Annotated in this window: 107 protein-coding genes, 2 tRNA genes and 2 pseudogenes (2 of these 111 cut by a window edge); 63 read left to right on the forward strand and 48 right to left on the reverse strand. The window is 67.9% G+C overall.

The window, feature by feature from the left end:
- On the reverse strand, positions 1-432 hold the 5' portion of the coding sequence (locus Hhyl6_RS08950) for a class I SAM-dependent methyltransferase (protein ID WP_483738864.1). The gene continues 297 nt to the left of window position 1, outside the view; only the first 432 of its 729 coding nucleotides appear in the window; the start codon lies at positions 430-432; its stop codon lies beyond the left edge, outside the window.
- A gap of 130 nt (positions 433-562) precedes the next feature.
- On the opposite strand from Hhyl6_RS08950, the gene Hhyl6_RS08955 reads away from it, so the two are divergent.
- Together Hhyl6_RS08955 and Hhyl6_RS08960 are read left to right on the forward strand one after the other, a co-directional pair.
- A complete protein-coding gene (locus tag Hhyl6_RS08955; RefSeq protein WP_483738865.1) occupies positions 563-937 on the forward strand; it encodes a YccF domain-containing protein in 375 nt (124 codons plus the stop codon).
- Positions 938-979: 42 nt separating this feature from the next.
- On the forward strand, positions 980-1,303 hold the full coding sequence (locus Hhyl6_RS08960; protein WP_483738866.1) for a DUF7577 domain-containing protein: 324 nt from the start codon (positions 980-982) through the stop codon (positions 1,301-1,303).
- A 1-nt stretch (position 1,304) separates the two neighbouring features.
- Here Hhyl6_RS08960 and Hhyl6_RS08965 read toward each other — a convergent pair whose 3' ends face one another.
- The gene (locus tag Hhyl6_RS08965) at positions 1,305-2,153 is read right to left on the reverse strand and encodes a DUF1109 domain-containing protein (RefSeq protein WP_483739690.1); all 849 of its coding nucleotides are present in this window, start codon (positions 2,151-2,153) and stop codon (positions 1,305-1,307) included.
- A gap of 132 nt (positions 2,154-2,285) precedes the next feature.
- Between Hhyl6_RS08965 and Hhyl6_RS08970 the strand changes: the two genes are divergently transcribed.
- Positions 2,286-3,176, forward strand: coding sequence for a DUF7351 domain-containing protein (locus tag Hhyl6_RS08970; RefSeq protein WP_483738867.1), 891 nt, complete (start codon positions 2,286-2,288; stop codon positions 3,174-3,176).
- 79 nt (positions 3,177-3,255) lie between these two features.
- A complete protein-coding gene (locus Hhyl6_RS08975; protein WP_483738868.1) occupies positions 3,256-3,558 on the forward strand; it encodes a hypothetical protein in 303 nt (100 codons plus the stop codon).
- A gap of 21 nt (positions 3,559-3,579) precedes the next feature.
- On the opposite strand, the gene Hhyl6_RS08980 is transcribed toward Hhyl6_RS08975, so the two are convergent.
- Entirely contained in the window at positions 3,580-4,464 is an 885-nt protein-coding gene (locus tag Hhyl6_RS08980) for a cupredoxin domain-containing protein (RefSeq protein ID WP_483738869.1), read from the reverse strand.
- A gap of 303 nt (positions 4,465-4,767) precedes the next feature.
- Positions 4,768-5,796 carry a radical SAM protein gene (locus tag Hhyl6_RS08985; RefSeq protein WP_483738870.1) on the reverse strand — a complete coding sequence of 343 codons (1,029 nt, stop codon included), beginning with the start codon at positions 5,794-5,796 and terminating at the stop codon, positions 4,768-4,770.
- Positions 5,797-5,927: 131 nt separating this feature from the next.
- On the opposite strand from Hhyl6_RS08985, the gene Hhyl6_RS08990 reads away from it, so the two are divergent.
- The 8 genes from Hhyl6_RS08990 to Hhyl6_RS09025 all read left to right on the forward strand — a co-directional run bounded on the left by Hhyl6_RS08990 (position 5,928) and on the right by Hhyl6_RS09025 (position 11,345).
- Positions 5,928-7,250 carry an MFS transporter gene (locus Hhyl6_RS08990; protein WP_483738871.1) on the forward strand — a complete coding sequence of 441 codons (1,323 nt, stop codon included), beginning with the start codon at positions 5,928-5,930 and terminating at the stop codon, positions 7,248-7,250.
- 37 nt (positions 7,251-7,287) lie between these two features.
- Positions 7,288-7,788, forward strand: coding sequence for a phosphate-starvation-inducible PsiE family protein (locus tag Hhyl6_RS08995; RefSeq protein WP_483738872.1), 501 nt, complete (start codon positions 7,288-7,290; stop codon positions 7,786-7,788).
- A 46-nt stretch (positions 7,789-7,834) separates the two neighbouring features.
- Positions 7,835-8,935 (forward strand): DUF373 family protein, encoded by a 1,101-nt coding sequence (locus tag Hhyl6_RS09000; RefSeq protein ID WP_483738873.1) that lies wholly within the window; start codon positions 7,835-7,837, stop codon positions 8,933-8,935.
- Entirely contained in the window at positions 8,935-9,231 is a 297-nt protein-coding gene (locus Hhyl6_RS09005) for a hypothetical protein (RefSeq protein WP_483738874.1), read from the forward strand. The genes Hhyl6_RS09000 and Hhyl6_RS09005 overlap by 1 nt, the downstream gene beginning before the upstream one ends.
- A gap of 40 nt (positions 9,232-9,271) precedes the next feature.
- Positions 9,272-9,346, forward strand: a tRNA-Arg gene (locus tag Hhyl6_RS09010).
- Positions 9,347-9,683: 337 nt separating this feature from the next.
- Positions 9,684-10,112: a hypothetical protein gene (locus tag Hhyl6_RS09015; protein WP_483739712.1), complete on the forward strand. Its 429-nt coding sequence runs from the start codon at positions 9,684-9,686 to the stop codon at positions 10,110-10,112.
- Positions 10,016-10,288: an acyl-CoA thioester hydrolase/BAAT C-terminal domain-containing protein gene (locus Hhyl6_RS09020; protein WP_483739691.1), complete on the forward strand. Its 273-nt coding sequence runs from the start codon at positions 10,016-10,018 to the stop codon at positions 10,286-10,288. The genes Hhyl6_RS09015 and Hhyl6_RS09020 overlap by 97 nt, the downstream gene beginning before the upstream one ends.
- 49 nt (positions 10,289-10,337) lie before the next feature.
- Positions 10,338-11,345 (forward strand): threonine aldolase family protein, encoded by a 1,008-nt coding sequence (locus Hhyl6_RS09025; RefSeq protein WP_483738875.1) that lies wholly within the window; start codon positions 10,338-10,340, stop codon positions 11,343-11,345.
- A 6-nt stretch (positions 11,346-11,351) separates the two neighbouring features.
- Here the strand turns inward: Hhyl6_RS09025 and Hhyl6_RS09030 are convergent, their stop codons facing one another.
- The gene (locus tag Hhyl6_RS09030) at positions 11,352-12,860 is read right to left on the reverse strand and encodes a M61 metallopeptidase family protein (RefSeq protein WP_483738876.1); all 1,509 of its coding nucleotides are present in this window, start codon (positions 12,858-12,860) and stop codon (positions 11,352-11,354) included.
- 143 nt (positions 12,861-13,003) lie between these two features.
- On the opposite strand from Hhyl6_RS09030, the gene Hhyl6_RS09035 reads away from it, so the two are divergent.
- Both Hhyl6_RS09035 and Hhyl6_RS09040 read left to right on the forward strand, forming a co-directional pair.
- Positions 13,004-13,444, forward strand: a complete 441-nt coding sequence (locus Hhyl6_RS09035) for a TRAM domain-containing protein (RefSeq protein WP_483738877.1) — start codon at positions 13,004-13,006, stop codon at positions 13,442-13,444.
- 48 nt (positions 13,445-13,492) lie between these two features.
- Positions 13,493-14,275 carry an SDR family oxidoreductase gene (locus Hhyl6_RS09040; protein WP_483738878.1) on the forward strand — a complete coding sequence of 261 codons (783 nt, stop codon included), beginning with the start codon at positions 13,493-13,495 and terminating at the stop codon, positions 14,273-14,275.
- On the opposite strand, the gene Hhyl6_RS09045 is transcribed toward Hhyl6_RS09040, so the two are convergent.
- The gene (locus Hhyl6_RS09045; protein WP_483738879.1) at positions 14,272-14,505 is read right to left on the reverse strand and encodes a hypothetical protein; all 234 of its coding nucleotides are present in this window, start codon (positions 14,503-14,505) and stop codon (positions 14,272-14,274) included. The genes Hhyl6_RS09040 and Hhyl6_RS09045 overlap by 4 nt on opposite strands.
- 350 nt (positions 14,506-14,855) lie before the next feature.
- A complete protein-coding gene (locus tag Hhyl6_RS09050) occupies positions 14,856-15,155 on the reverse strand; it encodes a DUF7091 family protein (RefSeq protein ID WP_483738880.1) in 300 nt (99 codons plus the stop codon).
- Between the two features lie 242 nt (positions 15,156-15,397).
- On the opposite strand from Hhyl6_RS09050, the gene Hhyl6_RS09055 reads away from it, so the two are divergent.
- The 3 genes from Hhyl6_RS09055 to Hhyl6_RS09065 all read left to right on the forward strand — a co-directional run bounded on the left by Hhyl6_RS09055 (position 15,398) and on the right by Hhyl6_RS09065 (position 17,808).
- A complete protein-coding gene (locus Hhyl6_RS09055) occupies positions 15,398-16,021 on the forward strand; it encodes a hypothetical protein (RefSeq protein ID WP_483738881.1) in 624 nt (207 codons plus the stop codon).
- A gap of 234 nt (positions 16,022-16,255) precedes the next feature.
- Positions 16,256-17,197: a replication factor A gene (locus Hhyl6_RS09060; RefSeq protein ID WP_483738882.1), complete on the forward strand. Its 942-nt coding sequence runs from the start codon at positions 16,256-16,258 to the stop codon at positions 17,195-17,197.
- Entirely contained in the window at positions 17,197-17,808 is a 612-nt protein-coding gene (locus Hhyl6_RS09065; RefSeq protein WP_483738883.1) for an RPA family protein, read from the forward strand. Before Hhyl6_RS09060 ends, Hhyl6_RS09065 begins: the two co-directional genes overlap by 1 nt.
- Before the next feature lie 30 nt (positions 17,809-17,838).
- Here the strand turns inward: Hhyl6_RS09065 and Hhyl6_RS09070 are convergent, their stop codons facing one another.
- Positions 17,839-18,255 carry a VOC family protein gene (locus Hhyl6_RS09070; RefSeq protein ID WP_483738884.1) on the reverse strand — a complete coding sequence of 139 codons (417 nt, stop codon included), beginning with the start codon at positions 18,253-18,255 and terminating at the stop codon, positions 17,839-17,841.
- Positions 18,256-18,382: 127 nt separating this feature from the next.
- Between Hhyl6_RS09070 and Hhyl6_RS09075 the strand changes: the two genes are divergently transcribed.
- A complete protein-coding gene (locus tag Hhyl6_RS09075) occupies positions 18,383-18,811 on the forward strand; it encodes a DUF8146 domain-containing protein (protein WP_483738885.1) in 429 nt (142 codons plus the stop codon).
- 52 nt (positions 18,812-18,863) lie between these two features.
- Here Hhyl6_RS09075 and Hhyl6_RS09080 read toward each other — a convergent pair whose 3' ends face one another.
- From Hhyl6_RS09080 to Hhyl6_RS09105, 6 genes are read right to left on the reverse strand one after another with little or no spacing between them, the layout of a single operon-like run.
- Positions 18,864-20,705, reverse strand: a complete 1,842-nt coding sequence (locus tag Hhyl6_RS09080; RefSeq protein WP_483738886.1) for an IucA/IucC family protein — start codon at positions 20,703-20,705, stop codon at positions 18,864-18,866.
- Positions 20,706-20,708: 3 nt separating this feature from the next.
- On the reverse strand, positions 20,709-22,073 hold the full coding sequence (locus Hhyl6_RS09085; protein ID WP_483738887.1) for a lysine N(6)-hydroxylase/L-ornithine N(5)-oxygenase family protein: 1,365 nt from the start codon (positions 22,071-22,073) through the stop codon (positions 20,709-20,711).
- The gene (locus tag Hhyl6_RS09090) at positions 22,070-22,702 is read right to left on the reverse strand and encodes a GNAT family N-acetyltransferase (protein WP_483738888.1); all 633 of its coding nucleotides are present in this window, start codon (positions 22,700-22,702) and stop codon (positions 22,070-22,072) included. Before Hhyl6_RS09090 ends, Hhyl6_RS09085 begins: the two co-directional genes overlap by 4 nt.
- The gene (locus Hhyl6_RS09095) at positions 22,699-24,507 is read right to left on the reverse strand and encodes an IucA/IucC family protein (RefSeq protein ID WP_483738889.1); all 1,809 of its coding nucleotides are present in this window, start codon (positions 24,505-24,507) and stop codon (positions 22,699-22,701) included. The genes Hhyl6_RS09090 and Hhyl6_RS09095 overlap by 4 nt, the downstream gene beginning before the upstream one ends.
- Positions 24,504-25,991, reverse strand: coding sequence for a pyridoxal phosphate-dependent decarboxylase family protein (locus Hhyl6_RS09100; RefSeq protein ID WP_483738890.1), 1,488 nt, complete (start codon positions 25,989-25,991; stop codon positions 24,504-24,506). The genes Hhyl6_RS09095 and Hhyl6_RS09100 overlap by 4 nt, the downstream gene beginning before the upstream one ends.
- Complete coding sequence (locus tag Hhyl6_RS09105; protein WP_483738891.1) at positions 25,988-27,358, reverse strand: diaminobutyrate--2-oxoglutarate transaminase; 1,371 nt, start codon at positions 27,356-27,358, stop codon at positions 25,988-25,990. The genes Hhyl6_RS09100 and Hhyl6_RS09105 overlap by 4 nt, the downstream gene beginning before the upstream one ends.
- Before the next feature lie 548 nt (positions 27,359-27,906).
- Between Hhyl6_RS09105 and dpsA (Hhyl6_RS09110) the strand changes: the two genes are divergently transcribed.
- From dpsA (Hhyl6_RS09110) to dpsA (Hhyl6_RS09120), 3 genes are read left to right on the forward strand one after another with little or no spacing between them, the layout of a single operon-like run.
- Positions 27,907-28,452: a DNA starvation/stationary phase protection protein DpsA gene (dpsA, locus tag Hhyl6_RS09110; RefSeq protein WP_483738892.1), complete on the forward strand. Its 546-nt coding sequence runs from the start codon at positions 27,907-27,909 to the stop codon at positions 28,450-28,452.
- Positions 28,453-28,460: 8 nt separating this feature from the next.
- On the forward strand, positions 28,461-29,042 hold the full coding sequence (dpsA, locus tag Hhyl6_RS09115) for a DNA starvation/stationary phase protection protein DpsA (protein ID WP_483738893.1): 582 nt from the start codon (positions 28,461-28,463) through the stop codon (positions 29,040-29,042).
- Positions 29,039-29,605, forward strand: a complete 567-nt coding sequence (dpsA, locus tag Hhyl6_RS09120) for a DNA starvation/stationary phase protection protein DpsA (RefSeq protein ID WP_483738894.1) — start codon at positions 29,039-29,041, stop codon at positions 29,603-29,605. Before dpsA (Hhyl6_RS09115) ends, dpsA (Hhyl6_RS09120) begins: the two co-directional genes overlap by 4 nt.
- Positions 29,606-29,684: 79 nt before the next feature.
- Here dpsA (Hhyl6_RS09120) and Hhyl6_RS09125 read toward each other — a convergent pair whose 3' ends face one another.
- The 3 genes from Hhyl6_RS09125 to Hhyl6_RS09135 all read right to left on the reverse strand — a co-directional run bounded on the left by Hhyl6_RS09125 (position 29,685) and on the right by Hhyl6_RS09135 (position 32,528).
- A complete protein-coding gene (locus tag Hhyl6_RS09125; RefSeq protein WP_483738895.1) occupies positions 29,685-29,870 on the reverse strand; it encodes a hypothetical protein in 186 nt (61 codons plus the stop codon).
- A gap of 57 nt (positions 29,871-29,927) precedes the next feature.
- A complete protein-coding gene (locus Hhyl6_RS09130; RefSeq protein WP_483738896.1) occupies positions 29,928-30,380 on the reverse strand; it encodes a DUF5814 domain-containing protein in 453 nt (150 codons plus the stop codon).
- A 123-nt stretch (positions 30,381-30,503) separates the two neighbouring features.
- The gene (locus Hhyl6_RS09135) at positions 30,504-32,528 is read right to left on the reverse strand and encodes an amylo-alpha-1,6-glucosidase (protein ID WP_483738897.1); all 2,025 of its coding nucleotides are present in this window, start codon (positions 32,526-32,528) and stop codon (positions 30,504-30,506) included.
- 171 nt (positions 32,529-32,699) lie between these two features.
- Here Hhyl6_RS09135 and Hhyl6_RS09140 point away from each other — a divergent pair, with 171 nt between their 5' ends.
- From Hhyl6_RS09140 to Hhyl6_RS09160, 5 genes are read left to right on the forward strand one after another with little or no spacing between them, the layout of a single operon-like run.
- A complete protein-coding gene (locus Hhyl6_RS09140; protein WP_483738898.1) occupies positions 32,700-34,103 on the forward strand; it encodes an ABC transporter substrate-binding protein in 1,404 nt (467 codons plus the stop codon).
- A 26-nt stretch (positions 34,104-34,129) separates the two neighbouring features.
- The gene (locus Hhyl6_RS09145; RefSeq protein ID WP_483738899.1) at positions 34,130-35,023 is read left to right on the forward strand and encodes a carbohydrate ABC transporter permease; all 894 of its coding nucleotides are present in this window, start codon (positions 34,130-34,132) and stop codon (positions 35,021-35,023) included.
- A complete protein-coding gene (locus tag Hhyl6_RS09150; protein WP_483738900.1) occupies positions 35,020-35,916 on the forward strand; it encodes a carbohydrate ABC transporter permease in 897 nt (298 codons plus the stop codon). The genes Hhyl6_RS09145 and Hhyl6_RS09150 overlap by 4 nt, the downstream gene beginning before the upstream one ends.
- 2 nt (positions 35,917-35,918) lie before the next feature.
- The gene (locus tag Hhyl6_RS09155) at positions 35,919-37,079 is read left to right on the forward strand and encodes an ABC transporter ATP-binding protein (protein WP_483738901.1); all 1,161 of its coding nucleotides are present in this window, start codon (positions 35,919-35,921) and stop codon (positions 37,077-37,079) included.
- Complete coding sequence (locus Hhyl6_RS09160; protein WP_483738902.1) at positions 37,072-38,220, forward strand: ABC transporter ATP-binding protein; 1,149 nt, start codon at positions 37,072-37,074, stop codon at positions 38,218-38,220. Before Hhyl6_RS09155 ends, Hhyl6_RS09160 begins: the two co-directional genes overlap by 8 nt.
- A gap of 49 nt (positions 38,221-38,269) precedes the next feature.
- Here Hhyl6_RS09160 and Hhyl6_RS09165 read toward each other — a convergent pair whose 3' ends face one another.
- Entirely contained in the window at positions 38,270-39,208 is a 939-nt protein-coding gene (locus Hhyl6_RS09165) for a hypothetical protein (RefSeq protein WP_483738903.1), read from the reverse strand.
- A gap of 136 nt (positions 39,209-39,344) precedes the next feature.
- Between Hhyl6_RS09165 and Hhyl6_RS09170 the strand changes: the two genes are divergently transcribed.
- Positions 39,345-40,406 (forward strand): TrmB family transcriptional regulator, encoded by a 1,062-nt coding sequence (locus Hhyl6_RS09170; RefSeq protein WP_483738904.1) that lies wholly within the window; start codon positions 39,345-39,347, stop codon positions 40,404-40,406.
- 22 nt (positions 40,407-40,428) lie between these two features.
- Here the strand turns inward: Hhyl6_RS09170 and Hhyl6_RS09175 are convergent.
- Positions 40,429-40,600 (reverse strand): annotated as a pseudogene (locus Hhyl6_RS09175) (DUF5814 domain-containing protein); the annotation flags it as partial.
- A 207-nt stretch (positions 40,601-40,807) separates the two neighbouring features.
- Between Hhyl6_RS09175 and Hhyl6_RS09180 the strand changes: the two are divergent.
- Complete coding sequence (locus Hhyl6_RS09180) at positions 40,808-41,077, forward strand: DUF7571 family protein (RefSeq protein ID WP_483738905.1); 270 nt, start codon at positions 40,808-40,810, stop codon at positions 41,075-41,077.
- 67 nt (positions 41,078-41,144) lie between these two features.
- On the opposite strand, the pseudogene Hhyl6_RS09185 reads toward Hhyl6_RS09180, so the two are convergent.
- Together Hhyl6_RS09185 and Hhyl6_RS09190 are read right to left on the reverse strand one after the other, a co-directional pair.
- Positions 41,145-41,344, reverse strand: a pseudogene (locus tag Hhyl6_RS09185) (cytochrome P450); the annotation flags it as partial.
- A gap of 389 nt (positions 41,345-41,733) precedes the next feature.
- Complete coding sequence (locus Hhyl6_RS09190) at positions 41,734-42,462, reverse strand: HNH endonuclease (protein ID WP_483739692.1); 729 nt, start codon at positions 42,460-42,462, stop codon at positions 41,734-41,736.
- 1,872 nt (positions 42,463-44,334) lie between these two features.
- On the opposite strand from Hhyl6_RS09190, the gene Hhyl6_RS09195 reads away from it, so the two are divergent.
- The gene (locus Hhyl6_RS09195; protein WP_483738906.1) at positions 44,335-45,018 is read left to right on the forward strand and encodes a class I SAM-dependent methyltransferase; all 684 of its coding nucleotides are present in this window, start codon (positions 44,335-44,337) and stop codon (positions 45,016-45,018) included.
- Between the two features lie 103 nt (positions 45,019-45,121).
- Positions 45,122-45,520: a DoxX family protein gene (locus Hhyl6_RS09200; protein WP_483738907.1), complete on the forward strand. Its 399-nt coding sequence runs from the start codon at positions 45,122-45,124 to the stop codon at positions 45,518-45,520.
- 136 nt (positions 45,521-45,656) lie between these two features.
- Here Hhyl6_RS09200 and Hhyl6_RS09205 read toward each other — a convergent pair whose 3' ends face one another.
- Positions 45,657-46,850 (reverse strand): CBS domain-containing protein, encoded by a 1,194-nt coding sequence (locus tag Hhyl6_RS09205; RefSeq protein ID WP_483738908.1) that lies wholly within the window; start codon positions 46,848-46,850, stop codon positions 45,657-45,659.
- 301 nt (positions 46,851-47,151) lie between these two features.
- On the opposite strand from Hhyl6_RS09205, the gene Hhyl6_RS09210 reads away from it, so the two are divergent.
- The 13 genes from Hhyl6_RS09210 to Hhyl6_RS09270 all read left to right on the forward strand — a co-directional run bounded on the left by Hhyl6_RS09210 (position 47,152) and on the right by Hhyl6_RS09270 (position 63,544).
- The gene (locus tag Hhyl6_RS09210; protein ID WP_483738909.1) at positions 47,152-49,197 is read left to right on the forward strand and encodes a DEAD/DEAH box helicase; all 2,046 of its coding nucleotides are present in this window, start codon (positions 47,152-47,154) and stop codon (positions 49,195-49,197) included.
- Positions 49,198-49,236: 39 nt separating this feature from the next.
- Positions 49,237-50,598, forward strand: coding sequence for a hypothetical protein (locus Hhyl6_RS09215; RefSeq protein ID WP_483738910.1), 1,362 nt, complete (start codon positions 49,237-49,239; stop codon positions 50,596-50,598).
- 75 nt (positions 50,599-50,673) lie between these two features.
- On the forward strand, positions 50,674-52,533 hold the full coding sequence (locus tag Hhyl6_RS09220) for an SLC13 family permease (protein ID WP_483739693.1): 1,860 nt from the start codon (positions 50,674-50,676) through the stop codon (positions 52,531-52,533).
- A 56-nt stretch (positions 52,534-52,589) separates the two neighbouring features.
- A tRNA-Pro gene (locus tag Hhyl6_RS09225) sits at positions 52,590-52,662 on the forward strand.
- Positions 52,663-52,797: 135 nt separating this feature from the next.
- A complete protein-coding gene (locus Hhyl6_RS09230; RefSeq protein ID WP_483738911.1) occupies positions 52,798-55,818 on the forward strand; it encodes an FAD-binding and (Fe-S)-binding domain-containing protein in 3,021 nt (1,006 codons plus the stop codon).
- A gap of 88 nt (positions 55,819-55,906) precedes the next feature.
- Positions 55,907-57,082: an AGE family epimerase/isomerase gene (locus Hhyl6_RS09235; protein ID WP_483738912.1), complete on the forward strand. Its 1,176-nt coding sequence runs from the start codon at positions 55,907-55,909 to the stop codon at positions 57,080-57,082.
- 329 nt (positions 57,083-57,411) lie between these two features.
- Positions 57,412-60,030 carry an ATP-binding protein gene (locus Hhyl6_RS09240; protein WP_483738913.1) on the forward strand — a complete coding sequence of 873 codons (2,619 nt, stop codon included), beginning with the start codon at positions 57,412-57,414 and terminating at the stop codon, positions 60,028-60,030.
- Positions 60,031-60,303 (forward strand): DUF7854 family protein, encoded by a 273-nt coding sequence (locus tag Hhyl6_RS09245; protein WP_483738914.1) that lies wholly within the window; start codon positions 60,031-60,033, stop codon positions 60,301-60,303. It begins immediately after the preceding gene.
- A gap of 29 nt (positions 60,304-60,332) precedes the next feature.
- A complete protein-coding gene (locus Hhyl6_RS09250) occupies positions 60,333-60,926 on the forward strand; it encodes a DUF7504 family protein (protein ID WP_483738915.1) in 594 nt (197 codons plus the stop codon).
- A 43-nt stretch (positions 60,927-60,969) separates the two neighbouring features.
- Positions 60,970-61,305 (forward strand): DUF7855 family protein, encoded by a 336-nt coding sequence (locus tag Hhyl6_RS09255; protein ID WP_483738916.1) that lies wholly within the window; start codon positions 60,970-60,972, stop codon positions 61,303-61,305.
- Positions 61,302-62,111, forward strand: coding sequence for a DUF7856 family protein (locus Hhyl6_RS09260; RefSeq protein WP_483738917.1), 810 nt, complete (start codon positions 61,302-61,304; stop codon positions 62,109-62,111). Before Hhyl6_RS09255 ends, Hhyl6_RS09260 begins: the two co-directional genes overlap by 4 nt.
- A gap of 33 nt (positions 62,112-62,144) precedes the next feature.
- A complete protein-coding gene (locus Hhyl6_RS09265) occupies positions 62,145-62,882 on the forward strand; it encodes a DUF7857 domain-containing protein (protein WP_483738918.1) in 738 nt (245 codons plus the stop codon).
- Entirely contained in the window at positions 62,879-63,544 is a 666-nt protein-coding gene (locus tag Hhyl6_RS09270) for a MinD/ParA family ATP-binding protein (protein WP_483738919.1), read from the forward strand. Before Hhyl6_RS09265 ends, Hhyl6_RS09270 begins: the two co-directional genes overlap by 4 nt.
- Here Hhyl6_RS09270 and Hhyl6_RS09275 read toward each other — a convergent pair.
- On the reverse strand, positions 63,523-64,383 hold the full coding sequence (locus Hhyl6_RS09275) for a transcription initiation factor IIB (protein WP_483738920.1): 861 nt from the start codon (positions 64,381-64,383) through the stop codon (positions 63,523-63,525). The genes Hhyl6_RS09270 and Hhyl6_RS09275 overlap by 22 nt on opposite strands.
- 173 nt (positions 64,384-64,556) lie before the next feature.
- Here Hhyl6_RS09275 and Hhyl6_RS09280 point away from each other — a divergent pair, with 173 nt between their 5' ends.
- A complete protein-coding gene (locus Hhyl6_RS09280; protein ID WP_483738921.1) occupies positions 64,557-65,051 on the forward strand; it encodes a DUF7858 family protein in 495 nt (164 codons plus the stop codon).
- Positions 65,052-65,106: 55 nt separating this feature from the next.
- Positions 65,107-66,627 carry a glutamate-cysteine ligase family protein gene (locus Hhyl6_RS09285; protein WP_483738922.1) on the forward strand — a complete coding sequence of 507 codons (1,521 nt, stop codon included), beginning with the start codon at positions 65,107-65,109 and terminating at the stop codon, positions 66,625-66,627.
- 8 nt (positions 66,628-66,635) lie between these two features.
- On the opposite strand, the gene Hhyl6_RS09290 is transcribed toward Hhyl6_RS09285, so the two are convergent.
- Genes Hhyl6_RS09290 through Hhyl6_RS09310 form a run of 5 tightly spaced genes read right to left on the reverse strand, consistent with a single transcriptional unit; the run spans position 66,636 to position 70,001 of the window.
- Positions 66,636-67,085: a TIGR00725 family protein gene (locus Hhyl6_RS09290; protein ID WP_483738923.1), complete on the reverse strand. Its 450-nt coding sequence runs from the start codon at positions 67,083-67,085 to the stop codon at positions 66,636-66,638.
- A 41-nt stretch (positions 67,086-67,126) separates the two neighbouring features.
- Positions 67,127-68,548 carry a poly(3-hydroxyalkanoate) polymerase subunit PhaC gene (phaC, locus tag Hhyl6_RS09295; RefSeq protein ID WP_483738924.1) on the reverse strand — a complete coding sequence of 474 codons (1,422 nt, stop codon included), beginning with the start codon at positions 68,546-68,548 and terminating at the stop codon, positions 67,127-67,129.
- Between the two features lie 3 nt (positions 68,549-68,551).
- A complete protein-coding gene (locus tag Hhyl6_RS09300) occupies positions 68,552-69,097 on the reverse strand; it encodes a poly(R)-hydroxyalkanoic acid synthase subunit PhaE (RefSeq protein WP_483738925.1) in 546 nt (181 codons plus the stop codon).
- 48 nt (positions 69,098-69,145) lie between these two features.
- On the reverse strand, positions 69,146-69,697 hold the full coding sequence (locus Hhyl6_RS09305) for a hypothetical protein (protein ID WP_483738926.1): 552 nt from the start codon (positions 69,695-69,697) through the stop codon (positions 69,146-69,148).
- 7 nt (positions 69,698-69,704) lie between these two features.
- Positions 69,705-70,001 (reverse strand): AbrB/MazE/SpoVT family DNA-binding domain-containing protein, encoded by a 297-nt coding sequence (locus Hhyl6_RS09310; RefSeq protein WP_483738927.1) that lies wholly within the window; start codon positions 69,999-70,001, stop codon positions 69,705-69,707.
- Positions 70,002-70,300: 299 nt separating this feature from the next.
- On the opposite strand from Hhyl6_RS09310, the gene Hhyl6_RS09315 reads away from it, so the two are divergent.
- Positions 70,301-70,846 (forward strand): MaoC family dehydratase, encoded by a 546-nt coding sequence (locus Hhyl6_RS09315; protein WP_483739694.1) that lies wholly within the window; start codon positions 70,301-70,303, stop codon positions 70,844-70,846.
- Here Hhyl6_RS09315 and Hhyl6_RS09320 read toward each other — a convergent pair.
- The 4 genes from Hhyl6_RS09320 to Hhyl6_RS09335 all read right to left on the reverse strand — a co-directional run bounded on the left by Hhyl6_RS09320 (position 70,843) and on the right by Hhyl6_RS09335 (position 76,213).
- On the reverse strand, positions 70,843-71,685 hold the full coding sequence (locus Hhyl6_RS09320; protein WP_483738928.1) for an alpha/beta fold hydrolase: 843 nt from the start codon (positions 71,683-71,685) through the stop codon (positions 70,843-70,845). The two genes, Hhyl6_RS09315 and Hhyl6_RS09320, sit on opposite strands and share 4 nt — an antisense overlap.
- 145 nt (positions 71,686-71,830) lie before the next feature.
- A complete protein-coding gene (locus Hhyl6_RS09325) occupies positions 71,831-73,141 on the reverse strand; it encodes an oxidoreductase (protein ID WP_483738929.1) in 1,311 nt (436 codons plus the stop codon).
- Positions 73,142-73,271: 130 nt separating this feature from the next.
- Positions 73,272-73,760, reverse strand: coding sequence for a KEOPS complex subunit Cgi121 (gene cgi121, locus Hhyl6_RS09330; RefSeq protein ID WP_483738930.1), 489 nt, complete (start codon positions 73,758-73,760; stop codon positions 73,272-73,274).
- Positions 73,760-76,213, reverse strand: coding sequence for an ATP-dependent DNA helicase (locus Hhyl6_RS09335; RefSeq protein ID WP_483738931.1), 2,454 nt, complete (start codon positions 76,211-76,213; stop codon positions 73,760-73,762). The genes cgi121 and Hhyl6_RS09335 overlap by 1 nt, the downstream gene beginning before the upstream one ends.
- Positions 76,214-76,309: 96 nt before the next feature.
- On the opposite strand from Hhyl6_RS09335, the gene Hhyl6_RS09340 reads away from it, so the two are divergent.
- Positions 76,310-76,555, forward strand: a complete 246-nt coding sequence (locus tag Hhyl6_RS09340; RefSeq protein WP_470311402.1) for a ferredoxin — start codon at positions 76,310-76,312, stop codon at positions 76,553-76,555.
- 49 nt (positions 76,556-76,604) lie between these two features.
- A complete protein-coding gene (locus tag Hhyl6_RS09345; RefSeq protein WP_483738932.1) occupies positions 76,605-78,071 on the forward strand; it encodes an MATE family efflux transporter in 1,467 nt (488 codons plus the stop codon).
- On the opposite strand, the gene Hhyl6_RS09350 is transcribed toward Hhyl6_RS09345, so the two are convergent.
- Positions 78,068-78,454, reverse strand: coding sequence for a RidA family protein (locus Hhyl6_RS09350; RefSeq protein ID WP_483738933.1), 387 nt, complete (start codon positions 78,452-78,454; stop codon positions 78,068-78,070). The genes Hhyl6_RS09345 and Hhyl6_RS09350 overlap by 4 nt on opposite strands.
- A gap of 71 nt (positions 78,455-78,525) precedes the next feature.
- On the opposite strand from Hhyl6_RS09350, the gene Hhyl6_RS09355 reads away from it, so the two are divergent.
- From Hhyl6_RS09355 to Hhyl6_RS09365, 3 genes are all read left to right on the forward strand, one after another.
- Entirely contained in the window at positions 78,526-78,621 is a 96-nt protein-coding gene (locus Hhyl6_RS09355; protein WP_483738934.1) for a hypothetical protein, read from the forward strand.
- Positions 78,621-79,406, forward strand: a complete 786-nt coding sequence (locus tag Hhyl6_RS09360) for a DUF7089 family protein (RefSeq protein ID WP_483738935.1) — start codon at positions 78,621-78,623, stop codon at positions 79,404-79,406. The genes Hhyl6_RS09355 and Hhyl6_RS09360 overlap by 1 nt, the downstream gene beginning before the upstream one ends.
- Before the next feature lie 136 nt (positions 79,407-79,542).
- A complete protein-coding gene (locus Hhyl6_RS09365) occupies positions 79,543-80,034 on the forward strand; it encodes a hypothetical protein (protein WP_483738936.1) in 492 nt (163 codons plus the stop codon).
- A gap of 51 nt (positions 80,035-80,085) precedes the next feature.
- On the opposite strand, the gene Hhyl6_RS09370 is transcribed toward Hhyl6_RS09365, so the two are convergent.
- The gene (locus tag Hhyl6_RS09370) at positions 80,086-81,213 is read right to left on the reverse strand and encodes an ORC1-type DNA replication protein (protein WP_483738937.1); all 1,128 of its coding nucleotides are present in this window, start codon (positions 81,211-81,213) and stop codon (positions 80,086-80,088) included.
- Positions 81,214-81,390: 177 nt separating this feature from the next.
- Between Hhyl6_RS09370 and fdhF the strand changes: the two genes are divergently transcribed.
- Positions 81,391-83,454: a formate dehydrogenase subunit alpha gene (gene fdhF, locus Hhyl6_RS09375; RefSeq protein ID WP_483738938.1), complete on the forward strand. Its 2,064-nt coding sequence runs from the start codon at positions 81,391-81,393 to the stop codon at positions 83,452-83,454.
- 18 nt (positions 83,455-83,472) lie between these two features.
- Here fdhF and Hhyl6_RS09380 read toward each other — a convergent pair whose 3' ends face one another.
- Positions 83,473-85,458 (reverse strand): MutS-related protein, encoded by a 1,986-nt coding sequence (locus Hhyl6_RS09380; RefSeq protein ID WP_483738939.1) that lies wholly within the window; start codon positions 85,456-85,458, stop codon positions 83,473-83,475.
- 146 nt (positions 85,459-85,604) lie between these two features.
- Here Hhyl6_RS09380 and Hhyl6_RS09385 point away from each other — a divergent pair, with 146 nt between their 5' ends.
- Positions 85,605-86,237, forward strand: a complete 633-nt coding sequence (locus Hhyl6_RS09385; protein WP_483738940.1) for a DedA family protein — start codon at positions 85,605-85,607, stop codon at positions 86,235-86,237.
- Here Hhyl6_RS09385 and Hhyl6_RS09390 read toward each other — a convergent pair.
- Both Hhyl6_RS09390 and Hhyl6_RS09395 read right to left on the reverse strand, forming a co-directional pair.
- Positions 86,234-86,965: a competence/damage-inducible protein A gene (locus tag Hhyl6_RS09390; protein ID WP_483738941.1), complete on the reverse strand. Its 732-nt coding sequence runs from the start codon at positions 86,963-86,965 to the stop codon at positions 86,234-86,236. The genes Hhyl6_RS09385 and Hhyl6_RS09390 overlap by 4 nt on opposite strands.
- 110 nt (positions 86,966-87,075) lie before the next feature.
- Positions 87,076-89,157, reverse strand: coding sequence for a (Fe-S)-binding protein (locus tag Hhyl6_RS09395; RefSeq protein WP_483738942.1), 2,082 nt, complete (start codon positions 89,155-89,157; stop codon positions 87,076-87,078).
- A 144-nt stretch (positions 89,158-89,301) separates the two neighbouring features.
- Between Hhyl6_RS09395 and Hhyl6_RS09400 the strand changes: the two genes are divergently transcribed.
- Positions 89,302-89,922 carry a conditioned medium-induced protein 4 gene (locus tag Hhyl6_RS09400; RefSeq protein WP_483738943.1) on the forward strand — a complete coding sequence of 207 codons (621 nt, stop codon included), beginning with the start codon at positions 89,302-89,304 and terminating at the stop codon, positions 89,920-89,922.
- A gap of 42 nt (positions 89,923-89,964) precedes the next feature.
- Complete coding sequence (locus Hhyl6_RS09405; protein ID WP_483738944.1) at positions 89,965-90,624, forward strand: CRISPR-associated protein Cas4; 660 nt, start codon at positions 89,965-89,967, stop codon at positions 90,622-90,624.
- Between the two features lies 1 nt (position 90,625).
- On the opposite strand, the gene Hhyl6_RS09410 is transcribed toward Hhyl6_RS09405, so the two are convergent.
- The 3 genes from Hhyl6_RS09410 to Hhyl6_RS09420 are packed head-to-tail and all read right to left on the reverse strand — an operon-like array spanning position 90,626 to position 92,012.
- Positions 90,626-91,225, reverse strand: a complete 600-nt coding sequence (locus Hhyl6_RS09410; RefSeq protein WP_483738945.1) for an L-threonylcarbamoyladenylate synthase — start codon at positions 91,223-91,225, stop codon at positions 90,626-90,628.
- A 2-nt stretch (positions 91,226-91,227) separates the two neighbouring features.
- On the reverse strand, positions 91,228-91,743 hold the full coding sequence (locus Hhyl6_RS09415) for a redoxin domain-containing protein (RefSeq protein ID WP_483738946.1): 516 nt from the start codon (positions 91,741-91,743) through the stop codon (positions 91,228-91,230).
- Positions 91,743-92,012 (reverse strand): glutaredoxin family protein, encoded by a 270-nt coding sequence (locus Hhyl6_RS09420; RefSeq protein ID WP_483738947.1) that lies wholly within the window; start codon positions 92,010-92,012, stop codon positions 91,743-91,745. Before Hhyl6_RS09420 ends, Hhyl6_RS09415 begins: the two co-directional genes overlap by 1 nt.
- Before the next feature lie 92 nt (positions 92,013-92,104).
- Between Hhyl6_RS09420 and Hhyl6_RS09425 the strand changes: the two genes are divergently transcribed.
- A complete protein-coding gene (locus Hhyl6_RS09425) occupies positions 92,105-93,505 on the forward strand; it encodes a hemolysin family protein (protein WP_483738948.1) in 1,401 nt (466 codons plus the stop codon).
- A gap of 3 nt (positions 93,506-93,508) precedes the next feature.
- Here Hhyl6_RS09425 and Hhyl6_RS09430 read toward each other — a convergent pair whose 3' ends face one another.
- On the reverse strand, positions 93,509-94,708 hold the full coding sequence (locus tag Hhyl6_RS09430; RefSeq protein ID WP_483738949.1) for an anion permease: 1,200 nt from the start codon (positions 94,706-94,708) through the stop codon (positions 93,509-93,511).
- A 279-nt stretch (positions 94,709-94,987) separates the two neighbouring features.
- A complete protein-coding gene (locus tag Hhyl6_RS09435; protein ID WP_483738950.1) occupies positions 94,988-95,698 on the reverse strand; it encodes a DUF5828 family protein in 711 nt (236 codons plus the stop codon).
- Positions 95,699-95,826: 128 nt separating this feature from the next.
- On the opposite strand from Hhyl6_RS09435, the gene Hhyl6_RS09440 reads away from it, so the two are divergent.
- From Hhyl6_RS09440 to upp, 5 genes are all read left to right on the forward strand, one after another.
- Positions 95,827-96,519, forward strand: a complete 693-nt coding sequence (locus tag Hhyl6_RS09440) for a type 1 glutamine amidotransferase domain-containing protein (protein WP_483738951.1) — start codon at positions 95,827-95,829, stop codon at positions 96,517-96,519.
- 135 nt (positions 96,520-96,654) lie between these two features.
- The gene (locus Hhyl6_RS09445; protein ID WP_483738952.1) at positions 96,655-97,722 is read left to right on the forward strand and encodes a TAXI family TRAP transporter solute-binding subunit; all 1,068 of its coding nucleotides are present in this window, start codon (positions 96,655-96,657) and stop codon (positions 97,720-97,722) included.
- A gap of 55 nt (positions 97,723-97,777) precedes the next feature.
- A complete protein-coding gene (locus tag Hhyl6_RS09450; RefSeq protein WP_483738953.1) occupies positions 97,778-98,266 on the forward strand; it encodes a DUF1850 domain-containing protein in 489 nt (162 codons plus the stop codon).
- On the forward strand, positions 98,263-100,980 hold the full coding sequence (locus Hhyl6_RS09455; RefSeq protein ID WP_483738954.1) for a TRAP transporter permease: 2,718 nt from the start codon (positions 98,263-98,265) through the stop codon (positions 100,978-100,980). The genes Hhyl6_RS09450 and Hhyl6_RS09455 overlap by 4 nt, the downstream gene beginning before the upstream one ends.
- A gap of 73 nt (positions 100,981-101,053) precedes the next feature.
- Complete coding sequence (gene upp / locus Hhyl6_RS09460; protein ID WP_483738955.1) at positions 101,054-101,731, forward strand: uracil phosphoribosyltransferase; 678 nt, start codon at positions 101,054-101,056, stop codon at positions 101,729-101,731.
- 201 nt (positions 101,732-101,932) lie between these two features.
- On the opposite strand, the gene Hhyl6_RS09465 is transcribed toward upp, so the two are convergent.
- The 6 genes from Hhyl6_RS09465 to Hhyl6_RS09490 all read right to left on the reverse strand — a co-directional run bounded on the left by Hhyl6_RS09465 (position 101,933) and on the right by Hhyl6_RS09490 (position 107,502).
- Entirely contained in the window at positions 101,933-103,966 is a 2,034-nt protein-coding gene (locus Hhyl6_RS09465; protein WP_483738956.1) for a S9 family peptidase, read from the reverse strand.
- A 39-nt stretch (positions 103,967-104,005) separates the two neighbouring features.
- Positions 104,006-104,617 carry an IMPACT family protein gene (locus Hhyl6_RS09470; RefSeq protein WP_483738957.1) on the reverse strand — a complete coding sequence of 204 codons (612 nt, stop codon included), beginning with the start codon at positions 104,615-104,617 and terminating at the stop codon, positions 104,006-104,008.
- Between the two features lie 32 nt (positions 104,618-104,649).
- Positions 104,650-104,997 (reverse strand): 2Fe-2S iron-sulfur cluster-binding protein, encoded by a 348-nt coding sequence (locus tag Hhyl6_RS09475; protein WP_483738958.1) that lies wholly within the window; start codon positions 104,995-104,997, stop codon positions 104,650-104,652.
- A gap of 32 nt (positions 104,998-105,029) precedes the next feature.
- On the reverse strand, positions 105,030-105,533 hold the full coding sequence (trpY, locus tag Hhyl6_RS09480; protein ID WP_483738959.1) for a TrpY family transcription regulator: 504 nt from the start codon (positions 105,531-105,533) through the stop codon (positions 105,030-105,032).
- A gap of 4 nt (positions 105,534-105,537) precedes the next feature.
- Positions 105,538-106,125 carry an imidazoleglycerol-phosphate dehydratase HisB gene (gene hisB / locus Hhyl6_RS09485; protein ID WP_483738960.1) on the reverse strand — a complete coding sequence of 196 codons (588 nt, stop codon included), beginning with the start codon at positions 106,123-106,125 and terminating at the stop codon, positions 105,538-105,540.
- Positions 106,126-106,287: 162 nt separating this feature from the next.
- A complete protein-coding gene (locus Hhyl6_RS09490; protein WP_483738961.1) occupies positions 106,288-107,502 on the reverse strand; it encodes an MFS transporter in 1,215 nt (404 codons plus the stop codon).
- Between the two features lie 60 nt (positions 107,503-107,562).
- On the opposite strand from Hhyl6_RS09490, the gene Hhyl6_RS09495 reads away from it, so the two are divergent.
- Together Hhyl6_RS09495 and Hhyl6_RS09500 are read left to right on the forward strand one after the other, a co-directional pair.
- Entirely contained in the window at positions 107,563-108,630 is a 1,068-nt protein-coding gene (locus Hhyl6_RS09495) for a TrmB family transcriptional regulator sugar-binding domain-containing protein (protein WP_483738962.1), read from the forward strand.
- 141 nt (positions 108,631-108,771) lie between these two features.
- A protein-coding gene (locus Hhyl6_RS09500) for a glycoside hydrolase family 97 N-terminal domain-containing protein (RefSeq protein WP_483738963.1) crosses the window boundary here: on the forward strand, positions 108,772-111,756 show its 5' portion. Its footprint extends 867 nt past the window's final position; only the first 2,985 of its 3,852 coding nucleotides appear in the window; it begins with the start codon at positions 108,772-108,774; the stop codon falls past the right edge of the window.

Raw genomic sequence — 111,756 nt, forward strand, 5'->3', positions numbered from 1 at the left:
GACGTCTGGCGCTCGCTCCGCGCTCTGGACCAACCCGAAGTTGTTGCCGAGCATGACCGCCGAGTCGAACGTCTCGTCGAGGCTCGCTACGTCGGCCACGTCGCACTCCCGCGCGTCCGCGACGCCCCGGTCGCGGGCCACCGATAGCGCCCCCGGCGAGCGGTCGATACCCGTCACGTCGTAGCCTCGTTCCTGCAGGGCCAGCGCGTGCCGACCGGGACCACACCCGACGTCGAGGACGTGGCCCTCCGCCCACTCGATGGCGGTGTGGTCGAGGTCACCCCACTCCTCGGGCGTGGCGAAGTACACCTCTGGCCCTCCGGGGAGGTCCAGAAAGCCGTCGTCGCGCTCGGCCACCTCGAACGCGTCGCCGTGGTCGTGGTAGTCCCGACACATCGCGCCGAACGCGTCGGACTCGGGGAGGTCTGCCATGATTCCTGTCACATTCGGACTGTAGAAAAGTATTGCTCAGGCGTGCGAGGGGGTGACACGCTCTCGTCGCCGGTTCTGTCCCCTTCGTTCGGACAGGAAGCTTATGTCCCGCGGCGGGGTAGAGTCGCGTATGAGCGACCAACCCTCTCTGCTCGTCCGAGCGGTGTGGTTCCTGCTGGTCGGATGGTGGCTGACCGGCCTCTGGCTCTCCGTGGCGTGGCTGTTGAACGTCACGATAATCGGCATCCCGCTGGGCATCAAGATGATAAACAAGGTGCCGCTGGTGCTGTCGCTGAAGCGCCGCGAGGCGCTGGTCGAGGAGCGCAACGGCGGCAGTCAACACTCCCTGCTCGTCCGAGCGGCGTGGTTCCTGCTGGTCGGGTGGTGGGCCAGCGGCATCTGGACGGGCGTCGCCTACACGCTGACGCTGACCATCGTCGGCATCCCGTTGGCTGTCTGGATGTACGGCAGACTCCCCTACGTCGTCTCGTTGTACAACTACTGAGGACGCCGAAGGCTTCTCGTCGCTCCAGAACCATGTGAGCGTATGGCAATCGGCCAGCTAGAGCTGGCGCTCAGGGTGGCCTCGGGGCTGTTCGTCATCGTCGCGCCGACGGTGATGTTCCTCGCGCTGTGGCGCGGGTTGGAAGCGATGCGAGACGACGAACTCGTCGAGCGCGCCCGACAGCGCGCCGAGGCGATGGAGAAATCGGGGTCGGAGTGGAGCGTCGACGCCGCGGCGGTCACGGCGACGGTGACCAGCGGCGACCCGGTGCCCGACGAGGTGGTCGCCTGTCCCAGTTGCGGGATGGAGAACCGCGAGGGCGTGCGCTACTGCCGGCAGTGTCTGGGCGAACTCGCGGACGACTGACCTAGTCCCGGCGCAGTTGCTCCTCGTCCCCGACGCTGACGATAAGCGTCGGCGACTGGCGGTCGACGGTGCAGTCGGTCCCCCGTTCGATTGCGTACGTCGTGGTCGCTGTCTGGTTGACGTCGACGGGGACGCTCGCTTCGACGTCGAACTGGCGCGTGACCCCGCCGGCGATGGTGTCGTCGCGGCTGTAATCGACGCCCGCGTACGAGAGCCACACGTCTCGGCGGGGGACGTCCTCGACGCCGACCAGACAGCCTTCGAGGCGCGGGAGTGACATCCCCCGGGTGAACACGAACTCGTTGGTGACGGTCATCGTGCCGACGCGCTCCCGCGCCTCGACGTAGCGGGCCTCCGGGTGGGCCGGGGGTGCGTCGACGGCGACCGACTGGTTCAGTTCGAGGTCGTAGGTGACGCCGCCGCCGACGGCGTCGGCACCGACGAGGACGGTGCTCACGAGGAGGAGTGCGACCACGACGCCGGTTGCGGTCCGGACCGGGAGCTGCAAGTCTCGCTCGCGGAGCGCGTACCCGAGCGCGACGAACAGGCCGGCCGAGAGCGCGAGCAACAGGAACGTCCCCGTCTCGCCGGGGCCGTACCGGACGACGACGTAGCCGACGAAGACGACGTAGGAGACCCCCGAGAGGGCGAAGGCAACCACGTCCAACACGTCCCGTTCGACGGTGACGCCGGCGACGAAGAAGGCGACGAACGAGACGAACAGCAGGGCGGCTTTCACCGTAATCGAGAGGCCGAACACCACGTCCCTGACGAAGTACAGGAACGCCGCCGCGGCGAACACCACGCCGAGCGCGTACAGGAGTTTACCGCTGTCGATGTCGAAGTTCATGGAGGGCAACGGGTGAACACACTCGGCTCTCCGACATGAATCTTCGTCGTCGAACTGGCGACCCGTGAGTTCGCCCAGCGCGCGTATCTGCGCCCCGCCACGTCTATATCCCGGTCAATCCATACGCCTGTCATGAACGAGACGGGCCTGACCGAAGCGGCCGACCCCGGCGAGGCGTTCGGCGCGCTCTCGAACGCCACGCGGGTCGACATCCTCCGGGCGCTGTGGGACGCCGAGGACCACACGGCGACGTTCTCGGAGTTGCGCGACGCCGTCGCGATGCGGGACTCCGGGCAGTTCAACTACCACCTCGACAAACTCACCGACCGCTTCGTCACCAAGACAGACGAGGGGTACGAACTCACGCTGGCCGGGATGGCCGTCAACGGCGCTATCCACGCCGGCGCGTACACGATGGACGGCTCTATCGACCCCATCGAACTCGGCGACCCCTGTCCGGCCTGTGGTGGCACCCGCACGTTCAGGTACGAGGACGAGCGAGTCAAGGTCGAGTGTAGCGACTGCGACATCCTCTCGACGGCGATGGTCCCGCCGGGCGTGTTCGCCGGCTACGACCGCGAGGCGTTCCCGGATGTAGCGAGTCGGTACTTCCGGACCATCTTCCGCCAACTGGGCGACGGGTTCTGCTGGAACTGCGAGGGGCGGGTGCGAGCGCGGGTCACGACGGTCGGTGAGGAAACCGACCCGGAGTCGACGGACGGTCCGCCGGGGCTCCCGCTGGTGAAGTACCGCTGTGAGCGCTGTGGTTCGGAGTCGACGGGTGACCTCGGGGTGGCGCTCCTCCACGACCCCGGCGTCGTCGCCTTCCACCACGACCACGGCGTCGACGTCCGCGACCAGCCCTTCTGGGAGTTCAGCGCGTGGAGCACCGACCACGCCGCCGTCCGGGAGCGAGACCCCTTCCGGGCGGAGGTGACCTACGCGGTCGGTGAGAACGCCCTGACCGTCGTCGTCGACGAGGCCTGCGAGGTGGTCGACCGGACGCGCTCGGACGCCGAGTGAAGAGAATTTCAGTAAATCGGGTTACAGAAGTATCTTTCAGATTACACTTATCCCCACATAGGGCGTTCTTTCACTCACGATGCGAACCGCCCGCTACACCACGACCCGGGACGCACAGACCGCCCGACTCGGCGCGAACGACCGCCTGACGCCGTCCGGACTCGTCGGCTACCTCGCCGCTCTCGCCGTCGTCGTCGGCCTCCTGACCGCTCCGGTCTCCGTCGCCGCGGCGCTCGCAGTCGTCGCCGTCGCCGTCACCGCCGGCAGCGGTGCCCACCGACTCGGACGGACGGCGCTATCGACCCACCGGCGGGACGGCCCCGTGTCCGACCGGTCCGAGGGGACGGAGTCGACGCGCCCGCCGGCGCGGGGGTCACGCTGACTCGACTCCCTTCTCCCCGCCTCACTCCTCGCTGACGACGACCCGTCCGGGTTCGGCCATGTAGGGGTGGCCGTACCCGCAGTAGACCGTACACGCGAAGCCGAACGACCCGGTGGTGTCGACGACGAATCCCAACTCCGCCGGCACCGTCGAGTGGTGCCAGAGGTACGTCGTCGGGGCGAGGGTCCCGCCGAACGCCGGCCCCCAGCACCCCCCGGGCCCCATCGGCCCCTGTCCGCCGCCGGGGCCGTAGCCACCGCCCGGTCCGTATCCACCGCCCGGGCCACGACCACCACCGGGACCGTGTGGGCCGTGATGCCCGCCCCACGGACCGCTTCCGGGGCCGTAGGGCCCGCTCCCGGGACCCTGCGGTCCCTGCCCCGGTCCGCCCTGTCCTCGCCCGCCCGTCCCGAGGAACTCGTCGGTGACGAGTGCGAGGCTGTGGTCGGGGTAAGCCGCCTCTGCCGCCTCGTGGAGGGCGTCGAGCGTGGTCCCCGGCGGGACTGGGATTGTCTGTTGGTTCCGCCGGGCGCGTTCCTCAGACCCCGGGATGCCGGTTCTGACCGCCCGTGGCAGGCGCTCGACGGCATCTTCGGCTTCGACGTTGAACAGCGTCAGTCGGAGTTCGTCGCCGGGTGACAGCGTCAACTGGTCCACCTCCGCGCCGTCGGCGTCCAGCACGAAGTATCCCCAGTGGTACGACCCGACGAACGCCCGTACCGTCTCGCCACCGTCGTCTCGCTGTGCGCCGCCCTCTCGCGTGCCGGTCGGCGTCTCCTGCTGGTTCACTGGCTGTGTGGCGCTCTCCTGACTGGCCGGTAGCAACCCCGAACACCCGGCGAGCGACGTCCCGGCGACGAGTGCCATCGCCTCCCGGCGCGTAATCCGTGGATACTGCTTGTCCATGGACCCTCCGACGAACGGCCGTGGAATTGCTATACGCTCCATTCACTTCTCGTTCGGTTGCCCGGTCGGCACGCCGTAGTGTCCGAGCGGCCACCGCCTCGTCGGAAAACCGGTTCCCTGCGGTCGGCGTCCAGTCGATACCGTTGCCCGGGTCCGAACCACCGCACAGCGGCGGCCGTTCGACGACGGTCTGCGTCCCACCTTTTTCCGCGTCGGCCTCCCTCGCGAGGCGACGCCTCGCTGTGCGAGAGGTCCTCGAAAAATCTGGACCAAAAAGGCCGCTCGCTTCGCTCGCGGTACGAATCAGTCGTCGGCGGTGGCTCTCCCCGCGTCCGCGCCGCCCGACAGCGGCGTCCGTTCCACCACGGTCCCGTCGTAGGTCGGGTACTGCTCGACGATTTCGCCCTTCGGCACGTCGCCCTCCTCGACCATCTCCTCTAGGAGCCACCACGCCAGTTCGACGTGGTCGGACTTGACCGTGTAGAACTCCTCGGGGACGCCCAACTCCGCGAGGCGGGCCTCGCCGACCCACGCCTTCCCGTAGACGAGGGTGCCGTCCTCGGTGACGTCGTCGAACTCCCGGCGGATGTTGCGGGCCATCCGCTTGAGTCGGGAGCGGTGCTGTGCGGCGTCCTTGAAGACGCTCGTACAGAAGTACACCCGCTCGTGGTCGCCCATCGTCTCCAAGATGTCGTGGCTTCCCTCGACGGCGCTCATGTGGTCGTCTTTGAGTTCGAAGCCCTCCTCCTGCATCCGGCGGTAGTTCCCGTCGGACATCTCGAACTCGTTGATGTTACAGAAGTCGGCCGCGCCCTCGTCTAAGAACTCGAGGAACTCCTCCTCGGCCCGGATGCCCGGAATCTCGAAGGCGGGGGTCAGGCCCTCCTCGCGGGCGATGTACAGAATCTCCTCCCACTCGGTGCCGTGGAGGTCGCCCCACAGTTCCAGCGGTGGGTGGAAGCGAATCTCGTCTAAGCCGGCCTCCGAGAGGCGGCGCATGTTCTCGCGGCCGCCGGTGATGCCGGTGTAGAGGTGCGTGTGGTGGTCCTCGCCGAACTCGTCTTTCAGCAGTTCCAGATAGTGGCAGGTCCGGTCGAGGGCCTCCTGCGGTTCGCCGCCCGTGATGGAGGTGCCCAGCGCGCTCATGCGCTTTGCCTCCTCGATGACGTCGCTGTCGTCCTCGACGGGACGCTCGTTGGCGTACATCTGGGTGACGTTCTTGCGGTTCTCCCCGAGGGGACAGTAGAAGCAGTCTCGCTGGTCGCAGTAGCCGTAGACGAACAGCACCATCTTGCCGCCTTTGGCGCACTGCTCGCAGCCCTCGGAAATCATCGTGTACGGCTAGCACCGCGTCCAGCGGGAAAAAGCGTGCGCATCGTCGTCGGCGTGGTGTGGGTCGGCATGGACCGGATACTGGCGACGCCGCCCCCGCGTTTATCCCCTCGCCCGACCCACTCCATGCCATGTCGGACGCCGGCCGCCGCCGCGGCCTCGCAATCGTCTTCGCCGTCGTCTTCCTCGACTTGCTGGGCTTCGGCATCGTCATCCCCATCCTCCCGTTCTACACCCGGTCGTTCCCCGGCGGGACGGAGTTCGTCATCGGCCTGCTGGCCGCGTCGTACTCGGCGATGCAGTTCGCGTTCGCCCCGTTGCTCGGGTCGCTCTCGGACCGCGTCGGCCGGCGACCCGTCCTCGTGCTCTCGCTGTGCGGCTCCGTGCTGGCGTGGACGGTGTTCGGCCTCGCGGACGCGCTGTGGCTCCTCTTCGCCTCGCGGATGCTCGCCGGCGCGATGGGCGGGAATCTCTCGACTGCGCAGGCCTACGTCGCGGACGTGACGCCGCCGGAGCGCCGGGCGGCGGCGCTCGGGTTCATCGGCGCGGCCTTCGGGTTGGGGTTCATCTTCGGGCCGGGCATCGGGGCCGTCCTGAGCTTCGACGCCACCGTCGCCGCCGTCGACGCGGCGCTGCCGGCCGCCATCCCCATCAATCGCTTCTCACTGCCGAGTTTCGCCGCCGCGTTCGCCAGCCTCTGTGGGGTCGTCGTCGCCCTCCTGTTCCTCCCGGAGTCCCGAACGCCGACGGACGACGACGAGGCGGCCGAACGCGTCTCAGCGCTGGCCCAACTCCGCGCCGCCGTCGCCACGCCCGGCCTGCGGGAACTGCTCACGGCGTTCTTCCTCGTCTCCTTCGCGTTCTCCGGCGTCCAGATAATGTTCATCCCCTACGTCGCCGACGTCTACGGCTACACGGCCGCCCAGAGCGCCCTCCTGCTGACCTACATCGGCCTGCTGGCCGTCCTCACGCAGGGCGTCCTCGTCGGCCGCCTGACCGCTCGATACAGCCCGATAACCCTCTCGCTGGCCGGGACGGCGCTGCTCGTCGTCAGCGTCGGTGCCCTCCCGTTCTCGCGCACGCTCGGCGTCGTCCTGCCCGCCCTCACCGCGCTGGCACCGTTCCTCACCGCCGAACTGCTGGGCCTGCTGGCCGTCCTCACGGTCCTGCCCGTCGGCAACGGTATCCTCTCCGTGACGCTGACGGCGCTGGTGTCCCAGCGGGCGAGCGCGGACGTACAGGGGAGCGCCTTCGGCGTCACGCAGGGGGCAGGCAGTCTCGCCCGCACCGTCGGGCCGCCGGTGATGGGCGGCCTCTACGCCGCCGTCGGCTACTGGTCGCCGTTCGTCGTCGGTAGCCTCCTCTTACTCCCCGTGGGACTCCTCGTCGCCCGTCTCGGGACGCCCGAGGAGGCACCGGAGCGGCGGCCTGCGGACCCCGGCCACATCAGATAGGGACGAGTTTGATGTAAGCAGCGGTACATCTCCACCTATGGACGAGGAGAGTGACGACCCGGTCGGTGGCTCGCTCACCCCGACCGACACGCTCGACGAACGCGTGCTGGCCTGGAGCGAGGACTTGCTCCGCTACGTCGAGGTGGTCGCGGCCCTCGTCCTCGTGGTGCTGTTCGCCATCGGCGTCTTCGACCTCGGCCTCCAGATTCTCGGGAGCGCACTCGAGGGCGACATTACGGACCCGCTGGTCGTCGTCGGCTTCATCGACACCGCCCTCCTCCTGTTCATCATCGTCGAGGTGTACCAGACCGTCGTCGCCTACACGCAGGAGGGCGAGACGCGCCGCATCGTCCGTCTGGTCATCTACACCGGCGTCATCGCGATGGTCCGAAAGGCCATCATCTTCCGGACCGGCGAGTACCCCGACGAGCGGGCCGCCCTGCTCGCGGCGGCGTCCTACGCCCTCATCATCTTCGGTCTGGCCGCGCTCCTCGTGGTGGAGCGGCGCACCCGCGAGGCGGCGACGGAAGCCGTCTAACCCGAGGCCCGAAGACAGATAAACGCGGCTGGCGTACCCCCCGACGATGCTGCTGGTGCTGTGCGTGGACCTCGACGACGACCTCGGCCGCAAGACGGACGTCGAGACGCCGGTCGTCGGACGGGACAACGTCGTCGACGCCGCCGTGGCGTTGGCACAGGCCGACCCGGAGGACTCCGACGTGAACGTCCTGTTCGAGGGGGTCCACATCGCGGACGACATCGACGACGAACCCGTCGAGGTAGCCGCGGTGACCGGCGTCGACGCCGGTGACGTGGCCGCCAACCGCGCCGTCGGCGAGGAGGTCGACACCGTCCTCGCCTCGCTGGCCGCCAGCGAAGACGTCCGCGCCCTCGTCGTCACCGACGGCGCACAGGACGAGTCCGTCGTCCCCGTCATCCGCTCGCGCATCCGCATCGACGGGGTCCGACGCGTCGTCGTCCGGCAGGCGCAGGACCTCGAATCGATGTACTACACCATCAAACAGGTGCTCGACGACCCGGAGACGCGGGGGACGCTCCTCGTTCCGCTGGGCATCCTGTTGCTCATCTACCCCCTGACCATCGCCGTCGATTCGCTCGGCTATCCGGGGTCGGCCCTCGGCATCATCTCCGGGTTGCTGGGGCTGTACGTCCTCGCTCGCGGCCTCGGGGCGGAGCGACTGCTGGACGAGGCCGTCGACCGCGCCACCTCCGGGTTCTACGGCGGCCGAATCACCATCATCACCTACGTCGTCGCCGCCGCGCTGCTGGCCATCGGCGGCGTCAGCGGCGTCAACACGCTCGAAGCCCAACCGGAACCGCTCTCGCCCGTCGAGGTGCTGGCCGCGTTGGTCAACGGCGCCGTCCAGTGGTTCGCCGCCGCCGGCATCACCTCCAGTCTGGGCCGAGTCACCGACGAGTACCTCCACGACTCGTTCAAGTGGCGCTACCTCAACGCCCCCTTCTACGTGCTCGCCATCGGTGGCGTCCTCCACGGCCTGAGCGCCTTCTTCCTCGGCACGCAGGACCTCGAATACCTCGCCGTCGTCCTCACCGGCGGCACCTTGCTCGGACTGGCGAGCACCCTCGCGTTCGCCGTCGCGGAGTCCCGACTCGAACGCGCCGAACGGCACAACCAAGGGCCCGGCGGCCCCTCCTCGGAGTGATGTACGTCTCCCGCGCCGTCGAGAGCATCCGTACGGACCCCATCGAGGGCGAATCGGTCGCGCTGGCACTGACGACGGCCGACGACGCCGACCCCGAGACTGTGGCGGCGGCCGTCGAGGACGCTGGCGGGACCGTCGAACGACACCTCCAGTTCGACGACCTCGCGGTGTCGGTTCCCCACGAGCGAGTCGACGCCGTCTGTGCCGTCGACGGCCTCGCCGCCGTCGAGACGACCGACGCCATCGCCATCACGACGACCGACGCCACCGACGAGGACGTGGAGTTCGAGGGCTAATCCACACGGCTTTTGAGAGTCCCCCCCAACCTGTGGGTGAGGGCACGTAGCTCAGTCCGGATAGAGCGTCGGACTTCTAATCCGACGGTCGTGGGTTCGAATCCCACCGTGCCCGTCGACGTTTTTCGTCGTCGCCCTTCCTCGCGCCTCCGGCGCTGCGAGGAGGGCTCCTCGAAAAACGCCCTCAGAAGTCTCCGACTTCTGATGGGCTCGCAAGCGCGAAGCGCTCGCGAACGTCGGTCGCACTCGCAAAGCGAGTGCGAGCACGGGAGAGCGAAGCTCTCCCGGCGATGAAAAAGGCCGGAATCGCCATCGGCGATTCCGGGGAACAGCGGCGCGGTGCGCCGCGGATGCTTACAGCAAGCGTGACCGTGGACACCGTCCAGAGCGCGAACGACCGCCACCGTTCCGGAGAGGCGACTGATTTATACTGCGCGTGTCACGAGCGAGCTATGGTCGACGCGACCCGCCGCTCGGTCCTCCACGCCCTCTCCGCTACGCTCCCTGTCCTCGGTGGCTGTCAGACGCGCACCGACTCGGAGGAGTCGACACCGTCCGACCCGTCGCCGGCCACGTCGTCGAACGCCCCCCACATCGAGGTTCTCGACGGGCCGGTCCTGCGGGACGAGGTGGTCATCCCTCGACTCTCGGGGTTCGGCCCCGACGTCGAGGTGACGCTGTGGGCCATCGCCCGGCAGGGGTCGACCGTCGAGTCCTACGCGACGGTCCGGACCGACTCGCCCGGGCGACCATCCCGGTCGAGGAGGTCGGTGGCCCCGTCCTGCTGGTCTCGGGGGGTGACGACAGAGTGGTCCCGGCCGGGCCGCAGGCCGAACGCGCCGTCGAGCGGTTCGAGGCCGACGGCCGGCGAGACGACGTGACGCACCGTCACTACCCGGACGCGGGCCACCGGATAGCTATCCCGTACGGGCCGGCGGGGCCGCGGCGCTGGGGCGACCGCCGGGTCTTCGGCGGCACTGTCGAGGGTATCGCTCGTGCCGACGCGGACTCGTGGCCGCGGCTTCGCTCGTTCTTCCAGGGGGCGCTGGGTAGCTAGGGGCCGCGGTGCCCCCGACCTTTTGAGGGGCCGATTGGTACAGGGGCCCATGATAGACCTCCGGAGCGACACGGTGACCCGACCGAGCGACGCGATGCGGGACGCGGCCCGGGACGCCGACGTCGGCGACGACGTCTACGGCGAGGACCCGACGGTCAACGAACTGCAAGAGCGAGTCGCCGAGATACTGGACACGGAGGCGGCGCTGTTCGTCCCGTCGGGGACGATGGGAAATCAGGTGGCCGCGCGGACACACACGGAGCGCGGACAGGAGGTACTCTGCGAACGCGAGAGCCACGTCTACAAGTGGGAACTCGCGGGCCTCGCCCAACACGCGCAGGTCCAACCCCGGACCATCGAGGGGGACGACCGGGGCGTCGTCGCGCCCGAGCAGGTCCGCGAGGGGTACGTCGAGGCGGACGGCCACCGCGCGGGGACGGGGCTGGTGACCCTCGAGAACACCCACAACAGCAAGGGCGGGGCCGCTATCGCGCCCGAGCGCATCGCCGAGACGGCACGGGCGGCCCACGACCTCGGCGTGCCGGTCCACCTCGACGGCGCCCGCCTGTTCAACGCGGCGGTGGCCCACGACCGCCCGGCCGCCGAGTTCGTCGCGCCGGTGGACACGGTGATGTGTTGCCTCTCGAAGGGCCTCGGCGCACCCGTGGGGTCCCTGCTGGCCGGTCCCGAGTCGTTCGTCGAGGCCGCCCACCGCAACCGGAAACTGCTCGGCGGGGGGATGCGACAGGCGGGGATGCTGGCCGCGCCGGGCCTCGAAGCGCTCGACAACCGCGACCGACTCTCCGAGGACCACCGGCGGGCCGAGCGACTGGCGGCGGGACTGGACCGCATCGACGGCCTCTCGGTCGCGTCGCCGGAGACGAACATCGTCCTCGTGGAGACGGCGCGCCCGGCCGAGGCGTTCCTCGAAGACTGCGCCGAGGCGGGCGTGCAGGGCGTCCCCTTCGACGACCACGTGGTCCGGTTCTGCACGCACTGGGACGTCGACGACGCCGACGTGGACGCGGCCGTCGACGCTATCGAACGGGCCGCGTAGGGCCGCTCAGCCCTTCCGCCGGGACAGCGCGGCGAGGGCGACCCACGCCGCGAGGACGGCGACCCACAGCGACGAGGGTGGGTCGTGGCGACGGGTGAGGCTCCCGGGAGCGTCGGCGTCGACGGCGGTCCGGTCCACGCGGACCCGTTCCGTCGTCGAGACGGTCGGTCCCTCGCTCGTGGCCGGTAGCGGCGGGCTAGCGGTGTAAGGGTCGAGCGGTGGCGTGTACCCGCTCGCGCCCGTCTCGGACCGGTAGGGGTCGGTTCCCTGCCGGCGCTCCTCGCCGGTCGTGACCCCGTCACCGTCGGGGTCTGCGGGCACCGGCGGTGCGGGCCCCGTGACCGCGTGGCGCACGAACGCCCGGAGGTCACGGCCGGCGACGACGGACACCGCCTCGGCGAACGACGAGAGCGTAATCGGTTCCTCGGAGCGAGCGAGTCGCCGAATCACGTCGCCGAACGTCCGCTCGCCGCCCGTCGAACGGCGGACGTGCGCGTCGATGGCGGCGAGGACGCGGGTCCCCTTGTCGTACTGGGCGTCTGGGGCGGTCCACGTCGCCGGGCGGGTGAGGTCGGCGTCCCGATACCGGTCGGTCGTCACGCGTCGACGGTAGCGGTCGTAGTCGATGCGGCCCTGTCGGAGCGTCTCTCGGGCCGTGTAGTAGTCGGCCCCCGCCTCGTCGAGCCACGCCATCTCTGCCGTGGTCCGGTACGTCTGGCGGGTGTGTCGGTACTCGTGGACCCAGACGTTCGTGGGGGAGGCGACCGGTTCCCCGGCGTTGACGAGGGCCACGGGGACGCCGTTTGCGGGGGTGTACCCGCCCACCGCGAGGTCGTTGGGCGCGGCGAACAGCGTCACGCGGTCGTGCGGGTGGCCGATGGTGGTCGTCCGCTGCGCGTCGCCGACCGTATCGAGGACGAGGGCCGGCGGGGGGCGGAGCGTGGCCGCGTCGGGCACCACCAGACGAACGGTTCCGTGTCGGGTCGTCCGCGTCCTCGTCTCGTGGGGGCCGACGAACACGGCCGTCTCCGTGCCGACGCCTCGCTGTCCGGGCGCGACGGCCATCGTCTCGTTCCACCCGGGGTCGGGCCCGGTCTGCCAGCGCCACCGCGCGTGCAGCGCCACCTCGCGCCGGACCACCAGCGACCACTCCGCCGTGTCGGCGGTCCGCTGCCCGTAGCCGGTTTCGAGGCCGACCGGGACGGTGTAGGTCAGCCTGACGGTGTCGCTGACGCCGTCCCAGCGCCACCGCTGACCGGTCGAGGCGACGCCGGACGCGCTCAGCGTCGTGGCGTTCGCGGGCGTCCGGACCGAGAGGCCGCTCACGCGGTCCGGTACCGCGACGACGGCGGTGACCTGCACTCGGCCCACCTGTTCGGGCAGGCGGTCGACCTCGTATCGGACCGTCATCCCGGGCGCCTCGGCGGCGTCGTCCACCGGTGGCTGGGCCGCCAGTACGGACGGCGCGCTGACGAGAACCGCGAGACACAGGAGGAGAGTAGCGCGGGGCCCCATGCGAGTCGTTCCCTGTTGGAGTGTGACTAGTTCACACCCAACTATCAAAAGCGTTCGGCGGCAGACGCCGCGTGCGAAACTGGGGTCCGCCCGCCCTCTGGCAGGTCGCAAGCGTTTTGCCGGCGGCCCATCTACGCGAAGCCATGCCCGACTGTCCGCTCGCAGATGACTGCCCCAGTTTTACCGAACGTATCCAGGGGATGGGCTGTACGCACTACGGCGACCGAGGGGGTGCCGAGTGGTGTAACCACTACAACCAGCCCATCTCGGACCTGAAGAGCCAACCCGTCAAGCCCGGTCAGGAAGTCGTCGTCACCGTCGACGACATCCACGAGAGCGGCGCCGGCGTCGGCCGGACCGAGGACGGGTTCATCGTGATGGTCGACGGCGTCCTCCCGCCGGCCAAGTCGAAGGTCCAGATAACGAAGGTGCGCTCGAACCACGCGCGAGCGGAGGAACTCGAACGCCTCGAACTCGACGAGAGCGACGAGGAGGACGAGGGCGACGACGAGGGCGGCTATCAGGGCGACGACGACGAGGAGGACGAACGGCTCGGTAGCCGCGACAACTTCTGGGGCAGCTAGGACAGTCACCACCGGAGCTTTTTGGGGCACTCCGCCGTCGGGTCGGCTATGAACCTCGAACTCGACGGCAACGCCGCACTGTGTACCGCGGCGACGAGCGGACTCGGACTGGCCAGCGCCGAGCGACTCGCAGAGGAGGGTGCCGACGTGGCCGTCTGCGGGACGACACCGGACCACGTCGACCGGGCACGCGAGCGACTGGACGCCGCCGGCAGCGGCGACGTCCTCGCGGTACGGGCCGACATCACCGACCGCGACGAGGTCGAAGCGTTCGTCGAGGAGACCGTCGAGACGTTCGGCGGCCTCGACCACGTCGTCACGAGCGCTGGCGGTCCCGCGCCCGGCCCGTTCCTCGATACGACCGAGCGAGAGTGGTACGGTGCCTACGACGTCCTCGTGATGAGCGTCGTCTGGACCACCCGGTTCGCCTACCCCTACCTCCGGGAGTCCGATGCCGGCACCGTCGTCAACATCACCTCGCGGTCGGTCCGGGAGGTCATCGACGACCTCGTCCTCTCGAACGCCGTCCGACGGGCGGTCATCGGCCTGATGAAGACGCAGGCACGCGAGTTCGCCCCCGAGGTGCGTGTCAACGCCGTCCTCCCCGGCGCACACGAGACGCCGCGCATCGAGGAACTGGTCGAGAGCGCCGTCGAACGCGGCGAGTACGACTCCTACGAGGCGGGCATCGAGTCGTGGTCCGACGCACCGCTGGGGCGGGTCGGCCGACCCGAGGAACTGGGCGACGTGGTCGCGTTCCTCTCCTCGGCCCGGTCGTCGTACGTCACGGGGACGGCCCTGCCGGTGGACGGCGGGTCGATGCGGAGTTAACGACCCGGCCGGTCGAAGCGGTCCCTGTTCGACCGTCCGCCGGCGGCGAGTTGCCACACCAGCAGGCCCAGCGAGAGCAGGGCGACGGCGGCCGTGGCGACGTAGCCGACGCTCCCCACTTCGTACAGTTGCTCGGGGAAGAGCGCGGCCAGCACCAGTAGCCCGACCGCCGAGAACCCCACGAGCAGTGGCAGGACGGTGAGCCAGAACTGCCGCGCCATCCCATCCATACTGCCTCCGTCGGCGGCACCCGTAATGACACTTTCCCCGACAGTGAGCGTGTCTCAGTCCCCGTCTGGGTTCTCAGAGTCGGTCCAGTCGAAACGACCCCCTCTGCACGGCGCGTTCTCGTCCCACCGATATATCGAGGGACTATATCCGCAGAACGTGGCCGTCTCTGGGGTTGCTGCGGTCGTCAAACTCCCACGGCTCTTATCGCCGCTTCCCACCGAACGAGATTCCGACCCCCTCTATTTCGACTGCGTACCCCTCCTCACAGAACACGTCTTCGTACTGTCAGATGAGGGAGACGACTCTACCGCGGGTGCTCGCTGGCCCGTCGCGACGCGTCAGGGCCCGGTCACCACGTCTCGACGGTGCCGTCGCGGATGTCCTCGACACAGCCCTGACAGTCCGGGTGGTCGGCGTCGAAACAGTGGGGTCGGGAGGCGGGGTCCAGCGAGACGGCCCGGCGCTCGGCGTGGCGGCGACAGACGACGCGCGCGCGGCCGTCTTCGTCGCGAGGGAGGCCGGCCAGCGCGGCGCGCTTCCCGTCGCTGTACGCTCGCTTGGCCTCCGACAGTTGGTCCTCGACCGACCGGAGCGTCCCTCGGATGAACCGCCCGAGTCGGTCCTCGCGTCGCTGGTCGCCGTCACCCATACCGCCACGTACCGACCGGTGGCAAATCAATCTTCTCGCGGCCGGGGGTCGCGCGAGTCGCCTCGCGGGCCGTCGCCGACAGTCGCCCGAGGGGACCACACGAACGGACCGATAATCCGCGTTAACTCGGATTAAACGGGCGTGTAGAGCGGCCAAAACGGGCTAAATCTCGTTAATCCGGCTTCTCCGCTTGCCCCCTTGAAGTGTGGCCAGTCCAGAGGGCCGAGCGGAGGCAAGACACGATGAAGCTCACGAAGATTGCCGGCGCGCTGCTGGCCGTGCTCGTGGTCACGGGCTCGGCGGCGGCGCTGCCCGCGGCCACAGGGGTACAGACCGACGACACCACCGACGCGGCGGCCGACGGCACCGTCGAGGTGGACGCCAGCGCCGATAGCGACGTGAACGCCAGCGCCGACGCGAACACCACCGCCGACGCGAACGCGAACACCAGCGTGAACGCGACGGCGAACGCGAGCGCCGCAGCGGCGGCCGACGCCGAGGAGACCAACGAGTCGGACTCGGCGAGCGGGAGCGAGGCCGCCGAGCAGGGGCGGCAGGGCCAGCCGAATGACGTCGGCCCCGACGGCGAGCGCGGCCCGCCCGCGGACCTGCCCGAACAGGTGCCGGACTTCGTGGCCGAGATTCACGCGCTGATTCAACAGCACGTCGCCGGTGACCTCGGCGGGACCATCGGCGAGCAGATTAGCGACGTGACGCCCGACGACGGGGCAGCGGGCAACGCGCCCACTGACGTCGGCGAGAACGTCGACGCGAACGCCAACGCCGACGGCGAGGTGGACGCCGACGCCAGCGCCGAGGCGAACGCCAGCGTGAATGCGACTGCGGACGCCGGCAGCGACCAGTAACGCTCGCCTTTTGCGCCGACGGTCGGAGACCTTCGTTGCAGTTTTCCGGGCGCTCCGCTGACAGCGACAGCGAGTGCCGGTAGCGAGCGTTCTCGACTCGCGTCCCGATGTGGCTCACGATAGAGCCGCTGTCGACCGGTTTCACTTTCACCTCGCTGGGGGAGGGTTTATAGGTGAAGCCGACCAAGCGTCGAATGTCTCCCATCGAAAACAAGGCGGAGACAGTGACAGCACATGACCGAGTCAGATTTGCGTACCCAAGCGGAAGAGATACACGAGCAGTTCGCCGACCAGTTGGACCTAGACGTCGAGGACGTCGAGGAACGCCTCGACACGCTGGTCAACGAGTACAAGGTCCCCCTCAACGAGGCGCGCCGGAGCGTCACCAACACGTACCTCGACGAGGCGGGCATGGACCGCGACCAGTTGGGCGGCGGTGGCGGCGGCAACGAACAGGTCGAGGTGGCCGACGTCGACTCGCCCGAGGAGTGGGTCGACATGCGCGTCACCGTCGTGGAACTGTGGGACCCGCGCGCCGACGCCGTCGCGCAGGTCGGCCTGCTCGGCGACGAGACGGGCACTATCAAGTTCACGAAGTGGTCGAAATCCGACCTCCCCGAACTCGAGGAAGGAACGTCCTACTCCCTGCGAAACGTCGTCACCGACGAGTATCAGGGTCGCTTCTCCGTGAAGCTCAACCGGACGACCACCATCAAGGAACTGGACGAGGAGATAGAGGTCGGCGACGACAGCGTCGAAGTCGAGGGCGCACTCGTCGACATCCAGTCGGGGTCGGGGCTCATCAAGCGCTGCCCCGAGGAGGACTGCACCCGCGTCCTCCAGAACGGCCGCTGTAGCGAACACGGCGAGGTCGAAGGCGAGTTCGACCTCCGCATCAAGGGCGTCCTCGACGACGGCGAGGAGGTCACCGAGGTCATCTTCGACGAGGAGGCCACGGAGGAACTCACCGGCATCACCCTCGAAGAGGCCAAGGAGATGGCGATGGACGCACTCGACACCACCGTCGTCGCCGACGAGATGCGCGAGGACATCCTCGGGCGCTACTACCGAGTCACCGGGCCGACGTTCGGCCGGTACGTCCTCGCGGACGAACAGGAGCGACTGACCGGGACCGTGGACGCGGACGAAGTACTCATCAAAGCGAGGTCGATATAATGGCGAGCACCCCCACCCGCGAAGTCGCCCGACGCGTCTTCGCACGCGAGTTCAACGACGCGAGTTACACGTTCAAGGAATCCGACGACGACCGAGCGCCGGTGTACGTCCTCCTGCCGACCGGCCAGCGGGCCAACCGCGTGTTCCTCGTCGGCACGCTGACCGAGACGGAGGACGTCGGCGAGGACAGCGAGTACTGGCAGGGACGCGTCGTCGACCCCAACGGCGACACGTTCTTCATGTACGCCGGGCAGTACCAGCCAGACGCCGCCTCGATGCTGCGGGAACTGGAACCGCCTGCGTACGTCGCCGTGGTCGGCAAGCCCCGCACTTACGAGACCGACGAGGGCGACGTGAACGTCTCCGTCCGGCCGGAGTCCATCTCGCAGGTCGACGAGGCCACCCGTGACCGCTGGGTCGTCGAGACGGCCGAGCGCACCTTAGAGCGCATCCGGCGCTTCACCGACGCCGACCCGGAGGACCCCGACGTCGACGAGTACATCCAGATGGCGCACGAGGAGTACGGCGACGACGTCGAGCGGTATCGACAGTCCGTCGTCGGTGCCCTAGAGAGCATGCAGGACGAACAGGCGGAAGCCAGCGCCGACTGAGTCGGCACCTGCGGTTCGGTTTTTCGCGGTTCAGGTCTCCAGCAGTTCGACCAGCGTACCCTCCGGGTCCCGGAGGAAGCAGATGCGCGTCCCGCTCTCGGTGGTCTGGGGCTCCGAGAGGGTCTCGACGGCCTCGGGAAGGTCCTCGTAGACCGCGTCGAGGTCCTCGACTTCCAGTCCGAGGTGCGTCGCGCCGGGTTGGTTCAGGTCCGTTTCGGGTCGCGCCTCGCCTTCGGGCGTGTACTCGACGAGTTCGACGCGAGCGCCCCCGGCGTCGAGATGGGCGAAGTCGGCGCTCGCGCCTGCGACGCCGACGCCGGTGGCGAACGCCTCGCCGCCGACGGAGAACCGCGAGAGCACGTCCAGTCCGAGGACGTCGCGGTAGAACTCGACGGCCCGGTCGAGGTCGCTGACGGTGACGGCGGCGTGGTGTGCGGTCGCGTCCATACTCGGTGCCGGGAGCGGGCCGGGCTAAACGGCTTCGCAATCACGGCGGGTTTATTCCGTCCGCCGCCAGCGCGTGCCAGCGTCTGACAAACGATTAAATACGATGAGTGACGAGTAGGACACAACGATGGGGAACAAGAACAAGACCATCTCCTTCCGCGTGAGCGAGGACAAGTTCGAGACGCTCCGCGAAATCGCGGAGGAGCGTGACATCTCCCTCTCTGCGGTCTTCCGGGACTACGTCGACACGCTGGTGGCCCACGACGGGCAGGTGAAAGTCGCGCCGGAACACGAACTCGAGTCCGCCGAGGAGAGCAGTACCGAGAGCTTCCCGCCGAAAGTCGAGGTGCCGAAGAGCTTCGTCCGCGAGCACGAACGCCTCGAACTGGAAGCCGAACACCTGCGCGAGCAACTGGAAGAACACAAGCGCTACGTGACGAAGCTCCGCCAGCAACTCGACGAGATGGACCAAGACGAGGTCATCCACCTCGAAGACCTCGACGAGGGCGAGGAGGAGGACGCCTCCTACCGCATCGGCAGTTTCGAGGACGTCTGAGCGCCGTCCGGGTCCTGCCACGGCGCCTTCCTACCGCTTTCTACCTGCCGTCTCAGTCGTCGTCGGCAGTCTGCCGTGCCGCTTCGTGTGACTGCTCGTCGGCGACGTCGTGGAGCGGGTTGCTCACCGTGCCGTGTTCGCAGGCGTGGGGCCGCCCGGGGGCGTCGTCGTACCCGTACTCGAAGATGCGGTTCCGGTTGAGCGTGAGTTTCGTGAACTCGGGTTTGAGCAGGTCGAACAGGTCGAACCGGTCTTCGAGTTCGGGGAACTGCGCCTGATAGTCGAGTATCGCGTTCCGGGCGTGCGTCCAGAACCGGTCTTCCGGGTAGTCCTCGTGCGTCTCGAGGACGTCGGCGACGTACCGGAGGACACAGACGAATAGGCCGGAGAAGATGAACTGGCAGAGGCCCTCGGGTGGCTCTTTCCGGAGGACGTCGTCCATCTCCTCGGAGAGGCGTTCCAGTTCGGGCAGTGGCTGGTCGCTCACGTTCACGTCGTCGACGAAGTCCTTGACCGCCAGTCGGGACGGGACGCCGTCGTCGTCGAGGACGAGAATCGTGTTCTGGCCGTGCGGGGAGAAGACGGTCCCGTACCGATAGAGGAAGTGCAACAGCGGCGGGAGCACCGTCCCAAAGAACTCCGCCAGCCACTCGTCGGTCGTGAGGCCCGACTGCTCGACCAGTCTGGAGACGTACGGTTCGCCCTCGCCGTCGACGTGCATCAGCGCGGAGAGGGTTATCGCACGCTCGTCGTCCTCGAGGAAGGTGTAGATGGACTCCCGCCAGACGGCGCCGAGCAACTCGTGGTACTGATAGGGCGAGCCGTCGATGTCGGTGAAATCGGCGTGGTCGTAGTTGACGCCGGCTATCTCGCCCGGAAGCACGAGGCCCTGCTCTTGCAGGTAGTCGTCCTGTTCGTAGATGCCCTGGATGTACTCGGTGACCGTCGGGGCGAGTTCCGTCCGTTCGCCGGGTAGCCCCCGCCAAACGAGCGTATTGAGGATTCGAAGCGGCAGTTTCACGTGGTGTTTCTCGTCGTCGTCGACGTTGACGAACGTCCGGACCGACTGCTGTGGGAGGTACTCGTCGGGCCCCTCGCCCAGCGCCACGATGTCGTCGTCCGCGATGTGGTCGGGAAACAGGGGGACGACGCTGTTCTCCCACTGCCAGTCGTGGACCGGGAGGAAGTAGTAGGCGTCCGGGTCCAGCCCTCGGTCGGCGAGGCGGTCACGGAACTCGTCGTAGCGGTCGCCGAGTTCGCACCGGACCAGCGAGTCGTGGGAGACGTCCTCGGTGCCGACGAACGTCGACTTGGACTTGCGGACGGCGGCCCACGAGAGCGTCACGGGTTCCTTGGCTTCGGGTGCGTACGCCCGGTAGTCGTCGTACCCCCAGCCGAGTCGGCCCTTGTTGTAGGTTATCCACGGGTGGCCCGCCATCTCGCCTTCGAGGTGGGCGTAGTCGAGGTCGGTGGGGTCGAACGCCTCGCGCTCTCGCTTGCGGGCCTCGATGTGGGCGTCGGCCAGCAGCGTGCGCTTGTACTCCCGGACGAGGTTCCCTTCCGTGAGGTCGTCGAGGTCGGTCGTCTCCCCGAGGTCACGGAGCAGTCGAAGGGGGTCGTCGACCGGTTTCCACTCCTCGCCCGCGCGGCGCTCGACGGTTCCCTCGTCGACACTGAGGCTGTCCAGCAACCGCTCTGCGGCCTCGAAGCGATAGCTCGCCTCACCGAGGTCGAAGCGGTAGACGGCGTGGTCCTCGTCGCCGTCGACCGCCCGAGGGTCGATAATCTCCTCGTAGGCGAACTCCGCCACCATCTTCGTCAGGAGGCGTCGCTCGACAGTCTGCCATACGTCCGGGTCCAGTGCGTCTCGTCGCGTGGTGTCGTTCGGGTCCATGGATTAGTCGTCCTGCGTGGGGGTCGGGTCGCGCTCGCGCTGTCGGGCCGCGCCGGGCGCGTGTTCGACGAACTGTTCGACCGAGAAGTCCTGATAGACGGTGTCCGCGTCCTCGGGGTAGGCCTCGCGGCCGACGAGTCGGTTGACGAACCGCGTGTTGCGGTAACAGCCCAGACCGAGGTCCGGGACGCCGACGCCGTGGGTGTGCAGTTCGGCGTTCTGGAGGAAGACGTCGCCGGGAACGTCGATTTCGAGGCGGTGGTCTTCGGTCACCTCGAACCGGCTCTGCTCGTCCCAGCAGATGGCGTCTTCGAGCGGTTCGAGGAAGCCGGGAACGGGCCGTTCGTACCCGGTGCCGAGGACGACCACCTCGCTCTCGTGGACGAACGACGTCTCGGACTGCCACTGGTGACAGTCCAGCGCGTAGGCGTCGCCCGCCGACGCGATGTCCCGCACCTCCGTCATGGCGAACAGGCCGACGTCGGGGTCCCGGTCGCCGATGGAGCGACGGTACAGCAGGTCGTAAATCTCGGCGCTCGTCTCGGGGTCGACGCCCTTGTACAGCAGGTCCTGATTCGGGACGAGGTCGTCCTTGGTGTCCTGCGGGAGGCCGTAGACGTACTGCTCGTACTCGGGCGTGAAGTGCTGGAGGCCGAGTTTCGAGTACTCCATGGGGAAGAACCCGTCCGAACGGGTGAGCCAGTCCAGCCGGTAGTCGTGGGCCGACTGGCGTTCGAGCAGGTCCCGAAACACCTCGGCGGCGCTCTGGCCCGACCCGACGACGGTGACCGAGTCGGCGTCGACGACGCTGTCGCGGTTGAAGCGGTACTTCGCGGTGTGGAAGACGTCCGTATCGGGGTGTCCCTGTAACGGCTCGGGAATCTGTGGGCGACTGCCGATGCCCAGCGCGAGGTTCTCGGCGCGGTACTCGAAGCGCTCGTCCGTCTCGGGGTGGCGTGCGACGACGACGTAGTGACCGCCCTCGTCGTCCCAGCGAACGTCGGTCACCTCGCGGCTGAACCGGCAGGTATCGAGGTTCTCGACGACCCACCGAAGGTAGTCGTCGTACTCCCGCCGGGGCGTCTGGAACGTCTCGTAGAAGTAGAACTCGTAGATGCGGCCCGTCTCCCGCAGGTAGTTGAGGTAGCTGTGGGGGTTCGTCGGGTCCGCGAGCGTCACGAGGTCGGCGAGGAAGGGAACTTCGAGCGTCGTCCCTTCGAGCAACATCCCCTCGTGCCAGTGGAACTCGGGGTCGCGTTCGAGGAACGCGGCGTCGACGTCCTCTTCGACGCCGTTGAGCATGGCCGCGAGGCCGAGATTGAACGGGCCGACGCCGACGCCGACGACGTCGTGGACCGTCTCGCTCATCCCCACACCCCCGCGGTCGGGACGGCCTCGGAGCCTGTGAGGACCTCCGACTCGAACCGGTCGCGCTCACAGACGAGCAGTAGGGCGTCTTTCTCCGCCTCCTCGAAGTGGAACTCCCCCCGTGGCTCGAACCCGCACTGCTCGAAGACGTGGACGACGCGGTCGTTGCGCACGTCCGGTTCCGCGATTACCCGTTCGGTCTCGGCGTGGCGGAACTGCATGGCGACGACGGCCCGCAGGAGCGGCCGGGCGTAGCCGTTGCCGAGGTACTCCTCGGGGCCGACGAGCAGGTGGATGCCTTGGTCGGCCGGGTCGGCGTCGTAGTGGGCCGCCACGTCGTCCTCGGCCGCCCAGTAACACTCCCAGTAGCTCATCGGCACGTGGTCGAGACAGCCGACGTAGGGCGTGAGGTGGCCGTCGTCGAGTTTCGCTTCGAGGCGGTCCCGGAACGCCGGCAGCGGCAGGTCGAGTTGCCAGTACGGCTTCACGTGGTCCGCGGAGAGCCACGCGTGGAGTCGGCCGAGGTCCCGGTCGAGCGTCGCCCGTCGGAACGATATCGTGCGGTCGATGCTCCGGTCGTAGGTCTGGTAGTCGTACGGTTTCGCGATGGTCGCGTCTGGTCCTGTCATGTGTCGAGTTCGGTGACGAGCGGGTTCGTGACGTCCGTGTAGACGGACTGGTTCTCGAGGTCGTTCTCCAGTTCGTCCAGCCCCCTGAAGCGCGTCAACAGGTTGGCCTTGCAGGGGACCGTGGGCGATTCGAGTAGCGGGTCGAGGAAGTCCGAGGAGGGGCGGTCGTACCGGTCGCGGGCGCGTTCGAGTTCCTCCCGCAGACGCGCCAGCAGGCGTCGTTCGTCGACGAAGCCGGCGCTCCCGAACGCGTTGATAACGTCGAAGGCGTTGTTCAGGACGACGTAGTACCGCAGGCGTTCGTCGGCGATGGCGTCGGGACAGACGGTACCCGCCCGGTCGCCGACGCCCGGCAGGTACTCGTCGACCCGGTCGTACTGCGACTCGGGGAAGTAGAACCCCTGATTGTCCCGGTAGCGGAACTCGCTGGGGTAGCCGTCGGCGTCGAGGGTGAGCACCGAGTTCTGCTGGTGGGCCTCGACCCCGACGCCCTGTTCGAGGTAGAGCCACAGGACCGGCCGAATCGCTGTTTCGAGGTAGCGGTCGAACCACTCCTCGCTGACGGCCTCGGTGGGACGGCCCTCGCGGCCGGCGATGTCCGTGACGAGACGGCCCAGACGCGACTGCCCGACGACGGCGTCCTGACAGAGCGCGACGAGCGGGGTGGACCGCTCGGCGAGTTCGCCGCGGAAGGGGTTCGCCCGGAGGACTGTCTCCAGTCCGGACTCCGGCCCCTCACCGGCGTCGAGTGCGAGATACGCGGGGTCTCGAACCACGTCGAAGTCCGGGAACGCCGCGTCGAGTTCGTCGCCGAAGTCGGTGTCGAGCAGTTCCGCGACGGCCACGCCCCGTTCGAGTTCGGGCCGCTTGTTCGTCCGGACGGAGTTGGTTATCTGGACGTTCAGCGAGGACTTCACCATGAACGGCGCGTCCGGCGAGTACAGCGTCCGGACCGACGTGGTCGGGTAGAACTCCCGACCCACCGGGCCGAGGTGGGAGAGGCCGTCGCCGAGGTGTCGCCGGACGTGCGGTTGGTCGAGGAGGAACTCCGCCTGCCACGGGTGGACCGGCAGCAGGACGGCCTCGCTCTCGACGTGGTCCTCGACGAACGAGGCCGGGACTTCGGGGTCCTCCCGGAGCGCGTCGTCCACCCACGCCGCCGCACTCCTGTCGAGCGCGGACTCGGCCGCGACGAGGTCGGGTGACGCCCGGAAGTAGTGGAGCGGGAACGCGCCGTCCAGTTCCGGTGCGTACGTCTCCCGGTTCCGTTCGGCGATGCCCTGCCGACTCTTCGGCGTCGGATGCCGATGGTGACCGAAGACGAGCGACTGCTCGGCCTCCCGGAACGACTGGTCGACGGCGGTCCGTGGTTCGTCGGTCCGTGCGCTCACGAACGCCTCGACGTTGTGCTTGCTCCGGAGGACGCGCTCCAGTACGGCGTCCGGCACGGCCTCGCCGTCCCGTTCGAGTGAGAGGTCCTTCACGACCAGCGAGGCGAGGGTGGCCGCGTCGACCGGGTGGGTCCCGCCGTCTGGGAGGCGGTACCGAACCGGCGTCTCGAACAGGTGACGCTCGGTGGGCGAGCGGTGGACGAGCGGTGCCAGCAGGTCGACGCCCTGTTCTGGCAGTCGTTTCCGCAGGAGGCCGTCGGGACCGGGGTCGACGCCGGCCACCGCCTCGTCACGTACCTCGTAGTCGCCGGTTTCGCGCAGGTAGCAGTTGAGGAACGCGTGGACGGTGGCCGCGTCGGCCCGCTGTTCCGGGTCGACGGCGACCGACTCGTCCCGTTCGACGCCGAGGCTCATGCGGTCACCTCTCGTTCGGCGACGACGACCGTCCCGCACTCCCGAATCACGTCCAGCATCGCCGCCACGTCCTCCAGCGTGGCCGTCGGGTTCAACAGCGTGACCTTCAGACTGGTCACGCCGTCGACGGTCGTGCGGGCGACGATTGCCCGGCCGTCGTCCAGCAGTCGCCGTCGAAGGGTGGCGTTCACCCGACTCACCGCCTCGTCTCCCATTCCCTCGCGCGGCCGGTAGCGGAAGACGACGGTGTTCAGCGTCGGGTCCGAGAGCAGTTCGAAGTCGTCGGCGTCTTCGAGGAGCGACGCCGCGTCGGCGGCGAGGTCCAGCGTCGACTCGACGAGCGCCCCGAACCGCTCGCGGCCGACGGCGCGGAACGCGAGATAGGGCTTCAGCGCGTCGAACCGACGGGTCGTCTGGACCGACTTCGCCACGAGGTTCGGGACCCCGCCCTCCTCGTGGGCCTCGGGGTTGAGGTAGGCGGCGTTGCGCGCCATCCACGCGAAGTCCTCGCCGTCCCGGAGCAGGAACGCCCCGCAACTGATGGGTTGGTAGAACAGTTTGTGGAAGTCGACGGCCAGCGAGTCCGCCCGCTCGACGCCCGAGAGCAGGTCGGCGTGGTCGTCGGTCAGCGCGAGTGCCCCGCCGTAGGCCGCGTCCACGTGGAACCACAGGTCGTGCTCTGTGGCCCGGCCGGCGAGTTCGTCCAGCGGGTCGACGGCGCCGAAGTCGGTCGTGCCGGCCGTCCCAACGATGGCGAACGGATGCCGCCCGCGGTCCGTGAGGTCCGCGAGCGTCGCGTCCAGCGCGTCCACGTCCATCCGGTGGTCGTCGTCGGTCGGCACGGTGACGACAGCGTCCTCGCCGAGGCCGAGGTGGTGGGCGGCCTGCTCCGCGGTGAAGTGCGCCGTCTCCGAGCAGAGGACGCGGAGCGACTCGGCCTCGGGCGGGAGCCCCTCGGCCTGCACGTCCCGACCGAACGCCCGGTGACAGTACCGGTCGCGGGCCAGCAGGAGGCCCTGGAAGTTTGACTGGGTGCCGCCGCTGGTGAAGACGCCGTCGGCGTCGCTCGGGAGGTCGAACAGAGCACAGAGCGCGTCGACCACTCGCTGTTCGAGGACGGTGGCGGCCGGCGCTTGGTCGAAGGAGTCCAGCGACTGGTTCGCCGCGGTGAGCATCGCCTCGGCGGCCAGTCCCGGCACCATCGGCGGACACTGGAGGTGGGCGCTACACCGGGGGTTCGACGTGGCGACCGAGTGGGCCAGCACCGTCTCGGCCACCTCGTCTATGGCGGCGTCGAGGCCGACGCCCTTCTCCGGAACGACCGGGACGTCGAACTGCTCGGCGAGGGCTTGCGGTGAGCGACCCGTGTACGGCGTGTCGCCGTCGGCGACCGTCTCCACGACCGCCTCGGTCGCCCGACGCATCGCCTCGCGGTAGGCGGCGTCGCCCGATTCGGACCCGAGGAACAGGTCCGTGGCGCTCACGCCACCACCTCCGCGGGCGACTCCTCGTTCGTGACGGCGGTGACGGCCTCGTCGAAGATGGCCGCCACGTCGTCTATCTGCTCGCGCGTGACGACGAGCGGCGGGAGGAAGCGCGCCGTGGCGCTGTCGCGCCCGCCGAGTTCGACGACGAGGCCGCGGTCGAAACACTCAGATTGGACGGCCGCCGCGAAGTCGCCGTCCGGCGCGTGCGGGCCGGCCCCCTGCCAGTCGGCGGCCGTGTCGACGAACTCGACGCCGAGCATCAGCCCGCGGCCGCGAACGTCGCCGATTGCGTCGACGCCCTCCGCCGTGGCTTCGAGGTGGTCGCGCAACCGGGCACCCATCTCCGCGGCGTGGTCGTCGAGGTCGTTCTCCAGCACGTAGTCGATGGTCGCCTCGCCGGCCGCCATCGCCAGTTGGTTGCCGCGGAAGGTGCCGGCGTGAGCGCCAGGGTCCCAGACGTCAAGCGACTCGTCGTAGACGACGACGGCGAGGGGGAGGCCACCGCCGATGGCCTTCGAGAGGGTGAGCACGTCCGGGGTGATGCCCGCGTGCTCGAAGGCGTACGTCTCGCCGGTCCGGCCCATCCCCGCCTGAATCTCGTCCAGAATCAGCGGGATATCGCGCTCGCGCGTGATGCGGCGCATCTCCCGGAGCCATTCGTCGGGAGCGGGAACCGCACCGCCCTCGCCCTGTACGGGTTCGAGAATCATGCCTGCCGGGTCGGTGATGCCGCTCTCCCCGTCGTCCAGCAGGTTCTCGACGTATTCGCTGGCGATGCGAGCGCCCTCTGTGCCGCCGACGCCGAACGGACACCGGTAGTCGTAGGGGAACGGGAGGTGGTGCACGTCGTTCGTCAGCCCCGAAATCGGCTCCTTGGCGTCGGTGTCGCCCATCAGCGAGAGCGCGCCGCTGGTCATCCCGTGGTAGGCTCCCTGAAAGCCGAGGAGGCTCCGGTTGCCGGTGGCCGTCTTGACGAGTTTCAGCGCCGCCTCGACGGCGTCGGTGCCGGCCGGGCTACAGAACTGAATCTTCGCGTGCTCGCTGAACGCGTCCGGGAGGCTCTCGAACAGCGAGTCGACGAACCGCTCTTTCGCGGGCGTGGAGATGTCGAGCGTGTGAATCGGGTTCTCGGCCGACAGTGCCTGTTCCATCGCCTCCACGACTCGGGGATGGTTGTGACCGAGCGCGAGGGTCCCGGCCCCCGCGAGACAGTCGTAGTACTCGTTGCCGTCCATGTCGGTCACGGTACACCCCTGCGCGTCGCGTATCGCCAGCGGCAGGTGTCGGGGGTAGGTCCGCGCGCTGGACTCCCGTCTCGCCTGCTGGGAGAGGATGGCGTCGTTGCCGCCGTCCCTGTAGCTCATGGTCCAGAACCTCCGAAATCGCTCGGTGTGACCCCTCGATGCTGACCCTGTCGTATCGTCGATTCCCGCATACGAGTTTTAGGCTAGCCTAAAAACAGATAAAACCACTAGATTTAGGCTGGCCTAAAAACTCGCGGAACTTCACTCTGGCGGACCGAAGAACCGACGGACGACGTACGCGTACCGTACTTTAGGCTATCCTAAAAGTGTGTGGGGTAACCACGTCTGGCGGGGCAGGTACGAGGCGCGGGAGGGGGCGGTGAAGTGCACTGTCTCCCGGAGTGGGAGTGGACCGACGAACGAGCGTCGGCGGACCCAGCATCGGTCCACCTCTGCCTAGGTGACAGATTGTTGCTATATAATCTCACCGCTGTGTTACTGCCTGACGGTCACACTCCAGAGATGCGAGGCTAGCGGGAAGGAGCGTGACAACGAGCCTATGTGGCTTCCGGTCGTCTCCCCTACGCGTTTCGGAGTTTGGCACGCCTAAAAAACATTGCCGTGCTGACAATACTTATTACGTTCCTTCTCCAAGGTCGAGTGTGCCAATGAGTGCCAAGGAATCACTCCGGCGTGAAGCCGGCACCGTCGAGGAGAACGCCGTCAGAATCGATACCGAGAAGGCCGAACAGGTGGTCGAGGCGCTGAACGTGGACCTCGCGTCCACCTACGTCCTCTACCACCAACTGCGCAAACACCACTGGAACGTCGCGGGCGCGGAGTTCGGGCAACTCCACGAGTGGTTCGGCGACGCCGCCGAGGACGCCGAGGAGAACGCGGACGAACTCGCCGAACGGGTGCAAGCGCTGGGCGGCGTCCCCGTCAGTGGCCCGGCCGAACTCGCAGACCACGCGCCCGTCGAGTTCGAAGGGCCGGACGTCTACGACGTGCGGACGTCGATGGAGAACGACCTCGAGATGTACGGCGACGTCGTCGAGTCCGTGCGCGAACACGTCTCGCTGGTCGAAGACCTCGGGGACTTCGCGACGGGGCAACTGCTCCGAGAGGTTCTCGAAGACTTCGAAGACGACGCCCACGAGATAGAGCACTTCCTCGAAGACGACACGCTCGTGCTCGAAGACGCACTCAACTGAGACCGCAGATGACGGAACACCAGATTGGGCTGGTCCGTGACCCGGACACCGGCGACCGCCGTCAGGAGTGGGGAACCGTCGAGGAGACGGCTCTCCGCATCGACCGCGAGGCCGCCGAGGAAGTCGTCGAAGCCATCAGCGTCGACCACGCCGGGGCGTTCAACCTGTTCTACCTCCTGCGCAAGCACTACTGGACGGCCGAGGGGGCGGAGTTCGACGACGTCGCCGACTTCCTCGAAGACGCCTACAAGCGGGTCCGAGCCATCAACGACGACCTCGCCGTCCGCATCGTCGAACTCGGCGGCATCCCGCCGAACACGCCGCCGACGATTCAGGAGTACGCGGAGGTCCACTTGGAGGCCGAAGACCTCTACGACCTCCGCGCCTCGCTGGAGGGCGACCTCGAGGGGTACGCGACGCTGGTCGCGAGCATGCGCGAACACGTCGAACTCACGGAGGGAGTCGGCGATTCGGGCACCGCGACGCGCCTGCGAGACCACCTGAAAACCCTCGAAGACGACGCACACGCCATCGAACAGTTCCTCGAAGACGACACGCTCGTTCTGGAGGACAGCGTCCACCGACCATGAGTACGCCACACCTGCGGCGACCCGACGCTGAGCACGTTCGACAGGAGTGGGACACCGTCCGTGCGAACGAACTGCGACTGGACCGGGAATCGGCGACCCAGCTAGTGACCGCGCTCAACGCCGAACTCTCGGGGTTCTACCTCCTGTTCAACCAGGTCAGAAAGCACTACTGGACCGCGGAGGGCGCCGAAATGGACGACGTCGCGTCGTTCCTCCGGTCGGCCGCCGACCGACTCACGGAGATGACCGACGACGTGGCGATTCGCGTCCACGCGCTCGGCGGCGTTCCGGTCTGTGGCCCGATGGGTATCCGACAGCACGCCCCGATGAACATCGAGGCCCCGCACCGCTACGACGTGCGGTCGTCGCTCGAACGGGACCTCGACGGCTACGCGACCCTCGCCGTACAGATGCGCGACCACGTCGAACTGGCCGACCGACTCGGCGACGCGACGACAGGTGACCTACTTCGCGTCCACCTGAAAAGACTCGAGGGAGACGCTCACACGCTCGACCGGTTCCTCGGCGACGACACGTTGGTCCGGCGCGCGGACACGTCGTAGACCCACCCCCGGGTCCCGTTCGCGGGGCGCTTCTCGTGATACCGTCTGTCGTCGACTACCCCACGGCGGCACGGTACCCCTATCGCGGCGGCGCGACCACCGTGTCGGTGGCGATCCAACAGTCCGTGCTTCCCGACTCGGTGAGGACAGTCCGCTCCGAGTGGATTTCGTAGACGTTCAGTTCGGGAGTCTCGTCGGTGGGCGCGTCGCCGACTGCGTCGGCACCGGCGTCGGTACCCGACGTTTGGCTGCGAGACGTGGTCATCACCGTAGTTTCGGCGAACCTAAAACAAAAAGCTTCGGATGCCCGTCTCCGGTCCCGCTACATCAGTCGGTTGCACCGTCGCTGTACCTCGTCGACGACGTCTCGCTGGCCGTCCACGTCGGCTAGCGTCTCGACGGCTTCCAGCGTCCTGACGCTGTCGTCGAGGAAGGAGAGCACGTCTCCGGGGTAGGCGTACAGCATGTAGTCGTCGCTCATCACGTCGACGATAGCGTCCGGTCCCAGCCCCTGTTCGCGCAGTTCCAGCAGGTAGCTGACGAACTTCCGCTCCGGACAGCCACAGTGGGGTGCGGCCTGACAGTCACAGTCCATGAAGTCCTCCGCGAAGTCCAGTACGCGCTCGCGGGAGGCGTCGTCGAGTTTGGCCAGTCCCTCCCCCTGAAAGAGGATGTCGAGCGTCGCCCCCTTGAACGCACCCTTGGGGAAACTCGTCTCTAACTGGGAGGCGAGTTGCTGGTGGTTCTTGACGTATATCTTGTCCGTGATGGCCACGCTTGGGGATACGTAGTTGCCGACCGTGTAAAAGCGTCTCGGGACTCTCGCCACCGCTTCAGGATGCGTATCGGCCTCCGTCGGCATCTGTGGTATCGGCACACCGACTCGGTGCCGTCGGCGCTACCGTTGTCGCTCTACCTCACCCCAGCAGTCGCGTACGTGGTCGAGAGCGCGCTCCGGGAACAACGACGACGACCGGGTGGAGACGATGGTCCCGTCGTCGGTGGGTCGGAGTCCAAACGCGGCTCGGAGCAGTGCGAACGGAGCGCCAGCGCCCCACGCCTGCGGGACACAGGTAGCCGGGTAGGGGGTCGGTTCGGTTTCGCGGTCGAATCCACAGTAGAGTTCCGGGAGTCGTTCGTGTCGTGTACTCGCGCCGGCGTCGAGGACGTGTCGCCCCATCTGTTCTGCGACGTCGCCGTAACCGTAGCGGCTGAGTCCGATGGCGATGAGCGACGTGTCGTGCGGCCAGACGCCGCCTGCGTGGTACGACACCGGGCTGTAGCCGGCGTCGGCGGCGCTCATCGTCCGGATACCCCACCCGTCGGCCAGTTCGGGACGCTGGAGCGTCTTGACGACCGTCTCGGCTCTCGACTCTGGCACGAGCCCGGTCCACAGGCACTGGCCGACGTTGGACGTCACTGCGTCGACGATATCTCCCTCGCCGGTCTTCGCGAGGCCGTAGAAGGAGCGGTCTGGGAGCCAGAACTGGTCGTCGAAGGTGCGTTCGATAGCCGCGGCCTGTTCGCGATAGTCCGCACAGCGGTCCGTCGAGACGTCGGGAGAGCCCTCGCGACGGGCGACCTGCGCGAGGAGGGAACTCCCACGCCGGAGGGCGGCCGCGGCGTACCCCTGTACCTCCGCGAGAGCGAGCGGTCCCTCGGCGGTCGACCCGTCGGCGAACCGGACGCTCGCCGTCGTGTCTTTCCAGCCCCTGTGTGCGAGGCCGGTGTCGGCGGTCGTATAATAGAGAAACGGGTCGTCGGGTCCGGACGTACTCGTGTCGTATATCCAGTCGAGGGCCGGCCGTAACGACCCGGCGAGTTCGGTGGCTAACGCCGGCCCCCCTCGCCAGTCACAGGTCTCGGCGAGCAGGAGGACCCACAGCGGCGTCGCGTCGATAGTGCCGTAGTACGGCGTGTGTGGCACGATTTCTCGGGCCGCGAGTTCCCCGTGGCGCTGTTCGTGGAATATCTTCCCCCGTTCCTCTTCGCGGCCCTCGTCGTCTCGCTGGCCCTGATGTGCCGCGAGATACCGCAACGTTCCGGTCGCCAGTTTCGGGGCGACCGGGAGCGCCTGATAGGCCGTGATGAGCGAGTCCCGACCGAACGGGGCGACGAACCATGGCGTCCCAGCCAACGGGACGTAGCCGTACTCGGTCTCCGTGGTCAGCGCGCGGAGGTCCGCAGCGGCCTGTTCAACCACGTCGGCGACTCCATCGTCGGCCGTAGGGACCGCAGGGATATCGACGCGGTCTGTGTCCGTCGCCAGCGTTTCCGCTGGGGGGAGCGTGTCATCGAGACCGATTCGGGTCGTCACCGTCGCGGTATCTCGCGGCTTGACGGTGAGCGAGAACCGCGCTTCGTCGTCAGAGAGGCCCGAGGGGACTGGGTCGAAGGCGATGGTCGTCGAGTACGCCGTGTCCGCGTCGCCGTGTGCGAACGAGTAGGCCTTGCGGACGGCGTCCTCGGAGACGCGGGTCTCGACGGTCCGGTCGATGTCGGCTTCGAACCCTCGTACTTCGAACAAGTCGGCGAAATCGGCCTCGAATCCGAGTCGTAACTCCACTGACTGGGGGTCCGGTGAATGGTTGCGGACGGTGACGGTCTGGACGGCACCGTGTCCCTCCGTCACGCTGAGGCGGCGTGTGAACGACCGGTCTGTGTGTTTCGGGACCTCCCCGGTACCGGTCATCGCGTTCACCTCGGTCGTGGCCGGAGCGAGCGTCTCGGTTCGACTCCGTGGAGAAACCAGCGTCGACTGAAGTCGTGTCAACGTTCCCGTCGCGACACCGCAGGACAGTCGAGAGAGATACCGCGTATCCCGGTCGTACAGCCCGCCGGTGTCTCCGGCGGTGATATCGGAGTGGTCGGCGGTCGGGAACACCAGGTACGTATACCCGTCCACGAGCGTCTCCTGAGCCATCTGTTCACCCTCGGCTGACGGTTTCACGCGGGTCGGAAGCTGATTCGGTTTGGCTTGCAACCATGGTCCAGAGTGTGAAGGGCAGAAAAATAACACTTTGGATGAACACAACAACTCCGAGAGGTTGTTATCCAATAGAATTTTAAATGATTGTTGCAAACAGTTCTGCATATGCCTCCGCATGATAACACGGGACATGATTGGGCGGCGAAAACGGAGCGACGGTCGCTGAGTCGTCGGCGACTCCTCGAACTGGGTAGTATCGCGGCCGCGACCGGGCTGGCTGGATGTGGTGGGGGCGACGGCAACGATGGCGGCGATGGCGGCGATGGCGGCGGTGGTGACGGCGACGGTGGCGGACAGGAGACGGCGAGTAAGATCGGGTACTGGAACATCCACAACGGCGACGACTTCCGGGAACCGATCAACACTATCGTCAGCAATTTTCAGGAGAGTGCCGGGACGACTGTCGATACCCGATACGTCGACAACGACGACATCTCCGAACAGCTGTCGAGCGCGGTCGCGTCAGATACGTTGCCCAACGTGGGACTGCTGGCGATCCAGACGATTCAGCGACTCGGTGCCGACGGCACGCTCTCCTCGGAGAGTACGACGTCGGTCGTCGACGAAATCGGTGAGGACGACTTCCGGGACGGGCCGTTACAGTTCATGAGTGACGGTGAGGGAGGGTACTACGGCGTTCCGGCCGACGCGTGGGTCCAGGGCATCTGGTACCGCAAGAGCGCGTTCGAAGAGGCCGGTCTCGAACCGCCCGTGACGTGGGACGCCATCCTCACGGCGGCCGAGACGTTCCACGACCCGGACAACGACACGTACGGTATCGGGTTCGGGACGCAGGTCGACGCGTATGCCCGCCAGTGCTTCACGCAGTTCGCTCGCTCCAACGGCGCGAAGGTCCTCGACGAGGACGCGAACGTCGTCTTCGACTCACAGGAGATGGTCGAGACCCTGGAGTACTACCAACAACTGAGCCAGTACACGCCCGGTTCGGTCACGTTCAACGACACGCGGAGCCTCTACGGGAACGAACAGGAACACATGTTCCTCTACTCGTCGTACCTGCTCCCGGACCTGTTAGCCGACGAGGGCGAGGAGATGGTCGCCGATACGGGGCTTGCTCCGGCGACCGAGAAACAGCGACGGAGCACGTACGGGCAGGTACTCGGACACTGCATCTTCGACGACAGCGACGCCAAACTCGCCTCGTCGAGAAATCTCGTCAACCACATCATGACCGGCGACTCGTACGTCAAGTGGGTGCACACCCAACCCGGCGGCACGATGCCGGTCCTCAAGTCGACCTCGGAGAGCGAGGCGTACCGCGACAACGAGACGCTCTCGGCGTGGAGCGACACTATCAACCAGATATCCTCGGCGCTGGGGAACATGGACCGGTTCGACGTCGTCAACGGCACTCTCGTGCCGGAGTTCGGCCAGATATCTAGCCAGTCGCTGGTCGCAGAGGCGGTCAACCGCGTCTGCATCAAAGGCGACGACCCCCAGACCGTCGCGACTGAGCAGGCGGAAAAGATGCGTAGCGCGCTCGAATGATGTCCGTCGGGACTCGACTCGCGTCCGTGACGGGTCTCGAGCAGTACTTCGAGTCGCCGGCACAGCGACGAGAGACGCTCCTCGGTATCGGGTTAATTCTGCCCGCCGTCCTCCTCATCGGCGCGGTCATCCTCTACCCGATCGCGTACAACGTCTACCTCAGTTTCACCAACGTCCCGTTGAACCCGGACAAGGCGCCGACGTGGGTCGGGCTAGAGAACTACGTCGGGTTGTTGTCTAGTCCCCGGTTCTGGAACGCGTTCTGGACGACGCTCGTGTTCACTGTCGGGAGCACTGTCGTCTCGACGGTGGCCGGGTTGGCCGTCGCGATACTGTTCAACCGGGAGTTCAGGGGGCGGCGGCTCGCCCGCGGGTTGGTACTGTTGCCACACGTCACCCCGATAATCGCCGTCGCGTTCGTCTGGCAGTTCATGCTCAGTCCGCTCTGGGGCGCGATTCCGAACATGCTCGCCCAGTGGGGGCTATACAGCAACAGTACGGGCCTGTTGGCCCAGAGTTCCACGGCGCTCCCCATGGTAATCATATTCTCGGCGTGGCGGAACTTCCCGTTCGCGTTCCTCCTCATCGTCGCCCGTCTCCAGGCGATTCCGGAGTCGATGTACGAGGCGGCGCGCATCGACGGGGCGGGTGCACTCGCCCAGTTCAAAGACATCACCTTCCCGGAGCTACGCGGGACCATCGCCATCGTCGTCTTGCTCAGGTTCATCTGGGAGTTCAACGCCTTCGCGCAGGTCTGGCTGCTCACGCGGCAGGTTCTCACACTCCCGATATTCGCCTATCAGACCGCCTTCGCTAACTTCGAACAGGGGACCGGTGCGGCGATTTCGCTCCTCCTGTTCCTCGTGCAGGCGATGTTCCTGATCGGGTTCGTCACGCTGTTCGGGGAGGACAAGATATGATACTCCGCATCTACGCACAGGTCCGGTCGAGTCTGAACGTCCTCAAAACGGGCTACGACACCGACAGCCGACTCGGACACGTCGGGTTCTACGTGAGTCTGGGGTTGACGCTCCTTATCGCGCTCCTCCCGTTCTACGTGATGCTCGTCACGAGTCTCACCCCGGACGCTGCCATCTACTCGGACAACCCGTCGCTGCTCCCCGGCGAGATAACGCTGTCGCAGTACACCGTGTTGTTCACCTCCCAGACGTTCGCGTTCACGAGCTACTTCTTCAACAGCGCGCTCGTCGCGCTGGTGACGGCGTCGTTCTCGCTGGTCGTCGGCGTCGTCGGGGCGTACAGTTTCACGCGGCTGGAGTTCCCGGGCAACGGTATCGTACGACGCGGCGTCGTCGTCGTCTACATGCTCTCGGCGATTACGGTCGTCGTTCCGCTGTTCCAGTTGCTCGCGCGCTTCGGCCTCGTCGACACCCGGTTGTCCCTGTTCATCACGTACACCGTGAGTACGCTCCCGCTCACGCTGTACATGCTCTGGAACTACTTCGAGAGCCTGCCGGTCGAGATAGAGGAGGCGGCGCTCCTCGACGGCTACTCCCGGGTCGAGACTATCTTTCGCGTGGTCGTTCCCCTGAGCCTTCCGGTGCTCGTCGCCGCCTTCCTCTTCGCGTTCAAGATAGCGTGGAACGAGTACATCTTCGCGTCGGTGTTCCTCAAGTCACAGGCGAAGCTCACGCTCCCCATCGGAATCGAGCAGATGAACAGCAACTTCAACAACGTCTGGGGGCAGATAATGGCGGCGTCGTTCCTCACCACGCTGCCGATTATCGTGATGTTCCTGTACCTCGAACAATACATGGTCAAAGGACTGACGGCCGGGGCGGTGGAGGGGTAACGATGTCTGAACACAGTCGTTCGGCGGCGGGGGACCTGACCGAAGACGGTTCGTCCGAGCGTCCCGCCATCGGGGCGGTCGGTGACGCCGTCGGCGGTAATCCGGTCCAACTGAGCGCGCTCACGAAACGGTTCGACGAGACGCTGGCCGTTGACGGTGTGGACCTCGAGGTCGACAGCGGCGAACTGGTCGTGTTGCTCGGTCCCTCCGGATGCGGAAAGACGACGACCCTGCGGATGGTCGCCGGGCTCGAACCGATAACGGATGGCACCGTCACTATCGGCGACCGGGACGTCTCGCGGACGATTCCACAGGACCGCGACGTGGCGATGGTGTTCCAGAGCTACGCGTTGTACCCCCACAAGACAGTCCGCGAGAACATCCGGTTCCCGCTCCGGAAGACGGACCTCGACGAGCCCGCGGTCACGGAGCGCATCCAGTCGACGGCGGCGCTCCTGGACATCACGGACCTTCTCGACAAACAACCGGCCGCGCTCTCGGGCGGCCAGCGCCAGCGGGTCGCGGTCGGGCGGGCGCTCGCACGGAATCCGTCGGTCCTGCTCATGGACGAACCGCTGTCGAACCTCGACGCGAAGCTCCGCGTGCAGACCCGGTCGGAACTCCGCGACCTCCAGCAGCGACTCGGCATCACGACGCTCTACGTCACTCACGACCAAGAGGAAGCGATGAGCCTCGCCGACCGTATCGCCGTCATGAACGGGGGACGTATCGAGCAGGTCGGGACGCCCGAGGAGGTGTACCGCCGACCCAACTCGGAGTTCGTCGCTGCCTTCCTCGGGGACCCCTCTATGAACGTCTTCGACGTCACCGACGAGGGCGGGCCGGTCGTCGACGCTCTCACCGCCACGAAGCCGTCGGGGGCGCGACGGGTCGGTATTCGACCCGAGGACGTCTATCTCGCGGGCGAGCGCACAGCGGCAGGCCCTCCCGAGGAGACTTCTCCCATCGATTGCCGGGTCACGGTCGTCGAGCCCATCGGTCGCGCGTACGAACTCACGGTCGAAGCCGGGGGCCGAACCTTCGAGGTCCGGACCCGGTCGGTGCCGGAGAGCCTCGACCGTGGCTCGTCGACGGCGGTGACGTTCGACGCGGACGCCATGTCGTACTTCGACGCCGACGGGAGGCGGATGGACGATGGTTGAACTCGACATCGACAGCGTCACGAAGCGGTACGACGACGCACAGGGAACCGAAACCGCCGTCAGCGACTTCTCGCTGACCGTCGAGGACGAACTGCTCGTGTTGCTCGGCCCCTCCGGATGTGGCAAGACGACGACGCTGCGGATGATTGCGGGGCTCGAAACCGTCTCCGACGGGACAATCCGCATCGACGGCCGCGACGTGACGGGACTCCACCCCAGCGACCGGTCCATCGCGATGGTGTTCCAGGACTACGGGCTCTACACGATGATGTCCGTCCGCGAGAACATGGCCTACGGGCTGAAGCACTCGACGGACCTCCCGGCTGCCGAGCGGGAGGCGCGGGTCGAGGAGATGGCCGAGATGTTCGACATCGCGGACCTGTTGGACCGGCCGGTGACTGACCTCTCTGGCGGACAGAAACAGCGGGTCTCGCTCGGCCGGGCGATGGTCCGCGAACCGGACGTCTTCCTCCTCGACGAACCGCTGGCGAGCCTCGACGCGAAACTCCGGTCGGAGATGCGGACCGAACTCCAGCGCCTCCAGTCGGAACTGGACATCACTACCGTCTACGTCACCCACGACCAGAAGGAAGCCATGACGATGGCCGACCGCATCGCCGTCCTCGACGACGGGGTCCTCCAGCAGGCGGGGCCGCCGGACCGGGTGTACGCGGACCCGACGAATCGGTTCGTCGCCGACTTCCTCGGCAACCCGTCGATGAACCAACTCCCGGCGGTCCTCGACCGGCAGGACGGCCACCGATACACGGCCCGGTACCCGGTCGACGACCCGACGATTTCGCTCGCCGACGTGCCGAGCGGGGTGACGACCGCCCCCGGAGAGGAGGCCGTCGTGGGAATCCGACCGGAGGACATCGACGTCGACGCGCCGTCGCCCGACGGACCGGCGTTCGAGGCGGAGGTCGTCGTCACGGAGTATCAGGGGAGCGACAACTTCGTCCACCTGCTGGTCGGTGAGACGGAGGTGACGGCCGTCACGCCACCGAGCGTCAAACCGGAACCCGGTGATACGGTCCGTCTCAGCGTCTCGCCGTCGGACGTCTATCTGTTCGACGCCGAGACGGGCGAGGCGATAGCCACCAGTGCCCGTTCGGTCGCGGCGCGCGGTCGAGACGCCTGACCCGGCGTCCACGGCCGCGCCGCTCGGTCTGCCTGCCGGGGAGCGACCGTCACAGTCCCGGTGCCGGGACCGTCGTCCGCCGGAGGTCGAACGAGTCGTCCTCGCGAGCGACTTCGGCGAAGACCTCCCACTCGTCTCCGCGGGGCAACACGTCGACGTACCGGCAGGTGGCGAAGGTGTCGACCCCGGTCTTCCGCTCGGCGGCCGGACCGCTGTAGACGGGGCCGTCGGGCGAGGTGTCGGTCATCCGTTCGAGGTCCGGCGACACCGCCACGCCCGTCCGGAGGTTCCACGTCCGGCCCGTGTCACTGACGCCGCTGCCCTCGTAGAACACGAGCCAGACGGGCGCATCGGGCGCAGGAACGACGGCCGATACCCTGACGTGGTGGTCGTGCCAGTACGCCCGTTCGATGACGGGGTTGTCCCCGTGGCGGGTCCACGTCTCGCCGTCGACGCTGGTCGCCAGATGCGCCTGTTCGGAGCGCCCGTCGGCCCCTGCATAGAACATGTAGTACCGCCCCCCGACCGTCTCGATGACCGGGTCTTTGACCGTCCCCGCGTCGGTCGTCCCCGGTTCGGGTCTGAGGACGGTCCGTGCAGTGTCCGGGTCGAGTTCCGACGGGTCGTCGACGTCGGCGAGTTTCTGTATGACCCAGTCGTTCCCGCCGCGGTCGACGGGGACGTAACACTGGAGCGCGCCCGTGTGCGGGTCCGTGACGAGTGCCACTCGCTCGACGCTCACCACCCCGAGGTCGGCGGCCGTCAGGTTCGCCTGCTGCGTGAGCGAGCCGTCGTCGCCGTACTCGTAGACCGTCACCTCGTGGCCGCGCCGGTCGGGGTCACGCCACCGGACGGCGAGGTACGCCACGCCGTCGTGTCGGTGGATACACGGCGCGCCCACCCAGTATCCTTGTCCCTCCCCGGACGGTTCGAGCAACGTCTCTGCCGCGGCGACGTCGATCGCCGGAGGCGTCGCGTAGGTCGACATGATAACAACCACGAATCGTGGTGTTAAATAACGCGGGGGACGTTTACACGTCTGATGCACACCGTCTTGAGGCGTCCGAGCCAGCGCGAACCAACGCACAGCGGAGACGACAACCCGACACCGGCACGCTCGACGCATGAGTGACAGTCGACTGACCGGCCGACTCGAAGAACTCGGCCTGACGTCGTATCAATCGAAGGCGTACGTGGCTGCCGTTCGCTCGGGGAAGGCCACCCCGCAGGACCTCGTCGACGTCTCTGGCGTCCCGCAGGGGCGCATCTACGACGTGCTGTACGACCTCGAGGAGATGGGGCTCGTCGAAATCCGGTCTCGCGGGCGTGGGAAAGAGATTATCGCGCCGTCACCCGAGGACGTACTGGGAGACCTCAAACGACGGCGAATCGACGAACTGAGCGACACTATCGACACGCTGAGTTCGGAACTGCGCCGGGTCCACGACGACACCATCGACGTGTCCGACGACTACGTGACGATGGCGAGCCGTGAACAGACAGCGCTCCGGCACATCAAGCGGGCGATAGAGGCCGCCGAGTACTGGCTCGTCGTCGCCACGTCGCCGCGCATCTACCGGCAGATAGACCCGGAGCTCCAGGTGGCGCTCGACAGCGGTGTCACCGTCAGACTACTGATGAGCGGCGACGACTCGACCGTCGAGCGCACGTATCCCGAGCAGATGTCGGTCCGGTCCCGGGCGACGGCAGACACGGTCGTCGCCGCCGACCGGACCTACGGTATCTTCGGGAGCAACCACCCGATACAGGACACGCAACGATACCTGATTACACAGGAGTCGAACCTCGTCTTGCTGTTGCAGGACTACACCGAGACCGTCTGGGGCGCCTCGGCCGTCGTCCAGACGGGGCGGACGTTCCCGCGTCGGTATCTGGACCCGCGCCGAGCGATTACCGACCTCCGCTCCGAACTCGACGACGGGACCCGGTTCCGTGCGACAGTCGAGGGATACCACACCGACTCACACGAACCCGACACGTGGGAGGGCGAGATCGCCGATTACGAACTGCGCAGCGAGGTCGCCATCGATTTCTCGCTGGCTCCACCGACCGTCTCGTCGCTGACACTGTCGACGCCGGACGAGAGGCTCACCGTCGGTGGGTGGCGAGCGACAGTCGAAGATATCGCGGCGACGGGCATCGAAATCACCCCGGTCGCCGACTGACCGGTGCGTCGCCCGGACTGTCGTCGTCGCTCGTTACGCCGATGACGGCAGTCCGGGTCCAGTCCCTGTTCGTGCAGTTCCAACAGATAGCTGACGAACTTGCGCTCCGGACAGCCACAGTGGGGGGCGGCCTGACAGTCACAGTCCATGAAGTCCTCCGCGAAGTCCAGCACGCGCTCTCGGGAGGCGTCGTCGGGTATGGCCATGCTTCCCTCTGAAACACGGCCTCGTCACCAGTCTCACTGGCGCAACGGCGAAGCGCCACTTCCTGACGGCTGGGCGCGCATCTTTTCCCCTGTGGAGACGCTCACCGGCCAGTCTCGGCGACCACCTGTCACGGCGAAAATCCGGGTGGTCGACAGATACTTGTGAACTGCTCACATGGTCCCGAGTGAATCGTCATGCAACCGTGCCACAACTGTCAGGCGGTCATCGACGAGTATCTCTTGGACAAACACCTCGAGCCCCTGCGTGAACTCACAGTCGACGAATTCAATCTCTGTGTCGACTGTACGACCATCGTTCCCGATGCGTGTAGCGAGTGCGACGGCGCGGTCTACGTCCCCCGGAGCGAATCGAAGACCCCCGACTACTGTCCCGCCTGTCGGGCCGACCATCTCGACCAGACGGGTACCGACCCCGGATGGCATATCGACACCGCCACCAACTGAACGCGGCGGGTTCTCACGGCGGCCGCGTGAGTGGGTGCACGAAACTGGTGCCGGCAGTCGCTGACTGTCAATCGCACCGATGGACCGTCGTCTCGACGGGGCCTCGGGCCTGAGCGTAATGGAGGGGGCAAACGAGTGGTCGTCGTGTGGCTTGACGGTCCACTCCTGGGCGATGGTTGCGAGGACGAGCCGCGCTTCGAGCATGGCAAAGCGGTCCCCGATGCAGCGACGCGGGCCGCCGGCAAAAGAGAAGTACGCGAACGTCGGATGCGAGTGCTCTCCCGGCTCGTCACTCCCACACAGACGCCTTGAGGCCGAGTCAGTACAGCACCCAACTCGTAGTGGTGACGACGTATTCCTGGCGTGTCTTGACCGGTGCGTTCGCAGGGATATTGCGCCGCTGGTTTTCGCTCCGAATCCAGCCCCGGCAAGGGTCCAAATGCGAAGACGTCACTCGATCCAGAACATCGATTCGTAACGTATTTCTGTGCCAGCGGGATATCTAAGAATGCTTCAGCCAGCGTGTCCGGGCTGGGGTAGTGGCATCCTTTAGCCTTGTGGTGGCTAAGAGGCGGGTTCGATTCCCGCGCCCGGACTTTTCTTAATTTAACTCTCCGAATATCGTACTATGGTCAAATATCTCCCGTAACGCCCGTTTACGATTCTCGAATTAGTGATCTAAGATAGTCTGATTCTACCTTGCCAAACTCGGCTTTTCGATGGCAACTGATACACAGTGAAATCACGTTTTTCAGGTAGTGTGCGTCCTCACGTGTGTGGTCGTCTGAGCCGATAAACCACTTCACGGGCCTGATGTGATGTACATCTGGATTTCTCCCCATCTCTTCGTCTGTTCGTCCACAGACGGCGCACTGGTATCCATCTCGCTTGAGTGCTCGCTGACGAACTGCTCTCCACCCCTGGCCGTAGTCCTCGTTTCCACCACCCTCCCAGTTCGGGTGCCCTTCACCAGTGAACGCTTCTGACAGCCACGTACTGTGACAGGATTTGCTACAGAGAACAGTCTCGCCTATCTGGCTCGGATATCGCTCAACTCGCTCTCCGCACACTGCACACTGGCAGACTCGCTTTCCACCGTTCCACCGTGGGTTGGCGGTTTCTGTTAACCGCGTAACGGTCTCTTTGTCATCGTCCGCGTAGCATGGTGAGCAGTACTTCCCAGTGCGTCTGGATGGGTAGTACTTGAAGCTCTCACCACAACTGGCACATTCTGATCGGGCTTTTGCTCCCTGTGATCTGCCTGCACGGCGACACTCATCCGAGCAATATTTCTGCTGTCCTTTCTTTTCAAAATGCTCCCCACAGTTTTCACACTTCGTCGTCACGGAGGAGACACCATGGCTGTGCGCATGGTGGATCTTCATCCCCCGTTCCGATTTAAACTCATGCTCACACTCCGGGCAGGGATATTCGCTCACCGGAACCCCCTCGTTTCGGGTGTAAACTGCTCACACACTCGCTCTCTGGACTGTCCAACCGCTATGCGTTGTATTCGTATTCGTGCCATAATCGACATCGGGCACCCGTGCGCCCGCGCCCGTCGCGGGCGCACTGATAGATCTCGCCCGATGTGCTGCTGGCTCACATTTCTGTGGCGCTGCTGCGTATCCACGCTACAACCGAAACAGACAGCAGACTTTGCAGGGCGACGACTCGCCGACACATGACCGTCAGGAGCGGCTCTGACAGCTGGTCGTTCAGATGTCGTCAGCTGTCGGGGCCCAGGTGGCACTCCCTCCCGTTCATTACGAAAACCCACATGCCGACGGCTCGACTTATGATTCGCTTGAGCCGTCCGCGATGCCGGCACGGCTCCCGTTTCGTTGGTGGTTCGAAACGGATGCCAGATTTACGTCGAGTGTGTCGGCGCCGCCGGCCCACCGCCCCTCAGGGTGATACTGCGGAGTCGGTGAGTCATCTCGACGCTGTGTCTCGGGGCGCGGTACATGACCGGTGTGTCGGCGGTAGTACTCGGAAATCGACGATGGGCGACGCTATCCAACAGCGGCCTCTGAAACGCTCGATGTTGGTTAGTCCACGAGACCACCTTCCCCAGTGACGCTGACACTACCCAACCCTGGAACATCGCCCCGCCTACAGAGAATACTGAAGACAGGGTCCTGTCTAGACGACCCGGTTCCCGGAGGGCATGGTACGTTTGTGTGCGCCGCGGCGTCGACGGCAACATGGAGAAGCGACCTGCTGAGAGCCACATACCGACGATGCGGATTCCACTCACACGAGAGCCCGTGATAGAGAAACAGACAGATTCGGTATCGTTCCGCTCAGAAGTCCGTCCAAGGTTGGTAGAGTATAGCGGTTTGCCTATCCTTGAAAAAACTACGAATTCTGTCATATTGGATGTCTTCATACACCTCCACCGTCTCAGCCTGCCGTCGCGCGCCCGCTCGCCGGGTGATAGTTTCGCCGTTTCAGCCACGGCTTCGTTGGCCCCGTCTCAGGATTGTCTCGGCATCAATCTCTCAGTACTAGCGGAGGATTTCTCCAAGGTTGGGCAGACCGGCCCTATAGCCGGCCATACGCTCGGTCACGGCTCCGGGGACCGCCCGAGACCGGTTCGTCGAGGGGGATGTGGTACAGTCGTGGTCCCCGTCCTACCGACGGAGGACTCCATAGCTGGACCACCCGACTCGAACGCCGATTTTCCATGGCTTGTACCCATACGGTCTGTTTCATACTCGGTCGACGCCCCGCAAGGAGTGTTGCGTCGAGATAGCGAACTCGAGTCTGCGGAGAGTGTCCCGTCGTGCTGTCGCGCCGACGCGGGCGGAGTCAGCGGGCGGGAGTAGGGCCGCCGCCGGCCCGGGTCGCCGATTCGTGACCCACCAAGTATCCCGAGTATCCATCTCGCGAAATCGCTAGACGAGGACCGAGTATGAAGCTTTCTGGGGGGCGAACCGGGGTCTCTGCAGGGGGCCATCCGGGCTGCCGATACGTAATATCGGCCTTCTGAGGGAGGTTTTGCGACCGTTTTGGGTGGTTCGGGAACATCGGCCTAGCTGGACTCGTCAATTCCCTCAGTACATTCTTGCAGCCCAGAACGTCGAGTACGACCGCCGAACTGGCGACTGAGAGCGAGCCATCTCGTTCACAATCCGTTCTCGGCCGGTGGTCCCGGTCTAGAATGTCTCCACATCCGGACCACCGTTTCCCCCATCCGCCCCTCGCACTTGGCCAGTCTATATGTCGCCAGTGGACGGAGCTAGCCCCATCCAATGGCTCCGGATAGCCCCTCGACGGCGACCGACTCCACGGACAGCCAGCCCGAGGTAGGCGACACCCGTCACCTGTCCAGCGGGGACGTCGCGGATCTCTACGACGACATGGCTGCACGCTACGCGCGCTGGGACTGGGCGAACCGGCTGTTCAGCGGGCCGCTCCGAAAGCGAGCCTTCGGCGACGCGCGTGGTCGGGTCCTCGACGTCGCCTGTGGGGCGGGCACGAACTTCCGGTATCTCCCCGAGACGGCCCAGCTAGTCGGCGTCGACGTCAGCCCGGAGATGGTGGCCAACGCACGGGCAGAACTCCAGCGGCTGCGACGCGGTGGCACGGTGTATCGGATGGACGCCCAGGAGTTACAGTTCCACGACGACAGTTTCGATACCGTCATCTCCGCGCTCTCGACGTGTACCTTTCCGGACCCGGTGGCGGCGCTCACAGAGATGGCACGGGTCTGTCGGCCCGACGGGCGAGTGCTGTTGCTCGAACACGGCCGCAGCGACGTCGGCCTGCTCAATCGACTACTGGAGTGGCGCGCCGACGCCCACTACGAGAAACACGGCTGTCGGTGGACGCAGGACCCGCTGGCTCATTTCGAGGAAACCGAGTTGTCGGTGGTCGACGCCGAGACGCACGTCCTCGGGATGGTGACACTTATCGAGGCACGGCCGTCGGCGTAAGGGCCGGTGACTCCGGCCTCGGCAGCCGTTGTGTCGCTGGGCAGGACGCGTCTGTGTCTGGCCGGTGGTGGGTTCTTCAGCCCTCGGCCCGAACGGCCGACAGATGCGTCCCGACTTGACGCGACTCAAACGCCCGCTGTTGTACGTGATGGCCCCGCTGTACGTCCTCGCGGGACTGTTGCACTTCGTCGTTCCGGACCTGTACGTCCAGATCGTCCCCCCGGTCCTGCCCGCACCGCTCGCGCTGGTCTACCTCTCCGGGGTGGCCGAAGTCGCCGTCGGCGTGGGCTTGCTGGTCCCACGGACGCGACCCTACGCGGCGTGGGCGACCATCGCGTTGCTGCTGTCGGTCTTTCCGGCCAACGTCTACATGGCGACCAGCGGGGTCGTCGTCGAGGGGATACCGGGTGGGGGTGACCCCTCGGCGCTCGCTCGCTGGGGACGGCTGCCGCTCCAGGGCGTGTTGGTCCTGTGGGCGTACTGGTACACCGACGGCGGATGACGGACACGAGTGGCCCAGTCTGTCCCATCTCGGGTCCTCGAAGAGGAGGTCTTCCAGACTCCGTGTCGACCCACGGCGAAGCACCTCGCTTGGGGGCCGACGTAGCCACGCCCAGTTCGCCGTCAGGCCGATGTCGTCACGGTTCGGGTCGCAACGACCGCGACTCTGACCCACCGATTGAGCCGTACTCGCTGCTGGACTTGATGATGGAGAGCGCGGTCATGATGTCCGACCGGGTGAGCAGGCCGAGGAACTCCCCGGACTCGTCGGTGACGACCAGTCGGCCGACGGAGTTCTGCTGGAGTTGGGTCAGCGCGTCCATCACGTCGCTGTCCGGCGAGACGGTGTAGAGGTCGGTCGTCATCACGTCTCCGACGGTGTAGGCCTCGCGTTCGACCTCTCGCACGGCGCGAGCGTCCTCTAAGGTGACGAGGCCGACGACTTCGCCGTCCTTCTCGACGGGGTAGCCGGTGTGCCGTTCCTCGAACATCGTCTGGATGAGTTCACGGACCGACATGCGGGGCGTGACCGAGGTTACGCGGTCGGCGGGGGTCATCACGTCCTGCACCGTCACGCCCTCGAAGGCGGCGGCCATCGTCGTCTGCCGGGACTCGCCCTCGGCGCCGATGTAGATGAAGAAGGCGAGGCCGGCCAGGAAGATGTTGCCGGCGACGAACAGGCCGAAGAGGCCGAGCATGACGGCGAATATCTTCCCCACCTCGGCGGCTATCTTCGTCGCTCGGGCGTACGGGCGGGTGCGAGCGAGCAAGGCACGCAGGACCCGGCCGCCGTCCATCGGGAACCCCGGGAGCATGTTGAACACCGCCAGCGCGAGGTTCATCAGGGCGAGGTAGGCCAGCACGAAGCGAGCGGCCTCCACGACGGTCGACTGCGTGCCGGGCAGGACGACGAAGGCGAGGTACGAGAGCACGCCTAGGGCGACGCTGACGACGGGTCCCGCGACGGCGATGGCGAGTTCCTGCTTCCAGTCCTCGGGCGTCTCGGTCAACTGGGCGATGCCGCCGAACAGCCACAGCGTGATGGAGTCGATGGGGTAGCCGTAGCGGATGGCGACCAGCGAGTGGCCCAGTTCGTGCAGGACGACGCCGGTGAAGAGGCCGACGGCGGCGACGATACCGAGGACCCAGACCAGACTCCCGTCGGTCAGTACCGCCGGGTCGAGGCCCGCACCGAGCGAGTCGTTCAACAACGCCGTCGTCTGTTCGACCTGCGTCCCGATAATCCACGCGAACAGGGGCAGGACCAGCAGGAACGTCAGGTCGAGTTGGATGGGGATGCCGAAGGCGCTCCCGATGCGGAACCGACGCATGTGATACTGTTGTCGGTGGACCGACTTAAACGCGCTGTGGCTAGCGAACGGTGGACCAGTCGTTTCGGTAGGAACCTGTCTCGACGAGACTGCGACGCAGAGCCAGACGGCCCCGGCCGTCTGCAGTCCCGCGACTCGCTGTGCGCTTCCTTCGCTCGCGTGCTTACGTCGTTTCGCTCGTCGAGCAGTCGGGGGCTTTCTGGCTGTTCCAGTTCCGCCGGCGTTCGCAGTCGTCGACCCCGAGGCTCTCGTCCACACCGTGTCGAGTGACTGAAGTAGGTCCCGCGACGTACGTACAGGCGTGTCGCAGCAGGCCGCACAGGTTGATACGCTGTTCCTCCACGAGCACGGCGAGGACGTCCGGGTGGTCGCCCAGCGAGACGGCGGGCGTCTGTTCCACGGCGTCCTCGAACTGAAGGAGACGGACGCGGGGCCCCGCCCCCGACGCCTCCGCATCAAAGACGGGACCAGCGAGGACCTCCGCGCACCCGACCAGTTCGTCGAACTGGCACGTCGAGCGACGCGTATCCGCATCTCCGAGCAGACGTCGCCGCTGGCCCGCGACCGCATCCGCGAGATGCTCGACGGCTACCAGTTAGAGGCGAAGGTCGTCCGCACCTGTCGGTACTGCTCGTCTGCGGGGCGGTACTCGCCCATCACGAGCGAGACGGCCATCGAGGCCGACGGGGAGACCATCTGCCCGGACTGCGCCCGCGAGGAACTCGACAGAGAACTTGCCTTCGAGGGTGGCATCACCGGTGACGCCCGGAAACGCCTCGAAGAACTCCTGTTGGAGGTACAGGACCTAGACCGCATCACGAACCTCCTGTCGGGGCAGTTGGACCCCGACCTGACGAAGTTCGACGAGATTTCGGCGACCGTCGACGACATCGACCTCGTCTCGACGGAGACGCTGAACCTCCACCCCGGCATCCAACAGCACGTCGAGTCGCGGTTCGACACCCTCCTTCCGGTCCAGAGCCTCGCCGTCGACCACGGCGCGATGGACGGGCAGGACCAACTGGTCGTCTCCGCGACGGCGACGGGGAAGACGCTGGTCGGCGAACTCGCCGGGCTGAACCGCGTCCTCAACAACAAGGGGACGATGCTGTTTCTGGTCCCGCTCGTCGCGCTGGCCAACCAGAAGTACGAGTCGTTCAAGGAACGATACGGGGACATGGTCGACGTCTCCCTTCGCGTGGGCGCGAGTCGCATCGCCGACGAGGGCGGTCGCTTCGACCCGAACGCCGACGTCATCGTCGGTACCTACGAGGGTATCGACCACGCCCTGCGGACGGGCAAGGACCTCGGGACCATCGGTACCGTCGTCATCGACGAGGTGCACACGCTCGGCGAGGACGAGCGAGGCCACCGGTTGGACGGCCTCATCTCGCGGCTGAAGTACTACTGCGAGACCGGCGGGTCGCCCGACAGCGACGACACCCAGTGGATATACCTCTCGGCGACGGTGGGCAACCCCGGCCAACTGGCCGAGAAACTGCGGGCGAAACTCATCGAGTTCGAGGAGCGCCCGGTGCCCATCGAACGCCACGTCACCTTCGCCGACGGCCGCGAGAAGATAGACACGGAGAACAAACTGGTCAAGCGGGCGTTCGACACGAAGTCGAGCAAGGGGTACCGCGGTCAGACCATCATCTTCACCAACTCTCGGCGGCGCTGTCACCAGATTTCCCGCAAACTGGAGTACAGTTCCGCGCCGTATCACGCCGGACTGGACAACCGCAAGCGCCAGCGCGTCGAGAAGCAGTTCGCCGACCAGGAACTGGCCGCCGTCGTCACGACGGCCGCCCTCGCCGCTGGGGTGGACTTCCCGGCGTCGCAGGTCATCTTCGACTCGCTGGCGATGGGCATCGAGTGGCTCACCGTCCAGGAGTTCGAGCAGATGCTCGGCCGGGCCGGCCGGCCGGACTACCACGACAAGGGGACGGTCTACCTCCTCGTCGAACCGGACTGCTCGTACCACAACAGCATGGAGATGACCGAAGACGAGGTGGCGTTCAAGCTCCTGAAGGGGGAGATGGAACCGGTCGTCACCCGCTACGACGAGGGCGCCGCCGTCGAGGAGACGCTGGCGAACGTCACCGTCGCCGGCACGCAGGCCAAACGGCTCAACGACCGGATGGTCGGCGAGGTGCCGACGAAACACGCGCTCGGGAAACTGCTGGAGTACGAGTTCATCGACGGCCTCTCGCCGACCCCGTTGGGCCGGGCCGTCACCCGGCACTTCCTCGCGCCCGACGAGGCCTTCCAGTTGCTCGACGGCATCCGGAAGGGGCTGGACCCCTACGACATCGTCGCCGAGATGGAACTTCGCGAGGAGCAGTAGGGCCGTACCTTCTTGTAGTCAGCCCGTCTTGCCGAGGCCATGGGGCTGTTCGACAGCATCCGCCGGGCGGTCGGCGGGGGCGACGACGGGGCGGACCAGACCGAGCGACGCTCGGACTTGGTCGACGTGACCGCGCTCGGTCCCGACGAGTTCCGCCGGCGGGCGGAGGACGCGGCCGACGACGCCGACCAACTCGACTTCTCGCTGGCGTCGTTGGAGCGTCTCGACGCGGCCATCGACGGCCGCGAGGACTGGACGGAGGCACGTCCCGCAGACGGCGGGGCGTACTCCCCGAAGGCCGTCCAGTTCGGGAGCTACCTCGGTGAGGTGCTGGTCCGGACCTACGACGGCGAGTGGACGGCCGAGGACGGCTGGACGGTCACCGTCGCCGGCCGGGACGACGAGGTGACCGTCGCCGTCTTCGACGTCGCGGCCCGCTCCGTAGGCGGCGACCCGGTGTTCGCCGCCGTCGTCGAGCGACTCGACGCCGAACTGGAACGTGGCGAGTCGACGGGCGGCGAGGCGGTGGACACGGACGAACGCGAGGAGACGGACGACGCAGGCGACACCACGTCGGCCGAGACGACAGACGCCGACGAGACGGCGGACACGCAGCGAGACGTGGACCTCATCGCGCCCGACCACGAGACGGGCGACGAGAGTGCGACCGGTGCAGACGCCGACGACGCGGTGTATCCGACGTTCGACGCCGTCGAACCGACACCGGGCGAAGTCAGGGCGGACGAGCAGACGCCCACTCCCGACTCGGCCGCAGGAACCGGGGAGGACAGCGAGGCGGCTATCGAGGCGGACGAGTCCGAGTCGTCGGTCCCGGTCGAGGTCGACTCAACAGAGACGAGTGTGGACGAGGCGGAAACAGAGACGGCGGACTCCGGGGCGGTCGAGTCGCCAGCGGAGAGCGAGGGGGCCGTTACCGAGACGGCCGACCCGACTCCGGCGACGGACCCCACGGCCGGCGACGGCCTCCGGGCCGAGTACGCCACGACGGCGACCGAGTTCACCGAGTTCTGGGCCGAACGCGACCTCGACTTCACGCCGGCGTCGCTCGCCCACCTCGACGACCTCGTGGCGGCCGAGTGGGACGACGACCGCTTCGCGGACGCGACGTTCGGGAGCGAGGCCACCTTCGACGACCGCGCGTTCACCAGCGTCACCACGGAACTGGGGAGCTACTTCGGCGAGGTACTGGTCCGTGACCTCGACGGCGAGTGGTCCGCCGACACCGACCACGAGGCCGTCGTCGTGGTCGAGGGCACCGACGGATCACTCGCGGTCCCCGTGTTTCAGGTGGCTGCCACGTCGCTCCGTGAGGCCCCGGTGTTCGCCCGGAGCTACGAGGCGCTGGTCGTCGACCTCGGGCGGGACGACGGCGAGGTCTGACGGACGGATAATCCGCAGTCTTTTGCCGGACCCGCCCTACTCCCCGGTGTGTCGCTGCCCCCGGTCACGCCCGCGATGGCGTTCGTGTTCGCGCTGATACTCGTCGCACTCGCGCTGTTCGCGACCGAGGCCCTGCCGGTCGACGTGACCGCAATCGCCGTGATGGTCGCGCTGATGCTGGTCGAACCCCTGACGGCGACGCTCGTCGACGCCGGCCTGCTGGCCGACCCCCTCTACGTCCTCCACCGACCGGGAGACGACGTCTCGCCGCTGACGCGGGGGCTCTCGGGCTTTGCCTCGACCGCGACCATCACCGTCTTGGCGATGTTCATCCTCTCGGACGGCGTCCAGCGGACCGGCATCGTCCAGATGCTCGGGTCGAGACTCGCCTCGCTGACCGGTGACAGCGAGACGCGCCAACTCGGGGCCACGGTCGGCCTCGTCGGCCCCATCTCCGGGTTCATCAACAACACCGCCGCCGTCGCCATCCTCCTGCCGATGGTCACGGACATCGCTCACAACGGCAAGATTTCGCCGTCGAAACTTCTGCTCCCGCTCTCCTATGCCTCGATGTTCGGCGGGATGCTCACGCTCATCGGCACCTCGACGAACATCCTCGCCTCGCAACTCTCCGCCGAGTTGCTCGGCCACCCCTTCGGGATGTTCGAGTTCACGCAACTGGGCGTCGTCGTCACCGTCGTCGGCACCGTCTACCTGATGACCGTGGGCCGGTGGCTGGTCCCGGGCCGCATCGAGGCCCGCGAGGACCTGACCGACGAGTTCGAGATGGGCGAGTACCTCACCGAAGTCGTGGTCCGGGAGGACTCCCCCATCGTCGGCCAGACGGTGCGGGAGGCGCTCTCGGAGACGGAGTTCGACGTCGACGTCATCCAACTCGTCCGGGGGGACAGGGTCTTCCTCGAACCGCTCGACCCGAAGGCCATCCAACCCGGCGACGTGTTCGCGATTCGGACCGACCGAGATACGCTGGTGGAGTTGCTCGACGCCGAGGGACTCGACCTCATCCCCGAAGTCGAGGTGGACGACGCGGAACTGGAGAGCGCGAGCGAGCGGCAGAACCTCGTCGAACTCGTCGTCGCGCCCGGGTCCTCGCTCGTCGGCGAGACGCTCGCCTCGGCGAACTTCCGCCAGCGGTACGACGCGACGGTGCTGGCCCTGCGCCGCGGCCGCGAACTGTTCCGACAGCGGATGGACCGCGTCACCCTGAAGGTCGGTGACACCCTGCTGGTGCAGGCCACCGCCGACAGCATCGAGCGTCTGAACGTCAACCGGGACTTCATCGTCGCACAGGAGGTCCAGCGGCCCGACTTCCGCCGGTCGAAGATTCCCGTCGCCGTCGGCATCGTCGCCGCCGTCGTCGGCGTCGCCGCGCTCACCCCGATTCACATCGTCGTCTCGGCGCTGGCCGGCGCGGTGGCGATGATTCTCACGGGCTGTCTCCGCCCGCAGGAACTGTACGACGCCGTCCAGTGGGACGTCATCTTCCTGCTCGCCGGCGTCATCCCGCTGGGTATCGCCTTACAGGAGACCGGCGGTGCAGACCTGCTGGCGGACCTGTTCGTCCTCGCGGCGCCCGGGTTGCCAGGCATCGTCGCGCTGGGCCTGATGTACGTGGTCACCGCGGTGCTGACCAACGTCATCTCGAACAACGCCTCCGTGGTGCTGATGATTCCCGTCGCCGTCGAGGCCGCCCAGCAACTGAACGCCAACGCCTTCGCGTTCGTCCTCGCGGTGACCTTCGCCGCGTCGACGGCGTTCATGACGCCGGTGGGCTACCAGACCAACCTCCTCGTCTACGGGCCGGGTGGCTACCGCTTCAGCGACTACCTGAAGGTCGGCGCACCCCTGCAGGCGGTGTTCGCCGTCGTGACCACGCTCGGCATCGCCTTCTTCTGGGGACTTGCGCCTGCCTGACACGGTGCGACGGCCAACGAAACCCTTTACTCGGTGACGGGCGCACGGTGAGATACGGGATCGTGGGGTAGCTTGGTAACCTTCGGGCCTTGGGTGCCCGTGCCCCTAGTTCAAATCTGGGCGATCCCACTTCTTCGCGACCGACACTGCGAGCGTCGCGGCCACATCTCCCGGCGACCGAGGCGACGTCGTACCGGCGCCGACGGCATGGTCCGCGTGAACGATGGGCACAGGACTTACTTACTGATACTTACATAATCGGGTATGGCCATCGAGGACGCCGACGGAACCTGGTCGGTCCGCGAACTCGACCTCGATCGACCCGACACCGACGCCTACAGCGACCTGGCGGCGGACCTGCGCTCGCGCGTGACGGGTGGCGTAGCGTTCGACGAGTACGCGCGGGTCCTCTACGCGACGGACGGGAGCATCTACCGCGCCGAACCGGCCGGCGTCGTGTACCCGACCGACGTCGCGGACGTCCGGGCGGCCGTCGAGGTCGCGACGAGCCACGGCGTCCCCGTCCTCCCGCGCGGGACCGGGTCGTCGCTCGCGGGCCAGGCCGTCGGGCCGGGCTGTGTCGTGGTCGACGTCTCTCGGCACATGACCGACGTCCTCGAGGTGCGTCCGGGGGAGAAACGGGTCCGCGTCCAGCCCGGTGTCGTGCAGGACGACCTCGACGACGCCCTCGCCGAGTACGGCCTGAAGTTCGCGCCGGACCCGGCCTCCTCGAACCGCGCGACGGTCGGGGGCGGCATCGGGAACAACTCCACCGGCGCCCACTCGGTCAGGTACGGCATCACCGACGCCTACACCGAGTCGGTGACGGCTGTCCTCGCGGACGGGTCGATTATCGAGGCTCGCGAGGTGGTCGTCGACTCCCCGGAGTGGGACGACATCGTCTCGAAGGACGACCGCGAGGCAGAGATATACCGGACCGTCCGGGAGGTGGTGACCGAGCACGCCGACGAAATCGAGGCCCGCTATCCCGACCTCAAGCGCCGCGTCTCGGGGTACAACCTCGACCGGGTCGTCTACGAGAACGACGACGGCGACCGGGTCGTGAACCTCGCGAAACTGTTCGTCGGCGCCGAGGGGACGCTCGGGGTCGTCGTGGAAGCGGAACTCTCGCTCGTGACGGTGCCCGAGGAGACGGCGGTCGCGCTGTACTGCTTCGACGACCTCGCGGCGGCGATGGCGGCGGTCCCGGTCGCGCTCGAGTACGACGTCAGCGCCGTCGAGCTGATGGACGACGACCTGTTCCGGCTGGCGGCGGACTCGGACGGCTACGCCGAGTACGTCGAGCCCATCCCCGACCGGGCCGCCGCCGCGCTCATGCTGGAGTACGACTCGGAGCGCCATGACGACTTCGCGGCGGCCATCGAGCGCACCACCGACCGGTTCGTCGAGTCGGGCGAAGCCTTCGCGGTCGTCGAGGCCTACACCGACGCGGACCAGGCCGCCCTCTGGACGCTCCGGAAGGCGGCCATCCCGCTGTTGATGTCCATGGACGGCGACCCCAAGCCGTACCCGTTCATCGAGGACGCGACGGTCCCGCCCGCCGAACTCGCCGCGTACGTCCAGCAGTTCGAGGCCGTCCTCGACGACCACGACACCTCCGCGTCGTACTTCGCCCACGCTGGGTCGGGGACGCTCCACATCCGGCCGATACTCAACCTGAAAACGGAGGCGGGAATCGAGACCATGCACTCCATCAGCGAGGACGTGACCGACCTCGTCCTCGACCACCACGGCTCCTTTTCCGGCGAGCACGGCGACGGGATGGCCCGCACCGAGTTCAACCCCAAGATGTACGGCGAGGACCTCTGGCACGCGTTCAAGCGAGTCAAGACGGCCTTCGACCCGGAGTGGTGGCTCCACCCCGGGAACGTCGTCTACCGCGACGGCCCGGAGGACCTGGGACCGGACACCGACCGCGGCGTCGGCGCGGACATGCGCGAGCACCTCCGGTACGGCCCCGACTACCAGTCGCTGGAGCCACAGACCACCCTCGACTTCGAGGGCGAGGGCGGCTTCTCGCACCTCGTGGAACTGTGCAACGGCTGTGGCACCTGCCGCCAGACCGACCAGGACGTGATGTGTCCGACCTACCGGGCCTCCCGGGAGGAGGTCCAGACGACCCGCGGGCGGGCGAACCTGCTCCGGGCGGCAATCAGCGGCGACCTCCCCGAAGAGGAACTCCACTCCGAGCGCTTCCAGTCGGAGGTGCTGGACCTCTGTATCGGCTGCAAGGGCTGCAAGAGCGATTGCCCGACCGGCGTCGATATGGCGAAACTCAAGGCCGAACTGACCCACCAGCACCACCAGCAGGCGGGGGTCGGCCTCCGGGAGCGACTCTTCGCCAACGTCGACACGGTCTCGCGGCTCGGGTCGGCGCTGGCCCCGCTGTCGAACTGGGCGACCGACCTCCCCGGGGCGCGGCGTCTCATGCAGACACTGCTGGGCATCGCGCCCGAGCGCGACCTGCCGCCGTTCCGCCGGGAGACCCTGGAGGACTGGATGCGTGCCCGGGGCGGGTCGACCGTCCCGCGGGATGACGCGTCCCGCAAGGTCCTGCTGTTCCCCGACACGTACACGAACTACTCCTACCCGGCGGCCGGGAAAGCCGCCGTCGAGACGCTCGAGGCCGCGGGCTGTCACGTCGCCGTCCCCGACGACACCGTTCCCTCCGGGCGCGCGGCGTTCTCGACCGGACTGCTCGACCGCGCGCGGGAGCGAGCGCGGGCGAACACGGACGCGCTGGCCGACCGCGTCGCCGACGGCTGGGACGTGGTGTTCGTCGAACCCGCCGACGCGGTGATGGTTCAGGACGAGTACCGCGACCTGCTCGACGGGCCCGCGGTCGAACGACTGGCCGACGGCGCCTACGGGGTGATGGAGTACCTCGACACCTATCGACTGGACGAAGCGCTCCCCGTCGCGGACCGCTCGCGCGACGCCGCCGGGTCAGTGAGCTACCACGGCCACTGCAACCAGAAGGGGGTCAACGCCGACCACCACGCCGTCGGCGTCATGCGCCGGGTCGGGTACGAGGTCGACCCGCTGGACACGACCTGCTGTGGGATGGCCGGCAGTTTCGGCTATCACGTCGAGCACTACGACCTCTCGAAGACAATCGGCGGCCTCCTGTTCGAGAAGGTCGCCGACAGCGACGCCGATCGCGTCGTCGCTCCTGGGGGGTCCTGTCGGTCGCAACTGGGGGACCGCCCCGACGCCGACGACGTCCCGCCCCACCCCATCGAGGTCGTCGCCGAGCGCCTCTGAGGCTGTCGGCGCGCCCCACAACCCGGTCGTCGAGAGCGCCGGTCGACTCCGACCGAACCTTCTTGCGGTCCCCCGTCGTCTCGCCGACATGCCCAACTACACCGACTCCGACTGGCTCCGGGACCGGATGCGGGCGGTACTGGACTTCTACTACCCGACCTGCGTCGACGAGGCCCACGGCGGGTTCGTCGCGCAACTCGACGCCGACACCGGCGAGGTGTACGACCCGGACAGCAAACACCTCGTCGCGACGGCGCGGTTCACCCGGAACTTCGCGCTGGCCAGCGAGTTGTTCGGCGAGGTGCGGTGGCGCGAGGCCGCCGAACGCGGCGTCGAGTTCCTGCAGGACCACTTCCGGGACGTCGAGCGCGGCGGGTACCACTGGCTCCTCGACGGGACGACGCCGGCGGACTCCCGGCGGGTCTGCTACGGCCACGCTTTCGTCGTCCTCGCGTACGCTCGCGCGGCCGACGCGGGCGTCCAGAACGCCGGGAAGTATCTGGAGCAGACGTGGGACCTCATGGACGAGCGGTTCTTCGAACCCGACCACGGCCTCTACCGGAGCGGGTGGGACGCCGACTGGAGCGAGGCCGACCCCTACCGCGGGCAGAACGCCAATATGCACGCCTGCGAGGCGGCGCTGGTCGCCCACGAGGTGACCGGCGGCGACCGCTACCTCGACCGGGCCGAGACCGTCGCCGAACGGCTCTGTGTCGACCTCTCGACGGACGACGGCCGCCTCTGGGAGCACTTCGAGCGCGACTGGACCCCGGACTTCGACTACAACCGCGACGACCCGGCCCACCAGTTCCGGCCGTGGGGGTACCAGCCCGGACACCACGTCGAGTGGGCGAAACTCCTCTCGATACTCGACCGGCACCTCGACGCTCGGTGGCCCGGCCAGCGTGCGCCCGAACTGTTCGAGACGGCTCTCGACGGGTGGGACGACGAGTCGGGGGGGTTCTACTACACGCTAGACGAGGACGGCGACCCGGTCGTCGACGACAAGTACAGTTGGGAGGTCGCAGAGGGCATCGGCGCCGCGGCGGCGCTGGCCGAACGCACCGACGACGACTGGTACCGGGAGTGGTACGACCGCTTCTGGGAGTACGCGCTCGACACGATGGTCGCGCCGACCGGCGGGTGGTACGAACGGGTCTCCGCCGCCGACGAGTCATATCCGACCGGCGACGGCCCCGAGGTCGAACCCGGGTACCACCCCATCGGCGCGTGCTACGAGAGCCTGCGAAGCTTCGGCAACTGAGCGTCGGCCCTACCCCTTCGTTTCGCGGCCGAACCGGCCGCAGTCCCGAGTCCGACCGCCGCTCGGACCACTTCCACCGAGGGTTGCGAACCTCCCCGAACCACCTTTTTCGTCGTCGGGTCGCCGACGACGACCACTCCTCGAAAAACGTGGGCGAAAAATACCGGAAGCGCCACGGGGCACTTCCGGGGACGACGCATCGCTCGGCCCCACCCCTTCGTTTCGCGGTCGAACCGGCCGCAGTCCCCGTGTCCGACCGCCGCCCGGACCACTTCCGCTGAGGTTTGCGAACCTTCTTAGGCGAGTGGGCGTAACGTCTGTGCACTCAGATGGCGACCGCCGAGAACACCGAACTCATCGACCGCTTCGAGGAGTTCTACCGCAACTACTACCGCAACGAAATCGGTGAGCTCGCCCAGAAATACCCGAACGACCAGAAGTCGCTGTACGTCGACTGGCAGGACCTCTATCGTTTCGACCCCGACCTCGCGGACGACTATCGGACCAAACCCGAGCAGTTACAGGAGTACGCCGAGGAGGCGCTCAGACTGTACGACCTCCCGGTGGACGTCTCGCTCGGACAGGCCCACGTCCGCGTCCGGAACCTCCCCGAATCCGAGGACATCCGGGACATTCGCCACGAACACCACGGGAACCTCATCTCCGTCCAAGGCATCGTCCGCAAGGCGACGGACGTCCGCCCGAAGGTCCTCACCGCCGCCTTCGAGTGCCAGCGGTGTGGCACGCTGACGCGCATCCCGCAGGCCGGCGGCGACTTTCAGGAACCCCACGAGTGTCAGGGCTGTGAGCGACAGGGCCCGTTCCGTCTGAACACCGACCAGTCCGAGTTCATCGACGCACAGAAACTCCGGGTGCAGGAGTCCCCCGAGGGTCTGCGCGGCGGCGAGACGCCCCAGTCCATCGACATCAACATCGAGGACGACATCACGGGGAAGGTCACGGCCGGCGACCACGTCCGCGTGACCGGCGTCCTCAAACTCGACCAGCAGGGCAACGACCGCGAGAAGTCCCCGATGTTCGACATCTACATGGACGGCGTCAGCGTCGAAATCGAGGACGAGCAGTTCGAGGACATGGAGATTACCGACGCCGACAAGAAGGAAATCGTCGAACTCTCCAACGAGGCCGACATCTACGACCAGATGGTCGGGGCCATCGCTCCCTCCATCTACGGCTACGAGAAGGAGAAACTCGCGATGATGCTCCAGTTGTTCTCGGGGGTGACCAAGGACCTCCCCGACGGGTCGCGCATCCGTGGGGACCTCCACATGTTGCTGATAGGTGACCCCGGTACGGGGAAGTGCGTTCACGGAGACACCCGCGTCACCCTCGACGACGGCCGTGACGTGCCGATTCGAGAACTCGTGGAGTCGAACCTCGACGACCCGAAACCAGTCGACGACGGGGTCTGGGACTCGGTCGACTTCGCGGTTCCGTCGCTGCAGAACGACGGAACGATAGCGACACAGCAGGCGACGAAAGTCTGGAAGCGAGAGGCGCCGGAGACGCTGTATCGGATTCGGACCGAGAGTGGGCCTGAGGTTACGGTGACCCCGTCTCATCCGTTGTTCGTCCAGTCCGATGGTCAGTTCCGGCCAGAACCGGCCGAGAATCTCGAAATTGGCGCCGTTATCGCTTGCGGCCCCGAGGGGTCTCAGGCTAACTCATCCCGACAGTCCGCCGTGACAGACGGTGGCGTGACAGCGGCCACGACCGAGCAGGTAACGAGCATACAAACAGTCGAACCGGACGAGGAGTGGGTGTACGACCTCGAAGTAGCGGGGACACACAACTACCTCACGGACGGCATCGTCTCCCACAACTCGCAGATGCTCTCGTACATCCGAGAAATCGCTCCCCGTTCGGTCTACACCTCCGGCAAGGGGTCCTCCAGCGCCGGGCTGACCGCCGCCGCCGTCCGCGACGACTTCGGCGAGGGACAGCAGTGGACGCTCGAAGCGGGGGCGCTGGTGCTGGCCGACCAAGGCATCGCCGCGGTGGACGAACTGGACAAGATGAGTCCGGAGGACCGCTCGGCGATGCACGAGGCGCTCGAACAGCAGCGAATCAGCGTCTCGAAGGCCGGCATCAACGCGACGCTGAAGTCGCGGTGTTCCCTGCTGGGCGCTGCGAATCCCAAGTACGGTCGCTTCGACCAGTACGAACCCATCGGCGAGCAAATCGACCTCGAACCCGCGCTCATCTCCCGGTTCGACCTCATCTTCACCGTCACCGACCAACCGGACGAGGAGTCAGACCGCAACCTCGCGGAGCACATCATCCAGACGAACTACGCCGGGGAACTCCACACCCACCGCACGCAGAACCCCACCTCGAACTTCTCCGAGGAGGAGGTCGATACGGTGACCGAGGAGGTGGCACCGACCATCGAACCGGAACTGCTGCGGAAGTACATCGCCTACGCGAAGCGCAACTGCTTCCCGACGATGACCGAGGAGGCCAAGTCCGTCATCGAGGACTTCTACGTCGACCTGCGACTGAAGGGGCAGGACGACGACGCGCCGGTGCCGGTCACGGCCCGGAAACTCGAAGCGTTGGTCCGCCTGGCCGAGGCGTCCGCCCGCATCCGCCTCTCGGACACCGTCGAAGAGTCCGACGCCGACCGGGCGGTCGACATCGCCCACTACTGTCTGAAGCAAATCGGCGTCGACCCGGAGACCGGCGAGTTCGACGCCGACGTGGTGGAGACGGGCACCTCGAAGAGCCAGCGCGACCGCATCCAGAACATCCGTGGCATCATCGCCGACATCGAGAACGAGTACGACGAGGGCGCACCCATCGACGTGGTCGTCGAACGCGCCGAGGAGGTCGGCATCGACGAGTCGAAGGCCGAACACGAGATAGAGAAACTGAAACAGAAAGGCGAGGTGTACGAGCCTCGGACCGACCACCTCCGGACGACGTAGATGGACCGCATCTCCGCCCTCCGGAACGTCGAGGAAGCGCTGGCCGCCTTCGAAGAGGGGGAGTGTTCGCTCTCCGAGTTGGAGGCGACCGTCCGCGGCGTGTTGCGGACCTACGTGGCCGACTTCGAGGGCGACCTGCAGGCCTACCGGGCCGGCGGCGACGGGCCGGCAGACGGCCTCGTCGTCCTCGCGGCGTCGGCGCCGGAGGCCCGGGAACGAATCGACCACCTCGTCGATGACCCGGGCCAGTTCACCGTCTCGGCAGTCGAGTGAGCGCGGACGAACGACCGTGACCCAGTCCCATGTGTGAGCTACCAGACCACCTCGGGGAGGCCGGAGCGACACTGGTGCGTGCGCCGTCGGAGGGACCCGACTGCGACGGCCGGGAGACGTGTCCGGCGTTCTTCGCCGAGGCGGAACCCGACGCCACGGTGACGTGGGTGACGTTCACCCGGCCACCGGCGGCCTGTGTCGAGGCGTTCCCCGGGGACCCGCTAGCCGAGGACACGCCTTCGCTGGCGGTGGTCACCGTGGGACAGACGGGGCGGCCGACCGACCAGTCGCCCCGGGGAGTCGAGACGGACGCCGTCTCGACGTCGAACGACCTGACGTGTCTCGGCATCACGCTGAGTCAACGGCTCTCGGCGGCCGAGGAACTGGTCCTCTGTTTCGACTCGCTGACCGCGTTGCTACAGTCCGTCGATAGCGAGACGGCGTACGAGTTCCTCCACGCCGTCGTCGCTCAACTGCAGGCCGCCGACGCCACGGCGCACTTCCACCTCGACCCGACTGCACACGACCGACAGACGGTCGCCCTGTTCGCGTCGCTGTTCGACGCCGTCGTCGACGTGGAGGGCGGGGAGCGGACGGTCCGGACGCGAAAATTGTTGCAATAGATTTATCGTAAATTTTTACAACAGGTGGGTAGTTCTCTAGGCCGTGCTGTTGGTCGTGACGTACTCCCGGGCGGCCCGCCGTGACCTTCGGAACGTCTGTCGGTCCCACGAGGAGTGTGTGGTCCGACGGTTCGGTCGCGCGGCGCTGCTCTCGAGGACGGAGTTCGCGGCGTTTCAGGCGCTCCGACTCCACGAGAAACACGGACTCGACGTCCAGATAGAGCGGGTCACGCCGTTCGAACCCGTGGACGCGCCGGCGCACGTTCGAGAGGCCGCCGCGGCCTACGAGGGACGCGACCGCCCTTCGACGCCGTACGAGCGGTTCGCGTCGGGGCGCGACCTGCCGTCACCGGACCGGATGCGGGGGACCGACCTGTGAGGCTCACCGTCGCCGGCACCACCTACGAGGGGCACGCTCTCGACCTCAGGGCGCGCCCGGTCGACGGTGCGACTGTCGCAGCGGCGGTCCGAGGAGAGGGGCGTCTCCCCGCCGCGGCGGGCCCTGACCCACCGTCGGTCTACGACTACTGCGGGCGCGTCCACCCGGAGATGGGGCTTCGAACCCGCACGGCCATCGCTGCGGCCGCCCGGTCGCTCGGCCACGAGACGCCCCACGACGACGCGATTGCCGACCTGCGCGAGACGCTCGCGTCGCCGACTCCCGACGCGCCGTCGTTGCCGGCGGTCCGCGACCGCGTTGACGCCGCGACGCTCGCCGCCCTCCGGGAGGACGCGGCCACCGAGCGCGGCCGACTGGTGGCCCGGGAGGCACTCGGCGGTGACACCGCCGAGGTCGAGCGAGCGGTCCGCGAGGCGACTCGGACGCTCAGCGAGCGAGAGACACAGCAGGTAGCCGCCGAGGAGAGCCGACGGCGTCGCCGCGAGGTAGCGCGGGCCTACCGAGAGAAACGGGTCGAGCGACGGCGACTCGCGGACCGACTCGCCAACCGCCGCCGCGACGCCCGGGCGTCGCTCGTCGACCGCCTCCGCGACCAGTTCACCGAAGCGGTCGCCGCGCTCCCCGGCCCCGCGCCGGCCGACCCGTTCGAGGCGTCGCCGGTAACCGCCGCGTTGGCGGTCCTCCGGATAGCGCGGACGCCGGCACCGGTCGTACTCGAAACCGACCGCTTCGGCGACCCGTCGTCGGCCGCCGACGTGCTCGACGCCCCCGTCGTCCGGTGCTGAGTTTTAAATCGCAACGGGGGACCACTCCGCGCTATGGTCACGCTCGACTGGACGACCAGCCACCACCACGGGGTGACGCTGGTCGCCGCCTGCCTCTCCGTGGGGGAACCGACCCGAGTGACGCTCCGGAACCGCCTCGACGGTCCGGTCTGGCCGCCGCGACGGGAGGGGACTCCCGTGGCTGGCTGGACCGAGGACGGGTTCGAGGGGGTCCTCGGGCCGGGGACGCACGCGCTCGGCTACGCTACGCCGGCACCGCCGGCCGACCCTCCGGTAGTCCTCGACGACGCGACATCGGCACCCGATGCCGTCCCAGTGGGGGAGCGGACCGAGTCGCCCGAAGCGGTCGTTCGAGAACTCGGCGACCCGTCACCACCCGCGGACGCGGTCCCGTCGGGTGGCGTGACGGCGGTTTCGGGTGTCGACGACGCCGATACGGTCGTCCCGGCGACCGACCGGTCGTCCGACCACGAGAGCCCTCCCAAGTGCGACGCCGCGCCGGACGCCGACCGTCCGGAATCGGTCGAATCGTGGCTCGACGAGATGGCAGAGAGGGTCCAGAAGGCCGAGCGACTGGCCGCCGCCGAGACGCTCCTGGCGGCGACGCCGGCCGTCCGCGAGGCTGGCGGACTGGCGGCGGTCCGCGTGCTGGCCGACGAGTCGACCGGCGACGAACGACGACTCAGGGCGCTCGCCCGGCGGGCCGAGACGCTCGCGGACCGGCGGGCCGACGCCAGCATCCCGGTCGAGACGCTGACCCGTCTCGCATGATTCTGGCCGTCACCGGCGGGAAAGGCGGCGTCGGCAAGTCGACCGTGTCGTACAACCTCGCGGCGGAACTCGACGGCGTCGTCGTGGACGGCGACCTCGCGATGGCCGACCTCCCGTCGGGTCGCGGGCCGGACCTCCACGACGTGTTGGCCGGCCGGGCGACGGTCCACGAGGCCGTCCGTACCGACGGGCCAGTGACGACGGTTCCCTGTGGCCGGACGCTGGCCGGGGCGCGAGGGGCGGACCCGACGGCGCTCGCCGACGCGCTGACGACGCTCGACCGGACGTACCGCTGGGTCGTCGTGGACTCGCCGGCGGGCCTCCGCGCCGACGTCGGTCTCCCCCTCTCCGTCGCCGACGCGGCGGTGCTGGTGACGACGCCCGCGACGGCGGCCCTCGCCGACGCGCTCCGGGTTCGTGAACTCGCCCGTGAACTGGACGCGGGGCTGTGTCGAGTCGTCCTCAACCGAGCGCCGTCGTCACCGGCGACGGCGGCCCTCGCCGACCACTTCGGTGCGCCGGTCGTCCCGGTGCCGGAGAGCGAGGCCCTCGCGGCGGCCCAGCGCCACGGGACGCCCGTTCGCGTAACCGCCCCGGACTCGGCCGCGAACGAGGCCTTCGAGACGCTCGCCGCGGCGGTTCACTCCTGTAGGTCGGTGTAGGTGCCCCGGAGCGTCACCGGCGTCACGTCGGCGACGGCGGCCGCCTCTGACTGGGTCAGGGCGATATCCTGCTCCTGGGCGGCGGTGTAGAGACACGCCGCGGCGACGCCGGCGGGGTTCCGACCGCCGACGATGTTCCGCTCTCGTGCCTCGTCGACCAGTCGCTCTGCCCGGTTTCGGACGGCGTCGGGAAGGTCGAGTTCGGTCGCGAACCGGGGGACGTACTCCCGGGGGTCTATCGGCCCCGTCGGGAGGCCGAGGTCCCGGTTGACGGCGTCGTAGGCCGCCCGGAGTTCGTCCGGGTCGGCGCGGGCGGCCCGACACAGTTCCTCGACGGTTCTGGCGACGCCCTCTGTCCGGCAGGTGGCGTACACCGCGGCGGCGGCGAACCCCTCTAGCGACCGCCCCTGCAGGAGGTCGGCGTTCTGTGCCGACTCGAAGAGGACGCAGGCCCGGTCCCGGATGGCGTCGGAGAGGCCCAGCGACCCGACGATGCGTCGTATCTCGGTGAAGGCGTATATCTGGTTGCGCTCGCGCTTCGAACTGACCTGCGCGCGGCGGTGTTCCCGGCGGAGACGAGCGAACTGCCGGCGCTTGCGGCCCTTCAGCCGCGTCGACCGACCGATTTCCGTCGAGAGGCCCCGGTCGTGTCGCGACCGGGTCAGGGGTGCGCCGGTCCGCGCGCGCTGGGTGTCGTCGTCCTCGAAACTCCGCCACTCCGGGCCTCGGTCGATGGCGTCCTCGCCGACGACCAGTCCGCAGTGGTCACACACCGTCTCGGTGCCGTCCTGTTTCAGCGCCCCGTCACACTCTGGACAACCTGCCGTTGTCGCACTCATCGTGGTTCGAGCTACGGCCGGCGGGAGGGTTAAAAAAGCGATGCTACGGCGGGTGAGCGGCGGGTTTCTGCCGAAACTACCGACCGGTTACCGGTAGGTAGTTGCAGTCCCCGCCGACGTGGGTGGGGCCGGAGTCACCAGTATTAAATTACGGCGCGAATACAGTGGTATCAATGGGGTTGTCGGACATCGCAGACGGCATCGAGGTGACCGAGAGACAGCGCGAGTGCGGGGTGGCGGCCGTCGACGACACCGACACGCCGCTTGCCGAACGGTTGACGCCGTTCGCGGAGGCCTTACCCTGTTCGCCCGCCGAGGCCGCCACCGTCGTCGATGCGTACGCCGCGGGGAGCGCCGTCGACGCCTGCGGTCACGCCGCCGGGGTGCCGCCGGTGACCGCCGCGAAGACCCTCCATCTGCTCGGCGAGCAGGTGTCGCCGGTCGGGCCTCGTGGTCGCGACGTCGTCCGCGACTGGCTCTCGGGGGACCTCTCCCGGAGCGACGCGCGCACGCTGGCGGGCGTCGGCGACCGGACGTTCGCGCTGGCGGCGTACGTCGAGAGCCACGACCCGCTCCCGGCGGCCCGGGACGCCGTCGAGGGGGCGCTCTCGACGCCCGAGCGGAACCCGTTGGCGGACACACACAGCGACGTGGACGACCTGCTCTGAGCGGCGTCGAACCGACTGGACCACACTTAACACGTCCCGACGTGAACCCGCGCCCATGTCGGCATCGGAACTGGCTGCGGCGGTCACGCGGGCGCTCGACGTGGACCCCGAGGAGTTCCACGCGAACGCGCGCGAAGAGGCCGAACAGCTCAAAACGGAGGTCAGGTCGGGGACGTTCGACAACACGGAGGCCATCGTCGGGATGGAGTTGGAGCTGTACGCCGTCGACGACCAGACCGACGCCCTCCGGCGGGTCCCCCGGCAGTTGCTCGAACTCGTCGGGTTCGAGAAGGAACTGGGCCTGCACAACGCCGAGATGCAGACCAGTCCGCAACCGCTGAACTCACACGGGCTGGCGGCGCAGCGCAACGAACTGAAGGCGTCGCTGATGCCGGCCCAACAGCGCCTCGGAACCGAGGGGATTCGACTGGTCTCCGACGGGATGTGGACGGTCCCGCCGAACGGCGAGACGGCGGAGAGCTACCTCTGTGACGCCATCGAGGAAGACGGGATTCGCATCGGGACCAACATGTCCGACGCGGTGCGCTACCACACGATGGCCAACACCGACTACCCGTCGGCGTTCGAACTCGACGCGCCCCACGTCTCCCTGCAGGCCCAGACGGTGATGCCCGAGGCGCTCATCACCTCCATCCAGCCCCACTACCAGATTCCCCACGCGCCGGACCTGCCGGAGTACTTCAGCTACGCCCTGCGGGTGGCCGCGCCCGTACTCGCACTGGGGGTCAACGCGCCCTTCTTCCCGCCGGACCTCTACGACGACGCACCGGCCAGCGAGATAGTCGAGGACGCCCACATGGAGCACCGCATCGGCGTCTTCGAGTCCGTCCTCAACCCGCCCGCGGACGACCCGACGCCGCCGAAGGTGTGTTTCCCGCCGGACTTCGACACCGTCGAGGACGCCATTGACGACATCGTCGCGGACGACACCATCGTCCCGATGGACGTGCAGTCGGGTACCCGGTTCGACGACGACTTCGTCCACTTCCGGCACAAACACGGGTCGTACTGGCGGTGGATTCGCCCGGTGTTCGAGGGGGCGACCCGCTCTGCGGCCAACGCCCGCATCGAGTTCCGCCCGCTCCCGGCCCAACCGACCGTCGACGACGCCGTCGCCTTCGAGGCGCTGTTCGCGGGGCTGATGGAGAGCCTCCCGCGACTCGAACACCCCATCCAGTCGCTCGACTGGGAGACGGCCAAGGAGAACTTCTACGCGGCCACCCGCGAGGGCCTGCGGGCCGACATCGAGTGGATAACCGCCGACGGTGCGACGACCACCTCGACGGACGAACTGTACGGCGAACTGTTCGAACACGCTCGGGAAGGCTTGGAACAGCGCGGCCTCCCGGCGGAGGAGGCCCACGAGTACATCCGGCCGCTCCGGGAGCGAGTTGACCGTCGGCTCACCCCGGCCCGGTGGAAGCACGACTACGTCCGCCGCCGCGTCGAGGAACGGGTCCCGCTCCCCGAGGCCATCTGGGGGATGCAGTCCGCGTACATCCGCCGGCAGAAGGAGACGCTACTGGACGGCAGTTTCGTCGACTGGTTCGAGTAGTCGGCCGGTCACACCGCCGACTCGACGTGCTCGACGGCCTCGGCGGGCGTCTCGACGTGTTCGATGCCGGCGACGCCCTCGATTGCGTGGGTCCCCAACCCGGCCACCGGGCGGTCCATGTCCAGCGCGTGACCGAGTTCGGACAGGGTCCCGGTGCCGCCGTCCACGGCGACGACTGCCGCGCCGTTCATGACGACGAGGACGTTCCGGGCGTTGCCCAGCCCGGTTGCGATGGCGGTGTCGACGTAGTCGTTGGCCGCCGCCCGGCGCTCGCCGGGGAGGATGCCGACGGTGTGCCCGCCGGCCCGACTCGCACCCTCACAGACGGCTTCCATCACGCCGGTCAGGCCGCCACAAACCACCTCGTGGCCCCGCTCGCCGAGCAACCGGCCGACCGTCCGTGCCTGTCGGAACTGTTCGTCTGTCACGCTGGACCCGCCGATGACGGAGACGCGCATAGCCGCCACTTCGGCGGGCATCGAGAAAAGGTATCGCCGGCTCAGAGCTGGTCGAGCCAGTCCTGCGCGCGGGACTCGGTGGTCTCGGCGACGTCGGCGAGTTCTGCGGCGTCGTACTCGCCGAGGTCACCGACGGTCTCGACGCCGGCGGCGCGCAGTCGGTCGGCGTAGGTCGGGCCGATGCCGTCGACGGTCTCCACGTCGGCGCCCGACTCGGAGCCGAACTCCTCGGCTTCGACGGCACCGTCGGATTCGGTCGCGTCGACGACGTCCTCGGCGACGTCTTCGACGGCCTCCTCGGCCGCCTCGCCGGGGGACTCGACCTCGATGTCGACTTCCTCGCCCTGTCGGTTGCGCTCCTTGTACCACTCCGCGACCTCGGGCCAGAGGTCGGCGTGGGTCGAGGAGGAGACGGACAGGCCGATGTGGCCCGTCGAGAACTCGATGGTCCGGGTGTCCTCGCTCGGGATGACGTCGTTGAACGGCTTGGAGGCCTCCGGTGGGATGAGATGGTCGTACTCGCCCATGAGTTGGAGGACCGGCATATCGAGGTTCTCCAAGTCGACGTGCTGGCCGCCGACTTCCAGTTCGTTCTTGTAGAGCTTGTTGTCCTGATAGACGTCTTCGAGGAACTGGACGTAGGTGTCGCCGGCGACGTCGATGCCGTCACCGAGCCACTTCTCCATCCGGCCGAAGTTCTCGACGAACGCCTCGTTCTCTAGGTTCTCCGCGAGGCGGATGTACTTCGAGACGTAGTTGTCGACGGGGTCCATCAGCGCGAAGCCGATGTCCAGCATCTCGGCGGGGACGTTCCCGAACGTCTCGGTGACGTCGTCGGGATCGTAGTACTCGTCGGAACCCCACTCTTCGAGGACGCCGCCCGTCTGGTCGAAACAGAGGCCGGCGGCCATCAGACCGAGGGCGTTGACCTTCTCCTTGTGCAGGGCGGTGTACATCACCGACATCGTCCCGCCCATGCAGTAGCCGAGGATGTTGATGGCGTCCTGCCCGGAGCGCTCGCGGACCACGTCGACGCAGTTGTCCATGTAGCGGTTGACGTAGTCGTCGAGCGTGAGGTGCTGGTCGAGCCGCGAGGGCTCGTTCCAGTCGATGAGGTAGACGTCGTGGCCCGCTTCCAGCAGGCGGCGGACGACCGACCGTTCCTCCTGTAGGTCGAGGATGTACGGCCGGTTGATGAGCGCGTAGACGATGAGGATGGGCACCGCTTCCTCGTCCTCCTCGGCCACCTCGATGCCGGCGGCCTCGGCGTCGTAGTGGAGGAGTTCGAGCTTGTTCTCCTCGTAGACGACCTCCGAGGGCGTCTGGCCGACCTCGACCGACTCCATGAGTTCGAGTCGCTCGTCGGCGACCTGACTCGTCTCGGCGGCCTCGGACATCGACTCCAGCGTCTTCGTCTGCCAGTCGAGCGCGGCCGCGAAGGGGTTGAAGGGGTTACTGGACATGACTTACTCCTCGAGGTGGTCGAGGACCCGGTCGAGTTTCTCCTCGACGGCGTGCTGGCGACGCTCGACTTCGAGGAGGCGCTCTGCGACTTCGTCCATGTCGCCGCGGGTCGGGAAGCCCATCTGTGCGATGGCGTCCTGATTGAGTTCGTCGGCCTCCTGTTGCATCTCCATCATGGACTCGACCAACTGCCCGTTGGCGGCCGCGAACGCCGACGTGCCCATCACGTGCTTGAACGCCTCGTTGGCCGATTGGAGCCAGATGTCGCGGAACTCGGCGGGGTCGACGTCCTCGCCATGCGCGGCGTCGGCCGAGCGCTCGACCATCTGCTCTGCGGCGTCCATCCACTCCTCGTAGGCCGCGTTGTAGCCCTGGAACCCCTCGGAAAGCTCGTCCTGTTCCGGGATGGAGTCCTCGACGGCGTCGGCCCACGACTCGACGAAGGCCGCTTGGGCCTTCATGTTCTGTTCCATCGAGTCGGCGACGGCGTCGTTCATCTGTTCGACCATCTCCGCCCATTCCTCTTGCATCTGGTTTGTGTCGCTCATTGTATGTCTAGTAGGTCGCGCTGTTACGCACAAAAAACGGCTGGTTCGTTACGCTTCGACGGCGTCGGCGGCCTTCGCCTGCACTTCCTCGACTTGCTCCTGCATCTCCTCGACCTGCTCCTGGACCTCTTCGAGCTGGTGGCCGAACTGCTCGGCGACTTCGACGGACTGGGACTCGAGTTCCTCGTGGGCCTCGACGAGCATCTCGACCTGCTCGTTGACGGCGTCGACGTAGTCGGCGCTCATCTCGTCGTAGGACTCGACGCCCTCGACCATCTCGCTCTCGATGTTGTCGAAGGCTTCGGCGTGGTTCTCGAGCAGGAAGTCGTACTGCTCGTCGACGGCCTGACGGACCTCTTCGACGGTGCCGGCCATGCCGGGGACCGTGCTCTCGACGGCGTCGAGGTAGCTGTGGAAGACGGTCTTCGAGAGTTCGACGCCGCGGCGCTGGGCCGACTCCTGCGTGTCGAGACTGTCGATGACGGCCTCGTTGAAGTTCTGCTGGAAGGCGACGGTCTGTTCGAGGGCCTTCTGGCTCTGTTCGATGGACGCGCGCTGCATCTCGAAAGCGGTCGTGACGGGGGAGGTGTAGTCTACCATTGTTGTATTACTCGCTGTTGTTACTGACCGGGAGGACGACTGTCTGGACGATGTCGCCTTCTTCGATTCCGAGCGCCTCGCGCTCGGCGTCGGGGATACTTATCCGCCCGCCGCTCTGGACGCGGGTCTTGAACGTCGCCATCTGACTCATCGCGCCGAGCTGGTTCATATCGAAGCTCGGCATGCCGCCGCTGGCGAACAACTGCCGCATCAACTGCTGCTGCTGTTCCATCGCGTTCTCGCTCGCCTGCTGCATCCCCTTGAACATCGGGGGCCACATCAGACCATCGTCCTCCTCGGCCATCTGTACATCCTCCTACACCGGTCAACGACTTAAAACTTCCCCCTGAATACCATCTGTTACCATTGAGTACCATCAGATGGTAGAAGGTGTTGAGCGATGGCGAACGCCCCGTTCGCGCTCGCTGGAGTCGTCACTGGGTCGCCATTACGCCGTTGTCGGTCGGTAGAAGCCGTCTCGTGGCCATCGAGTCCAGATTAACACCAAGACTTAATAGCCAGACCACTAAATACGACCTATCGATGAGTTCTGAATCACATCGGAATCCGCTGCTCGATACGTGGACCGAGACTTCTTCGCATATGTTCAACAGTGTCGTCGCGGCGAATCGGGCAGCGTTTGCGGCTTTCGGCGTCCAGCAGGACGAGGACGCCCCGGAACCTCCCGCCGAGCGCATCGAACCCGCCGAGGACCTGCCCGAGTGGCACGTCACAATCTCCGAGGACCACCCCGACAACCTCGGGGTAGGTGACCGCGTCGAGTTCACGAAGACGATTTCCGACGGCGACGTCAAGCAGTTCGCCGCCGCGAGCGGCGACACGAACCCCCTGCATCTCGACGACGAGTTCGCCGAGAAGACGCGGTTCCGCGGCCGCATCGCCCACGGCACGCTCGTCGGGAGCCTCATCAGCGCGGCGCTCGCACGTCTGCCCGGCCTGACAATCTACCTCTCGCAGGACCTCGAGTTCCACAACCCAGTCCGCATCGACGACCGACTCACTGCGGAGTGTGAAATCGTCGAAGACCTCGGTGACGACCAGTATCGACTGACCACACGCGTCCGGAGCGACGAGGACGTCGTCATCGACGGCGAGGCCGTCGTACTCATCGACGAGCTACCGAACTAACAGAACGACCGCAGGGCCCGGTTGAACCGCTCGGGACGCTCTCGGGGCGGACAGTGGCCGCAGTTCTCGACTATCTCTAACTCGCTGTCGTCCAGCGCCGCCGCCGCTCGCTCCGACCACGACTTCGGGAGGAGCGGGTCCGCCGCCCCGTGGACCAACAGCGTGGGGACGCCGACCTCCGACAGTCGGTCGGAATAGTCGGTGCGAAAGCCGGTTCGCCGGAACTCGCTGCGCTGCCACCGCCGCATCGCTCGCACCGTCCGGCGGTCCACGACGGCGTCCACGTCGTCGACGAGTTGCTGTGGCGGTTCGGTCGCACCCATGCTCCGCAGTCCCGTCCTGATGGCCGGTTTTGAGGCACTGACGCCCTGCCAGAGCATGTTTCCGAGGACGGGCGTCTGCAACACGCCGCTCGCCGCCGTCCGCCAGTAGGCGTCGGCGCCCAGTCCGTAACTGTCGACCAACACGAGGCGCTCGACGCTCCCGCCGTCGAGCGCGTGGCCCAGCGCCAGCGCACCACCCATCGAGAGGCCGGAAATCGCCGGGTCCGCCACGTCGAGCGCGTCGAGGAACGCCTCGACGGCCTCCAGGTAGTACGCCGTCGTGTACGCGCGGTCGGGCTTGTCGCTCTCGCCGTGCCCGGGGAGGTCCGGCGCGTAGACGGTTCGCTCCTCGGCGAGTTCGGGAAGCGCGTGGCGCCACGAGACGGTGGCGGCGTCCAGTCCGATACCGTGTAAGAACACCATCGGCGGCCCCTCGCCGCCCGTGCGGTAGTGGATGTCGACGTCGTCGCCGTCGACGGTGAGGTCGAGGCGCTCCGACGTAATCTCGGTGGTCATCTGGGCGAGCCTCAGCGTTCGAGGGGGATGAGCCTTTCTCTCAGGTCCCCCGAGCGCAGAATTTACCTGTCGGACAGACAACTACTTCCGCGACGTCGTCGGCGTGCTCGCCCGTGCGACGAGCGACCGAGTACGGAACGCTGAATCACTCCTCGGTGCTGTTTCTTTCGTAGGCACTTTTCTTCGCGAGCCGCGCCTGCGCCCGCACCACCGACGGCGTCCGACACCGCCCCGGTTCACCCGTCACCTGCGGGATGGTGCAGTTGTTGCAACTCGCGCAGAGAGCGTCGTGGCCGTCGAGCAACCGCGCGCCGAGTCGCGGTTCGGCGTAGAACGGCCGGGCCATCCCGACCATGTCGGCCGCCGCGTCGCCGTCGACGCCGAGATAGCGGTCGCAGTCGGCCCGCGTTCGCAGGCCTCCCTCCAACAGCACCGGGACGTCGACGCGCTCGCGCACCCGGCGGCAGAGCGCCGCGTTCCACCCCGGGTCGCGGTCGAACCGGCGGGCTTGCAGTCGATTCAGCAGTTTCACCGCCCGCGCTCGCATGGGTCCGCCGAAGGCCGCGGCGTACTCGTCTCGCAGGTCGCTGGCGGCCCACGCCCGCTCCGGGAACGCACCGCGGACGATGCTCATGTCCCAGAACGTCGACACCTCGACGGGTACCAGCGCGTCGTACCCCACATCGGCCAGTCGCTCGGCGACGCTAATGGCGTCCTCGCATGTTAGATACCTTCGAACGAAACTCGGCGCAGCGGTCTCTGCGGGCACCTTCGTCACCAGCGGCACGTCCCCAGCGTGTGTCCTCACGGCGTCGTGAATCGCCTCGAGGAAGCGCACGCCGTCGGCGAACTCGTCGCTCCGGCGGTTGTAAAAGGGTGAGAGGAACTGCTGAATCAGGCTCATGTTCGCCGCCGAGAGGTGGATGCCGTCGTAGCCGGCGTCGACGGCGTACCCGGCACACCGGCCGAACTGCTCGGCGAGGTCGTACACCTCCGCTGTGGAGAGTACGTGCGGGTCGAGCGAAATCAGTCCGGCCCGGTCGAGTGTCCGGAGTTGCCACGGTGGCCGGGAGACGGCCAGTTGGTGCTCGTCCGGGTTCCGCTTCCGGTAACCGGCGTGCCACGTCGCCATGCTCCGCAGGCCGCCGTGTGCGAGCTGAACGAATATTTTGCCCTCGTGTGCATGAATCGCGTCGGTCAACCGTTCGAGGCGCTCGACGAACGCGGGGTCGTGGACTCGCGTCATGTTGGGGGCCGCACATCCGCCCTCCGATGTGACGATGCTTGCGCCCTGAAAGGCGAGTCCCACGCCCGAGGCGGCCGTCGGTTCGAGTTCGTCGACGAGGGTGTCGACCGCACCGTCGCCGTTGCCCGCACACTCCAGTACCGGGGCGCGATAGAGGCGGTTCGGGAGCGTGAGGCCACCGATAGTCACGGGATCGGTGAGGTCGCTCACGGCCGTCCCCGTCTGGCTTGCTGGGGCTCCATGACGAGAGTTAGCACACGATTCGGGAAAACGCTGGCGCTCAGTTTCCACGGCGCCCGTCGGGACTCGCGGTGAAACTCTCGCGGCGCTCGATGCCCCGCTACTTCTCGACCGGTAACAACGCCACTCGCTCGCGGACGGCGTCGGCCAGCGTCCCGTCCGTGGCGTCGAGTTCGGTGTCGCTCACGTCGAAGAAGGAGCGAACGCGCTCGGGGTCGTACTCCCCGAGGACGGCGGCGGGTTCGAGACGGTCACGCAAGTCGCCGGCCGCCGCGGCCTCGTCCCCGCCGACGACCACGGCGACGACCGGACACCCGCCCTCGCAGACGCCCATCTCCAGTGCGCGATTGATTTGCCGGCGGCCGGCCGCGTACAGCAGTATCTCGACGCCGAAGTCGTCGGCGATGGCGTCGTCGCGCTCTCGGGCGCGTTCGGCCAGCGCCACCGCCCGTTCGAGGTGGGCGCGGTCGACGACGTACCGGGCGTCGAACGCCTGTATCGTCGCGCCGTGTCGGTCGCCGAGTGCGTCCAGTCGCCCGACGAACTCGCCCACGTCCGGAATATCGGCCCGGCCTTCGACCACCCGCATCAGAAATCACCCAGACTGGCTTGGTCTTCGCCCGTCTCGACGCCCTCGTCGTCCTCGGCGGCGTCCCTCGGGGCGGCGTCGGCCACCTCGACGTCCGGGTCCGGTTCGACGCCCTCCATCGACGGGTCGCGGTGGCCGGCGTTCTCCAGTACGTTCTCGGCGGTCTTCCGACGGCCCCGGAGCGCCGCCAGCACGACCGGTTTCGCGGCGTCGCGCAACGCCGCGCGGTCGTCGATGCCGGCCTCGAACAGTCGCCGGGCGCGCTTTCGACCGACCCCGCGGACGCCTGCGAGGTCCACCAGTTCCTCTCGCACCCCGTGTTCGACGCGGATGCGGGCCTCGCTGACCGCACGGGCGGCGTCTGTGTCTATCTCGCCCGCCAGTGACTCGGCGGCCCCCAGCAACCACTGCGCGGTCTCGACCTTCCCACGGATGTCGCCCGGCCCGACCCCGTAGCGCTCGGTGATGGTGTCCTCTTCGACTTCCTCGGCCCAGTCCTCCAGCAGGCGGGCGGTCTTCAGCGCCGAGAGCCAGTCCTCGAACCGCTGGTCCTCGAACTCGGAAGGGGTCGGCCCGAGCAGTTCCTCCTCGCGTTCGTACAGTTCCATCTCGTACTCCTCCCGGTCTCCCGAGCGGAGGTACAGTTGGTACATGTCCGGCGTGCGCGAGACGAGGTGGTACAGGCCCAGCGCCGAGAGGTCGTCCGGGTCGGCGTCGCCCGCGGCGGCCTGTTCGTCGGCCAGTTCGCTGGCGGTGGTGAATCCGTCGTCGGCCGCGTCAGCGGTCGTCGACGCGGCGGCCGACCGCTGCCAGTCCCGCAGTCCGTCGATGATTTCGGCCGCGCTCATCGGGTCCAGATAGAGGCTGGAGACGGTGTGGCCCAGCGACGTGGCGTCGAGTTCGTCTCGTGGCTCATCGCCGCTCGACTTCGAGGCGCTCCGCGCCTCGCCATCCCCGCCGTCGATTTCGAGGAAGCCGTTCCGTTCGAGGTAGGTCAGCATATCGTCGACCACGCGCTCTAGCCGCCCCGTCTCGTCGGTCTGGCTGGCATAGAGCGTCTCCTCGAGGAACTCCAGCAGCCCCGATCGGGAGCGCGCGAACCCCGAGGCGACGGTGGCGAGGATGTGGGTCCGCATCGCCGGTTCGGCGGCCAGTTTCGACCGCACGGGTTCCGGGTCGGCCCAGACGTAGCGCTCGAACAGTTCGTCCAGTTCGTCGTGGCTGTTGGCGACGAGGACGGCCTCGCCGTAGGGGTCCAGTCCCGGCCGTCCGGCACGCCCCATCATCTGGTGGACCTCCAGCACGGAGAGGGGTTGCATCCCGCCCGCGGTCCCGTCGTAGCGCCGCCAGTCGCGGACGACGACGCGACGGGACGGCGTGTTGACCCCGGCCGCGAGCGTCGGCGTCGCACAGACCACCTTCACCAGACGGTCCCGGAACGCGTCTTCCACGAGTTCGCGGTGGCCGCGCGCGAGGCCGGCGTGGTGGAAGGCCGCGCCCTGTTCGACGGCGTCCGCGAGGTCGTCGCTCGTCTCCGTGTCGCTCACGTCCCGAATCTCGGCGGCCACGTCGGCGAGTTCGGCTTCCTCCTCGCTGGTGAGGTGCGGCCGGACCGTACTCCCCAGTCGGCCTGCGGCGGCCTCCGCGTTGCGGCGGGAGTTGACGAACACGAGCGAGGACCCGCCCTCCTCGACCAGGTTGCCGTCGTCGTCGTAGTCGTCCTGTAGGGTGTCACGGACGACGGCGGCGGTCGGTTTCTCGTTGTTCTGGACCGCCAGCCGGCGTTGGCTCCCGTCTTCGAGGTGCAGGGCCTGCCCGTAGTGGACCCCCTTCTGTAACTCGATGGGGCGCCAGTCCGAGTCGACGAGTTCGGCGTCCAGCCACCCCGCGAGTTCGTCGGCGTTGCCGATGGTCGCCGACAGCGCCACCGTCTGTAGGTCGGGGTTCAGCCGTCGGAGTTTCGCCAGCGTCACTTCCAGCGTCGGGCCGCGCTGTCCGTCGTCCACGAGGTGGACCTCGTCGCTGACGACGCAGGTCAGCTCTTCGAGCCACGGCGCATCGTTTCGCACGAGGGAATCGACCTTCTCGCTGGTGGCGACGACGATGTCCTTGTCGCCGAGCCACCCGCCGTCGGACTCGTAGTTGCCCGTCGAGACGCCCACGTCGAGGCCGTACTGCTCGAACTGCTCGAACTCGGCCTGCTTCTCGCTGGCGAGGGCTCGCAGGGGGACGATGTAGAGGGCTTTGCCCCCGCGAGCGACGGCCGACAGCATCGCCAACTCCGCCACGAGGGTCTTGCCGCTGGCGGTGGGGATGGCCGCGACGAGGTTCTGCCCCTCGGTGACCCCCGCCTCGACGGCCTCGGCCTGTGGCGGGTACAGTTCCTCGATGCCGTCCTCGCGCAGGTGGTCGGGTAGCCAGTCGGGGACTCCCGGCAGGTCCGCAACGTCCATTGTGCCCCCGTTGGGTCCCGCCCCGATTTAAACTGTCGTCATCACCTGCCCGCCGTGAGGGGAACGCCTTTGCCCGTCACGGGCCAACGCCGACGTATGTACGTCGAATACGACCGTGACACCTGTATCGGTATGTTCCAGTGTGTCGCGGAGTGGGACGCCTTCGAGCGAGACGAGGACGCCGGCAAGGCGGTGCTGGCCGACAGCGAGGAGGAGTCCGAGGACCTGTTCGTGCGCGAGATACCCGAGGACGCGGAGTTCGACGCGAAGTTCGCGGCCCGGGCCTGCCCCGTCGAGGCTATCACTATCTACGACGAGGACGGCGAGCAGTTGGTTCCCTGACCGCGAGCGGTCGAAACTGACAGGAGTCTGCCGCTCTCACTCCCGGTCGATGGTCCGCCGTCTCCTCCGTCGACTCGTACAGGGCGTCCCGGCCCTGCTCGCCCGCGCCGGACTAGTCGACCGCCAGAAGGCCACCGAGGCCACCGACCTCGCCGCGCCGGTGATGGTCACCGGCGGCCTCCGCATCCTCCTGCGCCTCGCGGACTTCCTGATGGTCGGTATCGCACTCGGCGACGCCGCCATCGCCGGCCTCGAACTGGGCTTTCAGTACTACTTCGTCGGTTTCGGCCTCTCGCTGGCGGTGTCCTCGGGCACTATCAGCGTCGTCTCCCGGTTGCAGGGGAACGACCAGTCGGCCCGTGCGAACCTCGCGGTCAAGCAGTCGCTGTGGATAGCCCTCCTGCTGTCGGCGCCGCTGACGGCCGTCTCGTGGCTCTACCCCGACGTACTGGTCGGCGTCCTCGCCGACGACGCGGCGACGGTCGACTTCGGTGCGACGTACCTCTCCATCGTGATGCTGTCGATGGCCCCGCGTTTCTGGAGCATGGTCGCCTCGCGGGCGCTGGCCGGCAGTGCGGACACCCGCACGCCGATGTACGTCCGCCTCCTGACGCTTCCGACCAACGTCGTCCTCAACGCCGTCCTCATCTTCGGACTCGGGCCATTCCCGCGACTGGACATCGCCGGGGCGGCCATCGGCACCGCCGTCGCCAACACGCTGGCGGCGGCCATCTTCTTCGGCTTGCTGGTCTCGGGGCGGTACGCCGTCCAGTTGTCACTTCGGGGCCCGCAGTTCGACCTCGGTCTGCTGACCGAAATCGTCCGCGTCGCCCTGCCGTTGTCTGGGATGCGCCTCCTCCAGACGTTCGCGCGGTTCCCGTTCCTGTTCGTCCTCGGGGTGCTGGGGACGCCGACGCTCGCGGCCTACGCCATCGGCCGCCGGGTGATGTTGCTGGCGCTGATGCCCGCGTGGGGGTACGCGACGGCGGCGTCGACGCTCGTGGGTCAGCACCTCGGGTCGGGCGAGGAGTCCTCGGCGGCCGAGTACGGCTGGCAGACCCTCCGGGTGGCGCTGGCCGTCCAGTTGGCCATCGGTGCCGTCCTCGTCGTCTTCGCCCGCCCCGTCGTCTCGCTGTTCGGCACCGAGTACCCGGGGCTGGCCGCGCAGTTCGTCCGTGTGTTCGGTCTCATCGTCGCCGGCTTCTCCGTCTCGCGGACGATGCGCGGGAGCCTGCGGGGGGCCGGCGACACCCGCTGGCCGCTCTACGGCACGGTTCTCGGCGGCTACTGCTTCCGTCTCCCCGTGGCGGCGCTCGCGCTCCCGGCGTCGTTCGCCGTGACGCTCCCGGTGGTCGGCGTGACCGTCGCGCCCGGCCTCGGCCTCGGTCTGCCCGCAATCTTCGTCGCCCTCGTCGGCGACTTCTACCTGAAGGCGGCGGTCAACACCGGCCGCTTCTGGACGGGCAAGTGGCGCGACGTGGCCCGCCGGTCCGGCGTCGGCGTGGCCGACGACTAATCGACTCTGGCCTCGGCCTCCACCTCGACGACGGCCCCTTCGGCGGCGAGTCCCGACACCTCTACCATCGTCGCCGCCGGCCGAACGTCGCCGAACACCTCCTCGTGGGCGCGGCCCACCTCCGTCTGGTGGGCCATCTCGGTGACGTACATCCGGGTGGCGACCACGTCGTCGGCGCTCGCCCCGAGGTCGCCCAGCGCGTCGGTGATGATGCCGAGCGCGTGTCGCGTCTGCTCGTAGGGCTGGCCGGGCGCGACCACCGCGCCGTCGTCGTCCGTCGCGATGGTCCCGGCGACGCGGACGGTGTCGCCGGTGCGTACCGCCCGCGAGTAGCCGACGCGCTGTTCCCACTCGGTGCCCGTCGAGACGCGCTGTCTGTCCATGCCGACGCTGGGTCCGGCAAGCCGATAGCCGTTTCTCAAGGTTTAATGCGGGGCCTGCGATAGACTCAGCCATGAGCACGGCAACGAAACTCGTCCTCGGGACCATCGCCGTATCGGCACTGCTGTCACTCGCCATCGTCGCCAACCTGATTCTGTTCTCGGCCTGATGTTCACCGAGCGCTCGCTTGCGGGGGAGCTACCGGACGTCCGGGCCGCGTACGCCCCCGACGCGCTCGTGTTGAACTGCCAGCGGGACTTCGAGACGCTGGACTCGGCCGTCGCCGAGGAACTCCTCCTCGTGACCGACTCGGTCGACCCGCTCTCCTACGACCCGTCGTGGGTCCCCGAGAGCGCACCCGACCAACTCCACCGCCTCGCCGGGGGAGACCTCACGATAGGGATGCCCGGCGACGGCGGCGTCGCGTGGACCCACCAGACCGAGCCACCCTGCGTGTTCGTCAAACCGCGACTGGAGACGTCGCCGTCGGACTTCGTGGATTTCCTCGTGGCCGAGGCGCTCGTCGAGGTGGGGCTGGACGAACCCGAACACTTCCTCGGCTTCTTCGGCGAGCGCTACCCCGAGTTCGCACGCGTCACCGACCCGCGACTCGACCCCGCGGGCACCTACCAACTGGCGGCGGCGCTGTACGACGCCTACCTCGGTCTGCGGACCCGCACCGAGTTCACCGACTGGGCCGAGGACTTCCCCGCGCTGTACGAGGCGTGGGTCGACGCCGGGGAGCGACTCGAACCGCGGCTCTCCGACCTCGCGGGCGAAATCGCACGCGGTCAGACCGAGTTCGCCGCGGCGGCGGAACTGGCCTGTAGCGCGGTCAAACACGGCGTCAACCTGCCCGCACCCTTCGCCGCACTCGACACGGAGGCCTACCGGGAGTACGGTGCCGACTACGCCGTCCAGTGGGCCGAGAAGACCTTCGAGAAACTGGACTGAGAGTCGACCCGGAGTTGGGAGAGAGTCGATACGGTTTCGACCCGTATGCGGAACAGAGTCGCCCCGAACTTCGAAAAACGGCCTTTTACCCGTCGCACGTCGTCCCAGTCGGGAGGCACCCGCCTCCCGTGACTCCATGGACGAGCCAACATCGACCCGACGACGACTCCTTCGCGCGACCGGGGCCCTCGCGATGGCCACGGTGGGTGTGGGGGCCACCGGCACCGCGGCCGCCGGGAGCAGTAACGCACGAGAGTTCGGACGTGTCTACGCCAACGACGTGCTGTGGCGGACGACCGTGGTCCGCGTTCTCGACGAGCGACCGGACCCGGAGGACAAACTCTACTTCCTCCACGACGGCGACGGCCCCATCGTCGCCAACGAGGACGCGAGTGCGGACCAGTTGTCCCCGTTCGTCTCCGAGTCAGGCCCCGGTGACCGGGACTGGAACGGGGGAAAGTGGGTGACGTACAGCGCGAAAGTGACGGACGTCGACGCGTTCAACGCGGACGCGCCGCTCTCGAACGACGCGGACGTCTTAGACGCCGACTACGTCGAGGTGACGCTCGGAAACCCCGGCTTCGGCCCGCCGAACTACTTCGTCTGCCCGCTGAACGGCCGCGCCTGAGGCCGTTCGGCGTCGCTCTCCGCGCCGGCGTGTACGATGTCAGACAGCGTGTCACAGACGGTCCAAGACGGCGTCGGCGTCGTAGTTGAGCGTCAACTCGCGGGAGCGGCCCCGGCCCTCGACGTCGGTGTAGTCGGCGTCGATGATGCCCAACTGGTCGAGTTTGTTGATAATCTCGGAGTAGCGGGTGTACCCCAGTCCGCTCGTGTCGTTGAACGCGTCGTAGATGTCGCCGGCGCGCTTGCCGTCGTGTTCGGCGATGACCTCCACGAGTTGGGTCTCGGAGTCTGACAGTTCCTGCAACCGCCGGGAGAGGTGGACGTATTTGGACTTGTCGTAGGCCGACTCCACGTCCTCCAGTTCGACCGACCGGGAGGCCCGCATCTCGGCGTTCATCCCGGCCCGGCGCAGGAGGTCGATGCCGACCCGCAGGTCCCCGCCCTGTTCCTCGGTGAGTTCGGCGACCCTGTCGAGCACCGCCGGCCCGACGACGCCCTCGTTGAACCCGCGCTCGACCCGTTCGTCGAGGATGTCGACGATTTCGGTCTGGTCGTACTTGTTGAAGTACACCTCCTCGGGCCGGAACACCGACTGCACCCGCGTATCGAGCGCCTCGATGACGTCGAGTTCGAGGTCCGAGGAGACGCAGATGACGCCGATTTTCGCGCCGGAGTGAGCCTCGTGCGCCCGCAGCAGGGAGTACAGCGTGTCGCTGGCCTCGGACTCGTAGAAGAGGTAGTTCACGTCGTCCAGCGCCACCACCAGCACCTCGTCTTCCTCGACGAGTTTGTCGGTTATCTGTGAGAACAGCTTCTTGAAGGAGATGCCCGAGGAGGGGGGTTCGTACTCGAATATCTCGGCGAACAGCCGCGAGAAGACGGCGTAGCGCGTCGAGTCGACCTGACAGTTGACCCGGACCGCTCGCACGTCCGTCTGGGCGGTCAGTTCGTCGAACAGAATCTGGGTGGCCGTCGTCTTGCCGGTGCCCGGCGGGCCGCGAGCGATGACGTTCAGCGGCCGCGACCCGCGGACGGCGGGCCGGAGCGAGTACTTCAGCGTCTCCATCTGACTCGACCGGTGCTTGAACGTCTCCGGGAGCCAGTCTATCTCGAAGACGTGCTCGTCCCGGAACACGGACTCGTCCCAGCCGAGCATCCCCTCCTCGGGGTCGTCGCTCATCACTTTCACCGAGCTTCCCGGACCACTTAACCATTTGCCACCGATAGTGAAAGTGAAACCGGCCGAGGGCTGACCGACGCCCGCGTACGCCCGCTGGCGGCCCCGTCGCACTCGACAACCCACCTCAGTATCTGGGGTGGCGAATCGTTTTGAGACTCCCCGAAGTAGTCGTGACGTATGAGCAACAACTCCGGCCGACAGTTCGCGGCCGCGCCGACGGTCTGTCCGTTCTGTGGCGTCGGGTGTAGCATCGAGTACGACGGACAGGGGAAGGCCACGGGGACGGCGGGACCGGTGAACACGAAGGGCGAAATCTGCCCGAAGGGCGCGGCGGCGTTCGACGTGGTCGACCACGAGGAGCGACTGACCGACCCGCTGGTCCGCGAGGGCGGCACGTTCGTCACGGCACCGTGGGACGTGGCGCTCGACCGGGTGGCCGAGAGAATCGGCGACGTCGTCGATGCCCACGGTCCCGACGCGGTGGCCTTCTTCGCGTCCTCGAACTGCACGAACGAGGAGAACTACGTCTTCCAGAAGGTGGCTCGGATGCTCGGGACGAACAGCGTCGACAACTGCGCGCGCCTCTGTCACTCCTCTACGGTGGCGGCGATGAGCGAGCGGTTCGGTGCGGGCGCGATGACGAACACGCTCGAGGACATCCGGGAGACGGACTGCCTGTTCGTGACCGGGGCGAACCCCGCCGAACAGCACCCGGTCATCTTCCGGTCGTACCTCCTGCCGGCGATACGCGACGGCGCGACGCTGATTCACGTCGACCCCCGCGAGAACGCCACCACGGACGCGGCCGACGTCCACCTCCCGGTGCGACCGGGGTACGACATCCAGTTGCTGAACGCCGTCGCGGCCGTGCTACTCGAGGAGGACCTGCTCGACCACGAGTTCCTCGACGAGCGGACGACCGGGCTCTCGGAACTGACCGACCACCTCGCGGCCGTCGACGTGGACGCGACGGCGCGGGAGGCGGGCGTCGACCCCGAGACGCTCCGCGAGGCCGCCCGCGCCTACGGCCGCGCGGACCGCGCCGCCGCCATCACCGGCATGGGGATGAGCCAGCACCACTGCGGGACCGACAACGTCCACGCCCTGCTGAACCTCGCGCTCCTGACGGGCAACGTCGGGAAACCGGGGACCGGCGTGAACCCGCTCCGCGGCCAGAACAACGTGCAGGGGGCCGGCGACGTGGGCGCGCTTCCGGGCGTCCTCCCCGGCTACGAGTCGGTGACCGACGACGCGGCCCGCGAGCGAGTCGCCGCCGAGTGGGGCGTCGAACCGCCCGCGGAACCGGGACTGACGGAGACGGTCGCCACCCAGCGGTTCGGCGAGGACGTCCGCGCCGCCGTCGTCTTCGGCGAGAACCCGGCGGTCACCGAACCGGACGCCAACGCCGTGGCCGAGGCGTTCGACGCCCTCGATTTCTGCGTCGTCGTCGACCTCTTCGAGACGGAGACGACGGCCCACGCCGACGTCGTGTTGCCGGGCAGTTCGTGGGCCGAGAAGGGCGGCACCGTCACCAACACCGACCGCCGCGTCATGCGGATGCGGCCCAACGCCGACACGCCGGGTGCGGCCCGCCGTGACCTCGACGTCGTCTGTGCACTCGGTCGCCGCCTCACCGACCACCCGGCGCAGTTCGACTACGACGGCCCCGAAAGCGTCTTCGAGGAACTGACGCGGGTGTCGCCGATTTACGGCGGGATGTCCTACGAAGGCATCGGAGAGGGGTTCCAGCGGTGGCCCATGCCCGAGGGCGCGGCGTCCGGCACGGGCGTCCTCCACACCGAGACGTTCGCCACGGGGTCGGAGCGCGCACCGCTGGTGCCCGTTGACCCGGTGCCGCCCGCCGACGAGGTTGGCGAGGACCAACTCGTGTTGACCACGGGGCGGGTCATCCAGCACTTCAACAGCGGCGCGCTCACCCGGCGCTCCCGTACGCTGCTGCGGATGCGAGAGAACGACGTCCTCCAGATACACCCCGACGACGCCGCGGCCCGCGGTATCGAGGACGGCCAGCGCGTCCGCGTGGGGAACGACCGCGGCGAGGTGACCGTCGCGGCCGCGGTGACCGACGCCGTCCCGACGGGCACGGTGTTCTGTACGTTCCACTACGCGGAGCCACTCGTCAACCGCGTCGTCGGCGACACGCTCGACCCGGTGGCGGACATCCCGGAGTACAAACACTCGGCCGTGACCGTCGCGCCAGTCGAGTCCGACGGGGAGTGAGCGGTCGTCGCCCGCCGCTCAGTCGAACTTCCCCAGCAGGTCCGCGTAGAAGCCGTCGCCGCCGTCGTCGTCGGCCAGTTTCTCGACGATGAGTTCTGGCGTCGAGCGGGCGAGTTTCCCCTTGACCGGCGAGCGGTTCACCCGCAACTCCCCGTCGACCAGCCCCTCCGCTTGGATGCCGTCGACGGTGAGGTCGGCCGCCGACGCCTCCAGGACGTCCTCGGCGAGGTGCGAGACGAACACGCCGGTCGCCTCGCGCTCGGTCAGCGATTCGAGGATGCCGGCGATGATGGTCGCCGCCGCCCCGGGTTCCGTGATGGATTCGAGTTCGTCGACCAGCACCATCACCGGCCGGTCCGCGGTGATGTCGGTGACGAGTGCGCCGAACTCCCGGAGCGTCGACTCGAACGCGCCGGCGTCCAAGGTGCCCTGCGTCTTGGCGTGGTAGTGCAGTTCCGCGACGCGACCCACCCGGGCGGACTCGGCGGGGACGGGCAGGCCCATGTGGGCCAGCGTCGTCACCAGCGCCACCAAATCGAGCGTCGAGGTCTTCCCCCCGCTGTTGACGCCCGACAGGACGGTGACGCTGTCGACGCCGTAGTCGACGGGTTCCACCTCCTCGAAGGGGACGTCGAGCAGCGGCGAGCGTCCACCCTCGATGTCGAACCCGCCGTCCTCGGTGACCTCGGGCATCGTACACTCGAAGTCGGCGGCGAAGCGGGCGACGGCGAGTTCCACGTCGAGTTCCAGCGCGTTCGCGACCAACTGCTCGGCGTCGGCCCGCACGTCCGCGAGGTCGTCGGCCAACTCGCGTTTCCGCCGGGTCGCCCGGCGGTCCCGCGCGGCGGTCAGTTCTTCGCGGAGGCGACTCACGACGTCCTCCTGCCGTTCGACCGGATACGTGGGTTCGTCCGGGAACGCCCGGCGGGCCATCGCCTCGGTGTCTCGCAACTGGAGGGCGTCGACGAGGTGGTCCCGCGCTCGCTCGACGGCGGCGGCGTACTCGTCGGCCAGTTCGCGGTCCAGCAGGGAGTCGACGCCAGCGCCCCGTTCGACCAGCGACAGGAGGTCGGTCCCCTCGATGGTCACGTCCCGTTCCTCGATGGCCTCCCGCAGGTGGTCGTTGGCGACGCTCTCGGCCGTCGAGACGGCGGCGTCCAAGTCGTCGACGGCCGTCGCCAGTCGGTCGAGTTCGTCGTCGCCGCGGACGCTCCCGTCCTCGTCGAGGCCGTCGAGGGCGTCGGCCAGCGCGCCGAGGTCACAGGGGGCGTCGAGACCGGCGGCGCGGTGGACCTCGGCGGCGGCCGCCACCCGGTCGCGGTTCCGCGCGAAGAAGGTGAGGACTCGCTCGGGGACGACGGCGGCGGGTTCGTCCAGCGCGTCCGGTTCGACGCGGACGTCGCCCTCCACGTCGACGCCGGCGAAAGCCTCGTCCAGCGCCACCACCGTCGAGTACGAGCGGGCGAGTTCGGCGAGTTGCCGGGCGTCGTCGACGACTTCGACGCTCACCTCGGGGATGGCCTCCTGTGCGGCGGCGTACCGTTCGGCGTCGCTGGTCGCCAGACAGCGGTCCCGGACCCGCACGTCGCCGGGTTCGGCGAGCGGTTCGACCCCGGCGAGCGCCTCCCGGACCGCGGGGTCGGGGTCCCGTGCCATCGCGCGTTCGCTGAACTCGCGGACCTCCTCGATGCGCGAGCGGACGCCGCTGGGGTACAGCGTCTCCAGTCGCTTCGCGGCGTAGTCGGTGACCGTCCGGGACTGGAGGAGGCCCAGCGCGTCGCGGAAAATCTCTCTGGCCCGCGGCGTCGCCGCGAACCCCCCGGGGTCGTCGTGGTCGGCCCGGATGGCGCCCCGTGCGATGCGGGCCGCCCGCCCCTCGCTGACGCCCGGCGCTCGCGAGAGCGTGGCGACGTCGCCCTCCCGGAGCGCCCGTTCGGGGTCGTCCAGTTCCCGCAGCGCCGTGGCCGTCTTCGCCCCCACGCCCGGCACCGATTCGAGTTCCATCTGTCGGCTCATTCGACGCCGACGAGAAAAAACCTCGCGTCGTCCTCAGCCGTCGTGTCGCGGCCGCGACTCGGTGTGCGCACCGCTCTCATCGCTACGTCTGTATGCAGAAAACCTATGTTCGCGTTGGCCGGTTGGTCGGATAGATGGCAACCGACGCCACCGACGTCCGCGGCCCGGTCCGAACGTTCGCCGAGGACTACGGCCTGTTGGTCGTCGCCGGCCTGTTCGCCGCTCTCGGCGTCGTCGGCATCGCGCTGTACGTCTTCGGCGATACGGCCTACGCCGAGCGGCTACTGGAGCGGTACGGACTCGTGGCGCTCCTGTTCGTCTTCGTCCTCGAAGGGGCGATGCTGCTCTACTTCGCGCCCAGCGAGGCGCTCGTCCCGGCGGCCGTCGCCGTCCTCGCACAGACCGGGGGCGGGTACGACGTGCCGACTGTCGCGGCCATCCTCGTGGTGGCCGTCCTCGGCGCGACGGCGGGCCAGACGGCGCTGTTCCTGCTGGCGAAGCGCGGGGGCCGCGAGTGGCTCCTCGACCGGCCGTGGTTCCGGGTCAGCGAGGGCCGGATGGACCGCTTCGGCCACATGTTCGACCGCTTCGGCCTGCTGGCGGTGCCGCTCAGCAACACGCTCCTGTTCACCCGGGGGATGCTGACGGTGCCGGCCGGCGTCGCGGGGATGGAGACCAAGCGTTTCGTCCCGCTGTCGGCGCTCGGCACCCTCTCGTTCGAACTCCTCCTGATGGCGGCGTCGATGGGCGTGCTGGAACTGCTCTAGTCGACCGTCTCGATGCGCTCGCGGAGCCACGACGCCGCTTCCCTGACGCTCTCGGGGTCGTCGCCGGTCACCTTCACCCGTCCCGGCGTGTCGGCCTTCCGGGGGTAACTGCCGACGGCGACGCCGAACTGCTCGCGGGCCGTCGTGATGGTGCTCACGACGGCGCCCTCCGGCGCGGGCGTGTGGATGGTCTCGGTGGTCCGGTCGCCGCCGAACTCCTCGGCGACGGTGGCGAACATCGCCTTCAGTTCCTCCGGGATGCCCGGCATGACGTAGACGCCGTCGACGACACACCCGGCGGCGAAGCTCTCGTCGGTCAACAGCGGTCGAGCGCCCTCCGGGACGCCCGCCCACGCGTCCAAGTCGAGGTCCATGTCGTACCGATCGACCATCTCGGGGTTGGCCTCGGCGAACCGCTCGGCCTTCGCTTCGAGGTGGGCGCGGACCTCCTCGGGGACGACCATCTCGCGGTCGAACGCCCGCGCGACGGCGGCCTTCGTCACGTCGTCCGGTGTCCCGCCGATGCCGCCGGTCACGAGGACGGCGTCGAAGGCCGCCTGGTACCGGGCGACGGCGTCGGCGATGACCGCCTCGTCGTCGGGAACCGTGAGAATCCGCGTGACCGTCGCGCCCGCGTCGGTCAACTGCCGGGCCAACCACGTCGCGTTCGTGTTCTCGGTGTCGCCGGCCAGCAACTCGTCGCCGACGGTGAGCAACGCTACGTCCATATCGGTCGGTCGCGCGCGAGCGAGGTAAGGGTTCGCTCGCTCAGCCGTCGTCGGTGTCGGCGGTTCCGGCCGACCACGAGACGCTCGCCGACCGGTCCGCGACGGTCTGATTACTCGGCGTCGACCGCCTCGGCCAGCAGTTCGGTGATGCCGACGATTTCGATGTCGTCCTCGTAGCCGCCGGTCTTGCGGCCGTCCTCGTACATCGTCATGCACATCGGGCAGGCGACGACGAACTTCTCGACGCTCTCCCCGGCGTCGGTGTCCTCCAGCGCCTCGCGCAGGCGCTCCTCGCTGGGTTTGGTCTCCTCCTCGAAGTCCATCCAGAGGCCGCCGCCGCCACCGCCACAGCAGAAGGAATCGGCGCGGTTGCGCGGCATCTCGTGGCGGTCACACCCGGTCGCGTCCACGAGGTCACGGGGGGCCTCGAACACGTCGTTGTACCGCCCGAGGTGGCAGGGGTCGTGGTAGGTGACCGTGTAGTCCAGTTCGTCGCCCCGGAGGCCCAGCGCGCCCGACTCGGCGAGGTCGGCGACGACCTGCGTGTAGTGGAACACGTCCTCGCTCTCCCACTCGCAGGCGTCGAACTCGGGGTACTCGTTCACGAACGTGTTGTAGGAGTGGGGGTCGGTCGTGACGATGGACTCGAACTCGCAGTCCGCGACGGCGGCGGCGTTGTCCTCGACGAGCATCTCGTAGAGGCCCTCCTCGCCGACCCGGCGCACGTCGTTGCCGTCGGTCTGTTCGGCCTCGTAGAGGATGCCGTAGTCCACGCCGGCGGCCTCGAACACCCGCGCGAGGGCCTTCGCGACCGCCTGGTTGCGCTCGTCGTAACTCGGGTAGTCCCCGACGTACCAGAGGTACTCCACGGGCTGGTCGCGGGCGTCGGGCACCTCGAAGTCCAGGTCGTCGGTCCAGTCCGGGCGCTTGCGTTCGGGGTCGCCAAACGTGTTGCCGTGCTGGAACACGTTCATCATCGCGTCCTGCACGTGTTCGTCCATCTCGCCCGACTCGGTGAGCCGTCGGTTCATCTCCGTGAACTGCGTGACGTGTTCGATGTCCACCGGACAGGCGTCCATGCAGGCCATGCAGGACATACAGGACTCCATCGTGCGGGCGTCGATGACGCTTGTACCCCCGTCGGCGACGATGGGGACGTCCTCGCCGCCGGCGTCCCGGTCCTCGCGGTACCGTTTCAGGTCCAGAATCACGTTTCGGGGGTCCAGCGGCCGTCCCGCCTCCTTCGCGGGACAGACCGACGAACACCGGCCGCACTTCGTGCAGGCGTCGTGGTCCAGCAACTGCTTCCACGAGAAGTCGTCTATCTCGCTGGGGCCGATGTCTTCGGGGGCGGCGTCCTCGGGGACGCCCGGCAGGCGGACGCCGGCCTTCTCGTCGCGGGCCACGAGGTTCCCGAACGACGAGAGCATGTGGAACGGCTTGGCGTAGGGAATCCACGCGACGAACCACAGCGCCACCAGTGAGTGACTCCACCAGACCAACGGGTAGGCCCCGGCAGCCATCTCGGGGGTCACGCCTGCGAGGAGGAGGACGTCCCTGACGAACCACCCGACGAAACTCACCGTCTCGAAGGAGACGTCACGGACCGTCGACGTGCCCAGAATCCGGACTCCCTCGGTGAGGTAGCCGCCGACGCCCAGCACGAATAGTGCCCCCAGAAACAGGTCGTCCTCGCGGGAGGTGTGCCGGTCGTGGAGTCGGTCCATCCGCCGGCCGTACCGTCGCCACAGAGCGACGCCGACGCCGACGACGAACAGCAAGCCCATCGCGTCCATCACGAACGAGTACGAGAGGTAGAACCGGCCGACGAAGAAGGACTCGCCGGTCAGCGGCCGGTAGAGGTCCATGTCGATGCCCAGAATCGTCGTCCCGATGAGCAGCGTGAGAAAGCCCCAGACGACGAACGCGTGCATCACGCCGGCCACGGTGTCGCGGTCGAGTTGCTTCCGGTTGGAGAGGGCCAACCGGGCCGCGGTGATGACCCGGTCGGGCAGGCCGTCGAGTCGGTCGAACGGGTCCTCGCTCGCCCGCGCGTACCGCGCCACGCGCCCGTAGACGCCGTACAGGAACACGAGGATGGCAAGCGCGGCGAGGTAGTAAAAGAGCACCTTCCCCACGGGACCGATGCGCCAGAACGTCGGCCGCGTGGTCGTCTGCAACGCGAGTGACATACTGTACCACGTGGTACGCGCTCACTTGAAGCTTACCACGAACCGGTGCCGTCCCCGAGAACGTATAAACGGTTGAAAGTTTCTAGCAGAAATTCGTCGCCCACCAAACAACTATATACCTCCGGAGTGGAAGGTTCCGGTCCGATGGACGAAAAGACCGAGGAACTCCGGGACATCTTCATGGACGTCTCCGGGGAGGGGACGGTGACGGAGTCACAGGAGGCGTCCCGGGGGTCACTGACCGACGTCGACGAGTCGACGGTCGACGAGCGACTCGCCGACGTGGTCGCCCGGATGCGCGACCGCTACGAGTTCCGCACGGGCCTCGACGAGGACGCTCTCGTGACGGTCGTCCGGGGCTTCTACGAGGGCCGCGAGGACGACGCTATCGCATCCGACCTCGGGGTCGACGAGTCGTCGGTGCTGACGGCCCGCCTCGACCTGCATCTACTCCGCGAAGGGGACGACGCCGACGCCGAGTTCGACTTGGCGGCGTTCCGCCGTCGGACCGTCGACGGTGCGACCGCCGAGGAGTTGGCCGAGACGTTCGACGTCGACGCCGACACCGCCGCCCACTACCGCCGCGTGGTCGAGGCGCAAGCCGCCGCGCGCCGGGTGAGCCACCGCTTCCAGAGCGAGTTCGAGGACGTCCTCACGGAGGCCGGCCTCTCGACGCAGTTGACCGCCGCCGTCCGCGAGAGCGGCCTCGACGAGGCCACCGAGGACATCGACTCGCTGGATTCGGACGCCGACGTCTCCATGTGACCCGGCGAACGTTTTTGAACGGTGACGGGGCCAGCGACGGCCATGGCCGACCACACCTTCCGCGAGTTGGAAACCGCGGCCTACTGCCCCCGAAAGCTCTACTACCGACGGCGAGACGGCCCGCCGGACGTCCCCGAGGGAATCGGCGCGATACGTGACCTCGCGTTCGATTACGACCGACTTCTCGCGGAGGACGCCGCCCTGCTGACCGCGCCCATAGAGGCCGACCCGACCACCGTCCGAGAGCGCCTCCGCGACGCGCGGGACCGTCTCGCCGACTGGGACGCACTCGCCGACCCCGCCGACCGCGACGTCTACCTCTCGGGGAAGGACGCCCGTGGCGTCGCGCACAAACTCGTCCGGACGGACGCGGGGGCGGTCCCGTCGCTGGTCTTCGCCGGCCGCCCGCCCGAACAGGGCGTCTGGGAGCCACAGACGGTGCGACTGGTGGCCGCGGCGAAGGCGCTCTCGTGGGCGCGCGAGCGGCCCATCGAGCGAGCGTTCGCGGAGTACCCCGCCCACGGCGTCGTGCGGGCCGTGGACGTGACGGCACGCCGAACCGGCGTCTACCGTCGGGCGCTCCGAACCGCCGAGAGCATCGACGGGCCGCCCGCCCGGGTCGACAACGACGCGAAGTGCGGCCCCTGCGAGTACCGGGAGGACTGCGGCGTCAGAACGCGGTCGCTCCGCTCGCTGTTGTGAGTCAGTTGTCGGCCAGCCACGCCTCGACGGCGTCGGCGCGGGCGCCCCGGCGGTGGATGGTCTCCGCCGACACGTCCACGACGGTCGAGCCCTGTCCCCCGGGCGTCTCGCCCGCGTCCAGCACGACGGCCACCCGGTCCCGTATCTCGTCCAGTTCGGCGACGGTGCGGGCACTCGGGTTGCCCGAGACGTTCGCGCTGGTGGCCGTCAGCGGTGCCACCCGCGCCAGCAGTGCGAGCGCGACCGGGTGGTCCGGGACGCGCACGCCGACCCGCGACGCGCCGGCGGTCAACACGTCCGGCACCGACTCGCGTCGCTCGACGACGACGGTGACGGGGCCGGGGAGGAACTCGCGCATGAACTGCTCCTCGCGCTCGGTCGGCCGGGTGTACTCGAGAGCGGCGTCCACGTCCGGGACCGCCAGCGAGACGGGTTTGTCCCGCGAGCGCCCCTTCGCGGCGAAGACGCTCTCGACGGCGTGGGCGTCGGTCGCGTCGGCCCCCAGTCCGTACACCGTCTCCGTCGGGTACACCACGAGGTCGCCGGCCCGGATGGCCGTGGCCGCGGCCTCGAGGTCGGCCTCGGATACGTCTTCGGGCACGGTTACAACTGGGCCTCGACCGCGTCGTAGTCGGGGAAGGAGGGCCACTCCTCGCCGACCCACGCGTACTCGACGGTCCGGTCAGAGTCGAGGACGAAGACGGCGGGCCGCGGTTCCGCGAGGCCTGCCATTCCATCGAGGTCCATGGCGATGCCGTACCGCTCGGCGACGCCGTTGGCGGGGTCGGAGTAGAGCCGATAGTCGCCCTCGATGTTCCGCTCTTCGAGCAGGTCCTTGTGTGCGTACGGTGTCGAGATGGAGAGGCCGACGACCGTCGCGTCCTCGTGCCATCCCCGGTCGCGAATCTCGTTCCAGACGTACGTCGCCGGGAACGCGCCGTCCATCGCGTGGAACACGAGGACGACGGGGGCGTCGCTCTCGGCACAGAGGTCCGAGAGGGCGACGTCTTCCCAGAACTCGTCGGTGACCAGCGGCCGGGTGAAGTCCGGCGCTCGCTCGCCCGCCTCGGGGTGGTCGGCCTCGTCCAGTTCGACGACGTCGAAGTCGAGGTCCGCCATCAGACCTCCACCCCCTGTTCGCGGCCGTACGTCCGCTCGATGTACTCGACGATGTTCGCGCTCTCGCTCATCGTGACGCCCGTGTTCTCGTCGACGATGGCCGGGACGGTCCGCTTTCCGGAGAGTCGCTTGACGACGTCTCGCTCCGAGTGCATCGGTTCGACGAACCGCGAGCGGTACTCCAGCCCGTGTTCTTGGAGTTTCCGCACGACGCGCTCGCAGTACGGACACGCCTGCAACCGGTAGAGTGTGATGTCGGGGTCGCTCATACGGACGCTCGTTGGCCCGAGACGCTGGTAAGGGCTTCGGCGGTCGGACCATGACAAGCCTTAATCCCCGGCACTTACAACTTCGACCGTTGATGGCCTTGGACCCACCAGCGACGTTCGAGCCGCCCATAGCGATGCTACAGGCCGTGGAGGTGCTGGGCATCCCCATCCCGCAGAGCGCCGTGTTGTTCGGTGGTCTCGCCACCATCGTCTTGCTCATCGTCCTGTCGGCGTTCTTCTCCTCCTCGGAGATAGCGATGTTCTCCCTGCCCGCACACCGGACGGAGGCGCTCGTCGAGGACGGCGTCCCGGGCGCGAAGACGCTCAAACACCTCAAGTCCGACCCGCACCGCCTGCTGGTCACCATCCTCGTGGGCAACAACCTCGTCAACATCGCGATGTCCTCCATCGCCACGGGGTTGCTCGCGATGTACCTCACGCAGGGACAGGCCGTCGCCGTCGCCACCTTCGGTATCACCGCCATCGTCCTGCTGTTCGGCGAGAGCGCCCCGAAGAGCTACGCCGTCGAGAACACGGAGTCGTGGGCGCTGACCATCGCGCGACCGCTGAAGGCCGCCGAGAAGTTCCTGCTCCCGCTCATACTCCTGTTCGACTACCTGACGCGGGTGGTCAACAAGATAACCGGGGGCCGCTCGGCCATCGAGACGTCCTACGTCACCCGCGAGGAGATTCAGGACATCATCGAGACGGGCGAACGCGAGGGCGTCTTGGACGAGGAGGAACGCGAGATGCTCCAGCGGACCCTCCGGTTCAACGACACCATCGCCAAGGAGGTCATGACCCCTCGACTCGACATGACCGCCGTCGCCAAGGAGGACTCGGTGCGCGAAGCCTTAGAGACCTGTATCCAGAGCGGCCACGCCCGCCTGCCCGTCTACGAGGGGAGTCTGGACAACGTCATCGGCGTCGTCCACATCCGCGATTTGGTCCGTGACCTGAACTACGGGGAGGCCATCCCCGAGGACATCGTCCTGGAGGACCTCATCGAACCGACGCTGCACGTCCCCGAGTCGAAGAACGTCGACGACCTGCTGACGGAGATGCGCAAAGAGCGCATGCACATGGTCATCGTCATCGACGAGTTCGGGACCACGGAGGGACTGGTGACGATGGAGGACCTCACCGAGGAAATCGTCGGCGAGATTCTCGAAGGCGAGGAGGAAGAGCCAATCGAGTACGTCGACGACGACACGGTCACGGTCAAAGGCGAGGTCAACATCGAGGAGGTCAACGAGGCGTTGGAACTCGACTTGCCGGAGGGCGAGGAGTTCGAGACCATCGCCGGGTTCATCTTCAACCGCGCCGGTCGCCTCGTCGAGGAAGGTGAGACCATCACCTACGACGGCGTCGAGATTCGCGTCGAACAGGTCGAGAACACGCGCATCATGAAAGCCCGCGTGGTCCGCCTCGACCGAGAGGACGAGGAGGCCGCCGACGCCGAGTCCGACGCCGAGGAAGCCCAACCCGAGTGACGCTCACAGGAGCGCCGTGAACGCCATGAACGCCCCGTAACTCACTCCGAACGCCAACACGAGCGACCCGACCCACGCCAGCACCGTCTTGGCCATCTTCTCGCGACTCACCTCGCCGCCGCCGGCGGCCGCGCCCGACCCGACGATGGCCGAGACGATTATCTCGTTGAACGAGACGGGGATGCCGAAGAAGACGGCGGTCTGGGCGATGACGAAACTCGGGATGAGCGCCGCGATAGAGCGGCGCGGCCCGAGCGAGGAGTAGTCCTGCGAGAGTGCCTTTATCATCCGCGGAGCACCGGTCCACGACCCGACGAGGAGGCCGACCCCGCCGAACAGGAGGACGCCCGTAATCGGGATGGCCGCCGTCGGCCCCTCGCCCAGCAGGGGGAGCAACGGTCCGAGCGCCAGTCCGACCTGACTCCCGCCGGCGGAGAACGCGACGAGGCCACCGAGTACCAACAGGAAGTGGCGCTGCCCGGCCGCCGGGTCGGCCCTCATGTCGCGGTAGAGGAGGCCCCCGCCGATAGCGGCGACGAGGAGCGTGACGGCCGCCACCGTCGGGAGCGGCGGCGTTCCGAGCGCGGCGGCCACCGCCTCGGCCACCGACGCCTGCGCGGAACCCGGTGCCAGCAGAACGAACCGGACGTTCGCCAGCAGCGCGGCGACGAGGCCGCCGAGGGCCGGGACCATCAGCGGTTCCGGAACCGACTCGTGGCGCAGGAGCCACGCCGTCGAGAAGGCGATACCGCCGCCGACGAACGGCACGGCGACCCACAGCGAGACGATTTCGACGTACTTCGCCGTCGCGGGTTCGCCGCCCATCGCCAGTCCGACGCCGACGACGGCCCCGGTGACGGTGAAGGCCGTCGCGATGGGGTAGCCGGTGAAGATGCCGATAGCGACGAGGATGGCGGCGGTGACCAACGCGACGATGGCGGCGACGGCCGAGAGGCCGCCGCCCTCGGGGAAGAGGACGAGGCCGCCCCCGACCGTCTCGGTGACGTTCGCGCCCTGCAACACCGCCCCGGCCAACCCCAGCAGGCCGACGAAGAACCCGGCCCGCATCACAGAAATCGCGTTCGCTCCCACGGCCGGGGCGAACGGCGTCGACCCGGACGACCCGGCCCCGATGGCCCACGCCATGAACAGACTCGCCGCTGCCGCGACCACCAGCGTCGCCAGCACACTCGTCGCTACCATCTACACCGGCGTTTGCCCTTCCCCGCAATGAGAGTACCGCTCGCGTCGCCGCCTATCTCCACTCGAAACGAAGGGGTATGGCAACTTTTCACACGGAGAGTGACGCGGGTGCTCTCTTTCCATCGTCAACCGATGCCGCGGCGTGAGTTGGCGACCGTTCGAGCGTCGCCGTTCGACCACTACACGGACGCAAAACCGGCGTGGGCGACACGGAGACCGCCTTAGTTCGTTTTGGCGTCGGCGATGCTGGAAGACGGCGGCGCACAGACGAGACTGCGCTCAGTTCGTCTTCGCGTCCGTCTCCTCGCCCGGTTCGACCGCGTCGACGCCTTCGGCGGCCTCGACTGCCTCGGTCACCTTCTCGGTGTCGACGTGCCAGCGGTCGACGGACTGGTCGTAGTCGGCCAGTCGGTTGGAGACGCGCATCTTCAGGTCGTCGTCGTTGACGTTGACCTCGAAGACGTACTCCGGGCGGGCCTCGCCGCCGATGCGCCGGAGGTTCGCGCTGACGAGTTCGTTGTCGAAGTAGTACGGTGCAATCTGGGTCATCACGTTGCGGTAGACCGTGTCCTCGACCTTCCGGAGGGCCTTCCGGCCGGCGGAGTCGGCGGCGCGGGCGACGTAGTCGACGGACTCGCTCCACTTGTCTATCGCCTCGTCGGGTTCGTCCAAGTTCTCGTAGGACTCGCTCAACTTCTCGCCGGCGGTCTGGAGGTCCTCGTCGGGCTCTTTCCCCGCCTGCTCTCCTCGGCCCTCGTCGACGCTGGCCTGTTCTGCGGTCTTCTCGTTGACGTCCTCGTCGAGCCGTTCGTGGCTCTTCGGCCGCCACTCGTCGAAGTCGCTCAACGCGTCGGCGTCGATGTCCGCCGTCACGTCGTCGTCGGCCACGAGGTCTTTGAGCGCCTGCGTGATGCGCTCGCCGTGTTCGACCACGTCGACCCAACCACCCTGTGTCTTGAATCCGGAGACGCTCTCTTCGATGTCTGCCATTGTAAAACGAATTCGTGGGAAGACGGCCTGATACCGTGCTTGCATCGTCTTGTGCCTCTGACGTGTTAAGCGTTTCCGCCCCGGTGGCCGGCGGCCACTTATCAGGGTCGCCCGCATAGGCACTGGCGATGCCATCCACACTGTTCGTAGTCAGCGAGCACGGCTACTGGGGCGAGGAGTGTATCGAACCGCTGACGACCCTGTCCGACGCGGGCGTCGACGTCACCGTCGCCACGCCGACGGGCGACAAACCCGTCATCGACGAGCGCTCGGTCGACCCCGACGAGATAGGCGAGGAGGCGGCCGAACACATCATGGACGTCCACGAGAACGACGAGCGACTCAACGACCCGACGCCCATCGCGCGGGTCGACGCCGCCGACTTCGACGCCGTCGTCTTCCCCGGCGGCCACGGCACGGAGTGGGACGTCAATCAGGACAAGCACGCGCGCCGACTCCTGCGCGACGCCGTCGAGAGCGACGACGGGAAGGCCCTCGTCGTCTGTCACGCCGTCGGTATCCTCGCCTTCACCCGCGACAGCGACGGCGGGTTCCTCGCCGCCGGCCGGTCGGTCACTGGGTTCCCGAACGCGTGGGAAGAGGGAATCGTCGACGAGGACGACCTGATGCCCGACGGCCGGAAACTCCCCTACTGGGTCGAGGACGAGGTGAAAGCGGTCGGCGCGAACTGGGACGCCGAACTCGACGACGACACGAGCGTCACCGTCGACGGCGACCTGATAACTGCCCGCGGCCCGCCGTCCTCGGCCGAGGCTGCCCGGACGCTCCTCGACGAACTGGGCGTGGAAAGGCCCGCCTAACGCGACGGAGAGTCGGGTGTCGTCGCTCGGTTCGACGGTACCGGTCCGAACTCCGAGAAACCCGGTCGATTCGCGCCTAGAGTCGCTGTAACCTGTGCATAGCTTAGTGCGTAGCCGGGGGTACTTTCTCGGTGTATGTCACGAGAACCCATACGGGAATCTACGCGACGGCGGTTCGTTCGGGCCGCCGGACTGGCAGGCGTCGTCGCCCTCGCAGGCTGTGGCGGCGACGGCGGCGACGGCGGTGACGGCGGCGACGGCGGGGCCGAGACGGAGACGACGGCGACAGGTGACGGCGGTGACGGCGGCACCGAGACCACCGGCGACGGCGGCGACGGTGGCTCGACGGAGACGCGCCTGTCGTGGCACGCCGGCGGGACCGGGGGGACGTACTTCCCGCTCTCGAACGAGTTCAAGACCATCGTCGAGGAGAACACGGAGTTCACGCTGAACGTCCAGTCGACGGGCGCGAGCGTCGAGAACGTCGGGAACCTCGCCAGCGGGGACGCCGACTTCGCGCTCATCCAGAACGACATCGCCTCCTTCGCGAAGAACGGGACCGGCATCGACGCGTTCCAGGGCAACGCCGTGGACAACCTGATGGGCGTCGCGACGCTGTACCCCGAGACCATCACTGTGGTGACGCTGGCGAACACCGGCATCACGCAACTGTCGGACCTCTCGGGAGCGACAATCAACACCGGCGACCTCGGGTCGGGGACGCAGGTCAACGCCCTCCAGATTCTGGAGGCCGTCGGCATCTCGAACTTCACCGAACAGAACGCCTCCTTCTCGCAGGCGGCCGACCAGTTGCGGAACGGCGACATCGACGCGGCGTTCGTCGTCGGCGGGTGGCCCGTCGGCGCCATCGAGGACCTCGCGAACACGAACGACCTGGTCATCGTCCCCATCCGCGGCCAGAACCGCGAGGCCGTCAAGGAGGCGGCGTCCTGGTTCTCCGACGACACCATCCCGGGCGGCACCTACACCGGCGTCGAGAACGACGTCCAGACGGTCGCCGTGCAGGCGATGATTGCGACCCGCAGGGAACTGTCCGAATCGACGGTGGAGACGGTGACGGCGGCCATCTTCGACAACGTCGACCAACTCACCATCAAGACGGACTTCATCAGCAAGGAGTCGGCCCAGGACGGCATGTCCATCGAACTCCACCCCGGGGCGGCGGCGTACTTCGACGCCTGACCCGACCCGTGGTGTCCGCACCGTCCGACAACCACGTTCGCTCCGGACCGCCGGTATGAATCGGCGCGTCGCTCTCGCACTCGCGTTCGTCGCAGTGCTCGCCCTCGGGACGGCCTCGGCGGTCCCGACCCAGCGTGTCCTCGTCGTCGAGGACGCCGAGACCGGAGAGCCGTACCTGACGGCCCCCGTCGAGAACGGGACGACGGTGGCGCTCTCGTACACCCACAGCGTCGAGAAGACCCGCGTCTACGACGGCTACACCGTCCGGGGCGACCGACTCGTGATGACTCGGATGGAGTTCGAGTCCTACGGTTGGGGCCTGCCCAGCGACGCGAACGTCACGCGGGAGAACGGGACGTTCGTCTACGACCCACCGGGGTCGTACGCCCGCGTCACCGTCGCACCCGGTGACGTGGCGGGCCATCGACTCCACGTCGGCGACGAAACCTACGACCTCGTCGCCCTCACGGACGAACGCTCGGTCACCCTCCACCTCGAACGGCGCTCGCCGCTCGCCGTCGCCACAGATTCACTCGACACATGACCACGACACCACCCGACGACTCGGCCGAGACCGGCACCGTCACCGACGAAGAGGTAGACGAGGTGCTACAGGAGATAGAGCGCAAGCGGTCCCTAGAGGGTGCCGCGGCGGTGGCCGTCGCCGTCGTCGGCATCTCCTTCTCGCTGTTCCAGATGTGGCTGGCGGCGAAGGGGTTCGTCCTCTCCATCGACCTGCCGGGTCTCGGCACGGTTCAGTTCGCGGCGCTCCAACTCCTCCAGATTAACGCCGTCCACGTCGCGTTCGGGTTGGTGCTCGCCTTCCTGCTGTACCCGACGACGACGGGCGACGGGCCGGTTTCGCGCCGGTGCGTGGCGCTGGCGGCGTGGCTCGACGACCGACTCGGGGCCGACCACCCCGGGACCCGCGCGGTTCGCGCCGTCGGCGGGGCGCTGGCGTGGCTGTTCGTCGACCCGGAGTTCGAACGCGTGACGCCGTTCGACGTGGTGTTGATGGGCGTCTCGGTGCTGGCGGCGGCGTACTTCATCACCGACTTCAGCGAGATTCAGCGGATGCGCGCGCTCGGGTTGGAGTCCGGGCGGCCGATACAGGAGGTGTTCACCTTCCTCGAACCGCTCGCCGGACTGCTCGGACCGCTCGCGGACACCTCCTACGCGTTCGTGCTGGGCGTGGTCGGCGTCTTGCTGGTGCTCGAAGCCACCCGGCGTGCCATCAGCCTCTACCTGATGGTCATCGTCGCCGCGTTCGTCGTCTACGCCCGATTCGGCTTCCTCATCCCGCAGGACGCGGCCTACGTCGGCGTCCTCTCGATTCCGCCGCTGGCGTGGGACTCCATCGTCCAGAACCTCTGGTACAACACGGAGAACGGCGTGTTCGGCATCCCGGTTACCGTCTCCGTGCAGTTCATCTACATCTTCATCCTCTTCGGCGCGTTCTTGGAGATGTCCGGGGCGGGCCAGTGGTTCATCGACCTCGCGTACGGCGCGACCGGCACCCGCCGGGGCGGGCCAGCGAAGGCGTCCATCCTCGCCAGCGGGTTCATGGGCACCATCTCCGGGTCCTCTATCGCCAACACCGTCACCACCGGCGCGTTCACGATTCCGCTGATGAAGCGGTCGGGTTACCGGCCGGAGTTCGCCGGCGGCGTCGAGGCCTCCGCGTCCTCGGGCGGACAGATTCTCCCGCCGGTGATGGGCGCCGCGGCGTTCCTCATCGTCCAGTACACCGTGACGCCGTTCCGCGACGTCATCATCGCCGCGACCATCCCGGCCATCGTCTTCTTCTTCGGCGTCTGGGTGATGGTCCACTTCGAGGCGACCAAGGAACACATCGGTGGCCTCGACCCATCGGAACTGGTCGACATCCGGCAACACCTCAAGAGCGGGTGGTTCTACCTCCTGCCCATCGGCCTCCTGCTGTTCTACCTCATCGTCGAGCGCCTCTCGGTCGCCCGGTCGGCGTGGTTCACGCTCATCGCCATCGGCGCGCTGGTCGCGCTCGTAGCGGCATACAGCGACGAGACGCGGGGGCGACTCGCCGCCATCTTCGCCGCGCTGTTCGTCGCCAACTTCGTCGCGCAACTGCTCGCGGGCGTCGGGTTCCTCGGGGCGTTGCTGGGTGCCGGCACCGGCGGCCAGTCCCCGCAGGCGGCGTTCGCGGCCACCGTCGGCGGCCTCGGCGGGATGGCCATCGTGGCCGGCGTCCTCACGCTGGCCACGCGGCCGTATCTGGACGCGCCCGTCCTCTCGTTCGACGACGCCGTGGGCGACGCCGCCGAGACGACGGCCGACGCCATCGGCCGGTCCGAGTGGGCGCAGAACGGCCTCTACCGACTCACCGTGTTCCTCGGGAAGTCCATGGAGAGCGGCGCGCGGACGGCCGTTCCGGTGGTCATCGCCGTCGCCGCGGCGGGCATCATCCCGGGCGTCATCAGCGTCTCCGGCCTCGGCCCGAATCTGGTGGCGCTCATCCGGGCCGTCGCCGGCGGGTCGCTCGTGTTGCTGTTGCTGGTGACGGCCGTCGCCTCCATCATCCTCGGGATGGGGATGCCGACCACCGTCACGTACATCATCCTCGTCTCTCTGCTCGCGCCGGCGCTGGTCGGGTTCGGCGTCCCGGAACTGGCCGCCCACCTGTTCATCCTCTACTTCGGCGTCATCGCGGACATCACGCCACCCGTCGCGGTCGCGGCCTACGCGGCCTCCGGAGTGGCGAAGTCGGACGCCTTCCAGACGGGCATCGAGGCGTTCTCGCTGTCGCTGAACAAGGCCATCGTCCCGTTCGCGTTCATCCTCTCGCCCGGCATCGTCCTCCTGCGACGGAAGGCCAACGCCGACGAACTCCCGCTCGGCGAACAGTACCGCGTCGTCCAGTTGGCGGACTTCGCCGACCTCGGGTTCGCCGTCTTCGAGGTGGTGATTCCCGTCGTGGGCGTGTTCCTCGGCGTCGTCGCCCTCGCCGCGACGGTCATCGGCTACGTCGAGGCCCCCGTCAGCCGCGGCCAGCGGGTCGCCTTCGCTGTGAGTTCGCTCCTGCTGATGGCGCCCGGACTGGCCGTCTCGGCCACGTACGACCTCCTCGGACTGGTGGGCGCCGGTGGCGGCGGCGAGGTGACGCTGGTCGTGGACATCGGCCTGCGGGCCGTCGGTCTCGTCCTGTTCGCCGCGCTCGTACTGGAGAACCGCCGCCGCGGGGAGGCGGTCACTGACTCGACGGCCGGGGCGGAACCGGCCTGACCGGGGCACCGTCGCGCTACCGGCCGACCCGGATGTCGTCACAGTTTAATCGGCGCGTGCCGAGTCCCCGCGTATGACCATCGAAGAGCGCGGCGACGCGTCCGTCGTCACGCACGCCTTGGCGAAGGACGAACTCTCCCGACTCCGCGACGTGGAGACCGAACAGGTCGAGTTCCGGAAGGGACTGGTCCGACTGGGCCGCATCTGCGGCTACGAGATCATCGACGGCCGGATGGAGACGGAGTACACCGAGATTCAGACCCCGCTGACGACGACGATGGGCGAACGCGTGAAGGGACTGGACGACGTGGTCATCGTCAACGTCCTCCGGGCGGCGACGCCGTTCGTGGAGGGTCTACTGAAGGCGTTCCCCCGCGCCCGGCAGGGAGTCATCTCCGCGAGTCGCGACGAGTCCGCGGGGATGAACGAGGACGGCGAGTTCCCGATCTCGGTTGACTACGTGAAACTGCCCGAGATTCGCCCGGAGGACACCGTCATCATCGCCGACCCGATGCTGGCGACGGGGTCGACGATGGCCGCCGTCCTCGAACACATCACCGAGGGCGCGCCGGACCCGGAGCAACTCATCGTCCTCTCGGCGGTGTCGGCCCCGCCGGGCATCGTCCGCATCTCCGAGTCGTTCCCCGACGTGGACCTCCTGACGGTGGCCATGGACGAGGAACTCAACGAGGAGGGGTTCATCGTCCCGGGACTGGGCGACGCCGGCGACCGGGCGTTCCGCACGGACTGAGCGCGACCCGAAACCCCTTTTAGTGGGGTCGCACAACAGACGTGCCACCGCGGTTTCGCCGACGGATTCGTCGCCTGTCGAACCCCTTTCCTTCAGTTGGAGAATCGGACGACAGCGACGGGTTTCGACTTCCACCCGAAACGGCGTCGGACGGGCGCATGACGACTCAGGGGCGGGCTGGAGTCGTCGTCTGTCGAACTGTCACTCGCCGGACCCGTCCGCGTCGCCGGCCGACAGGCCCGCGTCCGCCGGTCTGTCGAGCGCCCGGGCCGCGTCGTGGTGGGGGGAGTACCCGTCGAACCAGCGGGCGATGCGCTCGATGCGGTCGACGACGTGGCCGGGTTCCCCGGACCGACTCATGTCGTGGCCCTCGCGGGGGTACCGGACCAGTCGCGTGTCGACGCCGTGCTTGCGGAGGCCCCGGTGGAACAGTTCGGCGGTGTTGGCCGGGGTGCGGTAGTCCCGGTCCGAGTGGAGTACCAGCGTCGGCGTGTCGACGCCGTCGACGTGCGTGACCGGGGAGTGGGCCGCCAGTTTCTCCGGGTCCTCCCACGGCGTCGTCCCGAAGTCCCCCTCGACGAGTTTGTAGGCGGCGTCGGTCGACCCGTAGAACCCCGAGAGGTCGTAGACGCCCCGTTGAGCGACGGCCGCCCGGAAGTAGTCCGTGTGGCCCACGGCCCACGAGACGAGGTAGCCACCGAAGGAGCCACCGGTGAGGAAGACGTGCTCCGCGTCGACGCCGGGTCGGTCGGCCACGTCCCGCGTGACCGCCAGCACGTCCGTCAGGGTGACCCCGCCCCAGTCGTCCTCGATGGCCGTCGTGAACGCCTCGCCGTATCCCGTGGACCCGCGAGGGTTCGCCCACGCGACGACGTACCCGCGGGCCGCGAGCGTCTGGAACTCGTGCCACATCGTCCCGCTGGTGGTCCACATGTGGTGGGGGCCGCCGTGGACTTCGACGACCAGCGGAGACTGCTCCTCGTCGTCCTCGAATCCGGGTGGCGTCAGCACCCACCCCTCGACGCGGCCCCGTTCGGAGTCGACGGCGACGGGTTCGGGGTCGCCGACCGCCACCTCGTCCAGCAACCCCTCGTTGAGGCGGGTGAGTCGCCGCGTCTCGCCGTCGGCGTGCAGGAACACGTCGCCGGGGTGGTCGGCCTCGCTCCGGGCGAGCGCCAGTCCGTCCGGGCCGGGGTGGACGCCCTCGACGCTCCCGCCCCGGAGGACGCGCTCTGGGTCGGCCCGCCCGCCGTCGCCGGTCGCCCACACGGCCGTGTGTCCCTCGTCCGGCGTCGTGAAGTACAGCGTCTCGCCGTCCGGTCCCCACACCGGGGCCGTATCGAGGCCGAGCGAGCGGTCGACGCTCGCCGTGACGTCGTGGCAGTCGTCGGTCGCCCGGTCGTAGAGGTGGAGGCTGGTCGGTTGCATCCCCGCCCGCTCGGGGTCGTTGTAACAGTGGGCGACCCGCCCGTCGGCGGTGGCCGCGAGCGAGAGGCTCCACCCCGCGGAGCGGTGGACCCTCTCCCGGTCGCCCGTCTCGACGTTCTCGGCCACGACGTCGTAGTGCACGTCGTCGTCCGGGTCCTCGCTGGCGGCCTTCGCGGCGAAGTACAGCGTCTCGTCGTCGCCCCACGTCGGACTCGCGTGGTCGTGGTCGCACGCGGTCACCCGCCGGACCGCGTCGTCTCCGAGGTCGGCGACGTACACCTGCGGGCGTCGCCCGTCGAAGTACTCCTGCGCGGAGCGGTAGACGGTCCGGTCCACGACGCGGGGGTCGGGGGCCTCGCGCTCGTAGCCCTCGGGGACCGACAGGTCACGGTCCGCGTCCCTGTCCTCGGGCGCGACTCGCTGGACGAACGCGATGCGGGTCCCGTCGGGGTGCCACTCGATGTCGCCCACGCCGCCGACCACGTCCGTCACTTGGCGGGCCTCGCCGCCGTCGGTCGGGAGGACCCACAGTTGCTGTCGGTCGTCGTCGGCCCCTCGGGTCGAGGTGAACGCGAGACGGTCCCCGGAGGGCGACCACCGCGGTTCGGCGTCCTCGCCATCGGAGAGCGTGAACCGACGCGTCGGGCCGCCGTCGGTGGGGACGACGTGGACGGTCCGCTCGTAGTTCTCCGCGTCCGCGGGTTCCTGCCTGACGAAGGCGACCCGGTCGCCGTCGGGGGAGAGTCGCGGGTCCTGTGGCGTCGCGATGTCGTGGTAGTCGGCGGCCTCGATGGGTCGGCCGGTCATACCCCACCCTGTGGCCGGTCGGTGAAAGCCGTTCGGGCCTCAGCGGTCCGTGTCGGTGTCGATGGCCGCCCGACCGCTGGTCGCACTGCGGATGCGGTCACGCAGCGCCGCCCCCTCCTCGGTCGGCACTCGGACGGCGAAGGTGACCTCGGCCTCGTAGTCGGCCTCGAACGTCACGTCGGCCGACTCCAGCAGGCCGCGGACGCTCCCGGAGTCGTCGTACTCGACGGTCACGGTGAACCGCTCGTGGGGCACCGACTCGACGACGCCGGCGGCGTCGACGCCCTCTTTGACGGCCCGCCCGTACGCCCGGGCCAACCCGCCGACCCCCAGATTCGTCCCGCCGTAGTAGCGGGTGACGACGGCGACGACGTTCTCCAGTTCGCGTTGCTGGAGGACGTTCAGCGCGGGTTTGCCGGCGCTCCCGCTTGGTTCGCCGTCGTCGCTCGAGTACTCCCGGAACGGCGAGGCCCGCACCCGATAGGCCGGCACGTTGTGGGTCGCGTCGGCGTACTGCTCGCCGATTTCCTCGACGAACGCCTCCGCCTCGGCGACGGTCTCGGCGGGCGCGAGGTGGCCGATGAACTCCGAGCCCTGCACCTCGAAGCGCGCGGCCGCCCGTTCCGCGACGGTCCGATAGCTGTCTGCCACGCCCGTCGGTACTCCCGGCGGGCGAATAGCCCTTATCCTTCGTCGGACGCGTCGCCGGTCTCGCGGCCGCCCCACACGCGCTTGTCCGGTATCTGGACCCGCATCCCGTCGCGAACCCGTAGCTGACAGGACAGGCGTGGGTAGCCAAAGCGGTCCGCGAGGTCGTCGTGCCAGTGGTCGGGGTCCCGCGGGTCGGCCAGTCGGACGCCGCAGGTCGCACAGAGGCCGCGACCGCCGCAGTTGAGTCGTCTCGCGTAGCGGCCGTGGGGACTGATGCCCGCGTCGAGGAGAGCGTCCCGGAGGACGCGACCCTCCTCGGCGACGACCTCGCGGACCGCGCCGTCGGGCGTCTCGACGGTGACCGTGACGGGGGAGCGCATACCGGGCGGTCGGGCCGCGAACTGAAAAGGACTCAGGCCAGTTCGATGGTCCGGACGAACGGCATCGTCCGAATCTCGTTGATGAGGTCACCGGGGAGTTCCTCGTCGGTGATGACGTACAGCACCGCCTCGTCGGTGAACTCCGGGTCCTCGGTCAGCACCTGTCGGACGGGGATACCCCGGTCGGCGATGGCGCTCGTGACCTCGGCGACGATGCCCGACTCGGTTGCCGCCCGGACGTGGACGGTCATCGCTGTCAGGTCCAGCACGGGCGCCAGGTCCAGCAGGCTCGGCACCGCCGAGATGTTCCTGAAGATGCGCCGCAACTCCTCGTCCTCGAGGATGGCCTCCGTCGTCGCGTTGACCACCCGGCGGTCTACGTCGGCCTCGCGGGCGATGCCGGTGTTCGGAATCTCGATTCCGCCCGAGACGACGCGGCCGTCCTCGTTGACCGAGAACCCCCGCTCCAGCAGGAGCCGGACGACGGCCTGCTGGCCCGGCGAGTCCTCGAACTTCCGCATAATCTGGTCGAACATCCGCCTACAGTTCGCCCTTCGTCGAGGCCACGTCCGACCGCCGCTCGTCGATGCGGGTGGCGTCGTCCAGCGCCCGCGCGAGCCCCTTGAACAGCGCCTCTATCTCGTGGTGGGCGTTCTCGCCGGTGACCCCGCAGTGCAGGGTCAGGCCGGCGTTGGTCGCCAGCGACCGGCCGAAGTGTTTCGCCATGTGGCTGGTCATCCCGCCCACCTCGGCCTGCGAGAACTCGCCGTCGAAACTGTAGTAGGGCCGGCCGGAGACGTCGACGACGACGCTGGCGACGGCCTCGTCTAGCGGGACCTTCCGGTCGGCGAAGCGGACGATGCCGCGTTTCTCGCCCAGCGCCTCCGCGAAGGCCTGGCCGAGCGTGATGGCCACGTCCTCGACGGTGTGGTGGTCGTCGATTTCCAAGTCGCCGTCGCACTGCACCGTGAGGTCGAACAGGCCGTGCGTCGAGAAGGAGTCGAGCATGTGGTCGAAGAAGCCGATGCCGGTGTCGACGGTGGAGTCGCCGTCGCCGTCGACGTCGAGCGTCACCTCGATGTCCGTCTCGGCCGTCTCGCGGGTCACGGCCGCCGTGCGGTCGCTCATACGTTGACTCTGACGGGCCGTCTATATGGGAATTGTGTCCGGTCGGTGTCGCTGGTGCTCCTCTCGGGGCTGTCACTGCTTCCGCTAACAGCCCGAAAGTCCCCGCCGGGTGGCGTTGTCACCGGCGGACACAGGTGGGTGTCGAGCCGGCGGAACTCGCTGTCAGGACTCCTGTACGCTCCCGGCGGTGTACCACGTCACGAGTAAGAGGGCGAGGAGGGCACACAGCGGAACCGCCAGCAGACGCATCGCTCGGACCACGTCGGCACCGCTGATGACGAACCCCATCGCCGCGGGGACGACGGCGAACCCCGCCGAGGACGTCACGGCGGCCGTCGAGTTGACGGGGGTGCTGTGTTCGGGCATCCCCTCGACGCCGTAGGCGACCAGCGTGGGGTACAGGCCCGAGAGCAGGAGGCCGAACGTGAAGATGCCGGCGAGGAACCCGTACCCCTCGGCGGCGAAGAACGTGAACCAGAACGTGGGAACCGAGAGCGCCACCAGTACGGCGCTCAGACGGACGTAGCCGAACCGCTCCGAGAGACGCCCCGAGAGGAACCGACCGGGGACGTACGCGGCGAGCAACACCGACAGCGACGCCGTCGCCAGCGTGTCCGAGAGCCGGCCCTGCGCGTAGGTCGTCAGCCACGTGAAGATGCCGCCCTCGAACCCAGCGACGAGGAAGACGCCCGCGGCCATCGCCAGCACCTCCGGGCGGCGAACGAGACGGCGGACGGCGGCCAGATTCATCGGGTCGTCGCCGCCGCCGACCGACGGCGAGGGCAGCGAGTAGACGAGCAGGAGCAGGGGGACGAACGCCGCCCCGACAGCGAAGTAGGCGTAGCGCCAGTCGCCCGCGAGGAGCGCCCCCGCCACGAGGAGGGGGCCGATGGTCGCGCCGATTGCCCACATCATGTCGTAGTAGCCGAACAGCCGACCCCGTTGGCTGGGGTAGAGGTGGCTCAGGAGCGGCCGGGCGTTCCCGCGGCCGACGCCGGTGAACAGCCCGCGACCGAACAGCGCCGCGAGGAAGAACAGGAACGAAGGGGCGACGCCCATCAGGAGGACGCCGGCGCCCGTGCCGACGACGGCGAGGAGGAGGAGCCGGCGAGTGTCGAACCGCCCCCCGACGGCGCCGACGAGCATCACCACCACCAGAAAGCCGACAGTGCCGGCCGGGGCGACCAGTCCGAGTTGCCACTCCGGCGCGCTGAACTGCTCGCTGAGCGTCGGGATGACGGCGCCGCGCATCTGCAGGGCCGCCCCTTCCAGCGCCATGTACGCGAACGCGACGACGGTCCACCACCGACGGCTGGACCGCTGGGAGTCGCTCTCGTGGTCCGTCTCCGCCGCGGATGCGGTGGCCGTCTCGCCCATACGCTGGGGTGTGCGCCCTAGTGGAAAAATATTTTGTATATAGTCGTACAATCCTCTCCCATGTCTGCGGAGACGCTGCGCGACCACCTCTCGACGTTCGGCCTCTCGGAGAAGGAGATAGCGGCGTATCTCGCGGTCCTCCGGGCCGGCGAGGCGACCACCAGCGAGGTGTCCGAGGCCGCGGACCTCTCGCAGGGGTACGTCTACGAGATTGCGGGGTCGCTCACGGAGCGCGGACTGGTCACCATCGACGAGACGGCCAGTCCCACGGTCCTGCGGGCGCGCCCGCCAGAGGAGGCGGTCGGGTCGCTCGCCTCCCGCCTCGAGGAGGTGCGCGAGAGCGTCGAGACGCTGTACACCACGCCGGCCGACGACGGCCCGGCGCTCGAAGTCGTCCACTCCCGGTCGACGGTCCGCAAGCGGGCCACACAGTACCTCGCCGCCGCCGAACGGGAGGCGTTCCTCGTCCTCCCGGCCCCGGAGGTGGCCCATCTCGGCGACGCCCTCACCGAGGCCCGGGAGCGCGGCGTGTTCGTCTATCTGCTCGCCGTCGCGCCGCTCTCGGCCGACGCCTTGGACGTGGACTGGAGCGCGTGTGCCGACGTCGTCAGGACGTGGGACGCCGCGCCGCCGGTCCACGTCCTCGTCGACGACACGACGGGGCTGTTCGGGGCCCACGGCATCCTCTCGGGCCGGCACGGCGAGGAGTACGCGCTGGCGTTCGCCCAGCGAGAGGTCTGGAGCGGCTTCTTCGGCAACGCCGTCGCCAACTTCTGGCCGATGGGCGAGGACCACTACGTCACCGACCCCGACCCGCTCCCGGCCACCTACGACCACCTGCGGACCGCCGCGACCAACGCCGCCCTCCACCGGGCGGCCGGCCGGGAGTTGCTGGCCGACGTCACCCTCGAAGAGGTCGACGGCGGTGGCGAACGCCGCTACGAACGGGTGCCTGTCGTCGCGGTGCGCCAGAACCTCGTCGGCGACCCGACGAACGACTTCCCGATGGAGAACAGCGTCGTCTTCGAGACGCCGGACGGGCGCATCGCGGCGGGCAACGCCGACGGCGGTATCGGCCCGTTCTACGAGGGGTACGGTGCCCAGTCGGTGACGCTGTACGAGGGGTAAGCCGCTACTTCGAGGCGAACAACCCCACCAGTACGGGCACGGTCGGTCGGGTCTCCGGCCGAGCGAAACGCCCGTTTCAGCCGTCCTCGACTCGTTTAGGTCGTGATTAATTACGTACGTCCGTCGAGTCGGCCCGGTGGGATGACTGATAGACTACTCTCCCAAACGTCAAAGTACAGCAGGCGTCAGTTCGTGGGCGGACTGGCGACCCTTCTGGCGGCCTCGGCGTTCTCGCGCGAGGTCCCGGAGGCGACCGCGGCGCAGGTCACGTCGGGGGACGACGCCCCCACGCAGACGGTCACCTCGCCGGACGGGCGCATCGAGGTCACGGTCGACGTGAGCGACGGCGTCCCGACGTACAGCGTCGCCGTCGAGGACACCACCTACGTCGACCCGTCGGAACTCGGGTTCGACTTCCAGAACCAGCGGACGTTCGGGGCCGGTTCGGACGGCGACGGCGCGGCCGTCACCGTCACCGGCACCGAGCGAGGGGCGGAGACGGAACGGTGGGACCCCCTCTGGGACCAGTACGACAGCGTCCGCGCGGAGTACCGGTACCTCCGCGTGGGACTCGCGGAGGACGGCGGGCCGGGCCGGCCCGCGACGCTCGAACTCCGGGTGTTCGACGACGGGTTCGGCTTCCGTGTCGTCTTCCCCGACGCGTTCGGGGTCAACGACGGCCAGTTCGTGGTCACCTCGGAGAACACCGCGTTCGACTTCGCCGACGACTACCGCTCGTGGTGGATAGAGAACCGCTTCGCGCAACCGGAGAACGAACCCGGGCGGTTCGAGGCCGAGTACAGCGAGACGCCCCTGAGCGAGGTACCCTCGGGGACGGAGGCACAGATACCCGGCGGCGCGGAGACGCGGGAGGGCGTCCACACGCCGTTCACCGTCGACGCCGGCGACGTGTACCTGAGCGTGCACGAGGCGGACCTGACCGACTACGCGACGCTCTCGCTGGCCCCGAAGGGCGACGGTAGCACCGACTTCTCGGCGGAACTGGCACCGCTCCCCGACGGGACGAAGGTGTCCGCGTCGGCCTCGCACGTCACGCCGTGGCGGACCGTACAGGTCGGGTCCTCGCCCGGCGACCTGATGGAGTCCTCGCTGATTCCGCTCCTGAACGACGAGATGGAGGTGTCCCTCCTGCCGACGGTGGACGGCGAACCCGACACGGACTGGATAACGCCGAAGAAGTACGTCGGCATCTGGTGGACGATGATTGCCGGGAGCGCGAACTGGCAGTACAAGACCGACGCCGAAATCTCGAACGACGGCAACGACCCCGCGAAGTACGTCCACGGCGCTCGCACCGAACGGATGAAACGCTACCTCCAGTTCGCCAGCGACAACGCCGTCGACAGCGTCCTCGTCGAGGGGTGGGACGAGGGCTGGGGGTCGTTCCCCGGGCCGGGCGGCGCCGCCCTCGACTTCTCCGTCGACGGGTCGACGCCGGACTTCTCCGTCCCCGAAGTCACCGACTTCGGGCAGTCGCTGGACCCGGCCGCGGAGATGACGATGCACAACGAGACGGCCGGGAACGTCGTCAACTACGAATCACAGATAGACGAGGACGTCTTCGCCGACTACGAGGCCGAGGGCATCCGCTCTATCAAGACGGGGTACGTCTCGAACCCCGGACTCGGCTTCGAGGGCGACGGCACGTTCCCGACGCACAACCACCACAGCCAACTGGCGGTGAACCACCACGAACTGGTCGCCCGCGAGGGGATGGCCACCCGGCAACTGCTCGAACGCCACGAGGCCGACAAGCCGACCGGCAAGCGCCGCACCTACCCCAACCTCGCGGCGACGGAGACGGTCAAGGCTCAGGAGTACGACGGCTTCGGCGCTCTCGGGTCCGACGTGGACGAGGACCACCACGTCACCCTGCCGTTCACCCGGATGCTGGCCGGGCCGACGAGCTATCAACCCGGCATCTTCGACATCACGTTCAACGACTCGACGGGCGGGCGCATCCGGACGACGCGCGCGAAGCAACTGGCGATGTACCCGACGTACCACGCCGGCCTCCAGATGCTCGCCGACCGCATCGAGGCCTACGTCAGCCCCGAGTTCGAGGTGGGCCAACTCCTGCAGGCCCAGTCCGGCGAGTTAGACGGGACGATTACCGCCGACACGTGGCGTAACGCCTTCGGCGCCCACTACGTCCCGATAGACCCCAACCGGGAACCGTCCGGTGCGTCCGTCTCCTTCAGGGTCACGGACGTCCCGTCGGCCGGCGAGTACGACCTGCACCTGCGCTACGCCAGCGACGCGGAGGAGAACGCCCCGCGTGTCGTCGACAACGGCGGCCCGCAGGCGACCCTCTCGGTCGACGGCGACCGGCGGACCGTCGAACCCGGGTTCACCGACTACTGGGACCAGTGGGAGGTGTTCACGACGACGGTGTCGCTCACCGAGGGCGACAACGCCGTCGCCGTCGAACTGCACTACGACGACTCGGGCGACACCTTCGAGGGCGACGTCGGCGGGTTCAACCTCGACACCGTCGCGGTCACCGAGGCCGGTGCCGAGTCCCCGATTCCGGCCGACTACGAGGGATACACGCCCGAGAACGAGAACTTCGAGACGGTGCCGGAGTTCGACTTCCTCGAAGCGGTGCCCGCCGGCGGGTGGGACGACACCGCCGTCGTGGACGCCGAAATCGCCGACTACACCGTCACCGCCCGGAAGAAGGGCGAGGAGTGGTTCCTCGGGGCGATGACTGACGAACAGGGGCGGGCGGTCGACGTCCCCCTCGACTTCCTCGGTCCGGCCAACGGGTCGAACGACGGCAACGGCCGGGGACAGCAAGGCCCGAAGTACGTCGCCGAACTCTACACCGACGGCATCGGGGCCGGGTCGGCCGAGAACGCCACGGCGGTCCGCGTCTCCGAGGCCATCGTCGACCCCAGTACGACCCTGCTGGCGTCGATGGTCCAGAGCGGCGGGACCGCGGTCCGATTCCGGCCCGCGACCGGCCGCGAGATTCGGGACCTCCCGGAGTACGAACGGCCCACGCAGGAGTTCGACGTCACCGTCGACACGGACCCGTTCGTGCAGGAACCGTTCGTCACCGCGACCGGCGACAACGACGGCGACTACGTCGGCGGGACGACC

This window comes from Haloarcula sp. H-hyl6 (assembly GCF_056934455.1).

Coding starts and splice junctions, on each gene's coding strand:
- Hhyl6_RS09395 (WP_483738942.1), bottom strand. CDS start 89,157: ATGTCACTCGCGTTGCAGACGACCACGCGGCCGACGTTCTGGCGCATC.
- Hhyl6_RS09035 (WP_483738877.1), top strand. CDS start 13,004: ATGCCCGACTGTCCGCTCGCAGATGACTGCCCCAGTTTTACCGAACGT.
- Hhyl6_RS08965 (WP_483739690.1), bottom strand. CDS start 2,153: ATGAACTTCGACATCGACAGCGGTAAACTCCTGTACGCGCTCGGCGTG.
- Hhyl6_RS09465 (WP_483738956.1), bottom strand. CDS start 103,966: ATGACCGGCCGACCCATCGAGGCCGCCGACTACCACGACATCGCGACG.
- Hhyl6_RS09030 (WP_483738876.1), bottom strand. CDS start 12,860: ATGGGGCCCCGCGCTACTCTCCTCCTGTGTCTCGCGGTTCTCGTCAGC.
- Hhyl6_RS09165 (WP_483738903.1), bottom strand. CDS start 39,208: ATGTCGACCTACGCGACGCCTCCGGCGATCGACGTCGCCGCGGCAGAG.
- Hhyl6_RS09195 (WP_483738906.1), top strand. CDS start 44,335: ATGGCTCCGGATAGCCCCTCGACGGCGACCGACTCCACGGACAGCCAG.
- Hhyl6_RS09230 (WP_483738911.1), top strand. CDS start 52,798: ATGGCCATCGAGGACGCCGACGGAACCTGGTCGGTCCGCGAACTCGAC.
- Hhyl6_RS09220 (WP_483739693.1), top strand. CDS start 50,674: ATGGCGTTCGTGTTCGCGCTGATACTCGTCGCACTCGCGCTGTTCGCG.
- Hhyl6_RS09380 (WP_483738939.1), bottom strand. CDS start 85,458: ATGGAACTCGAATCGGTGCCGGGCGTGGGGGCGAAGACGGCCACGGCG.
- Hhyl6_RS09475 (WP_483738958.1), bottom strand. CDS start 104,997: ATGCGCTCCCCCGTCACGGTCACCGTCGAGACGCCCGACGGCGCGGTC.
- Hhyl6_RS09075 (WP_483738885.1), top strand. CDS start 18,383: ATGGGGAACAAGAACAAGACCATCTCCTTCCGCGTGAGCGAGGACAAG.
- Hhyl6_RS09200 (WP_483738907.1), top strand. CDS start 45,122: ATGCGTCCCGACTTGACGCGACTCAAACGCCCGCTGTTGTACGTGATG.
- Hhyl6_RS09290 (WP_483738923.1), bottom strand. CDS start 67,085: ATGCGCGTCTCCGTCATCGGCGGGTCCAGCGTGACAGACGAACAGTTC.
- Hhyl6_RS09065 (WP_483738883.1), top strand. CDS start 17,197: ATGGCGAGCACCCCCACCCGCGAAGTCGCCCGACGCGTCTTCGCACGC.
- Hhyl6_RS09415 (WP_483738946.1), bottom strand. CDS start 91,743: ATGGCGGACCTCGACTTCGACGTCGTCGAACTGGACGAGGCCGACCAC.
- Hhyl6_RS09240 (WP_483738913.1), top strand. CDS start 57,412: ATGGCGACCGCCGAGAACACCGAACTCATCGACCGCTTCGAGGAGTTC.
- Hhyl6_RS08980 (WP_483738869.1), bottom strand. CDS start 4,464: ATGGACAAGCAGTATCCACGGATTACGCGCCGGGAGGCGATGGCACTC.
- Hhyl6_RS09155 (WP_483738901.1), top strand. CDS start 35,919: ATGTCTGAACACAGTCGTTCGGCGGCGGGGGACCTGACCGAAGACGGT.
- Hhyl6_RS09345 (WP_483738932.1), top strand. CDS start 76,605: ATGGTCCGCCGTCTCCTCCGTCGACTCGTACAGGGCGTCCCGGCCCTG.
- Hhyl6_RS09265 (WP_483738918.1), top strand. CDS start 62,145: ATGGTCACGCTCGACTGGACGACCAGCCACCACCACGGGGTGACGCTG.
- upp (WP_483738955.1), top strand. CDS start 101,054: ATGACCATCGAAGAGCGCGGCGACGCGTCCGTCGTCACGCACGCCTTG.
- Hhyl6_RS09430 (WP_483738949.1), bottom strand. CDS start 94,708: ATGGTAGCGACGAGTGTGCTGGCGACGCTGGTGGTCGCGGCAGCGGCG.
- Hhyl6_RS09305 (WP_483738926.1), bottom strand. CDS start 69,697: ATGGTAGACTACACCTCCCCCGTCACGACCGCTTTCGAGATGCAGCGC.
- dpsA (WP_483738893.1), top strand. CDS start 28,461: ATGACGGAACACCAGATTGGGCTGGTCCGTGACCCGGACACCGGCGAC.
- fdhF (WP_483738938.1), top strand. CDS start 81,391: ATGAGCAACAACTCCGGCCGACAGTTCGCGGCCGCGCCGACGGTCTGT.
- Hhyl6_RS09135 (WP_483738897.1), bottom strand. CDS start 32,528: ATGGCTCAGGAGACGCTCGTGGACGGGTATACGTACCTGGTGTTCCCG.
- Hhyl6_RS08985 (WP_483738870.1), bottom strand. CDS start 5,796: ATGATTTCCGAGGGCTGCGAGCAGTGCGCCAAAGGCGGCAAGATGGTG.
- hisB (WP_483738960.1), bottom strand. CDS start 106,125: ATGAGCGACCGCACGGCGGCCGTGACCCGCGAGACGGCCGAGACGGAC.
- Hhyl6_RS09095 (WP_483738889.1), bottom strand. CDS start 24,507: ATGAGCCTCGGCGTCGAACGGGACGAGTCGGTCGCCGTCGACCCGGAA.
- Hhyl6_RS09420 (WP_483738947.1), bottom strand. CDS start 92,012: ATGAGCGACCCCGACATCACACTCTACCGGTTGCAGGCGTGTCCGTAC.
- Hhyl6_RS09435 (WP_483738950.1), bottom strand. CDS start 95,698: ATGGCAGACATCGAAGAGAGCGTCTCCGGATTCAAGACACAGGGTGGT.
- Hhyl6_RS09040 (WP_483738878.1), top strand. CDS start 13,493: ATGAACCTCGAACTCGACGGCAACGCCGCACTGTGTACCGCGGCGACG.
- Hhyl6_RS09320 (WP_483738928.1), bottom strand. CDS start 71,685: ATGACCACCGAGATTACGTCGGAGCGCCTCGACCTCACCGTCGACGGC.
- Hhyl6_RS09085 (WP_483738887.1), bottom strand. CDS start 22,073: ATGAGCGAGACGGTCCACGACGTCGTCGGCGTCGGCGTCGGCCCGTTC.
- Hhyl6_RS09250 (WP_483738915.1), top strand. CDS start 60,333: ATGTGTGAGCTACCAGACCACCTCGGGGAGGCCGGAGCGACACTGGTG.
- Hhyl6_RS09400 (WP_483738943.1), top strand. CDS start 89,302: ATGGACGAAAAGACCGAGGAACTCCGGGACATCTTCATGGACGTCTCC.
- Hhyl6_RS09280 (WP_483738921.1), top strand. CDS start 64,557: ATGGGGTTGTCGGACATCGCAGACGGCATCGAGGTGACCGAGAGACAG.
- Hhyl6_RS09315 (WP_483739694.1), top strand. CDS start 70,301: ATGTTCAACAGTGTCGTCGCGGCGAATCGGGCAGCGTTTGCGGCTTTC.
- trpY (WP_483738959.1), bottom strand. CDS start 105,533: ATGTTCGACCAGATTATGCGGAAGTTCGAGGACTCGCCGGGCCAGCAG.
- Hhyl6_RS09015 (WP_483739712.1), top strand. CDS start 9,684: ATGGTCGACGCGACCCGCCGCTCGGTCCTCCACGCCCTCTCCGCTACG.
- Hhyl6_RS09170 (WP_483738904.1), top strand. CDS start 39,345: ATGAGTGACAGTCGACTGACCGGCCGACTCGAAGAACTCGGCCTGACG.
- Hhyl6_RS08970 (WP_483738867.1), top strand. CDS start 2,286: ATGAACGAGACGGGCCTGACCGAAGCGGCCGACCCCGGCGAGGCGTTC.
- Hhyl6_RS09365 (WP_483738936.1), top strand. CDS start 79,543: ATGGACGAGCCAACATCGACCCGACGACGACTCCTTCGCGCGACCGGG.
- Hhyl6_RS09270 (WP_483738919.1), top strand. CDS start 62,879: ATGATTCTGGCCGTCACCGGCGGGAAAGGCGGCGTCGGCAAGTCGACC.
- Hhyl6_RS09455 (WP_483738954.1), top strand. CDS start 98,263: ATGACCACGACACCACCCGACGACTCGGCCGAGACCGGCACCGTCACC.
- Hhyl6_RS09405 (WP_483738944.1), top strand. CDS start 89,965: ATGGCCGACCACACCTTCCGCGAGTTGGAAACCGCGGCCTACTGCCCC.
- Hhyl6_RS09450 (WP_483738953.1), top strand. CDS start 97,778: ATGAATCGGCGCGTCGCTCTCGCACTCGCGTTCGTCGCAGTGCTCGCC.
- Hhyl6_RS09360 (WP_483738935.1), top strand. CDS start 78,621: ATGTTCACCGAGCGCTCGCTTGCGGGGGAGCTACCGGACGTCCGGGCC.
- Hhyl6_RS08990 (WP_483738871.1), top strand. CDS start 5,928: ATGTCGGACGCCGGCCGCCGCCGCGGCCTCGCAATCGTCTTCGCCGTC.
- Hhyl6_RS09090 (WP_483738888.1), bottom strand. CDS start 22,702: ATGACAGGACCAGACGCGACCATCGCGAAACCGTACGACTACCAGACC.
- dpsA (WP_483738892.1), top strand. CDS start 27,907: ATGAGTGCCAAGGAATCACTCCGGCGTGAAGCCGGCACCGTCGAGGAG.
- Hhyl6_RS08975 (WP_483738868.1), top strand. CDS start 3,256: ATGCGAACCGCCCGCTACACCACGACCCGGGACGCACAGACCGCCCGA.
- Hhyl6_RS09495 (WP_483738962.1), top strand. CDS start 107,563: ATGTCTGCGGAGACGCTGCGCGACCACCTCTCGACGTTCGGCCTCTCG.
- Hhyl6_RS09385 (WP_483738940.1), top strand. CDS start 85,605: ATGGCAACCGACGCCACCGACGTCCGCGGCCCGGTCCGAACGTTCGCC.
- Hhyl6_RS09335 (WP_483738931.1), bottom strand. CDS start 76,213: ATGGACGTTGCGGACCTGCCGGGAGTCCCCGACTGGCTACCCGACCAC.
- Hhyl6_RS09055 (WP_483738881.1), top strand. CDS start 15,398: ATGAAGCTCACGAAGATTGCCGGCGCGCTGCTGGCCGTGCTCGTGGTC.
- Hhyl6_RS09025 (WP_483738875.1), top strand. CDS start 10,338: ATGATAGACCTCCGGAGCGACACGGTGACCCGACCGAGCGACGCGATG.
- Hhyl6_RS09440 (WP_483738951.1), top strand. CDS start 95,827: ATGCCATCCACACTGTTCGTAGTCAGCGAGCACGGCTACTGGGGCGAG.
- Hhyl6_RS09490 (WP_483738961.1), bottom strand. CDS start 107,502: ATGGGCGAGACGGCCACCGCATCCGCGGCGGAGACGGACCACGAGAGC.
- Hhyl6_RS09355 (WP_483738934.1), top strand. CDS start 78,526: ATGAGCACGGCAACGAAACTCGTCCTCGGGACCATCGCCGTATCGGCA.
- Hhyl6_RS09445 (WP_483738952.1), top strand. CDS start 96,655: ATGTCACGAGAACCCATACGGGAATCTACGCGACGGCGGTTCGTTCGG.
- Hhyl6_RS09350 (WP_483738933.1), bottom strand. CDS start 78,454: ATGGACAGACAGCGCGTCTCGACGGGCACCGAGTGGGAACAGCGCGTC.
- Hhyl6_RS08995 (WP_483738872.1), top strand. CDS start 7,288: ATGGACGAGGAGAGTGACGACCCGGTCGGTGGCTCGCTCACCCCGACC.
- Hhyl6_RS09160 (WP_483738902.1), top strand. CDS start 37,072: ATGGTTGAACTCGACATCGACAGCGTCACGAAGCGGTACGACGACGCA.
- Hhyl6_RS09370 (WP_483738937.1), bottom strand. CDS start 81,213: ATGAGCGACGACCCCGAGGAGGGGATGCTCGGCTGGGACGAGTCCGTG.
- Hhyl6_RS09000 (WP_483738873.1), top strand. CDS start 7,835: ATGCTGCTGGTGCTGTGCGTGGACCTCGACGACGACCTCGGCCGCAAG.
- Hhyl6_RS09190 (WP_483739692.1), bottom strand. CDS start 42,462: ATGAAGATCCACCATGCGCACAGCCATGGTGTCTCCTCCGTGACGACG.
- Hhyl6_RS09205 (WP_483738908.1), bottom strand. CDS start 46,850: ATGCGTCGGTTCCGCATCGGGAGCGCCTTCGGCATCCCCATCCAACTC.
- Hhyl6_RS08960 (WP_483738866.1), top strand. CDS start 980: ATGGCAATCGGCCAGCTAGAGCTGGCGCTCAGGGTGGCCTCGGGGCTG.
- Hhyl6_RS09245 (WP_483738914.1), top strand. CDS start 60,031: ATGGACCGCATCTCCGCCCTCCGGAACGTCGAGGAAGCGCTGGCCGCC.
- Hhyl6_RS09235 (WP_483738912.1), top strand. CDS start 55,907: ATGCCCAACTACACCGACTCCGACTGGCTCCGGGACCGGATGCGGGCG.
- Hhyl6_RS09050 (WP_483738880.1), bottom strand. CDS start 15,155: ATGGGTGACGGCGACCAGCGACGCGAGGACCGACTCGGGCGGTTCATC.
- cgi121 (WP_483738930.1), bottom strand. CDS start 73,760: ATGCGGGTGGTCGAAGGCCGGGCCGATATTCCGGACGTGGGCGAGTTC.
- Hhyl6_RS09150 (WP_483738900.1), top strand. CDS start 35,020: ATGATACTCCGCATCTACGCACAGGTCCGGTCGAGTCTGAACGTCCTC.
- Hhyl6_RS09140 (WP_483738898.1), top strand. CDS start 32,700: ATGCCTCCGCATGATAACACGGGACATGATTGGGCGGCGAAAACGGAG.
- Hhyl6_RS09045 (WP_483738879.1), bottom strand. CDS start 14,505: ATGGATGGGATGGCGCGGCAGTTCTGGCTCACCGTCCTGCCACTGCTC.
- Hhyl6_RS08955 (WP_483738865.1), top strand. CDS start 563: ATGAGCGACCAACCCTCTCTGCTCGTCCGAGCGGTGTGGTTCCTGCTG.
- Hhyl6_RS09180 (WP_483738905.1), top strand. CDS start 40,808: ATGCAACCGTGCCACAACTGTCAGGCGGTCATCGACGAGTATCTCTTG.
- Hhyl6_RS09125 (WP_483738895.1), bottom strand. CDS start 29,870: ATGACCACGTCTCGCAGCCAAACGTCGGGTACCGACGCCGGTGCCGAC.
- Hhyl6_RS09080 (WP_483738886.1), bottom strand. CDS start 20,705: ATGGACCCGAACGACACCACGCGACGAGACGCACTGGACCCGGACGTA.
- Hhyl6_RS09340 (WP_470311402.1), top strand. CDS start 76,310: ATGTACGTCGAATACGACCGTGACACCTGTATCGGTATGTTCCAGTGT.
- Hhyl6_RS09070 (WP_483738884.1), bottom strand. CDS start 18,255: ATGGACGCGACCGCACACCACGCCGCCGTCACCGTCAGCGACCTCGAC.
- Hhyl6_RS09300 (WP_483738925.1), bottom strand. CDS start 69,097: ATGAGCGACACAAACCAGATGCAAGAGGAATGGGCGGAGATGGTCGAA.
- phaC (WP_483738924.1), bottom strand. CDS start 68,548: ATGTCCAGTAACCCCTTCAACCCCTTCGCGGCCGCGCTCGACTGGCAG.
- Hhyl6_RS09285 (WP_483738922.1), top strand. CDS start 65,107: ATGTCGGCATCGGAACTGGCTGCGGCGGTCACGCGGGCGCTCGACGTG.
- Hhyl6_RS09310 (WP_483738927.1), bottom strand. CDS start 70,001: ATGGCCGAGGAGGACGATGGTCTGATGTGGCCCCCGATGTTCAAGGGG.
- Hhyl6_RS09060 (WP_483738882.1), top strand. CDS start 16,256: ATGACCGAGTCAGATTTGCGTACCCAAGCGGAAGAGATACACGAGCAG.
- Hhyl6_RS09390 (WP_483738941.1), bottom strand. CDS start 86,965: ATGGACGTAGCGTTGCTCACCGTCGGCGACGAGTTGCTGGCCGGCGAC.
- Hhyl6_RS09425 (WP_483738948.1), top strand. CDS start 92,105: ATGGCCTTGGACCCACCAGCGACGTTCGAGCCGCCCATAGCGATGCTA.
- Hhyl6_RS09275 (WP_483738920.1), bottom strand. CDS start 64,383: ATGAGTGCGACAACGGCAGGTTGTCCAGAGTGTGACGGGGCGCTGAAA.
- dpsA (WP_483738894.1), top strand. CDS start 29,039: ATGAGTACGCCACACCTGCGGCGACCCGACGCTGAGCACGTTCGACAG.
- Hhyl6_RS09215 (WP_483738910.1), top strand. CDS start 49,237: ATGGGGCTGTTCGACAGCATCCGCCGGGCGGTCGGCGGGGGCGACGAC.
- Hhyl6_RS09105 (WP_483738891.1), bottom strand. CDS start 27,358: ATGAGCTACAGGGACGGCGGCAACGACGCCATCCTCTCCCAGCAGGCG.
- Hhyl6_RS09005 (WP_483738874.1), top strand. CDS start 8,935: ATGTACGTCTCCCGCGCCGTCGAGAGCATCCGTACGGACCCCATCGAG.